Below are 114059 nucleotides of genomic sequence, written 5' to 3'. Positions count from 1 at the left end.
CGCTGACGTAGTCCGGGCGCGGCACGGTGGCCAGCGTCCGCAGGTCGCAGAGCACCCCGGCGGGCGGGTAGAAGGAGCCGACGAGGTTCTTGCCCTCGGCGGTGTTGATGCCGGTCTTGCCGCCGACCGCCGCGTCCACCATGGCCAGCAGCGTCGTGGGCACCAGCACGACCTTGACGCCGCGCAGCCACGTGGCGGCGACGAACCCGGCCAGGTCGGTGGTGGCCCCGCCGCCGACGCCGACGACCGCGTCCGAGCGGGTCACCCCGTGGCGTCCCAGCGCCGACCACAGCTCGGCGGCCACGTGCACGGACTTGGCCTGCTCGCCGTCTGGCACCGGCAGCGCCACGACCTCGTACCCGGCCTCGCCCAGGGCCTCGTGTACGCTCCGGGCGATGTCCGGCAGGGTCTCCGGGTGGATCAGCGCGACCGTGCGCACGCCCGCGCCGAGCAGCGACGGCAGCTCGCCGAGCACTCCGCCGCCCACGACCACGTCGTACGGCTCCGCCCCGCGGACGGTGATCCTCGTCGCCGTCATGCCTCGATCTCCTTGAGGATGTCGTCGGCGACCTGGTCCGGCTCGCGGCCCTCGGTGGACACGCGCACGGTGGCGAGCCGCTCGTAGATGGGGCGCCGTTCCTCCATGAGGCGGCGCAGCTGGCTGCGCGGGTTGAGCACGAGCAGCGGGCGGGCCGAGCCGAGGCCGACCCTGCGGACCGCGTCGGACAGGCCGACCTCCAGGTAGACGACGGTGTGCCCGGCGAGCCGCCGCTGCGTCTCGGGGCGCAGGATCGCGCCGCCGCCGAGGGCGAGGACGCCGTCGTGGGCGACGAGCGCCAGCCGTACGGCCTCGGCCTCCAGGTCGCGGAAGCGCTCCTCGCCGTCCTCGACGAAGATGTCGGAGACGGTCTTGCCGGCGGTCGCCTCGATGTCGGCGTCGGTGTCGCGGAACTCCGCGCCGAGCCGCTCGGCGAGCAGCCTGCCGATCGTCGTCTTGCCGGATCCGGGCGCGCCGATCAGCACGACTCGCGGGCTCATATCTACTTCACCACCAGGGCGGACAGGTAGCCGGACAGGTTGCGGGCGACCTCCTCGACCGAGTCGCCGCCGAACTTCTCCACGGCGGCGTCGGCGAGCACGAGCGCGACCATCGCCTCGCCGACGACGGCGGCCGGGACGACCGCGCACACGTCCGAGCGCTGGTTGATCGCCTTGGCGGGCTCGCCGGTCTTGACGTCGATCGTGGACAGCGCCCGGGGGACGGTCGAGATGGGCTTCATCGCGGCCCGGACCCGCAGCGGCTCGCCGTTGGTCATGCCGCCCTCGACGCCGCCCGCCCGGTTGGTGACCCGGCGGACGCCCTCGGGGGTGTTCTCGATCTCGTCGTGGGCCTTGGAGCCGCGCCGCCGGGCGGTCTCGAAGCCGTCGCCGACGGCCACGCCCTTGATCGCCTGGATGCCCATGAGCGCGGCGGCGAGCCGGGCGTCGAGGCGGCGGTCCCAGTGCACGTAGCTGCCCAGGCCCGGCGGCAGCCCGTACGCGATCACCTCGACCACGCCGCCGAGGGTGTCGCCGTCCTTGCGGGCGGCGTCGATCTCGGCGACCATCGCCTCGGCGGCCTGCGGGTCGAGGCAGCGTACCGGGTTCTCGTCGAGGGCGGCGGCGTCGGCCGGGGCCGGGATCACGCCGTCGGGCGCGGCCACTCCGCCGATCTCCACCACGTGGCTGACGATCTCGACGCCGAGGGCCTGCTTGAGGAAGTTGCGGGCGACCTGGCCGAGCGCCACCCGCGCCGCCGTCTCCCGCGCGCTGGCGCGGTCCAGTACCGGGCGGGCGTCGTCGAAGCCGTACTTCTGCATGCCCGACAGGTCGGCGTGGCCGGGGCGGGGGCGGGACAGCGGGGCGTTGCGGGCCTGCCCGGCGAGGATGTCCTCGTCGACCGGGTCGGCGGCCATCACGGTCTCCCACTTGGGCCACTCGGTGTTGCCCACGCGGATCGCGACCGGGCTGCCGAGGGTGCGCCCGTGCCGTACGCCGCCGACGATGGTGACCTCGTCCTGCTCGAACTTCATCCTGGCCCCGCGGCCGTACCCGAGGCGGCGGCGGCGCAACGCCTCGGCGATGTCGGCCGTCGTCACCTCCACCCCTGCGGGCAGCCCTTCCAGGATCGCGACGAGTTCGGGGCCGTGGGACTCCCCGGCGGTCAACCAACGCAACATGGGCATAAGTCTTCCATGTCTCTCCCCCTGGGACGTCCCCGGATCACCGTGCCGCGTCCGAGTGTCATCGCCCCGTCACCGTGCCGCTCCCGTGCCACTCCAAGGCCGCCTCCACGCCGCTTCCAGGCCGCCTCCGTGCCACGCCACGACGGTCCCCGTGCTGCTTCAAGGCCGCTCCCGTGCCCGCCTCCGTGCAACTGCACGACCGTCCCCGTGCCACTTCCAAGGCCGCTCCCAGGCCGCCTCCGTGCCACGCCACGACCGTCTCCGTGCCGCTCCAAGTCCGCTCCCGTGCCACTTTCGGGCCACTCCCGGGCCACTCCCGGGCCACTCGTGCGCCGATCCCCGGCCATTCGCCGGGCGCTCACCGGGCCACGAGGAGCGCCGCCAGGGCGGCCGCCAGCATGAACGGGCCGAAGGGGAACTCGCTCTTCAGCGTCCCCCGCCGGGTGATCAGCAGGCCGAGCGCGTACAGCGCCCCCAGCAGGTGGCCGCCGACGGCCGCGACCACCCACGACTGGAGCCCCAGGGCCCCGGTGGCGAGGCCGATCAGCCCGGCGAGCTTCACGTCTCCGAGCCCGAGCGCGTCGGGGCGGACGAACCACAGCACGGCGTAGACCGCCCCCAGCCCCAGCATCCCGTAGATCGCCTGGGGCATCGCCCCCGAGGGCGCCAGCAGGCCCAGCAGCACGACGTACGACGGCAGCGTGAGGACGTCGGGCAGTCGCCGCGTCCGCCAGTCGATGACCGTGAGCGCCATCCCCACGACCGCCAGGTAGAGCCAGGCGGCGAGCAGCCACCCCGACTGCCCGCCGAGCCGCCACACGACGAGCCCGCACACCGCGGCGGTGGCGAGTTCCACCGTCGGCGGCCATGCCGGCACCGGCACCGTCCGCGAAACCGCCCGGAATGCCTCACGCGCCTCCGCCCCCCGCGTGCCCGCGATGGCCGCCGACCCACGCTCGGCCGACCCGCCGCCGGGGTCCTTGTTGACGTCGGCGTCCCAGCCGGTGACCGAATCGGCGGCGACGTTCTCCGCCTTCACACCGTCCCCTTCGGCCGCGACGGCTCCCTCGGAGATGACGGCGAAACGCCCCGAGAACTCCCGGACGTATCGGCCTGCGATCAGCCCCAGTAGCGCCGCTGCCGCGACGGTGAGTACAGCCACCGATCGAGCCTAAGACACCGGCGGTCCCGGGAAAGGGCGGGGTCACCGGCCTGTGGACGACTGGGCGGTCGGGGCAGGCGCGGCGGCTAGCGGCGGGACCAGGGGAATCTGCGGCGGCGGGTCTCCAAGCGGGCCACGACGGCGTCCGGCATGTCCTTGGTCATGCGTTCCAGGAGGTCGTCGGAGGGCGCGTCCACGACCGCGAGGGCGTGCAGCAGGGCGCCTTCGATCGGGAACGGCACCGGCCCCGCCACGTCGAGCACCACGGCGGCGGCCTCCTCGTGGACGGCCGTGTGGCAGACCTGTGGGGCCTTGACCTGGATGGGCCGGGCGTCGGCACGCCAGCGCCGGAGGGTGTCGAGGCTGGTGAAGGCGGGCACGGCGGCGCGGCCGTCCTTGCCGATAAGTTTGGGCAGGGCCATCTCGCTGCCGCTGGTCCCGCACACCTCCCCGGGGAGGTCCTCGACGGGCACGACCACCGCCGGCAGCAGCAGGCGCGCGTCGCCCAGCGCGGTCACCACCGCGGCGGCGTCGCCCGTGCCGCCGGCGAAGGCGGCCAGCGCCGACGCCAGCGCGGCGTCGGCGGATCCGTCGTCATCGGGCAGGATCGGCTGCGGAATGCTCTGCACGTCGGCCGAGCCTACCCGCGCCCCGGCCAGGTCCCGGCCTCACCCCAGGTCGGCGATGGCGGCCACGGTGCCGCCGCCGGATGGGCCCTGGTGTACGGCGGCGACCGAGACGAACACGGCCGGGTCGCCGGTTACCGAGGCCGCGACGCCGCCCACGGTCGCCTTGATCTGCCGGTGCCAGTGGACGTCGGAGTCGTCGAGCATGATGTTGCGGCGTCCGCGGACTCGGCCCGAGGGGTCGGCTTCGCATTTGATGAACACGTTGACCAGCCGGTCCGCCAGGTCGGACGGGTGCGGGCGGTCGGGCAGTTCGATGCCGCTGGAGCGGATCGCCTCCCAGATGCCGTCGGCGTCGAGGGCGTCCTTCATCACCGAGTGGCCGATGCGGTAGCGGCCGCCGATGCCGCGTACGTTGCCCACGACGACGATCTGGGCCCGGTCGAGTTCGACGCCGGAGGAGCAGGAGGCGACGCTGGAGTACAGGGACAGGTCCTTGTGGATCTGCTCGGCCGTGGGCGGCTCGATCTCTCCCAGCGCGACGGCGATGCCGAGGGCGGTGGTGGAGTTGGAGATGTCCATGGACTTCAGCGTGTCCTCGGTGATGACGGTGTGGCCGCGCTCCTTGGCGTCGTTGATCGTCGAGAGGGTGAGCAGCGGCGTCTTGGTCTGCACGTAGTGCACGTCGGCCGGGTCCTCGATGCCGGCGATCTTCATGGCCTCGCGTACTCCGGCGGCCACCTTCTCCACCATGGCGGGCCGGCCGATGTCCTCCGGCAGGATCACGTCGCTCATCGCCACGCCGACCGACAGGCGGGGCTCGTCCGACGGTACGGCCTTCGCCGGGTCGATGGTCGCGAAGATCGTGGCGTGCGGGCTGAGCACGCCGTCGGTGCCGCCCGACCAGACCAGCGGCACCTGCGCGACCTCCTCCGGCGTACGGGTGCCCTTGGCGACGAGCACCTCGCGGAAGGCGCGGTCGGCCAGGATGCGCGTGTAGTCGTTCACCCCGCCGTTGCCCTCGGTCTTGCCCACGACCGCCAGCACCCGGTCGGCCTCGATCACCCCGTCGTCGATCAGCCGGGCCAGCCCGGAGGCGTCGGTGACGCTCTCGATGGCGACCTTGCGTACCTCGATCGGATCCGGCATTTCCATCAACCTCCGTCATCGCTCATGTCGATCGCGATCCAGCGCATCGCGCCGAGGACCCGGTGAATCGGTGTCGTCCCCTGCCTGCCTGGAGCGCCCCGGCGGGCACTCCCGCGTACACGGTCCGGATCACCGGCGCGCCCTCACCTCAATGCGGCACCGCCAGTCTGGACCACGGTGCCGATCCGGCCGTCCAACGCCTCGCCGATCCGCTCGAGCGAGGTGATGACGGCGCGTTCCCCGCCGTCCTCCACGAAGCGCACCGCGGCCTCGATCTTGGGTCCCATGCTGCCGCGGGCGAAGTGCCCCTCGGCCTGCAGCGCCCGCATCTGCTCCGGGGTGACGCGCCCGATCGGCCGCTGGTCCGGCGTGCCGTACCCGGCGTACGCGTGGTCGACGTTCGTCGCGATCACCAGCGTGGTCGCCTTGACGGCGCGGGCGAGCAGCGCGGCGGCGAGGTCCTTGTCGATGACGGCGGCGACCCCGCGCAGCGTGCCGTCCGGATCCCGGACCACCGGCACTCCCCCGCCGCCCGCGGCGACGACGGTGAAGCCGTCCTCCATGAGCGCGGCGGCGGCGTCGGCGTCGAGGATCTCCAGCGGCTCGGGCGAGGCGACGACGCGCCGCCAGCCCCGGTCGAAGCGCCGCCACGTCTCGCCGAGCCGCTCGAAACGCCGCGCCTCCGCCTCGGTGAAGTAGCGGCCGATCGGCTTGACCGGGTCGGCGAAGGCGGGGTCGGCGGGATCGACGAGGGTACGGGTGACCACCACGGCGGTGCGGCCGCCCAGGGCGTTGAGGATGAGGTTGCCGATCGTGGCCTGGGTGGTGGCGACGCACCAGTCGAGCGGCACGGGCGGCACGACGTCGGCGGTGAGCTGGTTCTTCAGCAGCACGTTGCCCACCTGGGGGCCGTTGCCGTGTGTGATGATCACTTGGTGCCCGCGCGCGAGCAACGCCGCGATGTGCCGGGTGGCCTCCTCGACGGCGTGCCGCTGCTCGTCGGGCGCGGCGTTGCCGTCGGGGCCCGTCATCGCGTTGCCGCCGAGTGCGATCAGTACGCGTTCGCCCACATCGCGACGCTAGTCGTACGGCCCGTGCCCCCTCATGGGCAGGGATTGCCCAACAAGTGGCCGTTCCTCGGCATCCCTTGCCAAGCAGGACGGAGGTGAGGAAGAGGCGGCGGGTCAGCCGCCGGAGGCGAGGCGGGTGAGGCGGCGCACCGCCTCGTCGATGACCTCGTCGCGCTTGCAGAACGCGAAGCGGACGAAGTGCCGCCCGGCCTCGGCGTGGTCGTAGAAGACCTGCGTCGGGATGGCGACCACCCCGGCCAGTTCGGGCAGGCGGCGGGTGAGGTCGAGGCCGTCGGTGAAGCCGAGCGGGCGGATGTCGGTCTGCACGAAGTACGTCCCGGCGGGACGCAGCACCTCGAATCCGGCGGCGGACAGGCCGGACATGAGCCGGTCGCGTTTGGCCTGCAGGTCCGCGCGCAGCCGGGTCACCCAGTCCGTCTCGTGACGCAGCGCGTACGCGACGGCGACCTGCCAGGGGGCGTTCGCGGTGAAGGTGAGGAACTGCTTGACCGTCTGCGCGGCGGTGACCAGCGGCGCGGGGGCGCAGATCCAGCCGGTCTTCCAGCCCGTCGCCGAGAAGGTCTTGCCCGCCGAGGAGATCATCACGGTGCGCTCGCGCATGCCCGGCAGCGTCGCCAGCGGGATGTGCTCGGCGTCGTCGAAGGTGAGGTGCTCGTACACCTCGTCGGTGATCGCGATGAGGTCGTGCTCGGCGCACACGGCGGCGATCTCGTCCAGCTCCTCGCGGGTGAAGACGGTGCCGGTGGGGTTGTGCGGGGAGTTGACCAGGATCGCCCGGGTGCGCGGGCCGACGGCGGCGCGCAGCTCGGCGGGGTCGAAGGTGAAGCGGCCGTTCACCGGGCGCAGCGTCACCGGCCGGCGCACGGCCTGCGCCATCGCGATCGCGGCGGCGTAGGAGTCGTAGTAGGGCTCGAAGGCGATCACCTCGTCGCCGGGCTCGCACAGCGCCAGCACCGCCGACGTGATCGCCTCGGTCGCGCCGACGGTGACGAGGATCTCGCCGTCGGGGTCGTAGGCCAGGCCGTACCGGTCCTTGTGGTGGTCGCTGACCGCCTGGCGCAGCTCGGGCATGCCGGGCCCCGGCGGGTACTGGTTGAGGCCGGAGCGGATCGCCTCGACGGCCTTGTCCAGCATCGCCGGCGGGCCGTCGGTGTCGGGGAACCCCTGGCCGAGGTTGATCGACCCGGTCCGTACGGCGAGCGCCGTCATCTCGGCGAAGACCGTCGTGCCGAACTCCCGCATCCTGGCGACCAGAGGCTCATTCACGGAGTTCAGCGTAACGGGATCGCCCGCGCGAGCCGAGCCCACCCGCGAGGTGAACACCGACGCCGCCGCTCCCGGCGGAGGGAAACGCCCCGCGCATCGGACCAACCATGATGAACTGGCTCCTATGGCCGAGTCGCGCAGCGTCCCCACAACCCCGCAGCGGGGCGAGCAGCGGGCCACCCGGCCCCGCATTCACGAGCTGGACGCGCTGCGCGGCTTCGCGATCTGCGGGATCATGGTGGTCAACACCTGGCAGCACGTCCAGGGCTCGTCGGCGTACCTGACCGACACGCCCGTCGATCGGGCGATCGACCTGCTGCTGGAGGGCAGGTTCTACCCGATCTTCTCGTTCCTGTTCGGGATCGGCTTCGTGCTCTTCCTGGACAGCGCGCGGGCCCGCACCGCCTATCCCCGGCTCGCCCTGCTGATGCGGCTGATCGTGCTCGCCTGTTTCGGCCTGCTGCACCAGATCATCAACCCCGGCGAGGTGCTGCTGCCGTACGCGGCGTTCGGGGTGGTCCTGCTGCTGCCCGCCTCGTTCCTGCCGCGCTGGGTGGCGCTGATCGCCGGGCTCGCCGGGGTGGCCGCGGCGATGCTGCTCGGCGATCCGTGGCTGCTGATCGCCGGGCTGTTCCCGCTGGGCATGGCCGTGGTCAGGTACCGCCCCTCGCCGAGGCTGCTGCTCCCGGCGTTCGCGGTGAGCGCGCCGCTCGGCGTGGCCACGACCTGGCTATGGGTCCAGACGGAGAGCGACCCGGCGCGCTGGCAGGCCGTGCGGCCGCTGTTCACGGCCGCGCCCATGCTCGCGGCGGTCACCACGGCGGTCGCGTACGGCACCGGGGCGATGCTGGTCGCGCGGGCGAGCCGTACCGTGTCGGCGGTGCTGGAGCCGCTGGGCCGGATGGCGCTGACGAACTACCTGTCCAGCACGGTGCTGATCCTGGCGGCGCTGCCGTTCCTCACCGCCGACCAGACCCGCTGGTCGGTGGTGGTCTTCTCGCTGGCGGTGCTCGCCACCCAGGCCGTGCTGAGTCACCGGTGGCTGCGCACCCACGCGTACGGCCCGCTGGAGTGGGTCTGGCGGGTGCTGACCTGGCAGCGGCCGGTCCCCAACCGTCTCGACGCCCCCGGGCGGGGCAACCCTCCGGCACCCGCGTCCTGACGGGCGGCCCCGCGCGGGTCAGAATGAGGGCATGCGCATTGCCCTGTGCCAGATCGCCGTCACCCGTGACCCCAAGACCAACCTGGAACGCGCCCGCAAGGCCCTCGCCGAGGCGGCGGCCGACGGAGCCGACCTGGCCGTCTTCCCCGAGTGCAGCCTGGTCCGCTTCGGCCGGGACATCCGCGAGGCCGCCGAGCCGCTCGACGGCCCGTTCGTGACGGGTCTGGCCGAGGCGGCCCGCGAGCACTCCGTGGCCGTGATCGCCGGGACGTTCGAGCCGTCCGGCGACGGCCGGGTGTTCAACACCGCCGTCGCGCTCGGGCCCGACGGCGCGCTGCGCGCCGCCTACCGCAAGATCCACCTGTTCGACTCGTTCGGCGCGCTGGAGTCCGAGCTGGTCACGCCCGGCGACACCCCGGTCGTCGTGGAGCTGGCCGGGCTGCGCATCGGCCTGATCACCTGCTACGACGTACGCTTCCCCGAGCTGGCCCGGCGGTTGGTCGATCTCGGGGCGGAGGCGTTCGCCGTGATCGCCGCGTGGGGCTCGGGGCCGATGAAGGAGGACCACTGGATCGCCCTGGTCCGCGCCCGCGCGATCGAGAACACCATGTGGACGATCGCGGTCGGGCAGGCGCCCTCGCTGGAGTTCCGCGACGGCTTCGGCGTGGGACGCAGCATGCTCGTGGACCCGATGGGCGTGGTGCGCACCGATCTCGGCCCGGACGAGACCGTGCGCGTGGCCGAGCTCGACCCGGCGGCGACCGATCGGGTCCGCGCGGTGCTCCCCTGCCTGGAACACCGACGGCTGAACCTCAACAGATCGTAAACTGACGGCGTGATTCAGCGGAGCGAGCGAACCGGTGGGCACGGCGGCGCGTCGCCCATGCCGCCCGGAAAAGGCCGGGAAAGGGGCCGACGTGAGCGGGCGGGTTGATCATTACCGCGGTCGCGGGCCCGTGGCGCCCGCGCATGCCCCGCGCGGGCGGACCGGCGGGTTCGGCGGCGTCTCGCTCACGGCGCCCGCGAAGGAGGCCGCATGAACGAGCCGGCCGTCCGGACGCGGATGCAGAAGGTCATCCCGCCCCGGTTGCTCGTGCCGTACCTGCAGGGCAAGCGCACGATCATCTCCGGCTACGTGTACCGGGTGCAGGACTGCCTTCGGCTGACCACGCCGAAGCTGCTGTACGAGGCGCTCGACCTCGGCTTCGAGGGCTCCCAGCTCACCGCCACGGTGCCCGAGCTGTACCTGATGCGGTGGTACGCCCGCGACACCGACGTCTACGCGGTGCCGTACGGCCCGCACATGGGCGGGGATTGGAACGATTCGCCGCCGTTCGCGGGCAACGGGTTCACGGCGTCGCGGGACCACGTGGTGCCGCAGTTCCACACGATGCCCATGCCGATTCCCGCCGGGGCCGAGATCTACCACGTGGTCGAGAACGGCGAGCGCCTGTTCGCGATCTACGATGGGCTGTCCTGGCGGCCGGCCACATGACCGGCGGGCCGACCAGTGCGTCGAGTGGCGAGCCGATCGGCGGCCGGGCCGGAGGGCCGGCCGGTCGGGCGGACGCAGGGAGCGTACGGAGAGTGTGCAGATGACCGATGTCGAGCCGGTGGGTTGCGGCTTCCTCGCCCGATATCGCGACCACACCTATCCGGCCGCGATCGGGCCGGACAGCGACGACGTGGTCCTGTTCAGCGAGGAGCGGCATGAGGGGTTCGAACCGGCGGGGAGCTACTGGCGGCTCCAGGTCCAGCGTGAGGACCTGGAATGGCTGATGCTCATCCGCACGGTCGGCGCGTTCTCCGGCGAGCCCTGCGTGGTCCTCGACGAGGACGAGGACGGCCTGCACATCGCCTACACCGGCCACAACGGGAACAAGGCCGAGTCGCTGGGCTATTGGATGGTCGACCACGGCGCGTACGAGGTGGTCGTGCCGCGCGAGGAGGTGCGGTCGATCCGCGTCGAGCGCGTCCAGATCCCCTGCCGTCCCGCCGCGCCCGCCCGCGATCCGGCGAGTTGACCGGGGCCCAGAGGCCGGGGGCGATCCGAGCTCGGGCAGGTCGGGCTGGGCGCCCGACGGTCGCCGACGCACCTCCTTTCGCAGGCGCCACCTCGGTGCTTGGTGGGTGCTCGGTGCAAGGACTCGGCGGGAGCCACGTGCCGGTCGCCGTCGGACGGCCTCGTCACAGGCTCGTCACAGGCCGAGCAGGCGGTAGCGGGCGCGGCGGGCGGCGAGCCTTTCGTCCGGTTCCCGGCGTGACAGCATCGCCAGTTCGTACTCCACCGCGCGGGCGACGCGCAGGCAGAACTCGCGTGGCTCGTAGGCGGCGTCCGGCAGTTCGGGGATGACGCGGTCGACGATGCCGTCGCGCCGCAGGTCCACCGACCGTACGCCCTGCGCCTGGGCGATCTCCGGGGCGAAGTCCACGGTCCGGTAGAGGATCGCCGAGGCGCCCTCCGGGGGCAGCGGCGACAGCCAGCCGTGCTCGGCGCACAGCACCCGGTCGGCGGGGAGCAGCGCGAGCGCCGCGCCGCCCGCGCCCTCGCCGAGCAGCACCGAGACGGTGGGCGCGGTGAGGGTGAGCATGTCGGCGACGCAGCGGGCGATCTCTCCGGCGAGCCCGCCCTCCTCGGCGGCCTTCGACAACGCCGCGCCGGGGGTGTCGATCATGCTGACCAGGGGCAGTCCCAACTCGGCCGCGAGCCGCATGCCCCGGCGGGCGACCCGCAGCCCGGCCGGGCCGAGCGGGCTGGCCGCCCGTCGGCGGCGTCCGTCCTGGCCGATGACGACGGCGCAAGCCGTACCGAAGCGGGCCAGGGCCAGCACCAGGCCCGGGTCGTTCTCCCCGGCTCCGGTGCCGTTGAGCGGGATGACGTCGGAGGCGGCGAGCTTGAGCAGGGTGCGCACGCCCGGCCGGTCGTCGCGCCGTGACCGGATGATCGCGTCCCACGCCTCGACGGCGGCGACGCGCTCGTCCGGCTCGGGGCCGGGGTCGAGGTCGCGGGTCGGGGCGCGCAGGACGTTCAGCACGCGGATGACGACGTCACGGATCTCCTCGGGGGGTAGCACCGCGTCCACGAGGCTGTGCGCGTGCAGGTTCTCGGCGATCTGTACGCCCTCGGGGAACGGGAAACCGCGCAGCGACTCGAACACCCGGGGCCCGAGGAAGCCGACCAGCGCGCCGGGCTCGGCCGCGGTCATCTGCCCGAGCGACCCCCACGAGGCGAACACCCCGCCCGTGGTGGGGTGGCGCAGGTACACCAGGTACGGCAGGCCGGCGGCGCGGTGGTCCATCACGGCCGCGCTGATCTTCAGCATCTGGGTGAAGGCGAGCGCGCCCTCCTGCATCCGGGTGCCGCCGGAGGCGGTCGCCGCGAGCAGCGGGAGCCGCTCCCGGGTCGCGCGCTCGATCGCCCGGACCAGCCGCTCGGCGGCGGCGATGCCGATCGTGCCCGCCATGAAGGAGAACTCGCAGACCACGACCGCGACCCGGTGGCCGCCGAGGGTGCCCTCGCCGGTGATGACCGACTCGTCGTAGCCGGTCTTGGTCCGCACGGCGGCCAACTCGTCCGCGTACGGCGAGCCGGGGGCGGCCGGGTCGGCGGGCGGCTCGTCCCAGGACTTCCACGTGGCGCGGTCGAGCACGATCTCGACCAGCGCCCTCGCGTCGGGGCGGGCCGGACCGCCCGGCGGAGAGCCCGGTGGGGTCACCGCTCACGCTCCGCGAGCCATTCGAGCACAGCGTCGTTGTCCTGGCCGAGGGGCGGCGGGGCGGTGTGCTCGGCGGGCGGCGCGCCGTCGAGACGCAGCGGCGGGCCGGGCAGTTCGATGCGGCCGAGGACGGGGTGGTCGACCTCGATCACGAGCCCCTGGGATCGCGTCTGCTCCCACGCGTACACCTCGTCGATGGAGCGGATGGCCCCGGCGGGGATGCCGGTCTCGGCGAGGGCGGCGAGCCAGTGGGCGCGGTCGCCGGCGGCGAGCGCCTTCTCCACGTCGGCGATCAGTTCGTCGCGGTGGGCGAATCTGTCCTTGTTGGTGGCGTATCTCGGGTCCTCGGCGTCGAGGCCGAGGACGGCGGCGAGTTTGCGCCACTGGGCCTCGTTACCGCAGGCGATCTGGATCATGCCGTCGGCGCAGCGGAACGCGCCGTAGGGGGCGATCGAGATGTGGTGGTTGCCGACCGCCTTGGGGACGACGCCGCCGACCGTGTACGCGGTGCCGTGGTAGGCGTGCACGCCGACGATCGAGGCGAGCAGCGAGGTGCGCACCACCCGGCCCTTTCCGGTGCGTTCGCGCTCGTAGAGGGCGGAGACGACGCCGTAGGCGCCGTTCATGCCGGCGAGCAGGTCGGCGATCGAGGCGCCGACGCGGTAGGGCTCGTCGGGGCCGGGGCCGGTGAGGCTCATCAGCCCGGCCTCGCCCTGGGCGATCTGGTCGTAGCCGGGCCGCCCGCCCTCGGGGCCGTCGTGGCCGAAGCCGGTGATGGAGAGCACGACCAGGCGGGGGTTGAGCTCGTGCAGGCGCTCGACGGGGAAGCCGAGGCGGTCGAGCACGCCGGTGCGGAAGTTCTCGATGAGGACGTCGCTGTGCCGTACGAGGCGTTCGATGAGCCGCTTGCCGTCGGCGGACTTCAGGTCGACGGTGATGGAGAGCTTGTTCCGGTTGGCCGCCAGGAAATACGTGGAGATGTCGTGATCTGGGCCAACGAAGGGCGGGCCCCAGCCGCGTGACTCGTCCCCGCCGTCCGGATGCTCGACCTTGATGACCTTGGCCCCCATGTCCCCCAGCATCTGCGCCGCATGGGGCCCGGCGAGCGCGCGGGAGAGGTCGAGCACGACGATGTCGCCCAGGGGTCCGTGCAAGGCGAGCCTCCAACCTTGGGACTATCAGCTTGTGGCTTCGATCCTCTCCTATGGCGGCCTGGCCGCACATCTCCGGGGTCTGCCACCTTCATGTGGAGATACCCGATTGGTAGCGATCGACGGCCCGGCGGGGTCGGGGAAGACGACGTTCGCGGAGCGGCTCGGCGCCGCGGCGGGGGCACAGGTGATCCACAGCGACGAGTTCCCGGTGCCCTGGGACGGCTCGCCGGACGCGTGGTTCGCCCCGCTGACCGCGCAGGTGCTCGACCCGCTGCGGGCGGGCGGGCCGGGGCGGTTCCGCCGGTACGACTGGGTGCGCGGCGAGCACGCCGAGTGGATCGAGGTGCCGCCCGCGCCGCTGCTCGTGCTGGAGGGGGTCGCCGCCGCGCGGCGGGCCACGGCCGGCCTGCTGGCGTACGCGATCTGGGTGGAGGCCCCCGATGATCTGCGGCTGCGGCGGGTGCTCGAGCGGGACGGCGAGCACCTGCGCGACGAATGGGAGCGCTGGATGCGCGCCGAGCGCGAGTGGTTCGCCCGCGACGACACCCGGGCGCGCGCCGATCTGCGCGTGCTCGGCACGCCGGGATCCGCGGCGGCGCCGCGGGATCCGTCCGCCGAGTTCACCACGTTTTAACATCATCATCACGTGATCTATCACGATAAGACGAAGGAGTCTTGTGATCCTCCGCATAGAGCGCCTAACATCTCGCAACATCACGTGATGAAGCGGGGGATTTCGCGCTCATGCTCCACGTCCGGGAGGACGCAATGACTCATTCCCACCAGGTGTCCCGCCGCGCCCTGCTGCGCGGGATCGGCGCCGGCGCCGCCGGAGCCCTCGCCGCGGCGGCGCTCAGCGCCTGCGGCGGGTCGGACGGCGGCGGCAGCGCCCCTGCCGCGGGCGGCGACCCGTGGAAGAGGTTCCAGGGCACGACGATCAACTTCATCTCGGAGAACACCGCACCGTCCGCGGCGATCGCAGCCAACACCAAGCCGTTCACCGACCTGACCGGCATCAAGATCAATATCCAGCAGATGGAGCTGACCAAGCTGGTGGAGAACGTCTCGCTGGACTTCTCCAGCGGCACCGCCCGCTACCACGTCATCTACGCCGACCCGTACCAGGTGCTCGCGCCGTTCTCCGAGGGCCTGGTGGACCTGAACGAGTTCATCGGGAACGACGAGTTCCCGCAGCCGCCGCAGGGGATCGGGGACTTCATCCCCAGCCAGCTTCAGGCGGCCGGCCGGTTCCTCGACGAGAACAAGCTGTTCGCGCTGCCGTACGACACCCCGACGATGATCTGGCAGTACCGCGCCGACCTGTTCGAGAAGTACCACGACAAGATGTCCGACGACCTCGGCTTCGACCCGACCCCGTCGATCAACCTGACGTGGGAGCAGTACTTCAAGATCGCCGAGTGGTTCAACAAGAACGCCAAGGACGACGTCGCGTACGGCACCGGCCACCAGGCCAAGCAGCACGACTCGCTGCAGTGCGACTTCTCCGACGTGCTGTGGGCCTACGGCGGCGACTACTTCGAGGGCGGCCAGAGCCTGGGCACCCTCGGCACCAAGAACCCCGGCAAGTCCACGCTCACCAGCGACGCGGCGATCGCCGCCGCCGAGTTCTACAACCGCCTGCTCGGCATCGCCCACCCCGGCTCGCGCACCTGGGACTGGGACGGCGTGGCCAACGCCTTCCAGGCCGGTCAGGTCGCGATGTGCCCGAACTGGCACGAGTTCGCCGCCGGAAACGAGAAGGCGCTGCCGGGCAAGGTCGGCTACGCGCCGCTGCCGAAGGGCCCGGCCCGCTCGGCGAACATCTGGGGCGGCACCGGCGTCGGCATCAACGCCAACTGCTCGGACGCCGAGCGCGGCGCGGCCTGGCTGTTCATCAACTGGGCCACCTCGCCCGACACCCAGTTCATGACGCTCGCCAGCGAGGTCGGCGGCGGCACGCCCACCCGTACCTCGGTCTACCAGCGGCCGGAGGTCGCCGAGGCGAAGAAGCGCCCGTCGAAGCTGCCGAACATCCTCACCGCGGACGCCGTCAACGAGGCGTGGAAGCAGGAGAACATCGGCCTGCGTCCCAAGGTCGCCACCTGGAACCAGCTCAACACCGCCCTGTTCACCGAGCTGTCCCGCATGATCACCGGAGCGGTCAAGCCGGACGCGGCGATGCGCACGGTGGCGCAGAAGTTCGACGAGATCAACAAGGTGTGATGCCGTTGTCCTCCGACCTGAACCAGGTCGCGGGCGCGGCGGCCGGGACGGGCGTGCGCGCGCGGTCGCGCACGCCCGTGCGGCTGCCCGGCTTCGAGATGCGGATGATGACCCCCGCGCTCGTGCTGCTCGCCGCCCTGTCGCTGCTGCCGTTCCTCACCCTGATCTACATGGGCTTCACCGAGGTGAAGCTGCTCGGCGGGCTGCGGTTCGAGTACGCCGGCCTGGACAACTGGCAGCGCCTGCTGACCGACCCCGACGTGCGCTCCTCCTGGATCGTGAGCCTGATCTACCTGGTGCTCACGCTCGGCGCGGAGATGTTCCTCGGCATCGTCGTGGCGCTCGTGCTGTACCGGATCACCCGGGGGCGCGGCCTGGTGTTCGCGCTGGTGCTGCTGCCGATGTTCCTCGCCCCGATCATCGTCGGGCTGCTCGGCCGGTTCCTCACCGACTACACCATCGGCCTGTACGCGTGGGCGCTGCGCGGCCTCGGCTTCGAGGGCGACGTGCTGGCGAACGGCACCACCGCGCTGCTCGCCGTGGTCGGCATGGACGTGTGGCAGTGGACGCCGCTCGTCGCCCTGATCACCCTGGCCGGGCTCTCCGCGGTGCCGCAGCCGCTGCTTGAGGCGGCCGCGGTGGACGGGGCGGGGTACTGGCAGACGCTGCGCTCGGTGGTGTTCCCCACGATCCGGGGCGTCCTGCTCGTCGCGCTGCTGGTGCGGGCGATGGACGCGGTCCGCTTCTTCGACATCATCACGATCACCACCAACGGCGGCCCGGCCGACGCCACGAAGATCATTCCGATCCGGTTGTACGAGACGGCCTTCCGCTTCCGGGAGATCGGCTACGCGTCCGTCATCGGCCTGGTGATGCTGCTGTTCTCGATCATCCTGGCGAACGTCTTCGTCGGCGTACTGGGCAGAAAGGGGCTCACCAAGTGAGCGGCTCCCCCACGACGCTCGGCGGCCGGTCGGCGGCGGCGCGCGTGCTCACCTGGGTGCTCGCGGCGATCATCCTCGCCTGGACGGTGGTCCCGCTCGCCTGGATGCTGCTGTCGTCGTTCAAGCCGGAGAGCGCGATCAAGACGACCACGCCGACGCTGGTGTTCACCCCGACGCTGGACAACTACGGCAACCTGTTCGGCGCGGGCAACGACATCACGCCGTTCATGGTCAACAGCGTGATCGCGACCGTGACGGCGACCGCGCTCGCGCTCGTCCTCGGCACGCTCGCCGGGTACGGCCTGGCCCGCTGGCACGGCCGGGGCCGCCGCCACCTGGCGTTCTGGATCATCAGCACCCGGATGGCGCCGATCGCGGCGGTGATCCTGCCGCTGTTCATCATGTTCCGGTATCTGGGCCTGCTCGACTCGGTGGCCGGGCTGATCCTGGCGTACCTGTCGTTCAGCCTGCCGTTCGCGATCTGGCTGATGAGCGCGTTCTTCGCCGACGTGCCGCGGGCGATCGAAGAGGCGGCGCTGGTGGAGGGGGCGACCCGGTGGCAGGCGTTCTGGCACGTGGTGCTGCCCACGACCAAGCCGGGCCTGGTCACCACCGCCGTGCTGTGCGCCGTGTTCTCCTGGAACGACTACGCGTTCGCGTCCAGCTTCTCCGGACCCTCCTCGCAGACGCTGCCGATGGCGGCCGGGCGTCTCATCACCCAGGGCGGCATCGACTGGGGCCAGCTCACCGCGCTCGGCGTCGTCGTCACGCTGCCCATGATCATTGCCGGACTCGCAGTTCGCCGGTGGCTGGTCACCGGCCTGACCCTTGGAGCGGTGACCGCCGAATGACCGACGTACGAACCGCCGGGCCCGACGGCCGGCGGGAGCCCCTGCCGCAGACCCAGCGGGCCGCCGTCCTGCACGCACCCGGCGACGTCCGCCTGGAGGAGCGTCCCGTGCCCGTGCCCGGCCCCCGCGAGGCGCTGGTGCGGGTGGCGGCCGTCGGCGTGTGCGGCTCCGACGTGCACTACTACGAGCACGGCCGGATCGCCGACTTCGTGGTCACCTCGCCGCTCGTGCTCGGCCACGAGGCCTCGGGCACGGTCGTCGCGACCGGTTCCGAGGTCACCCGGGTACGGCCCGGCGACCGGGTCGCGTTGGAGCCCGGGGTGCCCTGCGGCCACTGCGGCCAGTGCCGTACCGGCCGCTACAACCTCTGCCCTGACGTGCGGTTCTTCGCCACTCCCCCGATCGACGGCGCGTTCGCCGAGTACGTCGTGCTCGACGAGGCGTTCACCCACCCGGTGCCGGACACGCTGTCGGACGATGCGGCGGCGCTCATCGAGCCGCTGTCGGTGGCGGTCTGGGCCAACCGCAAGGCCCGCGTCGAGCCCGGGATGTCGGTGCTGGTCAGCGGGGCCGGGCCGATCGGCCTGCTGTGCCTGCAGGTGGCGCGGGCGCGGGGCGCGGCGCGGGTCGTCGCGACCGACATCAGCGAGCACCGCCTCGCCGTGGCCCACCGGCTCGGCGCGGAGACGGTGAACGTCCGCGAGCGCGAGCCGTCCTCGGTCATCCCCGACGCCGACGTGCTGCTGGAGTGCTCCGGCAGCGCCGAGGCGATCGCGTCCGGCATCCGCTGCGTCGCCCCGGCGGGCACGGTCGTGCTCGTCGGCATGGGCGAGCCGACGCCGCCGCTGCCCGTCGACGTCATCCAGCAGCGCGAGCTGTGGGTGACCGGGACGTTCCGGTACGCCCACGTGTATCCGGCCGCGATCGAGCTGGCCGCGTCCGGGTCGATCGAGCTGGACGGGCTGGTCACCGCGCGCTTCGGGCTGGCCGAGGCCGAGCAGGCGTTGCTGGCCTCGCGGCGGGATCCCGCCGCGCTCAAGGCGATCGTGCGCCCGGACGGCCGGACAATGGGGTGACGGTGATCGACCGCCGGGGGCAGGGCGGCGCCGGATGCCCGCAGCCATGATCAGAAGGGGATTGTCATGCAGCGCCCGATCCGCCGGTTGACCCCGGTACAGATCGAACGGCATCGCAAGACCATCGAGCTGCTCGAACAGCGCGGCGAGGTCTCCATCGAGGAGCTCTCCGAGGAGTTCGGCATCAGCGCGATGACCGTCCACCGCGATCTCGACATCCTGGAGAAGCAGGGCCTGCTGCGCAAGGTGCGCGGCGGCGCGGTGCGCCAGCCGGCGACGCGGGGGCCGGTGTTCGCGCTGGACAGCGAGGCGAGCTGGCACGACCGCGCCCAGGTCGCGCTGCGGGAGAAGGAGGCGATCGCCACCCGGGCCGCGCAGCGGCTGCAGCGGGGCATGACCGTCTTCATCGACGACAGCACCTCGTGCCTGCCGCTCGTGCCGTACCTGGCGAGGCTGTCCGGGATCACGGTGGTGACGAACTCGTTATCGCTCACCCGGGTGCTCGTCGAGTCGGGCCTGGAGGTGGTGATGATCGGCGGCACGTACCGGCCCGCGTTCGACGCCAACGTCGGCCTGCTCGCCCACGACGCGATCGGCCGCATGCGCCTGGACGCCGTCCTCATCTCCACCCCCGCCGTCAACGGTGGCGTCTGCTACCACCCGGACCAGGACTCGGTCCTGGTCAAACGCGCCGCCCTCGCCGCCGGCGGCGAGCGCATCCTGCTCGTCGACCACACCAAGTTCACCCGCGTCGCGCCGTACTCCTTCGCCCGCCTGTCCGACTTCACCCTCGTGGTCACGGACACGGGCACGCCGGAGGAGGAGCATCGAGGGCATCTGCCCCCCGAGAACCTCGCCGTCGTCGACGTGGCCCGGGAGGCCGCCGCCGACGCCGACTGAGCCGATGTCCCCCGGTCAGATGTCCCCCGGTCAGATGTCCCCCGGTCAGATGTACTCCGGTCACAGGTGCCCGACGGCGTTGAAGCCGCCGAGGTGGAGGCGGCCGTCCCGGCGCTCCCAGGTGGAGACCGAGGCGTTGGCGACCGGGCCGAAGGTGGCCAGGCCGGTCATGTCGGTGTCGTCGTCGCGCTCCAGCACGTGCCGCAGCACGGCCACGACCGAGTCGTGCGCCACGACCAGCACCCTGCGTCGCTCCGCCGCCCGGTTCAGATCGGCGAGGAACGCCCTCAGCCGGGCGGCGACGTCCGCGAACGACTCCCCTCCGGGCGGGCGGTAGGCCCACTCCCCCAGCAGCGCCCGCTTCCGCGCCTCCTCGGGAAACCGCTCGTCCACGGCCTTGTGGTTCATCAGCTCCAGCTCGCCCATGACGCGGTCGATCAGGCGCTCGTCCTCGTGGACGTCCCGCGGCGGCTCGGTCATCAGGCTCGCGGCGATGCGCCAGGTCTCCCGGGCCCGGTGGTACGTGGAGCACCAGACCAGTTCCGGCCTCCGCGTCGCGGGCAGTTCGTCCAGCCACCGGCCGAGGGCGGCCGCCTGCGTGCGGCCGAGGTCGGTCAGCGGGACGTCGGCGTCCGGTCGGGGGAACTCCAGCGCCTGGCCAGTGCGCAGGGACTCGCGGTAGGCGGCGTTGGCCGCGCTCTCGCCGTGCCGTACCGCCATGAGCACGTCAGGACCCACGTGGTTCTCCTTCCCTGTCGCACTTAGTCCCGCACAAGTAAGCGACCAGAGATGCACAAGTGGCTTTTTTACGTTATTCCCCAGGTGCCGATCACGCGCCGGGCGTCGCTCGGCGACACGCGTTCCGCACCGTCCTGGAAACCATGAGACGCCGTCCGGGGGATGGCGGAAAGAGGGGACACCATGTCCAAGTTCACCATTGATGACCTCGCGGCGATCGGGCCCGAGCTGGACGAGGGCGACCTGCGGCTGGTCAACGGCGGCCGTCGGTCGGAGGACACGTCGAGCGTCGTGATCGACGTCTCCGGCGGCGGCTCGTGGCGCGATAAGGACTTCTAGCCGGCCGGGCGGGGGCGCCACGCCCGGCGCTCCCGCCCTCCTTCGCTCCGTAAGGGGGACAGATGGCGGGCGACATCCTCGTGCTCACGGTGGACGGCGATCCGCACGCCGAGCACGTGGCCGGATTGCTGGCCGGGCGGGGGGCACGGCCGGTCTTCTTCGACCCGGCCGACTATCCGGCCGGCGCCGTGCTTGAGGCGGTGTACGACCGCGACGGGCGGGTGCGGCGGCGGCTGCGCACCGGGTCGGCCGACGTCGACCTCGATCGCCTGACGGCGGTGTGGTTCCGACGGCCCCGTCCTCCCGTCGCCCATCCCGAGATCGTGGACGCGGCGGCCCGCGGCTACGTCGAGCAGGAGTGCCTGGCGTTCGCCGCGGATCTGTGGGACCAGCTCGGCTGCCGGACGGTCCCCGCGCCCAGGGGCGTCGTCACGCTCGCCCAGCGCAAGTCGTCGCAGCTCGCGCTGGCCGGCCGGCTCGGCTTCGAGCTCCCGGCGACGCTGATCACAAATGATCCGGACGCGTTCCTGGACTTCTACGCCCGGCACGACGGGCGGATCATCACCAAGCCGTTCGACAATCCGTGGGCCCCCCGGGCGGACGGCGAGGAGACGAGCCGGCTCGCCGAGCCGGTGTCCACCCGGGACGTGGCCTACGCCGACGCGATCCGCTTCGCTCCCGTCATCACGCAGGAGTACGTGGACAAGCGGGTGGAGCTGCGCGTCACCGTCGTCGGGCGGGCCGTCTTCGCCGCGGAGATCCACTCCCAGGAGAACAACCACGCGCGGTTCGACTGGCGCCGCTACGACCTGGGCAGCACGCGGCACGAGGTGCACCGGCTCCCCGGTGACGTGGCGCGGCGCTGCGTCGAGATCGTCGAGCGGCTCGGGCTGTGCTACGGGGCGCTCGACCTGATCCTGACCCCGGACGGGCGATACGTCTTCCTGGAGGTCAACCCGAGCGGCCAGTGGCTGTGGATCGAGCAGGCCACCGGCCTGCCGATCAGCGAGGCCCTCTGCGACCTGCTGCTGTACGGCGAGGTGCGCGCGGCGACCGCGCGACCCGCCTGAGCGGCCCGTACCGCTCGGCCCGTACCGCGCGGTCCATCCCGACGCCGACGTACGCGCGGCGTGATCACAGGCCACGGCGCGGGGCGTGCTCCGTCGCCCCGCGCCGTCCTCCCACGGCGGCGACCGCCGATGTGATGAGCGCGCCGGCCACCCGGCGCCGATTCCGCTGTTCCCGATCCGAGCCGACGGGCCCGGACCACCCCATCTGTGTCGAAGGAGACGGGGATGCTTGCCGACGCGCTTGACACCCTGCGTGACCTGGCCGATCTGGAGCCCCCGCAGGCCGAGGAACGCCTGCGCGACCTGCGGGAACGCCACCCGCAGGTGCGCTTCCGGCTGCTGTGGCAGCGCGAGGAGTACGACGACTCGCTCCACTACGACCTGCTGATCAAACAGCCGGGCGCGGGCAGCGTGTCGCTGTCGTGGTGCCCGGACCGGGCGCTGCCGTGGCCGATGCGCGGCGTGCACCGGGCGAGCGAGCTGTTGCTGCTGCGGGTCGACGGCGTCGGAGTGCGGGTCGCCGACGCGGTCGCGCGGCTGGACTTCCTGTGGGACGAGGCCCGGCTCGCCGACCGGATCGTCACCGGCGCGCTGCTCCAGGCGGAGCTGGAGGAGTCGCCCGTCGAGCTCACCGACGAGGAGTTGCAGGAGGCGGTGGACGCGTTCCGCCGCGCCCGGGGGCTGCTCACCGCGGAGCGGACCCGCGAATGGCTGGAGCGCCGCTGCCTCACCGAGACGGATCTGCGGGAGCTGGTGACCGGGGAGGCGGCCGCGGCGCGGTTGCGCGAGCGGGTGACGGCCGGGCGGGCCGAGGCGTACTTCGCCGGGCACCGGGCGGAGTTCGGCGCCGCCCGGATCGCCCGCCTGACCTTCCCCGATGCCGCAGCGGCCGGCCGCGTCGCCGCCGAGCTCGTCGCGGGCGCGGACTGCTACGCGGTGGCCGAGCGCGTGCCCGGGGCCCGGCTGGTGATCGAGGACGTGCCGCGGGCCGAGGTCGGCGAGGCGGAGGCCGGGGAGATCCTCGCGCCCGACCCGCGAACCCTGATCAAGGTGATCTCCATCGGCGAGGCCGTGTTCGACGCCGCGACGCGCCGCCGGGTGGAGCGGCGGATCTTCGAGGAGTGGGTCGAGGAGCGCCGCCGTACCGCGAAGATCGAATGGTTCTGGGGCACCACCACCCGGACGAGTGCGCTGTGAGCCGCCGGATCTTCCGCGAGCAGGCGCTGCGCCGCCACGCCGGCCGCGCGGAGCGGTCCCCGGCGCCCGAGCCGGGCGCGGTCAGGTTCGTGGTCCTGTGGCTGATGGTCGCGCTGCTGGTGGCCGTGCTGGCCCTGCTCGTCTGGCCGCTCCTCGGCTCCGGCGGCTCCCCGGGAGCCGGGGTGGGCGTGCCGGGAGGCGGGCGATGAGACGGGTCCCCGTCATCGTGCAGAACTCCGCGACCGAGTGCGGGGCGGCGTGCCTGGCGATGGTGCTGTCCTTCCACGGCCGGCGCACCACGGTTCAGGAGGTCTCCGACCGCCTGGAGGTGGGCCGGGACGGGCTGAGCGCGCTGGCGATCGTGCAGGCGGCCCGCCTGTACGGCCTGCAGGCCAAGGCGTTCTCGCTGGAGCCGACCGACCTGGCCCGGGTGCCGATGCCCGCCGTCGTGCACTGGGAGTTCCAGCATTTCGTGGTGGTGGAGCGGTGGACGCCGCGCCACGTGGACATCGTGGATCCCGGCCACGGTCGGGTGAGGCTCAGCGCCGAGGAGTTCGACGCCGGCTTCACCGGCGTGCTGCTCGCCTTCGAGCCCGCGCCGGGCTTTCGCCGGCGCCGATCCGGCGCCGCCCGCGCCTGGCGGCTGCGGTTCCTGCGCACGCTGCTGCTGCGCAGGAAGGGGCTGCTCGCCCAGATAATCGCGGCGTCCGCGCTGCTGCAGGTGCTCGGGCTCGGCCTGGCCGCCGGGTTCCAGGTGATCGTGGACCGGGTCCTGCCGGGCGGCGGCGAACACCTGCTCGCCCTGGCCGGCGCGGCCGTGCTGGCCGCGACGGCGACCCAGTTCGCGGTGGCGTACCTGCGGTCGGTGCTGCTGGTCGCCCTGCGCGCCCGCACCGACGGCGAGGTGACCCGCGACCTGGTCGCCCATCTGGTCGCGCTGCCGTACCGGTACTTCGCCACCCGCGGCAAAGGCGACCTGCTGAACCGGTCGAACAGCGTCGCCTCCCTGCGGGAGATGCTGACCGGCCAGATCCTGTCGACGCTGCTGGACGGCCCGCTCGCGGTCGTCTACCTCGCGCTCGTCTTCGCCGCCGACCCCGCCATCGGCGGCGTGCTGGTGCTGCTCGCCGCCGCCCAGTGCGGGCTGCTGCTCGGCACCGCCCGGAAGGTCGGCGAGCTCACCCGGCGCGAACTGGTCGCGCTGTCCGCCAGCCAGAACCGGCTGCTGGAGGTGATCGGCGGCATGGAGACGCTGAAGGCGTCCGGCTCGGAGCCTCGGGCGATGCGGCGCTGGTCGGAGGAGTTCGCCGTCCAGCTCGACGCCGACCTGCGCGGCGGCCTGGTCAAGGGCCTGGTCGAGGCGGCGCTCGCCGCGATCCGCTATCTGGCGCCGCTCGTCCTGCTGTGGGCCGGGGCGTGGCGGGTGCTCGACGGCTCGCTGAGTCTGGGCATGCTGCTCGCGCTCAATGCGATCGCGGCCGCCGCGCTCACCCCGCTGGGTTCGCTGATGACCGCGCTGCAGGGCCTGCAGCAGGCGGGCGCGCACTTCGACCGGCTGTCGGACATCCTGGCCGCCGACCCCGAGCCGTCCCAGGGCATCGAGGTGCTGCGCCTGCGCGGCGCGATCGAACTGCGCGGCGTCGGCTTCCGGCACGACCCCCGCGGCCCGTGGATCCTGCGCGACATCTGGCTGAACGTGCGGCCCGGCCAGAAGGTGGCGCTGGTGGGCGCCTCCGGCTCCGGCAAGAGCACGCTGGCCCGGCTGCTGCTCGCGCTGCACCCCCCGACCGAGGGTCAGATTCGCTACGACGGCGTGCCCGCCTCCGAGCTCAACCCGCACTCGCTGCGCCGCCAGTTCGGCGTGGTCACCCAGCAGCCGTCCCTGTTCACCGGCACGATCAGGGAGAACATCGCGCTCAACGACCCCGGCGCGTCCCTGGAGCGCGTCGCCGAGGCGGCCGCGCGCGCCTGCGTCCACGACGAGATCGCCGCCATGCCGATGGGCTACGACACGCTCCTGGTCGAGGGCGGCGGCCTGTCCGGAGGCCAGCGCCAGCGGCTCGCCCTCGCCCGCGCGCTGCTGCCCCGCCCCAAGGTCCTGCTGCTCGACGAGGCCACCAGCCAGCTCGACGCCTCGACCGAGGCCGCGATCGAGGCCCGTCTCACCGGCCTGACCCAGACCCGCATCGTCATCGCCCACCGTCTCAGCACCATCCGCGACGCCGACCTGATCCTCGTCCTCGACCAAGGCCGCATCGTCGAACAGGGCACCCACGCCGAACTCCTCGCGCACGGCGGCCGCTACGCCCACCTCGTCGCCACCCAACTGGCCGGCGCCGCCGACCGATAAGGCCCCGACGCGTCAGAGCTCGTCCACGTCGGCGAGGAGCCGCCCGCCCGACAGCAGGGGGTAGCCGGGGCCACGATCGAAGAAGGCGGCCTCGCCGAGGTCGCGGAGTTCGGCGCGGAGGGACGTGGTGGCCTCCTTGTCGACGCGGGGGTCGTCCTGGGGGCCGGTGAGGACGACGCCGTAGTCGTCGCGGGCGCCCTCGAAGGAGACCTTGCCGTCGCGGACGTCGGCGGCGACCTTTTCCGGGTCGCGGTCGAAGGGGGAGCCCCAGCCTCCGCCGCCGGTGGTGCGGATTCGGATGATCTCGCCGGCGCGGACGGGCTCGTGGTCGACGAGGCCCTCCATCTCGCGGCCCGCGATCTCGACGCGGAAGGGGCGGCCGGCGCGGCCGCCGTTCACGCCCCAGCAGGACAGGATGGAGCGGTCGGCGATCGACATGAACGAGGCGTCGCGGAGCATGCGGATGTGCTTGTCGTAGCCGAGGCCGCCGCGGAACAGGCCGGGGCCGCCGCTGTCGACGGCGAGGCCGAGGCGTTCGACGCGGAACGGCCAGCGGGCCTCGGCGAACTCGACCGGGATGTTGCGGGAGTCGGGGACGACGTGGATGGTGTCCTCGCCGTCGGCGTACCAGCGGCCGCCGGAGCCGCCGCCGAGGACCTCGCGCATCAGGTACGGCACGCCGTCGGCGTCGGTGCCGTACACGCCGGTGTAGCGGATCGTCTCCTGGTCGGCGGGCATCCGGCCGCCGGTGGCCTTGGCGAGCACGCCCGCGAGCACGCCGAGCAGGCGCAGGATGACGAACGTGCGGGCGTTGGTCGGGGCGGGGAAGATCGGGGTGAGCAGGGTGCCCTTCTCCGGGAAGCGCATCTCGATGAGGGGGACGGCGCCCTCGTTGACGTCGAGCTCGGCCATGCGCTCGGGGGTGTCGGCGAGGTTGCGCAGGATGGGGGCGAGCCACTTCTTCAGGAACACGCCGTCGGCGTAGTCGCCCGCGTGGTTGATCGGCCCCTTCGCCTGCGGGGACGTGCCGGTGAAGTCGATCACGAGGGGGGCGGGGGCGGCGTGGTCGACGGTGAGGGTGATGCGCTGGGTGTGCAGGCGGGGCTCGTCGACGCCGTCGTGCTCGGCGTAGTCCTCCCAGACGTACGTCCCCTCGGGGATCTTGGCGAGGAGTTCGCGGCGGAACGTCTCGGTGGTCTTGGAGATGATCGCGTCGAAGCAGGCCTCGACGGCGGCGCGGCCGTACCGGGTGAACAGGTCGGCGAGGCGGCGGGCGCCCATGAGGCAGGCCGAGCACTCGGCGTCGAGGTCGCCGGCGAGGGAGTCGGGCATGCGGGAGTTGCGGATCATGATGCGCAGCGCGGCCTCGTTCGGCACCCCGCGGTCCCACAGCTTGATCGGGGGGACCATGAGGCCCTCCTCGAAGACGCTGGTGGCGTGGGAGGGCATCGAGCCCGGTACGGCGCCGCCGATGTCGTCGTGGTGGCCGAACGCCTGCACGAACGCGACCACCTCGCCCTCGTGGAAGACGGGCACGGTCACGCACAGGTCGGGCAGGTGGCCGATGCCGCCCTCGGAGAGGTAGACGTCGTTGTGGAAGAAGACGTCGCCCGGGTTCATCGTCTCGATCGGGAAGTCGCGGACGATCGGCTGGACGAGGGCGGAGTAGGACCGGCCGGTCAGCTTGCGCAGGCGGGCGTCGTGGATGCCGGCGCGGAAGTCGTGGGCGTCGCGGATCATCGGGGAGCGGGCGGTGCGGGCGATCGCGGTCTCGACCTCCATCTCCACCGAGGCGAGGGTGCCCTCGACGATCTCGACGAGGACGGGGTCCACGGGGGTCGCGGCGGTCATGCGTTCTCCCGAGAGGTGCGGTGGACGACGAGGTTGCCGTGGGCGTCCATGCGGGCCGAGAAGCCGGGGTGCAGGGGCAGGGTGGAGCCGTACTCCTCGATGACGGCCGGGCCGTCGATCACGTCGCCCGCGCGCAGGCCGGCGCGGGCGTGGATGGGGACGTCCGCCCAGCCGCGGGCGGGGTCCTCGTCGAAGTGGACCTCATCACGGTGGACCTCATCACGGTGGACCTCATCACGGTGGACCTCATCACGGTGGACCTCGTCGAAGTGGACCCGGCGGTGGTCCGGGGGCGGCGGGGATTCGCCGGGGGCGCGGCCGGGGCGTTCGGCGATGGCCGGGCGGGTGATCGGGCCGATGCCGGAGACGCGGAGGTTGACCCATTCGACGGCGTGGCGGGGGTCGTCGCGGTAGCCGTACCCGTAGAGGCGGTGGTGGGCCTCGTGGAAGCGGTCGAGCACGGTCGCGCGCCAGGCCGCGTCGAGGGGACCGGGCGGGGCGGGGACGCGGACCTCGTACGCCTGGCCGTAGTAGCGCAGGTCGGCGCTGCGGGCGTAGACGTGGCGGTCGCGGTCGAAGCCCTCGCGGTCGAGCGCGTCGGCGGCCTGCGCCTCCAGCTCGCCGAAGATCTCGGCGGCGGCGTCGAGGGGGAGGTCGCGGGTGACGAAGGTGCGCACGTAGTCGTTCTTCACGTCCACGGTGAGCAGGCCGAACGCCGAGACGTTGCCCGGGTCGGGCGGGACGATCACCGCCGGGAGGGAGAGGATGTCGATCAGACGGCAGACGAGCAGCGGGCCGGAGCCGCCGAAGGCGACCATGGGGAAGTCGCGCACGTCGAGGCCGCGTTGGACGGTGAGCCTGCGGATGGCGTTCGACTGGTTGAACGCGCTGATCTCCAGGATGCCGGTGGCGGTGCGCTCGGGGGTGAGGCCGAGCTTGTCGGCGAGGGCCTCGATGGCGGCGCGGGCGGCGGCGACGTCGAGCGGGATCTCGCCGCCGAGCAGGTGCGGGGGCACGCGGCCGAGGAACACGTGCGCGTCGGTGACGGTGACCTCGGTGCCGCCGCGGCCGTAGCAGACGGGGCCGGGGTCGGCGCCGGCGCTGCGCGGGCCGACCTTGAGCGTGCCCTCCGGGGAGATCCAGGCGATCGAGCCGCCGCCCGCGCCGACGGTGACGATGTCGATCATGGGGATCTTGCAGGGGTAGCGGCCGATGCTGCCCTCGGTGGTGAGGGACGGCTCGCCATCGACGACGACGGCGACGTCGGTGGAGGTGCCGCCGCCGTCGAGGGTGATCGCGGAGGGGTGCCCGGCGGTGGAGGCGATGAGCGCGGCGCCGAGCGCCCCGGCGGCCGGGCCGGACAGCACGGTGGTGATCGGCTGGTTGACGACCTCGGTCGCGGACAGGACGCCGCCGTTGCTCTTCATCACCGAGAAGCCGCGGCCCAGGCGTTCGGAGAGGCCGGCGATGTAGCGGCGCATGGTGGGTTTGACGGCGGCGTCGACGAGGGTGGTGACCGAGCGCTCGTACTCGCGGTACTCGCGCAGGACCTCGCTGGAGATGGAGACGACCGCGTCCGGGTGCTCGCGTTCGAGCACCTCGCGCATGCGCAGCTCGTGCTCGGGGTTGGCGTAGGAGTGCAGGAAGCAGACGCCGATGGCGTTGATGGCGCGGTCGCGGAACCAGCGGGCCACCTCGACGGCCTGCTCCTCATCGAACGGGCGGACCTCGCGGCCGAGGTGGTCGAGGCGTCCGCCGACGGTCTTCACGCGGTGCACCGGGACGATGCGGGGTGGTTTGACCCAGAAGTACGAGTTGCCGTAGCCGTCGGGCACGCTCTGCCGGGCGATCTCCAGCAGGAACTCGAAGCCCTCGGTGGTGATGAAGCCCAGGTCGGCGGGGCGGTCCTCCAGGAGCTGGTTGGTGGCGACGGTGGTGCCGTGCACGATGCCGGTGACGTCGTCGAGCGAGACGTCCAGCCCGTACGCCTCCGACAGGACCTTGGCCACGCCGGTCATGAAGCCGTCGGCCGGGTTCGCCGGGGTGGAGGGCGTCTTGGTCGTGACGACGCGGCCGGTGGCCTCGTCCACCGCGACCACGTCGGTGAACGTGCCGCCCGTGTCGACCCCGATCCGCACTTTCGACATATCCCGACTTATGCCCGTGTCCGCGCTCATGTCCCTGTGTCTACTGGTGGGGACGGCGTGCGGGAATCGGCGGACCCTGCCCAAGGACCGCCGCCGTCGTCGGCGATCCTTGCCACGCCGTCGGGTGCGCGCCGCCGTACAGAAGAAACAAACTTGGCGCCGGACTCAATCTGAGGTCTCCTCCGGCGATCACTTTTGCACGAGTACCCGCAGCGCCGCGCGTCAATGCCTTCTGCCAGCCCTTCCACCGCTCCGCACCGGCGTGGCCGAGTCGGGCGTCAGGCTCTCACGGCCGGTGTCGCCCACTATTGAGTCTGGTTTCACCTTGAAGCCGGGTCAACGTCAGGGTCCACGTGAGGGTTCGTGGTGGGGGCAGGGGCGGGCGGGTAGGTCACGGCGGGGCGGCGGTCGCGGCGGGGGCCGAGTGCCTGGTCGATCTGGGCCCGGTCGATGTAGGCGGCCATGCGGATCGCCATGTCGTTGACGCGGCGCAGTTCGGCCTCCGCGCGATCCTTGCCGGCCTGGCCCGCCTGCACGCCGAAGTACGCGCCGATGATGGTGCCGACCACTCCGCAGACCCCGGCGAACATCGTCGCCACCTCGCCGGAGTTGAGCACCGAGACGGTGAAGCCCACCAGCACGACGACGAGTCCGGCCAGGACGATGAAGAAGCCGTATCGCCAGCGTGCGGCGTCGGCTTCGGCGGCGGTCCGCTCGTCGGGGGTCATCATCGACTCAAGGGCCGAGGGCGGGTTTGCGGTCATAGCGCCTCCCTTATCAGTGATGTCCAGAACATCCCATGTTCAGGACGATCACGCCACATGGCCGGTCGTCCCTTCGCCTGGAGCCGACGGCGGCGGCGGACCAGGCCGCCAACCTCCGACCTGCGTGATCCCGCGTCCGTCCCCGTACGCGACCGGCCTCGCCACGGTGAACGACTCGCCAAGAAACACTGGTCGTCCGCCGCCAATCACCGAACGAAATCACTTGTGTGATCGACACACTCGACATTCCCACATCTTGACGCAAGACTTGACCGCGAAGATCGGACGCACATAGAGTGTCGAATACGGGGGGTTGACGTTGAGCGTCGATTTTAGTGCCGGTCTAAACCCGGACGTGCCGAACGCAGCGCGTATCTACGACTACTTTCTCGGCGGTAAGAACAATTTCCCGGTGGACCGGGAGACGGCCGAACGCTTCCTGTCCATCGTGCCGGAGGCCAAGAAATCGGTCCTCGCCAACCGGGCGTTTCTGCTGCGCGTGGTCAAGGAACTCGCCGCGGACGGCGCCGACCAGTTCCTCGACATCGGTGCCGGGCTGCTCAATCAGGAAAACGTCCACGATATCGCGCAGGCGGTGAATCCCGAGGCGCGGGTGGTTTACGTCGACTATGACCCATCGGTCGTCGCGCACGGCCGGGCGCTGCTGCAAGGCCGCCCTCGCGTCGGTTTCGCGACGGGGGACGTACGCAAACCCGAAGACATTCTCCGCGCCCCTGAAGTGACCGAGCTCATCGATTTCTCCCGGCCCGTGGCCGTACTGATGGTCGCCCTGCTGCATTTCCTGCCCGACGACGAGGATCCGGCGGGGGCGGTGGCGGCGATCCGGCGAAGGTTGGCCCCGGGCAGCCAACTGGCGCTCACCCATGTCTGCCATGACGACGCCAACCTGAGCCGCCTACAGCAGGGCGCCTCCCTGTACGACAATGCCTCGGCCCCGTTCATCTTCCGGTCCGAATCGGACATCGCGGCGTTCTTCGAGGGTTTTGAACTGCTGGAACCCGGGCTGGTCGAGATCTCGCGCTGGCGGCCGTCGTCGCCCGCGTACGACGATGCCCCCGCCGCCCCCGCCCAGGGGACCCCGGGGACCTCGGGGAAGACGTTGGTGCTGGGCGGCGTCGGCAGAGTGCCTCTCCCGCGGTAGCGCCAAGTACCGCGACATATCGGCGGCATGCGGGCCGCCGTATAAGGCCGGTCACCCGTCGCAGCGTGGGCTTCAGGAGTCGAGGTCGCACAGGCGGGCGGCGAGCTGGATGGCGTCGCCGTCCACCAGCGCGCAGACGGCGCGCCACCAGCCGAACCACTCGCCGCTTCGCCACATCCAGTCGACGCGATCGATCGCCGCGATCACGTCGCCCTTGTTGCGCCAGCGCGGACCGACCTGGGCCGTGGCCGCGTCGTGGCGCAGGGCCCAGGCGCGCAGCCGGTCGGCGGCCTCCTCGTCGATCGGGCCGAGGTAGGGGTCGGCGGGCTGGTCCGGGAGCGGGTGCGGGCCGAGCCCTGCGGCGACGCCCCAGCTCCACTGGGCCTCCGCGGGCGGGGAGTAGCGCAGGGAGGCGAAGTCCAGGTTCGAGCCGAGCCGACCGCCGGGGCGTTCGACCACCAGCGCGTCCAACCGGCCGCCCGCGTCGAAGGCGACCAGGAGCCGGTCTCCCGGCCAGGCGTCGGGAGGCAACTCGATGCGGTCCTCGGCCTGCCAGGAGTTGAGGTCCACGGTGTCCACGGGCCGGCCCCAGCGCTCGTCGGCGGCGTCGTCGGCGATCCAGGTGGCCAGCATCTCCAGGACGGTGAGGTCGGTCCACGGGTCGATGGCGGTGTTGGCGGCGAGGACCTCGTCGGGGGCGGGCAGCTTGCCCTCGCGACTGTCGCGCCACCAGCGCATGCCGAGGTCGCGGGTGCCGACGACCAGGGCGGCGATCGCGGCGAGTTCGGCCGAACGGCGGGTCAGGGGGGCGCCGCCGGCCAGACGGCCGCACATCGCGGTGCGGCCGGGGCCGAGGACGGCCCTCCCCTGGCGGAACAGCTCCGCCGCCGTGGGATGTTCCTCGCCCAGGAGCAGCAGAGTGAGCCGCCGGGCCTCGGTCCGGGCATCCTCCGCACGAGCCTCGCGCATATCTGCAAATTTACGCCGAATTGGTGCGTTATTTGCTCTTTCGCCCACTTCGTCCGAGAAGCCAGCCGATCACGGCGCTCCCCAGCGCGACGCCTGCGCCCATGCCGAACGCGGTCAGCATCGTCCAGGCGGGCGGATGCTGGCGCGGCGCCTTCACCGCGGCCGGACGCTCGAAGACCTGACCGACGGCCACGGGCTGCCCCGCCCGTGGCCCGGCGGCCCCCGCCGCCTGGGCCGCCTGGTCCGCCACAGCCTCCGCCGCCTGTCCCACGGGCTGCCCCGCCTCCCCCGCCGACGGCGCCTCCTCCGCCACGGGCCGCTCCACTCGCACGGCCACCGCCCCCGCGGCTTCGACCGGCGCCACCTGGGCGGGCACCACCACGGCGGGCGCCTCCGTCAGATGCCGCTCGACCGCGGCGAAGAACTCCCCGGCGGTACGCCTGGCCACCGACCCCAGCATGCGCTGCCCCACTCCGCCGATCATCCCGCCGACCACGGCATCGGCGTCGTAGTCCACGCGGGTGCCGCCGGGCGCCTCGCTGAGCCGTACCCGCACGGTGGCGTCGACGGTGCCGGGCGCGCCCTGCCCCCGGGCCCGCAACACGAAGCGCTCGGGCTCGTCGGGCTCGGCGAGGGCCACCTCCCCCTCGTACACGCCCTTGATCGAGGCCACCCCCGCGCTCACCGTCATGCGGTAGACGTCGCCCCCGAGGGCCTCCAGCCGCTCACACCCCGGAATGGTGCACGCGAGCACCGCCGGATCCTGCAACGCCGCCCACAGCCGAGCACGCTCTATCCCGAGTACGGCACTGCCGACGATCTTCATGTCCACCTCCGATGAGCGAAACTTTAGAGACTTCGCGCCCACCGTCATAACGGCAAGATCTGCCCCACCACCACGTGCCGCGTCGTCGAGCATCGCTCAGACACCCGCCGCGCCCCGGAACGGCCCACGCCCGCACACCCACGCAGCGATGGGAACCTGGCGGCCGGTCATTCCTCACCACCACAGGCCGCATCGCCGAACATCGCTCAGACACCCGCCGCCCCCCGGGACGACCCGCGCCCGCACACCCACGCAGCGTTGACAACCAGGCGGTCGGTCACTTGTCTCTCTAGGTCGTCCGCGCGCCCTCTCTGGCTCGTCCCTCGCACGCGCATCCGCGGAAGCGTTCCCGCTCCCGGCCGGGGGCGAAGGTGCAGCCGGAAGGCGTGGCCGTCTTGTGGGCCTACTCGTCGCTGACCTGGAGGATGCTGCGGATTACGGCGTCGGTGTCGCCGAGGTCGGGAAGCACGAGTTCGGCGCCCGCCGCGCGCAGGGCCGCCGCGTCGCTGCGGCCCGTCGCGACCGCCACCACGCGCGCCCCGCCCTCGTGCCCGGCCTGCACGTCGTGGGGGGTGTCGCCGATCAGCACGGTGCCGTGCTCGTCGAAGGTCTCCCCGAACTTCGCCTGCGCCCTCTCCCTCGCGAACCGGACCAGCGCGGGGCGCTCCAGCCCGTCCAGACCGTACGCGCCGACCTCGAAGTCCACGAACTCGTGCAGGCCGAACTCGGTCAGCTTGCAGATCGCGATCGGCTTCATGTTGCCGGTCAACACCGACTGGACCACGTCGGTACGCTTGGCGAGCGCGGCGAGTGCGGCCCTGCCTCCGGTGAGTTCGCGGCCTCGGGCGGTGAACTCGTGCCGCCGGTCCTCGAACATCGCGGCCAAGGCTTCGGCGAACGTCTCCACCAGGTCGTCGGTCCGGGGGACGTCGTTCAGATCGAGCAGCGCCGTGATGATTCCGCGGTCGGTCCGGCCGGACATATCGGGAAATTTCTCCGGTAGGCGGCCGACGAAGTCGCGGAACACCGCGCTGTAGATCTCCCGGCTGATCCCGGCAACGTCGATGAGGGTGTGGTCGATGTCCCAGAGCACAAGTGTCCGCACCCCCGCATGCTAACCATCCCCGTGATCGCTACTTCGGGCCAGGTCTGCGGGCCAGCAACGCGGCCTGTGTGAACCGCACGCCATCCTCCGGTTCTCGCGCCAGCTTCGCGCGCACGTCGAAGCCTTCCGCCCGCAAAAGGTCGGCGACGCCGTCCACCGACAGCTTGTAGGCGAGCGTCACCTTGTGGTCGAACGCCTCCGTCAGACATTTGGGGTCATCGGTGGCCTGGAACCCGAGCAGCAGATGCCCTCCCGGCGCCAGCACCCGGCGGAACTCGGCGAAGATCTCGGGCAGCCGCTCGGGCGGCGTGTGGATCACCGAGTACCAGGCGAGCACCCCGCCCAGCGCACCGTCGGCCGCCTTCAGGTCGGTCATCGAGCCCACGTCGAACCGCAGGTCCGGGTACGCCTCGCGGGCCAGCCTGATCATCTCCGGGGACAGGTCGGTGCCGAAGACGTCCAGGCCGAGGGACGCGAGGTGGCCGGTGAGCCGGGCGGGCCCGCAGCCGACGTCGGCGACCGGGCCGCCGCCGGAGGACCGCACGAGTTCGGCGAACACCGCGAGCATCGCGCGGTCCAGCGGCTGCGCGTCCAGCGCGCCGCGGAACGTCTCGGCGTAAAGATCGGCCACGACGTCGTACGCGGACCGGACGGTGCTGAGAGAAGACGGTTCTTCTTCCATGCCGAAGCACCCTAGTGCGAGGCCCGATGCGAGGCCCGCGAACGTTCACCGCACGGATGCCCGTCCGCGTGATGCCCGACGGAGATCCCGACCGCCTCCAGGCAGCCCCCAAGCAGCGCCAGGCCACGGTCGCCACGACGGGACCGGGCAACGCTGCCTCCAGGCAGCCTCCAGGCAACGCCTGGCCACGGTCGCCACGGCGGGACCGGCAACGCGCCGGGACCGGCAACGCCGCCTTCGGGCAGTGCCAAGCCACGGTCGGCCATACCGGGACCGGGCAACGCCGGACAACAGGCGGCAACACCGGCGTCGTAAGAGTGCCGGGCAACCACCCGGCGACGCCGAGGCCGGGCGACGCGGGCAGCGCCGTACAACGCGCGCCATCGCGAGTGCCCGGCGGGGCGACCCGGCTGAACGATGTGGTCACGGCGCTGCCCGGGTCCGCCGCCGGGAGAGCGGGCGGACACTAAGCTGTGAGTGTCCTCCCGTCGCGGGGTGGGCATCGGGCGGCCGGTGTGTGCGACCGCCGCCCGGCCTGGGTGTGCGATGCCGGCCGGGCGACGGGTCATCGGCCGCCCCCGTCTCGGCCGCGGGTCAGCGTCCGATCACGGCCAGGGCCGTGTCCGTGCGTCGTTTGCGGGTGACGATGAAGTCGTCGATCAGACCGTAGGCCTTGGCCTCCGCCGCGGTGAAGATCTTGTCGCGGTCGAGGTCGCGACGGATCTCCTGGGGGTCGCGGCCGGTGTGCCGGGCCAGGACCTCCTCCTGCTGGGCGCGGATGCGCAGCACCTCGCGTGCCTGGATCTCCAGGTCGCTGCCGGTGCCGCCGGTGCCCTCCATCGAGGGCTGGTGCAGCAGCACGCGGGCGTTGGGCAGGGCCATGCGCTTGCCCGGCGTGCCGGCGGCCAGGAGCACGGCGGCCCCCGACGCGGCCTGGCCCAGGCAGACCGTCTGGATCTCCGGCTGGACGTACAGCATCGTGTCGTAGATCGCCATCACCGAGGTGAACGAGCCGCCGGGCGAGTTGATGTACATGCTGATGTCGCGGTCGGGGTCGAGCGACTCAAGCGTCAGCAACTGCGCCATGACGTCGTTGGCCGAGGTGTCGTCGATCTGGGTGCCGAGGAAGATGACCCGGTCCTCGAACAGCTTGTTGTACGGGGTCACCTCCTTGACGCCGTACGTCGTGCGCTCGGTGAAGGACGGCACGACGTAACGTGCGGTGATCTCGGTCATGTCCGCCCTCCTCACGAGACCGCGCCGGCCGACGACACCTGGCGGGCGCTGCGGATCACGTGGTCGACGAAGCCGTATTCGCGGGCCTCCTCGGCGGTGAACCAGCGGTCCCGGTCCCAGTCGGTCTGGATGCGCTCCAGCGGCTGGCCGGTGTGCGCGGCGATGCGTTCGGACATCATCTGCTTGGCGTACAGCATCTGCTCGGCCTGGATGGCGATGTCGGCCGCGGTGCCGCCGATGCCGCCGCTCGGCTGGTGCATCATGACGCGGGCGTGCGGCAGCGCGTAGCGCTTGCCGGGCGCGCCGGAGGTCAGCAGGAACTGGCCCATCGAGGCGGCGAAGCCCATCACGACGGTGGCGACGTCGTTGGGGATGTAGTGCATCATGTCGTAGATCGCCATGCCGGCCGTGACCGAGCCGCCGGGCGAGTTGATGTACAGCCAGATGTCGCGCCGGTCGTCCTCGGCGGCGAGCAGGAGCAGCTCGCCGCAGATCCGGTTGGCGATCTCGTCGTCGACCTGCGTGCCGAGGACGACGATCCGCTTGTCGAGCAGACGCTGGGACAGCGGTGGATTCGGTGCGGGTGTGGCCACGGTCATGAGCCGTCGGTCCTTCCATGTCGCGGGGTCGGCCGCCGGGACGGGTGTGCGGCCCGTGACCGGCGGCGCTTCGTGGTGGGCATCTCCGAAATGGCGTGGTGAATCGGTCGGCGGCGACCGTTGGCGTCGGCATCCGATGTGCGCGATCATGCGCCGACCCTTGATCGGTCACCTGTCGCCGACACTAACCTCCGGCCCGTCTCCGAGCGTCCGCTGTTCGCTCACGGCGGTGTTCGCTGAGCGCGCAGTTCTCCGGTACGCGCCCCGCGGCGTGCCGCACACGCCTCGCCGAAGGTCGGCGTGTGCCCATTTTTCCGACTTGGCCGCGATGCCCGACGGCGTTCCCGCGCTGCCGGGCGGCGTTCCCGCGTCGCCGGGCGTCTACGCGTCGGGGATGCGTACGGCGATCTCGCCGCCGAGGCGGTGGCCGCCGGTCAGTTCGAGGCGGTCGCCGCTCCAGAATCGTCCGGGGTCGTACCAGTTCGTACGGCGTCCGCCCGGCAGCAGGCCCATCTCCTCGTAGGTGACCGCGAGGACCTCGGCGCAGTACGCCGTCTCCAGGCTGCGATCGGCCTGCTCGTCGGCCTCCCCGCCGCGATCCCCGTCGGACTCCCGGTCACGATCCCTGTCGCGATCCCTGTGGTGAGCCCGGTCGCGAGCCCGGTCACGGCGACGGAACGGCAGGCGGACGGCGGGGAGGCGTCCGCGCACCCAGCGCCCGGCGAGGCGGGCCGTCGATGGGAAGGGCGTGCCGTCGAGGCGGGCCACGGCGCGCAGGACGGCGTCCTCCATTTCGCGGGTGGCCGGGGGATCGAGCTGGCGGAACCAGGCGCGCTGGCCGTACCGGTGGGCCCAGACCATGACGGCCGAGCGCAGGTCGTGGAGCTGGACGCCGCGGTGGTGGCCCCCACTCCACATGTCCGGCAGCGACTTGCCCAGCTCGGCGTGCCACATCAGCGGCGGAAGGTCGTCGATGACGACGGCCATGCCGACGTGGTTGACCGGGCTGTTGGTGGTGACCTGAATGGCGCGGTCCGGCACCTTGCGCCCGCGGAACAGCCACACATCGCCGGTCCGCGTCAGCTCGACGGCCTTGTCTAGGTCGATTGGCGTGGCAGGCATGCCCTTTACCCTAGGCGGATGAAGCGATGGAAATGGTGGAAGATTATCGGCCTTGCCAGTTTTGTCGGCGTCGCCGCCACGGGCGTCGTGATCGTACGCGCGGAGCGGCGGCGGCGCGCCTACACGCCCGAGGAGATCCGCGACCGGCTGCGGGCCCGGCACGCCGAGGCGACCGGCGCGCGCTCAGCCTCGGCGTCCGAATAGCAGGGTCGCGCCGAGGGCGGCCACCCACAGGCCCCACAGGGTGCTGCCGATAAGGCCCGCCGGCTCCCAGACCGGGAAGCCGGGGACCGCGGTGGCCAGGATGTCGCCCTGGTTGAGCAGGTAGACGGCGCTCGCGGCCAGGCCCGTCCAGCCCAGCCAGGCGGGCAGCGCGCGGGTGCGCAGGATGAGCACCGCGACGGTCACCGACCAGGCGACGGCCAGGGTCTGGCCGAGGTGCTCGCCGAGGAGGGCGCCGCCGTACTGGTGCTGGGCCGTCCACGCGGCCTCGGCGGCGGCCCTCGCGACGGGGTCGGCGGAGGAGTGCGCGGCGGCGAGCGGGGGGACCACGAAGACCCAGCGCAGGAAGCCGATCAGGGACAGCAGCACCGAGACCGCGCCGAGGTGGGTGGCCACGCGCAGCGCCGGGTCGGCGGGGCGGCCGAGGGCGGCGGGCAGCAGCAGGATCGGGATCAGCAGGATCGCGTACGTCCAGCCGGTGGCGAACCAGATCCCGACGAGTCCGGGGCCGCCCTCGGCGTAGGCGGCGAGCACCACGCCGGGCGGGCGGCGCAGGATGTCCGGCCAGTCGAAGGCCGCGGACAGCAGGGTGGCGGCGACGGCGAAGGCGACGGCGCCCGCGATGAACATGCCGCCGGTCAGCCGCCGTTGCGTGAACGGGATCGTCGTCATGGATGACTCCCATCTCTGTACGGTGTCCAATAACTGTACGATGTCCAAAGATAGAAGAAAAGACCCCCACACCACCCGGCCCCGCGTACACCGGTCGCCGCGTTCCCCGGCCGGGGACGCAATCATGGGGCGGGTACGCCAAGCGGACGGAGGAGGCGACGTGCGGCCTGGGCCGAAGAGGACGCTGAGCGAGGAGGCGGTGCTCGACGCCGCGATGGGCCTGCTCGCCGAGGGCGGCGCGGCCGCGGTGACCGTACGTGGCATCGCCTCGCGGCTGGGGGTCGCGCCGAACGCTGTCTACACGTACGTGCCGAACAAGGCGGCCGTGCTGAGCGCCTTGGTCGAGCGCCTGCTCGGCGAGGTGGATCTGAAGGCCCTGGCCGACCCGGCGACGCCCTGGCGGCGACGCCTGCACGCGCTCGCGCTCGGCCTGCGGGAGCGGCTGATCGCCCAGCCGGGCATGGTCCACCTGCTGCTGTCCGGGCCCATGGACGGGCCGAACGCGCTGGCCCTCGGCGAATGCCTGCTGGCCGTACTGGCGGAGGCCGGGCTGGATCCGGAGCCGGCCGCCCGGGCGTCGTACCTGCTCATCGTGTACGTGGTCGGCTCGATCGCCTTGGAGGCCGCCGAAATGGACGCCGACGCGCCGCCGCAGCCGGAGGCCGAACGGGTGGCCGCCCGGCGGGCGACCTTCGCCGCCGTGCCCGCCGACCGTTTCCCGCGCACCGCCGCGGCCGCCGAGACGATGGCCGGCTTCATCTCCACCGAGCAGTTCAGATGGGGACTCGACCGCCTCCTCGACGGGCTGACGCGCTGAGAGGCTGACAGGCTGACGAACTGATGCCCGCGTAGTCCCCCGCAGGGAGTACCCCGCAATCCGTCGCCGGGCTGACGCCGTACGCGGCGTCCTGCTCCCATCATGGGTGTCACGCCGGAAAAGGCCCGCGTACCCGCCTTCCAAGCGAGGGAACAAGTCCCTGCCAATCACGGCACAAGTGCGCGGGCCTTCACTTGGGCATCGAGAGAGCCGGGCATCGGCCGCGCTGTGACGAACTTCGCACGGTCCGGGGGAGGTCCGATCTCAGCATTGCTCTACAGGCTGTAGTACTACTGAATGTAGGACTACGGCGCGTAGAGCCCGCCTTCCAACGAGGGGATCATGGACGCACTCGACCTGGCACGGTGGCAATTCGGGGTGACCACCGTGTACCACTTCCTGTTCGTACCTCTGACGATCGGTCTGGGGACGTTCGTCGCCGCGCTGCAGACCGCCTGGTACCGCACGGGCAAGCAGCACTACCTCACGCTCACCAAGTTCTTCGGCAAGCTCTTCCTGATCAACTTCGCCATGGGCGTGGTGACGGGCATCGTGCAGGAATTCCAGTTCGGCATGAACTGGAGCGAGTACTCCATCTTCGTGGGGGACGTCTTCGGCGCGCCGCTGGCGATGGAGGCGCTGCTCGCCTTCTTCCTTGAGTCCACCTTCCTCGGCTTGTGGATCTTCGGCTGGAACCGGCTGCCCAAGCGCGTCCACCTGATGACGATCTGGGCCGCCGCCATCGGCTCCAACCTGTCGGCGTACTTCATCCTCGCGGCGAACGCCTGGATGAAGCACCCGGTGGGCTACGAGGTCGTCGACGGCCGCGCCCGGATGACCGACGTCTGGGCGGTGCTCACCAACTCGACCGCCCTCGCCCAGGTCCCGCACGTCATCGCCGCCTCTTTCGTGGTCGCCGGCGGCTTCGTGCTCGCCGTGAGCGGCTACCGGATTCTTCGCGAACGCCGTACGGCGGGCATCACGACCGACCCGGACATGTGGCGCGCCGGCCTGCGGGGGGCGCTGGTCATGACGGCGATCGCGGGGGCGGTCGTCGCGGGCAGCGGCGACCTGTCCGGCCAGCTTCTGCGCGAGCAGCAGCCGATGAAGCTCGCCGCCGCCGAGGGCCTGCGGCACGACCAATCCGCCGCGCCGTTCTCGCCCGTCCCCGGCGTCGAGGTGCCCGGCCTGCTCAGCCTGCTCGCCGCGCACGACGTCAACGCCACCGTGCAGGGCGTGGACGACATCCAAAAGCGCTACGAGCGGAAGTTCGGCCCCGGCGACTACACGCCCAACCTGCCGATCGTCTACTCGTCCTTCCGCGTCATGATCACCTTCGGCCTGTCCACGGTCAGCCTGTCGATCCTGGGCCTGTGGCTCACCCGCGGCCGTCGCGTCCGCGGTTCGCGCGGCCGACGCGGACGCGAGCCCCGCCGGGTGCCCGACTGGTACGCCCGGCTGTGCCTGCTCGCCCTGCCGCTCCCCACGATCGCGATGATCGCAGGCTGGCTGCTCAGCGAGATCGGCCGCCAGCCGTGGACGGTCATGGGCGAACTGCTCACGGCGGCGAGCGTCTCCCCCAACGTCACCCTCGCCCAGGTGGCGATCTCCCTGGCGGTCTTCACCGCCCTGTACGGCGTGCTCGCCGTGGCCGAGGGCGTCCTGCTGGTGCGGTACGTCAAGGCCGGTCCCGCCGCCGACCCGGCCCCGCGCGCCGAGCCCCAGACGTGGGCCGAGGCCGACCGGCGCACTCCCACCCTGATGTACTGAGCGGACTGATGATCATGGAATTGCCCACCTTCTGGTTCATCCTCATCGCCTTCCTCTGGACCGGCTACTTCGTCCTGGAGGGCTTCGACTTCGGAGTCGGCGCCCTGTTGCCGGTGCTGTCGCGCGACGAGGCCGAGCGCCGCCAAGTGCTCGCCACCATCGGCCCGGTGTGGGACGGCAACGAGGTCTGGGTCATCACGGCCGTCGGCGCCATGTTCGCCGCCTTCCCAAGCTGGTACGCCGGCCTGCTCAGCGGCTTCTACCTGCCCCTGCTGATGGTCCTGGCCGCCCTCATCGTCCGCGGCGTCGGCCTCGAATGGCGCTCCAAGGTCCGCACGTCGGCCGAACGCGCCCTCTGCGACGCCGGCATCGTCACCGGCAGCTTCCTACCCGCCTTCATGTGGGGCGCCATCTTCGGAAACCTGCTCGGCGGCACCCCCCTCGCCACCATCACCGGCGGCCTCTTCTCCCTGACCATCGCCGCCCTACACGGCGCGATCTTCGTCGCCCTCAAGACCGATGGCCCGGCCCGCGCCCGCGCCCGCCGCACCGCCCTCCTCCTCGCCACCGCCGCCGTCCCGTCCGCCCTCGCCGCCCTACCCGGCATCCCCGCATCCGCCGCCCCCCTCAACGACTGGGCCACCCACCCCACGCCGTGGATCGTGTCCACCGCCGCCATGGCCACCCTCGCCGCCGCCGTCGCCCTCATCTGGCGCCGCCGCGAAGGCTGGGCCTTCACCGCCACCGCCATCACCATCACCCTCGCCACCACCGCCCTGTTCACCGTCCTGTGGGAATCCCCCCTCCCCGGCCTCACCCTCACCGAAGCCGCCTCCGGCCCCTACACCCTCACCGTCATGACCTGGATCGGCGCCGCCGCCCTCCCCTTCGTCCTCGCCTACCAGACCTGGACGTACTGGACCTTCCGCAAGCGCCTCGCCCAGCCCACCGTCCATGTTTGACCGCTCGGAAGGAGGCCGAGACGCTCACCGCCGACCCGGACGACCGGGCGGAGGCCGAAGCGATCATGCGGAATATGGACGCGCTCCGTGCGCGGTGATGTTAAGTCCGCGAGCGAACTCTTCGCGATAGGGCGGGCGGCGGCGCGGGTCGTGGGCTAGAAATCGTCGAGCCGCCGTTGCGCGACCACCTTCGCGAGGCGTCCGGCGACGGTGTTCTTGAAGTAGAGCTTGAGGCTGCCGTCCAGCGGCACCCCGGCGGTGACGAAGTCCGCGCCGGCCGGGATGGTGCCGAAGGAGACGGGCTGGCGGAAGGCCTCATTGATCCCGTTGCGGAGCTCGTTCAGCAGTGTCCCGTGCCCGAAGCCGGAGGTCCTGATCCTCCAGCGGGTCAGCACGGCGACGATGTCGGTCTTGCCGCCGGACGCCGCCGCCTTCTGGAACCTGAGATCGAGCTCGATGTAGAAGGTGGGGTCGGTCAAGATCGTGAGGCTCACGAAGCCGTGGGTGCCGAACCGCAGGACCCGGTTACGCGGTCCGGCGAACCCGTCGCTGGTGTCGCTGACGACCTTGAGCGTCTCGCGGCCGCCGTAGATGCCGACACGCGAGTCCTTTTCTTTCACCAGCCTGGTGAACGTTTTGGAGATGGCGCCCTTGAGCGCCGAGGCGCTCATGGTCGCGGCGACGGCGGTTGCGTCGAGCCATGCCTCCTCCACCCGGCCGGCCGCCTGCGCGTTGTCGTCCCACGCCTGGGCACGGTGCTCCGGCACGACGCAGACGTGGTCACCGCGGAAGGCCTCTCGCCACACGTACGGCTTGAGGCATGTGTCGGGACCGTACGGGCCGCCGCGCGGATCGACGCGGGAACGGGCCTGGGCGTTGTCCTCCCTGACCTGCTGGTACCGCTCCGGATAGACGCACACGTGGTCGCTCGGTACGGTTCCGCGCCAGACATAGCCCTGCGGGCAGGTGTCGAACCCGGGGGGCGCCGCCGAGGCGGCGGGGAGCGCCCGGGCGGGCGGGCCCGCCATCACGGTCGCGGCGGCGAGAGCCGCGACGGACAACGACGAGCGGAGCGCCCGTGCCCGCCGTGCCGTTCCGAATGGACGGGATGTGGCGGAGGCGCCGGTGGACGCCGAATTCCTGCCCGGCGTCCGGGGGATCAGGGGGGATTTCATGCCTTTACTCCTTGATTGCCGCGGCCCACCGTGGCCATATCGAGCCGATATGTCATGCGATCGGGTGGACACGGTTCATGGTGTGCGCTCGGACCGAGGTGCGCCTAGCGGGCTAGCACGCATGTTTTCCGGCGCTCGCGGAGCGAAACTGAATGCGATTCCAGTGGACCGAGCGAATGCGCGGAGTAGAGCGGAGCAGGACATCAGTGGGTCAGAGCTGACGGTGCTGATCGTCGACGACGATCAGTTCTTCCGGGAGATGGCCGCCGCGCTGCTGGACGGGCAGGGCCTGAGCGTCGTCGGCGAGGCCGCGGACGGCGCGGAGGGCATCGAGCAGGCGCACCGGTTACGGCCGGACGTGGTGCTGCTCGATATTCAACTGCCCGATCTCGACGGCTTCGAGGTGTGCCGGATCCTGGTCGACGCGGGCCTTCGGGTGGTGCTGTGTTCCGGACGCGAAGCATCGGCATACGGGCCGCTGGTGAAGCGATCAGGTGCTCGCGGTTTCATCTCCAAAACGGTGCTGTCCCCGCAAGAACTGACTCGCATAATCGAATCCTGACATGAACACCAACGGTGCTCGGCCAGGAATCGTCAGCGACGGCCCGGAGCGATTCGGGAGGATCGTGAGCGGCAGACTCGGCTCACTGTGGGTGATGCTCATCGCCGCGGCGGTGGCGGCGCTGGGCGTGGTCGGCACCGGCATCGCCGCCCGCGTGGCGGACGCGGACCCGTTCCGGGTCGTCCTGCACGCGGCAGCCGCGGCGCTGTTCCTGGTGGCGGGGCTCGTCGCGCATTTCCGCCGCCCCGGCAACCCGATCGGAATGCTGATGATCGCGGTGAGCGCGGGGTTCCTCGCCGAGGACCTTCAACTGTCGCCGGTGCCGTGGATCCACACGATCGGCGAGTTCACGGTCGTGGCGTCCAGCGGACCCCTCGTGCATCTGGCGCTCGCGTACCCGACCGGGCGGATCGGCTCGACGGTCGGCCGGGTGCTGGTGTGGGTGGCCTACACCGCGATGATCGCCCGAGGCGTGACCAACGCGCTGTTCACCGACTGGCGGCTACACTCCACGCAGAACGCGCCCGGGCTGCTGCTGATCGCGCACAGCGACACGATCACCGTGATCTCGACCACCGGCACGCATGTCCTGACCGTGCTGGTCTCCGCCGCGATGCTGCTGGTCCTGCTGCACCGATGGCGGCACGCCAAGCCCCTGCTGCGGTCGCTGCTGATGCCCGTCATCATCGTCATGCTCGCGGTCGCGTTCACGTCCGCGCTTGGAACGATCCTCAACGTCAACCGCTCCTTACACGACTCGCTCCTCCGCGTGTACGACGTGGTGTTCCTCCTGCTGCCCGTCGGATTCCTGACCGGAATGCTGCGGCTCTACCTCGGGCGAAGCACCGTCATGCGGCTGCTGCACCAGGTGCCCGAGGCGGAGACGCCCAAACAACTGCAGAGCATCCTCACCCGCACCCTGCACGACCCGTCGCTGCAGATCGCCATCCGATCCGGCGACGGCCTGGTCGACGTGAACGACCTCCCGCTCGACCCCGGCTCACGATCGGTCACACCGCTGAAGACCCGCGCCGACCTCGACCCGGCCGTGATCGTGCACGACCCGCTCCTGCACGTGAACCAGGACGTGCTCGACGCCGTCGCCGCCGCAGCCGATCTGCATCTCACCAACCAAGGGCTGACGGTCCGCCTCGCCAGGCAGCTCAAGGAGGTCGAAGCCTCCCGCGCCCGGATCGTCGAGGCCGCCGACGCCGAGCGCAAGCACATCGAGAAGAACCTGCACGACGGTGCCCAGCAGTACTTCCTCGGCGCGATCACCGGCATACGCGTGGCCCAGCGCAGACTCCGGACGGACCCGCAGGCCGCCGACGAGGTCCTCGACGCGGTCGCCGCGAAGCTGACCGAGGCCCACGAAAAGGTCCGCGAACTGGCCAAAGGCCTCCATCCGGCGATCATCACCAACGCGGGCCTGACCGCCGCGCTCGAGGCACTGGCCGCCGAGCAGACCCTCGCCGCCGACCAGGACACCGTCGTGGTCGTGGACGCGCCGCGACTCGACCGGCTCGACGAGCACATCGCCGTGACCGCCTACTACGTGACCGCCGAGGCCGTTGCGAACGCGCTCAAGCACGCAGCCGCCCGAATCATCACGATCAAGGTGACCCTTGCGGGAGACCGTCTCATCGTCCGGGTGACCGACGACGGCCGGGGCGGAGCGGACCCGACGCGCAAGGGCATGGTCGGAATCGCCGACCGGGTCGCCGCGGCAGGCGGCGAGCTGCGCGTACACAGCCCGCCCGGCTCCGGCACCCTCATCGAAGCGATCTTGCCCATCCCACCCGACCGTGAGGACAACACCCCCGATGCCTAGAGTCGTACTAGCCGACGATCACGCCTTCTTCCGCGAGATGCTCGCCCGGTCCCTCTGCGAGGAGGGCATCGACGTCGTCGCCGAGGCCGGCGACGTCCCCTCCCTGTACGAGGCCGTCGCCCGCCATAACCCCGACGTCGCCGTGATCGACGTGCGAATGCCCCCGGGCGGCACCATCGACGGCCTCGTGGCCGCCGTGGAACTGCGAGCGCGCAGACCCCACCTCGCGACCCTGGTGCTCTCCGCCCACAAGGAGACCGCACACCTGTCGGCCCTGCTCGACGGAGGCCGCGCCCGAAGCGTCGGCTACCTGCTCAAGGACCGCGTCTCCAAGGTCGAGGAGTTCGCCGCCGCGATCCGCGACGTCGCCGCGGGCAAGTACGTCGTGGACCGCGACGTCGTGTCGGCCATGGTCGCGGCCCGCCGATCCCGCATCACCCACCTCACCCCACGAGAGGTCGAAGTCCTCGCCCTCATGGCCGAAGGCCTCTCCAACGCCGCGATCGGCGAACGACTCCACCTCCAACGCGGCGTCGAAGCCCACATCCGCAACATATTCATCAAACTGGACCTCCCTGAGGCCCCCAACTACAACCGGCGAGTCCAAGCCGTCCTCCAATACCTCCAATCACCACCGCGATGAGGACCGACCCGGCCGCCCGCCGATTCACCCGTGACCGACCTGCCGAAACAGAGAGGCCCAGAGGGTTCAGGGTGAGCCGGAGTACGGACATCCGCGCGGCGTACGCGAAACCGTGTCCCCCAGGACGTGCGGGGCGGTGTCCCGCGTGCGGCGACACGGATTTTGACTTATGCGGGATGCAACAGATCAAGGCAATGGTCAAACGCGAATAAGGGATCATATCCGCCCTGTGAGCGTGGCGTCTGATGGTAGCTTGCACGCAGCGGCGGACCACGCAGGCGAGGAGGTATCGACGTGACGGACGGAATGTCCAGTTTCGCACCCAAGGATCTTGATCTTAAGACCCACCTGCCTCATCCGGCGCGGGTCTACGACTACCTTCTGGGCGGCAAGGACAATTTCGAGCCTGACCGGGTGGCTGCCGCGCACCTCGTCAGCAGGATGCCCAATACGGCCACGTCGATGCGGGCCAATCGGAACTTCATGGTGCGGGTGGTGCGTTATCTAGCCGCCGAGCACGGGATTCGCCAGTTCCTGGACATCGGCACCGGCCTGCCCACCTCCCCCAACCTCCACGAGGTCGTCCAAGAGATCGCGCCCGAGTCGCGGGTCCTGTACGTCGACAACGATCCCATCGTCCTGGTGCACGCCCGCGCCCTGCTGGTCAGCAATCCCGCTGGACGTACCGCCTATCTCGACGCCGACCTGCGCGACCCCGACGGCATCATGTCCTCCCCCCAACTGCGCGAGACGCTCGACCTGAGCAAGCCGGTCGCGGTGACCCTGATCGCGATCGTGCACTTCATCCCGGACGAGGAGGAGGTACACCGCATCATCCACCGGCTCATGGACCCGCTGGCGCCGGGCAGCGTGCTCGCCCTGTCGACGATCACCTACGACGGCTCCCCCGAAGAGGTACGCGGCGCGGTAGAGGCCTTCAACTCCGACGGCATGCCGCTCATGGCGCGTACCTCCGCCCAGGTGGCGGAGTTGTTCGACGGCCTGGACCTCATCGAACCGGGCGTGGTGCGCGTCAACCACTGGCACCCCGACGAGGACGCCCGCGTCCCCGACACGCACGTGCACATGTTCGGCGGCGCCGCCATCAAACCCTGACGTGCTCCCCCGGCCTGAGGTGAACCCGCAGGCCGGGCAGCACGGACCAGAGCCCACCGACAATTCCGCGCGCCCCCATGGTCACATGGTTGTGGCAAGGCATGACCGGTCAAAAGGGTGCACTCCCGCAAGCTGCTCGATGATTGCCGCGGCCGTCGAGGTCATCGGCCGTCCCGCCCTGCGGAGCCGGGTACTACGCCGGTGTACCGACATGGGGTCGATGAGCCGGGTACGGCCCGCCATGCGGAATGCGAGTTGCCCCGACCTGGCGAGGGCATGCACCCGCGCGGGCGTGACTCCAAGCATCCGAGCCGCCTCGTCACTGGTCAGCCAGTCCTCGGCCATACCAAGAATTGTTTTCGCCAGATACCGATTAACGGCATGGGCAGAGCCACTCTCAGCTCATGACACCGACCGGTTCGAGCGGCCTGCATCGGCGGCCGGGCTGATCCTTTGAGGATCATCCCAAGCCACGCCTGCTCGACGGCAGCCCGACGGACCGATTGACCACGCCTTCCCCGGCTTCAGGGCCGGTTCAGAATCCCGGCCTTCACGGCTTCCAGGAAGTCTCGCCACTCATCTTGAGCGAAGACCAGCACCGGCCCACCCCGGTCCTTGCTGTCCCGGACGGCCACGATCCCCCGCAGATTGGTGGATACCTCTACACAGTTGCCGCCATCGCTTCCGGTGTAGCTGCTGGTTCGCCATCTGGCACCGCTAAGACTCCGCATCGATCAACTCCTTGATGATTTTCAGCGAATGGCTCTGAGGGTGTGCCTCTGCTCTGATCGCATCGTAACAGCGAATCAGTTGTGCGATCAGGGCACGATCATCTGTCGTTCGTCCTTGAGGCTGACCTTCGATGTACGCCGCTTGGGGTCGTCCGTCACGCTCGGCGATGATGAAGCCACCTTGCAAGCCGCAGAGCGCATTCGCGGCATAAGGAAGGACTTGGATGGTCACATGCGGATGGCGAGCCAATTCCAGCAGGTGACAAAGCTGTTCGCGCATCACCTCGGGGCCGCCGACAGGGCGGTGCAGGACGCCCTCGTCAATGATCGAGATGATCGTTGGCGGCTTGTCGCGAGTGAAGATTGATTTGCGTTCGATACGTGCTGCAACCCTCTCGTCCACTTGCGCAGGCGTACATCCCGGCTCGGATTGAAGGACAGCGCGAGCGTAAGCCTCGGTCTCGAACAATCCGGGAATAAGAGTGGGCTCGTATCCGCGAAGAGCAGTGGCGTCCTGTTCCTCCAGGAGCCATGAACGGAAGTGCTCGGGAGCGCCGGCCCAGGTGGTCTTGAGGTAGAGCTTGGCGAAGGTGCCGGGGAGGGTGAAGGCCTCGTCCACGAGGTCGGCGAGGAGTTGGGTGGGCGGGCGATGGCCCTGTTCGATCATGCCGATCGAGGACTCGGCATAGCCGATGCGTTCGCCGAACTGTCGCTGGGTGAGCCCGTGCTCCCGGCGCAGGGCTCTCAGCTCGTACGCGAAACGGGCGCGGGGCGACTCGTCTGGGTCAATTCTGACAGGATTGGACATTCCGCTTTCTTTCGATTATTTACCGCTTTCTCGTTCACGCCACGCTGACCCCACGTTCATTGAGGGGATGCCGCGCGGTTATTGCGCGCACCAGGATATTCCCAATCGGTCACCCTTGGAGGGTCATCGGTCACACTGTGCAATCAAAGCGAGTGTCATATGTCTGCGAACACGGGCGACCTTCTGGGCGTCATCACCCTGGCGGGCAAACCGGAATCGGTCGCGGCGGCGCGGGAGTTCGTGCGGAGCGTCCTCGGCGACGCTCACCCCGCCCTGGACGACGCCAGGCTCCTCACCTCCGAGCTGTTCACGAACAGCGCGGTCCACTCGGACTCGCGCGACGGCGGCGACATCAGGATCGAGATCTCCGGGACGCCGGGCCGGGGGACGATTCGTGTTGGCGTCATCGACAAGGGGGCCGCCGGCAAGCCGTACGTGCGCGATGCCTCGGACGACGTGAGCGGGCGAGGGCTGTTTCTCGTGGACGCGCTTTGCGATCGCTGGGGGGTTAACGACCACGAATGCGCACGTGAGGTGTGGTTCGAGATTGGTCGTGGAGACACGTGCCCGGATTGTGGAGATGTCCGGAATGGGCGGAAATGTTGACGGAGATGTTGTTCGGCGGTTTTGATCGCTCCAAGGGCGTGGCGGCACGGCGTTCTCGGTAGGCGGCGGGGGTCGCGCACCAGGCGACGCTACGGAGGAAGGCGCGGAAATGGCGGATAAGCTGTCCGACATTGCCCCTGATGACGTCGACTTGAGGACGGATGTTCCTCATCCGGCGCGGGTTTATGACTACATGCTGGGCGGGACGGCGAATTTCGCGGCCGACCGGGCGGCCGCCGCCAACCTCGAGCGGCGCGTGCCCCATGCGGCCACCTCGATGCGAGCGAACCGGAAGTTCATGCTGCGGGTGGTTCGCCGCCTGGCGGCTGAGTACGGCATTCGGCAGTTCCTGGATATCGGGGCCGGTCTGCCCACCTCCCCCAACCTGCACGAGGTCGTCCAGAGCGTCGCGCCCGAGTCGCGGGTGGTCTATGTGGACAACGATCCGCTCGTCCTGCTGCAGGCCCGTACGCTGCTGTCCGGCGACTCCGCGGGACGGATCGCCTTCATCGACGCCGACCTGCGCGAACCCGAGGCCATCCTGGCCGGTCCTCGACTGCGCGACACGCTCGACCTGGACAGGCCGGTCGCCCTGACCTTGATCGCGGTTCTGCAGTTCATCCAGGACGACAAGCAGGTTCGCGACATCATCGGCCGGCTTCTGGAGCCGCTGGTCTCGGGCAGCGTGCTCGCGTTGTCGGCGATCGCCCTCGACGGCTCGGCCGCGGTGGTGAGCGGCGCGGTCGACTCCTACCGGTCCGACGGGATGCCGATCAAGGCGCGGACCTCCGACGAACTCGCGCGATTCTTCGACGGGTTGGACCTCATCGACCCGGGCGTGGTGCGCGTCAACCGCTGGCATCCCGACGAGGACGCCGCGGCCGTTCCCGACGACCACGTCTACATGTTCGGCGGCGCGGCCATCAAGCCTTAGCGGCCGGCGCCGGAGCGTGTGGTCATTCCTGTTCGCGAGTGGTGTCGCGCCGCAGGTCGTGCAGTTCGGATGGGGAGATCGGCATCTTGGTGATGGTGATGCCCTCGGCGTCCTCGATCGCGCCGGCGATGACCGCGGCTACGGGGATGACGCCGGCCTCGCCGGCGCCCTTGATGCCGAGGGGGTTGAGGGGGCTGGGGGTTTCGAGGTGGGCGGTCTGGATGTGGGGGATCTCGGTGGCGTAGGGCATGAGGAAGTCCATGAACGAGGCGTTCTGGAGTTGGCCGTGCTCGTCGTAGGCCATGCGCTCGTACAGCGCGCCGCCGACGCCTTGGGCCACGCCGCCGTGGATCTGGCCTTCGACGATCATGGGGTTGATCAGGCGGCCGCAGTCGTGGACGACGGCGTAGCGGAGGATTTTGATTTCGGCGGTGTCGGGGTCGGTCTCCACGACGGCGGCGTGCATGCCGGAGGCGAAGGTGGAGCGGACCGGGGAGTAGTAGTCGCGGCCTTCGAGGCCGGGTTCGTCGCCCTCGGAGACGGGGGGTTTGTCGTCGGAGGCGGGGGTGGCGAACTGGGTGGCGCGGCGGGCCTCCTCGTCGAAGGCGTACCGGAGCGGGTTGGACAGGACGGCGACGGTGGCGAGGGGGATGGAGGCCGAGGGGGTGCCCTTGACGTGGACGACGCCGTCGGTGATGTCGAGGTCGGCGGGGTCGGCCTCCAAGGCGTCGGCGGCGATGCGCAGGGCCTTTTCGCGGACCTTGCGGCAGGCGAGGGCGACGGCGTTGCCGCTCATGACGGCGGCGCGGGAGGCGAAGGTGCCGACGGCGTACCCGAATCTGCGGGTGTCGCCGGTGACGACGGAGACGCGTTCGATGGGGACGCCGAGTTCGGTGGCGGCGATCTGCGCGAAGGCGGTCTGGTGGCCCTGGCCCTGGGAGGTGAGGCCGGTGGAGACGTGCACGCGGCCGTCGGAGGTGATCTGGACGTGGCCGCCCTCGTACGGGCCGACGCCGGTGCCCTCGACGTAGCAGCCGATGCCGATGCCGATGCGGCGGCCCTCGGCGGCGGCGCGGGCGCGCTCCTCCTCGAAGGAGTCCCAGCCGATCAGCTCTTTGATCATGCGGAGGGACTCGGGGTAGTTCCCGCTGTCGTAGATGAGGGGGCGGCCGTCCTGGAAGGTCATGCGGTGGTCGTAGGGGAACTCGTCGGGCTGGATGAGGTTGACCGCGCGGACCTCGGTGCGGTCCTTGCCCAGGTACGCGGCGATGCGGTCCATCGTGCGCTCCATGCAGAACACGCCCTGTGGGCGGCCCGCGCCCCGGTACGGGGTGACCTGCACGGTGTTGGTGTAGACGGAGGAGAATTCGACCCGGTACGCCCCCGGCTTGTACGGCCCGAGCAACTGCGTCGAGGTGATGATCGGCACGATGATGCCGTACGGCGTGTAGGCGCCGTGGTCGTGCAGGAACGTCACGTCGAGGCCGAGCAGGCGGCCGTCGTCGTCGAAGCCGACGCGTACGTGCTGCACCTGGCCGCGTTCGTGCGCGGAGGAGATGAAGTGCTCGCGCCGGTCCTCGGTCCACTTGATCTCGCGGTTGAGGAGCCGGGCGGCCCACGGCACGAGGATCTCCTCCGGCCACGGGTGCACGATCTTGACGCCGAAGCCGCCGCCGACGTCGGGGGCGATCACCTCGACGGACGGCAGCGGCAGGTCGAGCTTGGCCGCGATCGCCATCCGGACGCTGGTGGAGGTCTGCGTGGAGGAGTAGACGCGCAGCGAGCCGTCGTCGGCGTCCCAGCGCGCGTACACGCCCCGGCCCTCCAGCGGCATGGACGCGCTGCGCTCGATGTCGAGGCGGAACTCCAGCTTGTGCGGGGCGGCGTCGATCATCTCCGGGGCGGTGCGGCCGTCGGCGGCGGGCACCTCCTGCACCAGGTGGGCGCCGACGTTGCCGGGCACGTCGGCGTGCACGAGGTTGCCGCTCTGCACCGCCTCCTCGACGCCGACGACCGGCTTGAGCAGCTCGTAGTCGACCTCGATGAGCGCGCAGGCGTCCTCGGCCGCGTAGCGGTCGCGAGCCACGACCATCGCCACCGGCTCGCCGACGTGCCGCACGATTTCCTTCGCGAGCGGGTACGCCGTGCGCCCGTGGGTGAGCGCGGGGTGCGGGATGAGCAGCGGCAGCGGCTCGCCGACCCGGCCCGGCAGGTCCTCCCACGTGTAGATCGCCACCAGGCCGTCCACGTCGAGGGCGCGGTCCACGGTGATGTCGCGGATGCGGGCGTGCGCGTGCGGGGAGCGGACGAAGGCGGCGGCGAGCGCGTCCCGGCCGAGGTCGTCCAGGTAGCGGCCCTGGCCGGTGAGCAGGCGGGGGTCCTCAAGCCGCTGCACCGGCTCGCCGAACAGCTTGGTCGTCACGATTCCTCCGTCGCGCTCTCGGCGGCCGTCGCGGCCTCCTCGGCCGTGATCTCGGCGGCGATCTCGGCCGCGCGGCGGACGGCCTTGACGATGTTCTGGTAGCCGGTGCACCGGCACAGGTTGCCGGAGATGCCCTCCAGGATCTCCTCGTCGGTCGGCGCCGGGTTCTCCGCCAGCAGGGCCGTGGCCGTACAGAGGAAACCGGGGGTGCAGAAGCCGCATTGCAGGGCGTGGCATTCGCCGAAGGCGCGCTGCACCGGGGAGAGCGTGCCGTCGGGGGCGGCGAGGCCCTCGACGGTGGTGATCTCGTGCCCGGCGGCGGTGACGGCGAACGTCAGGCAGGAGCGCACCGGCTCGCCGTCGAGCAGCACCGTGCAGCAGCCGCAGACGCCGTGCTCGCAGCCGACGTGGGTGCCGGTGAGGCCGAGGTCGTGGCGCAGGCAGTCCGACAGCAGCCGCCGGGCGGGCACCTTCGTCTCGCGGACCACGCCGTTGACGGTCAGCGCGATCTCGAACAGGGTCTCCGTCGCCACGCTTGCATTCTCCTCCGCTGTTCGTGCGGGCTCAGCCATGCGACGCCTGCCGGGCGGCCAGGCGCAGGGCGCGTTCGGCGAGCACCCCGGTCAGGTGCCGCCGATAGTGGGCCGTCGCGTGGATGTCGTCCTCGGGCTCCACCCGATCCCGTACGGCTCGCGCCACCGCCGGCCAGTCCGCCGACGCGGCCGGGCGGCGGGCGCACTCGGCCGACACGTCGACCACGACCGGCACCGGGCCGACCCCGACGCAGGCGGCCTTGGCCGTGGTGATGCGCAGGTCGTCGTCGAGGGTGACGAGCGCGGCCACCCCGGCGAGCGCGTAGTCGCCGTGCCGCCGGGCGGTCTCGCAGAAGGCGGTGCCGGAACCGGGCGGCAGCGCCGGGAAGAACGCCGAGACCGCCAGCTCCCCCGGGCGCAGCGCGGACTCCAGCGGGCCGACGAAGAACTCGGCGGCGGGCACGTCGCGGTCGGGCCCGCCGTGGCGGGCGAGCCGTACGGTGCCGCCGAGGAGGGCGAGCACGGCGGGCAGCTCGGCGGCGGGGTCGGCGTGCACGAGGCTGCCCACCACGGTGCCGCGGTTGCGGATCACCGGGTGGGCGACGAGCCGCAGCGCTTGGCGCAGCAGCGGCTGTGCCTCGGCGGCGGCGGCCGAGCGCTCGACGGCGGCGTGCCGGGCGAGGGCGCCGACGCGCACGCCCTTCCAGTCGACCGACAGGGTGTCGAGCTCGTCCACGCCGTTGATGTCGATCAGCCGGCCCGGCGCGACCAGGCGCATGTTCAGCAGCGGGATCAGGCTCTGGCCGCCGGCCAGCACCTTGCCGTCCGGCCCCGCGTCGGCGAGGGCCTCAAGGGCCTCGCCGACGGTGCGCGGGGCGTGATAGTCGAAAGGGGGCGGTTTCACTAGTCCGTATTACCCTGACTGGCCGTCCGGTGTCGCGTCATGCGGTGATCGTGATGGCGTGGCGTCACCCGGCCGCGTCCTTCTCGTAGCCGATCTCGCCGCCGGAGACCGCCTCGGCCGGGCTCGGGCCCCGGCGGGAGATGGCCCGCAGCAGGTGGTAGCCGCCGAGCACGACGATCGTGCCGAGGGCGATGCCCTCCAGCCGGAAGTCGCCGGTGATCTGGTGCGCGACCGGGCCGATGGCGAGGATGATGCCGGCGCCGATCGGGACCATGTTGACCGGGTCGGCGAAGTCCACCCGGTTCTCCACCCAGATCTTCGCGCCGAGCAGGCCGATCATGCCGTACAGGATGACGGTGATCCCACCGAGCACGCCGCCCGGCGTCGCGGCGATGAGCGCGCCGAACTTGGGGCACAGGCCGAACAGGATCGCGATGACGGCGGCGACGTAGTAGGCGGCGGTGGAGTAGACGCGGGTGGCCGCCATGACGCCGATGTTCTCCGCGTACGTGGTGGTCGGCGAGCCGCCGACGGCGGTGGCGACGGCGGTCGCGACGCCGTCCGCGGCGACCGCCCGGCCGATGTACGGGTCGGCGTCGACGCCGGTCATCTCGCCGACCGCCTTCACGTGGCCGACGTTCTCGGCGATGAGAGCGATCACCGCCGGGAGGACGAGCAGGATCGCGGACGCCTGGAAGGACGGCGCGTGGAAGTCCGGGAGCCCGATCCAGTCGGCGGAGGCGACCGAGTCGAAGCTCACCCGCGGGTGGGTGTCGATCTTCCCGGTGCCGGCGTTGTACGCGGTGATGGCGCCGAAGGCCCGGTCGGCGAGCCAGGACAGCACGTAGCCGACCACCAGTCCGAGCAGCACGGCGATCCGCCCGATGAAGCCGCGGAACAGCACCATGATGAAGAAGGTGACCAGCATCGTGATGAGCGCGATCCACTGGTCCTGCGGCCAGTAGATGTCCGCGACCACGTAGGCGAGGCCGAAGCCGATCAGCATGACGACGCCGCCGGTGACGACCGGCGGGAAGATCTTGTGGATGATCTGGATGCCGAGGACGTGGATGAGCAGGCCGCAGATCGCCAGCACGAGACCGGCGACCAGGATCGCGCCGGTCACGACCGCGTCCGCGGCCGGGGTGTCGCCGCCGAACAGGCCGCGGATCGCGACCACGCCGCCGACGAACGAGGCGCTGGTGCCGAGGTAGCTGGGGATCTTCCCCTTGACGATGAGCAGGAACAGGATCGTGGCGACGCCCGACATCATCACCGCGAGGTTCGGATCCAGCCCCATGACGAGCGGGAACACGAACGTCGCGCCGAACATGGCGATGACGTGCTGGGCGCCGAAACCGATCGTGCGCGGCCAGGACAGCCGCTCGTCGGGCTTGACGACTTCTCCGGGAGCGAGCGTGCGCCCCTCGCCGTGGACCTTCCACCCGAATGCCATATGTGCCCCTCTGGTACCGGGCCGTCGGCCGGTGGCCACCCCGCAGGCATTACCCACCGCGGCGACTAACACGTTTCACCTGGGCAGGCGGGCCGGGCAGCCCTTGCCCATTGCGGGCAGGTTAGACCGGTGAACGCGTGTTCTCATGGGCATGATCTGCCAAAGGTCCCGCCCATACCAGAAGTCGTCTTGCGCACGATGATCGGGTACGGCCCGTGAACGGGCCATGCGCCGCCAAGCGGGGGGCGGGCAGGTCAGATGCCGCGCATGCGCAGCACGTGCAGGGCGAGGGTGAGGTTGAGGCGCAGGTGGGCGTCCTCGGTGAAGCCGCCGAGCATTCGTTCGAGCTTGCCGATGCGGTAACGCAGGGTGTTGTAGTGGAAGTGCAGGCGGCGGGCGGTCTCGGCGACGTTGAGGTTGGTCTCGAGCAGCACCTGGAGGGTACGGCGCAGGTCGGCGTTCTCGGCGTCGTCGTCGCCGGCGAGCGGGCCGAGGGTCTCCTTGACGAACGCGTGCAGCTCGGCGGTGTCGTTCACCAGCGACAGCAGGCGGTAGACGCCGAGCTGGTCGAAGTGCGCGACCGCGCCCGCGCCGTGCAGCTGGCGGCCGACCCGGGCCGCCTTGATGGCCTGGCCGTACGCGTCGGGAAGGGTCTCGGCGCCCTGGGCGACGCGGCTCATGCCGGTGGAGAAGGTGGCGGGGGCGCTCTCGGCGAACGCCGCCTGCGCGTCCCTGGTGAGCCGGGTGGCGTCCACGCCGGCGCCGACGATCGCGACGACCTCGTGGGAGAAGCCCGCCACCGCGCCGCGCGGGTCGTGCCGCCGCACCGACGACACCCAGGCGGTGAGCAGCCGGTCCTGCGCCGAGTACTCCTCGCCGTCGGGGTCGATCTCGGCGACGAGCACGGCGACGGGGCGTTCCAGGTCCCAGCCGAAGGCGCGGGCGCGCTCGGCGACGCGGGTGCCGCCGCGGCCGGTGAGCACGTCGCGCAGGAAGTCGGCGCGGTACTTGCTCTCCACCGCGGTGACCGCCTCCTGCTTGGTGACGACGAGGGCGGCCACGGTGGCGGCGCGCTCCAGGATGCCCACGTCGCTGTCGCGGATCATGCCGGTGGGGCTGTAGACGACCAGGCGGCCGTGGTGGTGGCCCCCGGCGACGACGGGGACGACGGCGTAGCGGCCGTCGGTGCCGCCGACGGCCCCGGTCGGCGTGCCGACCAATGCCGCGGCCTCCCGGGCGATGGCCCCGCACAGCGTGGTTACGTCGTCGGCCGCGCCGGCGGTGGCGAGCACGTGCCCGGCGCCGTCCACGGCGGCCACGGCCACGTCGAGCAGGCCGGACACCTCGGCGGCCACCTCGCGCAGCCCGCCCCCGGCGAGCACCACCTGCACCAGCGCCCGGTGCGCCTCCTCGGCCCTGGCGAGGATCGCGGCCTGCCGGTTGAGGATGTCGGTGAGCACCTGGTTGAGGATGTCGTCGAAGCCGACGTCGTTGGGCAGCAGGATCAGCGGAAAGCCCAGCCGGTCGGCCTGCTCGACCATCTCGGCGGGCAGCTCGTCGACGTACCGGCCGAGTTTGATGCCGAGGGCGGCCAGGCCGCGCTCGTCGAGGTCGGCGACGAGCCGCCCGAGCGACTGGGGGGTGTTGCGCAGCGGGTAGCCGGTGGTGAGCAGCAGCTCGTGCGGCTTGACCCAGGCGAGGATGTCGGGCACCTCCATGACGTTGAGCCGCTGCACGATGCGGTCGAGGCCGCCCTTGCCGGCGATCAGCCGGGCCCCCGCGAGCGTGGAGACCCCCAGCACCTCCCCCACGGAGACGCCGTAGATGATCGTGCCGGTGCTGGCCAGGCGCGGTGCCGGAGGGGAGGGTTCCGTCGGCATGGTCGTGGTCCCCGTCTGTCGGTGGCGTGCGCTTCAATTCTGAACGAATAAGGTGTCTGGCAACAAGAGCCCAACCTCTCCGTTATCTGTTGTCACCTTTCTCCGTACGGCGATGTGGCAACGCGTTCTACGGTCACGTCAGGTTTTCCGTCCTGGGGCGTCGCGGTTCGGGGGAGAACGTTCTCGCAGGCGTCCCACTACGTGAGGAAGAAACCATGAGCGTCGGAACACGCCGGACACCCACCAGGGTCGCCCGGCCCGGAGCGCAGCCGAAGGCCCAGCCACAAGCGTCGGCCCGGTCGCGGTCCGCCACGACGGGGACCCCACGGTCCCGCGCTCGCACGCAGCTCACGGGCGCGGCGAGCATGGCCCTGCGCCCGGCCCTGGAGTCGGCGCGCCGCCCCGCCCGGGTGCTCGCGGTGTTCCCCCTGGGGGCGTACCTGGAGACCAGGGGCGCGATCGAGCCGAAGGTGGTGTGCCTGGTGACGGGCGAGGCGACCCGGCTGCCGAACGCCGTCGTGCTGTCCGAGCCGCTGCCGGCGCTCGCGGTCGGCGACGAGGCGTCGGTCGGCGACGGCGTCGTCGAGGCGGGCCAGGCGACGGTCCGGATCCGGCGGTGGTGGGATCCCGCGCCGGCGCTCGGCCGGGTGGAGACGTCCCGGCTGGAGCGGTCGCTGACCGCCATGAACGACATCTGCGGCGCGTCCGGGCGCGGCACCGGGCTGGACGCGAGCGGCTTCCCCGCCCAGCTCGCCGAGGGCTGCGCGACCGGCTCGCTGATGACCGCCCTGGGGGCCGCCGAGCAGCTCATGGGGCTCGGCCCCGGGCTCACCCCCAGCGGCGACGACATGCTCTCCGGGCTGCTGGCGGCGCTGCGGCACCTGGGCCAGGCCGCCGGCGCGGAGCGGGCGGTGTGGCTGGCCGACTGGCTGGCCGCCACGGTGGCCTTCGACGCCCCGACGCGTACCACGCCGATCTCGGCGACGCTGCTGCACTGCGCGGCCCGCGGGCAGTCCTGCGCGGAGGCGGTCGCGGTGCTGCGCGGCATCGTGGGCCTGCAGTCCCTGGAGCCGGCCGTGCAGCGGCTGCTGCGCCTGGGGCACACCTCGGGCGCGGACCTGACGTGGGGTATCCGCGCGGGGCTTTCCGCCGTGCTCGCCCTGTCGCGCAGCGGCGCCGGGCGGGTCAGGGAGATCGCGTAAGGCTGTTGGAGGCGGACTCGGTGATTGACGGCACGACATCGGGGGGCGCGGATCTTGTCGAGATCCGCGCGGGGGTCTATCACGACTCGGTCAGTCTGATGCGGGTCAGCCAGGCGCTCGCGGCGCGGCCGGGCGTGGCGGTCGCGCTGGTCGCGATGGCCACCGAGCTCAACCTCGGCCTCGCCCGCGACCTGCGCTTCGACGTGCCCGCGTGCACGCCCGCCGACCTGCTGGTCGCGATCCGGGCCGACTCCGCGGCGGAGCTGCGCGGGGCCGCGGAGGAGCTGGAGCGGCAGTTCGCGGCCCTGTCCCAGGGCTCGGGTACGGCGGGGCGGGGCGGCCTCGGCGGCCCGGCGGCGGCGCCGCGCACCACCCGGGCGGCGGCGAGGCTCGCGCCGGAGGCGGTCGTGCTGGTGTCGGTGCCGGGCGAGTACGCCTTCGCCGAGGCGATGGACGCCGTCGAGGCCGGGCTGCCGGTGATGATCTTCAGTGACAACGTGCCGGTCGAGCAGGAGGCCGCGCTCAAGCGGCGGGCCGAACAGACCGGCTCGCTGGTGATGGGGCCCGACTGCGGCACGGCCGTCATCGGCGGGGTCGGGCTGGGCTTCGCGAACGTGCTGCGGCCGGGGCCGGTCGGCGTCGTGGCGGCCTCGGGCACCGGCGCGCAGCAGGTGACCTCGCTGCTCGATCTGGCCGGGGTCGGGGTGAGCCACGTGCTCGGCGTGGGCGGCCGGGACCTGTCGGCCGAGATCGGCGGGTTGTCCACGCTGCGGGCGCTGCGGGCGCTGGACGAGGATCCGGGGACCGAGCTGATCGTGCTGGTGTCCAAGCCGCCCGCGCCCGAGGTGGCGGCGGCGGTGCGGGAGGCCGCGCGGGCGTGCCGTACGCCGGTGGTGACGGCGCTGCTGGGGCCTGGGCAGGACGATCTGACGGTGACGGCGGAGAAGGTGCTGGGGGCCCTCGGGCGCCCGGTGCCGCAATGGCCGTCGTGGCCCGCCGACCCGGTCGGCGAGGCGCCTCACGGCCCGTCCGGCGAGGCGATCGGTGACGCGACCGCCGACCCGGTCGGCGGGGGCGCAAGGCTGCGGGGCCTGTACTCGGGCGGGACGTTGTGCGCCGAGGCGGCGATGATCGTGCCGGGCGGCGAGTTCACCGATTTCGGCGAGGACGAGTACACCCGGGGCCGCGCGCACCCGATGATCGACCCGTCGCTGCGGCTGGAGGCGCTGAATGGCTGCGACGCGCCGGTGATCCTGCTGGACGTGGTGCTGGGGCTCGGGGCCGATCCGGATCCGGCGGCGCGGCTGGCACCGGCGGTGCGTGCGGCGGTGGCGCGCGGCTCGGCGGTGGTGGTCGCGCTGGTGGGGACCGAGGCCGACCCGCAGGGGCTGGAGCGGCAGGCGGCGGCGCTGCGGGAGGCGGGCGCGGCGGTGTTCGTCTCGAACGCGGCGGCGGCGCGGCACGCGGCCTCGCTGGCCGGCGGGTCCGCCGCGGCGGCGTCGCCGGCGCGTCCCGCGCTCGCGGCGATGGCCGGGCCGGGCGCGGGCGGCGGACCGGTCCGGGAGGGGTCGGGCCTGCTGCCGCCCGGGGAGCCGAAGGTGATCAGCGTCGGCGCGGCGGTGCTCGCCGAGGCGCTCGACCAGCAGGCGGTGGACCGGGTGGGGGTGGACTGGCGTCCGCCGCTGCCGGGCAGCGCCGAGGCGCTCGCCCGGGTGCTCGCCGATCCGCGCCGGGAACGCGCCAACCGGATCGCGGTGGGCCGCATGACGTCGGCCCGGCCCATGCTCGTGGGCGTGCGGCGGGCCCGCGACGTGCTCGACCTGCCGCCGGGAACGTTCTTCCACGCCGGGCCGCCGATCACCTGGGAGCGGGCGTCGGGGCCGATGCGCGGGGCGCTGATCGGGGCGATGCTGTACGAAGGGCTCGCCGCCGACGCGCGCGAGGCCGAGGAGAAGCTCGCCACCGGATCCGGCGTCACGCTCGACCCCTGCCACCATCACCGCACGGTGGGGCCGATGGCGGGCGTGGTGAGCCCGTCGATGTGGATGTTCGAGGTCTTCGACGCCGAGCACGGCGGCACCGCGTACTGCTCGCTCAACGAGGGCCTCGGCAAGGTGCTGCGGTACGGCGCCTACGGCGCGGAGGTGATCGAGCGGCTGCGCTGGATGGGCGACGTGCTCGGGCCGGTGCTGCGCGCGGCGCTGGCCGCCGCCGGGCCGATCGACCTGCGCTCGCTGATCGCGCAGGCGCTGCAGATGGGCGACGAGTTGCACAACCGCAACCGGGCGGCGACGTCGCTGTTCGCGCGTGAGCTCGCCCCGGCGATCGTGGAGGCGTCGCCCGGGCACGCGGCCGAGGTGCTGCGGTTCATCAACGGCAACGACCACTTCTTCCTCAACGCGGGCATGGCGGCGGCGAAGGTGAGCGCGGACGCGGCCCGCGGGGTGCCGGGGTCGTCGATGGTGGTGTGCATGGCACGCAACGGCACCGACTTCGGCATCCAGGTGTCGGGGCTGGGCGATCGCTGGTTCACCGGGCCGGCGGGGGTGCCCGACGGGCTTTACCTCGGGGCGTACGGGCCCGACGACGCCAATCCGGACATCGGGGACTCGACGATCACCGAGACGGCGGGGCTCGGCGGGTTCGCGATGGCGGCGGCGCCGGCGATCGTGCGGTTCGTGGGCGGCGACGTGCCGGACGCGATCGCGGCCACCACGTCCATGTATGAAATTACGCTGGCCGAGCATCCGGCGTACCAGATTCCCGGGCTGGGTTTCCGGGGCACCCCGGCGGGGATCGACGTGACGCTGGTGGCGCGTACCGGGCTGCTGCCGGTGGTGAACACCGGCATCGCCGGCAAGGTGGCGGGAACGGGGCAGGTGGGGGCCGGTCTGGTGTCCCCGCCGGCGGAGGTGTTCACGGCCGCGCTGAACGCGTTGGCGATGGATCGGCCGGCATGAGCCGGGCCCGCCGTACGCCGACTGATATGCGGCGAATATTACGCACTGACCGTTCCTGACGGGCTGTCATGCACCAACTGCTATGAGCCAACTTCTCGCGTCGAATTCCCCATGAGCACCGGATGGCCCTAATATCATTGGCCAGTCTCACAAACCGCTAACTTCACTCCAAGATCCAGCAAAGGGCTACGTCACGGACACACCTGATTGGGGGGACGTCACGGTGACGGCGGATCGCTTGCTCGGAAGCACTTCATCCGTATCCGGACCCCTGCCGATGGCCGACGGCGTATCTCCGGGGGCGACGGGGGGCGTCCCGGGGGGAACGCCGCAGGGACCCGTAGAAGGGCAGGGTCGGCTGGTGGGCAGGAGGTACCGCCTGCTGTCCCCCGTGGGCCGCGGGGGCATGGGCATGGTCTGGCATGCCCACGACGTCCTACTCGACCGGGACGTCGCCGTGAAAGAGCTCATCCTCCCGTTCGGACTCGACCACGCCGGCAAGCAGGTCGCCTACCGGCGCGTGCTGCGCGAGGCGCGGTCGGCGGCGCGGCTCAGCCATCCCGGCATCGTGACCGTCCACGACGTGGTCGAGGAGGACGGGCGGCCCTGGATCGTGATGGAGCTGGTGCGGGCCTGGTCGCTGGAGCAGGCGATCCGGCAGAACGGGCCGCTGCCCGCCGCGCAGACCGCCGAGATCGGCATCCGGGTGCTCGACGCGCTGCGGCACGCGCACGCCGCCGGGATCCTGCACCGCGACGTGAAGCCCGGGAACGTGCTGCTCACCCAGGATCGGGTGGTGCTCACCGACTTCGGCATCGCCGCCCTCGAAGGCGACGTGTCGATCACGCAGACCGGGCTGCTGATGGGGTCGCCCGCCTACATTCCGCCGGAGCGGCTGCAGGGGCGGCCGATCACGCACGCGGCCGATTTGTGGTCGTTCGGAGCCACCCTGTACGCGGCCGTCGAGGGGCGGCCGCCGTACGAGGGGCCGGACGCGGTGGCGGTGCTCGGCGCGGTGCTCACCCAGGAGCCGACCCGGCCGCAGCGGGCCGGGGCGCTGCTGCCGGTCATCGAGGGCCTGCTGCGGAAGAACCCGGCCGACCGCATCTCGGCCGCGCAGGCCTCGGAGCTGCTGGAGCGGGTGCTGCGGGCGCACGGCTCGTCGGCCCCGCCACGGCCGCAGCCCGCGCCGCCCGAGCCGACGCCCATGCAGTCGCTGCCGCCGCTGGACCCGCCGTCCGGGCCGCTGCCCTCCCGGATCATCGAGACGCCGTCCGGGCCGGTGCGGGTGCCGTACGATCCGGCGGCGGATCCGGGCGGCATGTACACGCCTCCGCTGTACGAGCAGGCGGAGGCGTTGCGTACCGAGGCCCTGGCATTCCCGCATTCGACGGGCCCGCAGTCCGCGCCGCACACGACCGGCCCACACTCCACCGGGCCGCACTCGACCGGGCCCAATGCCGCCGGGCCTTATCCGCCCGGACCGCACGCGGCGGGACCCCATTCCACCGGCCCGCACGCCACCGGCCTCTTCCCGGCGGACCCGCACTCGCCGGTCTCGTCAGGCCCACCCTCGGCCGGGCCTGACGCGGCGGGCGTCCACGCCACCGGGTCCCGTACCACCGGACCCCAGACGGCCGGGGCGCACTCCGCCGCAGCCCACTCCACGGGCCCGCAGGCCCTGCGGACGCCCGCCACCATCCCGGCCGACGAGGAGATCGAGGGACGGGATCGGCGTACGACGATCCTGCTGACGACGGCGGCCGTGGCCGTCATCGCGCTGGTGGCGACGGTCGTGCTCGTGCTGATGCCCAGCGACGCCTCCGAACTGGCCGGCGGCGGAACGGACGGCACCACCGGCGAAACGTCCGGCGTGGGCGTAACGGCGGCCGTTCCGAGCGTCCAGCCCAGCGCGTCGGCCGAGCCGGGCGGCGGCGGCGGAGCGCCGGGCGGCAAGCCACCCGAGGGGTTCCGCACGCGCACCGCCAACGGCGTGTCGGTCGCGGTGCCCACCGGCTGGCATCTGTCGACGACCGACGAGGTCGCCACGTTCACCGGCGAGAAGGACTCGGGCCTGCGCATCCAGATCAGGCGGACGACGCCCGCCCCGGCCGACGGCGGCCTGGCCCAGCTCACCAAGGCCGAGGCCGACGCCACGTTCAACGAGTACCTGCAGGTACGCCTTGAGCCGGTGAACTTCCACGGCTGGAAGGCGAGCGACTGGGAGTACACCTACACCGAGCTGAACAAGGTGTCCACGCATGTGGTCACCCGGCACGTGACCATCGACGACGGAGCGGCCTACCTGATCACCTTCACCGCGCCTGACGCCGAGTGGGAGGACCACCGCCGCATCCTGTCGGTGCTGTGGGACACCTTCAAGCCCGCCGCCTGACCTCCAGCGCACCGGCACCGTCACCCCGGCACCGCTGCGCCGACCGTCCAGGCCCTTGGTGCCCGGCGGCGCCCCTCACTTGGCGTCGGCGTAGCAGGTGACCGCGACCGCCTCCATGGGGAAGCGCACGGGGGTGTCGCCGAAGAGCAGGCGGGTGGCCTGGTCGGCGGCTCGGCCGACCAGGGCGATGACCTGTTCGGCCTGGTCGCGGGGGCAGTGGACCATCACCTCGTCGTGCTGGAAGAAGACCAGGCGGGCCGGGTCGGGGAGCAGGCCGCGCAGGACGGCCAGCAGCGTCAGCGCCCATTCGGCGGCGGTGCCCTGAACCACGAAGTTGCGGGTGAAGCGGCCACGGTCGCGGGCGGCGCGGGCGCCCTCCGGGCCGGAGACCAGTTCGCGCCAGCGTTCGGAGGGCGGCGGGCAGCTGCGGCCCAGCCAGGAGCGCACCAACCGGCCCTCCTCACCGGCCCGGGCGGCGTCCTCCACGAACGCGTACGCCTGGGGGAAGCGCTGGCGCATGATGGCCAGCAGTTTGGGCGCGTCGCCGGACGCGCCGCCGTACATCGCCGACAGCAGGGCGATCTTGGCGTTGTCGCGGGCGCCGCCGAAGGCCTGGGCGAGCGCCGCGTAGAGGTCGATCTGCCCGGCGGCGCGGGCCAGGCCGTAGTCGCCGGCCATCGCGGCGAGCACGCGGGGTTCGAGCTGGGCGGCGTCGGCGACCACCAGCGTCCAGCCCTCGTCGGCGACCACGACCCGGCGCATCACCTTGGGGATCTGCAGCGCGCCGCCGCCGCTGGTGGCCCAGCGGCCGGACACCACGCCGCCGACCACGTACTCGGGATGGAATCGGTCGTCGCGTACCCACTGGTCGGCCCATGCCCAGCCGTGGAAGCTGTGCAGGCGGGCCAGCTCCTTGTAGGCGAGCAGCGGGGCGACCGCCGGGTGGTCCACCTGCTTGAGCACCTGGGAGCGGGTGGACGGGACGCTCACCCCGTGCGACCGGAACGCCTTGAGGAGTTGCTGCGGGGAGTCGGGGTTGACCTGCTGGCCGAAGGCGGCGCTCACCTGGTCGGCGAGGGCCTGGAGCCGGGCGGGGCGCAGGCCCTGCGGCGGTCGCGGGCCGAGCATCTCGGTGAGCAGGGCGTCGTGGATGTCCCGCCGCCAGGGCATGCCCTCGCGTGCCATCTCGGCGGCGACGAGCGCCCCGGCCGACTCCGCCGCGACCAGCAGGCGGAAGCGGTGCGGGTCGGCGGTGGCGGCGATCCTGCGCATCTGGTCGGCGTGCACCTCGGCGACGAGGTCGATCTCCGGCGGGCCGGATCGGGCGTCCTTGCCGGACCCGCCGAGCGCGCCGAACGCGCCAAACGGTTCGAACGGGTCGAACAACGCCTCCTGGGCCTGGTCCCGTGGGACGTCCTCGTGGTCCTCGGGCACCGGCAGGCCGTGTAGGCGAGCGTGGGCGGCGCGGGCCGAGCGGGGCTCGCCGTACCGGCCCTCGTGACCGAGCAGCAGCGCCTCGGTCAGTGTCAGGTCATGGCATCGCGCCAGGCGGACCCCCGCGTCGAGCAGGGCGGGATAGACCGCTCTGGTGTCCGCCCACACCCAGCGAGGCTTCGAGCTCGCCTCCAGCTCCCGCATTTCCCCGGGCAGGTCGTCCACCGCGTACGGCGCGGCGTCTTCGCCCAGCGGACGAAGATTCCCGTCGCCCCGCTTCCCGGGGGCCACCGCCACGTACACACCCCGATTGTTCCGCACGGCACCGACAACGCCCTGGCCGAGGCCCCTCTCCGGCGATGACTCCTCCGCCACCCGCTCGCAGAGTTCTCGACAGGCTCAACAGCGCCGGTACCGTTCGTCGATGGCTTCCCTCAGCGCCCCTACAACCCCCGACGCCTCCTATGAGGTCGTGAGGGGGATGCCCACATCGTCCTCCATCGGGGGCTCAAGTTCCTGGGCAAGGCAGCCGGTGGCGGCGAAGCAGCGGATGCGTAGTTCCTCCGGGGTCACCGACAGGTGCAGGAAGCTCTTGAAGAACGGCGGGGTGTCCCAGTCGTTCAGTTCCGAGACGTACCGGTGGAAGAACTTCCCGACGGGGAGGTGGAACGGGAAGGGCCAGATGCCGAGGAGGCGGGCGGCCCAGCGCATGCGGCGGGTGATGCGGGGGCCGGCGTCGGTGGGCCGGGGCGGATTGTTGCCGATCCGGGCCGACATGATCGCCAGGCTTTCCTCGGGAGTGAGGTAGAGCCAGCGCATCCGCAGCCGCCTGCTGTACTGGAGGCTGTAGAACGACAGGGAGTCGCCGCGCAGCGGGTAGCACTTGAACGAGTCCTCGGGTACGCCGGCCACGTCCACACGCGGAATCGTGTGGGTGGCGTGGGTGAAGGCGCCGCCGCCGCCCGAGACGATGTACTGGATGGTGCGGTCCCCCACCCGCACCGGGTAGCGCTGGTAGTTGTGCACGTCGCCGCCGATCGCGGCGACGTACCGATGCGCCGGGTCGCGCACGATCTCGTCCACGGTGCCGCCGCCCTCGATCGGGCAGGGGTGGTACTCGTTGTTCACGTAGATCGGCTTGCCCGTGATCAGCACCTTGGGCCGGGGATCGGCCGACACGCGACGCAGCCAGGCGCCTTGATCGGCGTCGATGCCGTTGGTGATGCCGGTGTCGATGGCGACCACGAGCAGGTTCGCCAGTTCGATCATCCAGTACGGCCCCGGCTGCCGTGAGACCTGCTCCGGGCGGGAGCGCCGGGTCATCGCCTCGGCCAGCCTCGCCTCGTCGATCTTCTCCGGCTTGCGCCACAGCAGGCCGCGCAGCCCGCCCGGCGACAGCCCGTCGACGGTCGGCAGGCCGCAGAACACGCGCATGAAGCCGCCGAGCCCGTCATACCAGTCGTGGTTGCCGGGAACGGCGTAGATCGGCGCTTGATACTCCTGGTACGGCCGGAAGAACTTGTCCTCGTACTCGTTGCCGGATCCGGTCGGATAGATCACATCGCTGGCGATGACCGCGAACCCGGTGCCTTCGCCCAGTTTGAGCAACCCGGGCACCACCGCGTACTGCGAGAAGTCCCCCTCACCGGTGTCGCCGAGGACCAGGAACGAGTAGGTGTCGCCGAGATCACGGTGATCGATCCTGAGATCCACCTCGCCGGGGTCGCGCTCGCGCAGCGCGGCCATCCAGCGGCGGCGCGCGTCATTGGACGGGTCGCCGAACAGCAGGGCGAGGATCTCGTTGCGGGAGCGCCACAGCGTCTTGGGGTTCAGCCAGGTGAAGCTATGACGATTCAGGACAAGCTCGGCAAACGTGCCGATCTGGTCGCATTCCCACCCGGCTCCCTTCTCCGATTTCCGCGACGAGACCTGCCTGCCGCGCTCTGCGGCATTGGCGACATCGACCATGAATCAATCTTGTCCCGCATCTCGCGCCAAGGCGGAAGATCAACCGAATTGATCGAGGGGCCGCCGGGCGGGGAGGCGGACACAAACCGCCGACGGCAGGACGTCCGCCGACCCACCAAGCGATCGGACCTCAAAGGGCAAGCCCCTCAAGGGATCAGAACACCGGGGTTGAGTATCCCGGCCGGATCCAGCCGCCGCTTGACCGCCCGCAGGATCTCCACGCCCAGCTCGCCGATCTCCTCCGCGTACGCCTCACGATGATCACGACCCACCCCGTGATGATGAGAGATCGTGCCTCCGGCACGCAGAATCGCCTCGTTCGCGGCGCGTTTGGCCGTCTCCCACTGGGCCACCGGGTCCCCGCTCTGCGCGGTCGCCACCGTGAAGTACAGCGAGGCCCCGGTCGGGTACACGTGCGAGACGTGACACATCACCAGCGGCGTGGTCCGATCGCTCAGGGCCGCGGTGAGCGCCCCGCGCACGGCCTCGTACAGCCGGGGCAGGTCCGACCAGAACCCGGCGGTCTCCAGCGTCTCCACGGTCGCCCCGTGGGACAGCAGGGCGTCTCGCAGATACGGCGCCCCGAAGCGGCCCTTCGCCCACCCCTCCCCCGGCTCCGGCCCGAGGTGCTCGCCCCCCGCCTCGGCCAGCACGGCGGCGGCGTGCTCCCGCGCCCGCGCCACATGCCCCTCGGTGCCCTCGTACCCGGCCACCACCAGGCACCCCGACCCGCCCGCCGCCCCGATCTCGTCCGGCCGCGCCAGGCCGATCATCGTCTCGGTCTCGTCGGACAGCCGCAGCACCGTCGGGCTCGGCCCGTCGTCCTGGACCAGCCGCCGCAGCGCCGCCATCCCCGCCGCGAACGACCCGAACCGCCACCCCTCGTACGCCCGCGCCCCCGGCACCGGACGCACCCGCAGCCGCAGCGAGGTGATCACGCCGAACGCGCCCTCCGAGCCCAGCACGAGCTGCCGCAGGTCCGGCCCCGCGGCCGACTTGGGCGCCCGGCCCAGGGACAGCGTCCCCGACGGCGTCGCCACCGTCAGGCCCATCACCATGTCGTCGAAGCGCCCATATCCGGCCGAGGCCTGCCCGCTGGACCTCGCCGCCGCGAAGCCGCCCAGCGTGGCGTACTCGTACGACTGGGGGAAGTGCCCGAGCGTCAGCCCGTGGGCGGCGAGCAGCCGCTCGGCCTGCGGCGCCCGCAGTCCCGGCTGCAGCTCCGCCGTCATCGACTCGGCGTCCACGGCCACCAGGCGGTTGAGCAGCCTCACGTCGAGCGCGACCACCCCGGCGAACCCCGTGCGGGACGCCACCAGCCCGCCCACCACCGAGGTGCCGCCCCCGAACGGCACCACCGCCACCCGGTGCGCCGCGCAGACCCTCAGCACGTCGAGCACCTGCTCGTGCGAGCCGGGCAGCACCACCGCGTCGGGCGCGTCGGAGGCGTCACCGGCCCGCATCAGCAGCAGGTCGGGAGTGGACTTGCCCCGAGTGTGCCGGATACGGGCGTCGTCGTCCGTCCGCACCCGCTTCGCCCCGGTAACCGCCTCCAGCTCGGCCAGCACGGGCTGCGGCAGCGCCGGGACGGGCAGTCGCACCTCCTCGAAGGCGGCCGGCCCGTGTGCCGGCTCACGTACCCCGAGCGCGTCGCGCAGCAGCCGCACCACCGGCTCAGGCAGCGTCACCGCCTTGGCGGGATCTCCCCACCCGGACCACAACATGGGCTCTGGCTCGATCTCCGGAACTTCCACGCCCCACACTGTGTCACGCCACCTCACCGCCGCCCCCGGCGTCCCCCTCTCGGCGCACACCACTCCGTCGATCGTGACGCTCCCCGGCCGACCGCATCGCGCCGATACGCCGACCGGGGAGGCAGTCCGCTCAGAGCCCCGGCACGCCCCGTCCAGGCACCACACGACCACCTTGAAGGACACCTCGGCCAGCCCGGTCACGCCGATACGCCGGCCCCCGGAGGGACACACTGCTCGGGCCGACCACCCGGCGTACCTGCCCAGGCACCCACGACCGCTTTGAGGACGCCTCGGCCAGCCGCGACGCGCCCCGCCTAGGCACCCACGGCCGCCTTGGCGGACACCTCGGCCAGCCGCGTCACGCCGATATGCCGGCCTCCGGAGGGGCGCTCCGCTCGGGGCCGCTTCCCCGGCGTGCCCTGCCCAGGTACTCCATGACCGCCTTGAGGTGTTCCGGGGCCAGGCCGGGAGTCTGGGCGGCGACGCTCTCGCTGATCTCTGTGGCGTAGTCACGCCAGAATGCCCGGCCCGCGGCTTCGAGCCGCTCGTCGTCGTGCCCGTCAGCGCGCAGGCGGGTGGTCAACGCGTCCCAGCGGGTCAGGAGGGATTGAATCTGCGGGTCGGTCACGGGAGTGTCGGCCTGGGCGTGGTCGCGGGTCTCGCGCATCAGCTCAAGCCACTCGTCCCGGAGGCCCGTCAGCGTCTCCTCGCCTAGCGCGGCCCGTCGCCGGGCCAGTTCGTCCCGCATGTCCTGGGTGAAGTAGGTGGCGTACACCGACATCGACTCAAGACCGGCCAGGAGCCGCTCGGAGTCCGGCGCGTCCGGCCGGTCCGTCAACGCCAGCAGACCGGTGATCTGCTCCTTCACCTGCATCAGGCGGGCGATGCCGAGCTCGATCTCGGCGAGGCGCACGTCGAGCAGGTCGCGCAGGGTGGTCAGGTCGCCTGGCGGCTCGGAGAACACGCTCGCGATGTCCTCCAGCGACAGGCCCAGATTGCGCAAGGCGCGTATCCGGTGCACCTTGCGCAGATCGTCCTCGGTGTAGCGGCGGTGTCCGGACGGCGTCCGCTCGCCCGCCGTCACCAAGCCGATGTCGTCGTAGTGGTGGAGGGTGCGGACGCTGATCCCGGTGGCCCTGGCCACGTCCCCGATGGTGTGGCGGCGCTCGCCGCCCTCGTTCTCGGTCATGCCTGCGACCGTAGGACCTGCCGCGACGGCAGGTTCAAGACGTTCGGGGCGATTCGGACGTCGCCGTTCCGCAGGTTGGGTTGATCCACGACACGGGGGTGCGAATCGGACATTCTTAATAGTCTGGGGTTTGTGTTCCTGAAGCACACCAGCCCACGCCGTCACCGGAATTGAGGCCGCCCATGACCGAGTCCATACCCGGCCTCCCTCCGGGATCTTCCGGTGCCGCTTCCCGGCAGGTCATGCCGGGCTCCTCCCTCAACGCGGCGCGGCGTGACCGCGAGCTCGACGAGCTGCGCGCGGGCACGGTGGTGGACGTGCTGGTGGTGGGCCTGGGGGCCACCGGCGCCGGGGCCGCGTTGGACGCCGCCTCGCGCGGGCTGTCGGTGGCCGCGATCGACGCGCACGACCTCGCCTTCGGCACGTCGCGGTGGAGCTCGAAGATGATCCACGGCGGGCTGCGGTACCTGGCCAAGGGGCAGGTCGGGGTGGCCCGGGAGAGCGCCGTGGAGCGCGGCGTGCTGATGGCGCGTACGGCGCCGCACCTGGTGCGGGCGCAGCCGTACATGCTGCCGCTGACGCGCAGGGTGCCGCGGACGTCGGCGGCGACGGTGATGCTCGGGTATCGGCTCGGGGACGCGCTGCGGGCCTCGGCGTGGACGTCGCGGCGGCTGCTGCCGGGACCGGCGCGGGTATCGCCGGGCCGGGCGCTCGCGCTCGCCCCGGCGCTGGATCCGCACGGCTTGCGCGGCGGGCTGGTGTCCTGGGACGGACGGGTCGTGGACGACGCCCGCCTCGTCGTGGCGATCGCCCGTACGGCCGCAGCCCACGGCGCGCGGATCCTCACCCGGTGCCGGGCCCTGGAGCTGACCGGCGACGGCGCCCTGGTTCGGGACGAGTGGCGCGGGGGCACCTTCACCGTCAAGGCGCGGGCGGTGATCAACGCCACGGGGGTGTGGGCGGGCGGACTGGTTCCGTCGGTGCCGCTGCGGCCGTCGCGGGGCAGCCACCTCGTGCTGCGGCCCGGGACCCTGGGAGATCTGCGGACGAGCATGCACGTACCGATCCCCGGGCACGCCAACCGGTTCGTGCTCGTGCTGCCGCAGGACGACGGGCGCGTCTACGTGGGCCTCACGGACGAGCCGATCGACGAACCGGTGCCGGATGTCCCGGAGGTGCCCGAGAGGGACGTGACGTTCCTCCTGGACGTCCTGGGGACCGTTCTCGCGGAGCCGGTGCGGCGCGATCAGGTCGCGGGGGCGTTCGCGGGGCTGCGTCCCCTTCTGGACTCCGCGCCGACCGGCCCCCGCCCGGCCGGGGCTTCCAGCACCGCCGATCTGTCCCGCAGGCACGCCGTGCTGCGCTCCCGCGACGGCGTCATCACGATCGTCGGAGGAAAACTCACGACGTATCGCAGGATGGCCGAGGATGCGGTGGATGCCGCCTGCCCTCAGGCACCGCCGAGCCGTACGGCGCGACTGCCGCTCGTCGGGGCCCCGGCGGGGTCCTCCGACCCGCGGCGCGCGGCCACGGCGGTGCGGCGTATCCCCGCCCGGCTGACCGCCCTGTACGGGCAGGAGGCCGCCGCCGTGCTAGCGCTCGCCGACGAGGACCCGGACCTGGCCCGGCCCGTCGCCCCCGACGTGTCGGACGTCACCGGAGCCGAGGTCGTCTGGGCGATACGCCACGAGGGCGCCATGGATGCGACCGACCTCCTGGAGCGCCGCACCCGCATCGCCCTGATCCCGGCCGACGCCGAGGCCGCACGACCGGCGTTCCAGTCCCTGCTCGACGCCTTCACCACCACCCCGAGGCCCTGACCGCCGACGCCCGCCCGGCCCCTACCCCCAGCCCCGAGGCCCGGCCTCCGCTGTCGGCTCTCCCCTGCCCGTGTACCGGCCCTCCGCTCAACGCCTTCACCACGCACGCACCCGAACCCCGGCCGCCGCCCACACCACCGCACTCCGGACCCCGCTCGCCCCATGCACACCAAACCCACGCCCCGTCCGCCGCCACTCGGCCTTCCCCGACCCACGTACCGGCCCCCTGCCCAACGCCTTACCACGCACCCGAACCCCGGCCGCCGCCCACACCACCGCACTCCGGGCCCCGCTCGCCCCATGCACACCAAACCCACGCCCCGGCCGCCGCCGTCGGCCTTCCCCCAGCCCCCCTATGCAACGCCTGCACACCGTCCGAAACGCCTGACCGCTCCCAGCACCAACGGCTGTCCCACCCTCCCCAAGAGCCCGGCTTCCGCCGCATTCGCAGGTGCTGAGGCGTTTGTCGGCGCTCGTGGGGTAGGCGGTCACGGCGCGAGCGGGGTGACTTGTCCGATCAGCGCCCCTTCGAGGGATCGCGACGGGATTGCCGGATGTGACTTGAGCGTGGCGGGGGCGTGTCTTTGGGCGGAGGCCGGGCAGAAACCGAGCGGAGCCGTTAGATTAGGCTTACCTAAGAGGTCGAGGGTTCGGGGGAGGCTTGTGTTCGAGAGCGCGCCGAGGGCGAGGGGCTGTGCGCACCCGGCCGGGTGCCACACGGGAGATGTGCCGCTCTTCGCCAGCGCCACGGTCGGGGCACGGTTCTGGCTGCTGATCGAGCATGCCGGGCCGTGGGCGCGGACCTTGGCGGAGTGCGCGCTGCCCGAGCGGCTGGCCGCGCTGGTGCGCCGGGCGGAGGAGTTCGGCGTGCGGACGCAGTTGATTCGGCGGCCTGGGGAGCGGCGTTCGCGCAGAGCGGACGATGTCGCGGGGCCGGTGTCGGGGGGCGGCGGTCGCGGCGACGGCGGGCGTTTGCATGTGCTGGTCGCGTACGCGACGGGCGAGGATCCGTGGGTCGCGGAGGGGTCGTTCGAGGACCCTATGGATCTTGACCTGGGCGCTCTCGTGCGCGGAGTGGTTCCGGAGTCCTGCATACTGGTGAGCGAGCCGGTATTCCTGGTCTGCACGCACGCCAAGCGCAACGCGTGCTGTGCCCGCATTGGACTCCCGCTGGCGAGGGCACTGGCCGCAGAACTGCCGGACAGGGTATGGGAAACGTCACATGTTGGCGGCGATCGATACGCCGCCAACCTCGTATGCTTGCCACACGGGCTTTACTACGGCAGCATGTCTCAGGCTGCTGCGATCGCGGCGGCGAGCGCGTACCGGCGCGGCGAGATCGTTCTCGATCGTTTCCGGGGACGCGCAGGCATCCCTGAGCCATTGCAGGCCGCCGAGCACTTCGTCCGTTCCCTTACGGGTGAGCTCTCGGTCGGCGGAGTGGCCGTGGAATCCTCCAGGTCGGACGGCGACGTCACCGAGACCGTTGTCTTCGGTGGCGGCGTGCGGTATCGGGTCGTGGTCGAACGCACGGTGTTCACCCCACCGTGCGGGATGGCTTGCGCCGACACGATCACCACCTACCGGCTGGCTTCGCTGGACAGGCTTACGTCTGACCGGTACGCCCTGGCCTGTGGCTCCTCACGGAGCGGGGAACATCGCGGCTAATTCCGGCGTTGGAAACAGGGACGCCAGTAAGCTCCAATGCGGCACAAATACGAAATACCTCTCAACCTAAGGTGGTTGTCTCATGTCTCAGGTACGTCGGCAGATCGCCCGCCCCCGCCCCAGTTGGGGATGGCAGGATGACGCCGCGTGCCGGGGAGAGGACCTTGTGCTTTTCTTCGGGCCCGACGGCGAGCGTCAGCCCGAGCGCGACGTGCGCGAGCGCAAGGCCAAGGCCATCTGCGCCCAGTGCCCCGTCCGCGTCGAATGCCTTGACTACGCCCTTTCGCGGCCGGAGAAGTACGGCACATGGGGCGGCCTCAACGAGGACGAGCGTGCTTCCGAGCGCCGGCGTCGCATGCGCCGCGCCGCGAGCGCGGGCATCAGCGCTGCCTGATTCCAACCCCCGGCACCCACCCACCTGTGGTCATGTGGCTGTTGCGTCGCTGTCCCGGCGACGCGGCGGCCACATGATCACTTTTGTCTGCCCGCATCACCTCGCCTCACTCTGAGGTTCCTCCCCTCTATCGCAACAATCTGGTCAAATCGCCATCTGATAGCCGGTCGAACTGTTCATACCATCCTACGACCGATCAGAAACGGCCCGGAGCAACCAGAACAACGCCCTTGTCGGTCATACCGGCCACCTGCCGCCCGGCCACGCCCGGTACCGGCATCCGGAGGGGCGCGCGTCTCAGGAGGGACCGCAGGCCGCCGGGCAGAACCTGACCTCCGGATACCGTGGCGACGGCTTGTCCGGCAGAGGCCGTGGCCGCGATCTGAGACGCCGGTCGAAGAAGGCCGCCGCATAGGCACGGGTGGTCTCGTCGGCGCGCGTCGCGGGCAGCGTCCCGGCAGCTCGTTAGACCCCCGCCCGGCTTCACGGACGCGGGGCCGTGAAGCCGGGCTCATAAGGCGTGGCGCGAAGCCGAGCAGAGGCCGATCAGAAGGCGATCAGGGGGGCTTCAGGGACGGTAGCGGCCCCGCATCGCCTTCTCGATCACCTTCCACCTGCGGGTCTGCTCGCTGCGCAGCCGGGCGTCGGTACGGCTCGCCATCCAGGCGGCCTCCCGCTGGAGCTTGCGCCAGCTCGCCAGCCGGCGCTCGGGAAGGTCGCCCGCGTCCACGGCGGCGAGGACGGCGCAGCCGGGCTCGCTCTCGTGGGAGCAGTCGGAGAACCGGCACTGCTCGGCCAGCTCGTCGATGTCGGTGAAGACGAGATCGACGCCCTCCCCCATCTCGTACAGGCCCACCCGGCGGATGCCGGGCGTGTCGATGATCAGCCCGCCGCCGGGCAGCGTGATGAGCTCCCGGTGCACGGTCGTGTGGCGGCCGCGCCCGTCACCCGCGCGGACCTGCTGGGTGGGCATGACCGTCTCCCCCGCCAGGGCGTTGACGAGGGTGGACTTGCCGGCGCCGGACGGGCCGAGCACGACGGCGGTGCGGAAGCCGTCGAGGTACCCTCGCACGATGTCCACCCCCTCGCCGTCCACGCCCTCGCCGTCCACGCCCTCGCGGGCCAGGGCGAAGACGGGGTGCACGTCCACGCCGGGCGCGGCGAGGGCGAAATCCGTCAGCAGCGCGGGGAGATCGTCGCCCGCGAGGTCGGATTTGGTGATCAGCACGACCGGGGTGCCGCCGCTCTCCCAGGCGAGGGCGAGCAGCCGCTCGACGCGGCCGAGGTCGGCTCGGTCGGCGCCGTGCCGGGCGGGCTCGGCGACGAAGACCACATCGACGTTGGCGGCGAGCACCTGCCCCTTGGAGTCGCCGGACAGACCGCCGCGCGAGTCGCGCGCGACGCCGCCCCGGACGATGGCGGTGCGCCTCGGCAGCACCTCCTGCAACTGGAGGTCGACGCCGTGGACGTCCCCGCCGGGCAGCGGGGCGAGCGCGGCCCAGTCGCCCACGCACGGGAGCGCGACCGGGTCGTCGGCGGCGGCCCGGCGCACCCGGGCGCCGAATCGCACGCGGCGGTGACCGTCGGCGGCGATCACCTCGGCATTCCCGCGGTCGATGCGGGCCACGCGGGCCGGGACGGTCCCGGCGGGAAGCTCGGCGGCGAGAGAGTCGTTCCAGCCGAGAGTACGAAGATCAAGACCAGGAGTGGTCAACGCAGGACACCCTTCGGGTAACCGGGTGTCTCGCGGATTTCAGCTCAAGCGGACACCCGGGAAGTTAAGAGGACGTTCGGGCATGCCGAGCACGGCCCGCATAGGTCCTCACCTCCACTCAGATCTCCGCGTCCGCCTCCCGGACGACAACAGGAACGCTAGCCCAGCCGCACCGAGGCCGCAACGCAATTACCGGCGGTCGTGTCACCGGCGGTCGTGAGCGCGCGGAGGCGTTCACGACCGCCGGGGCGAGCCGTCGGTGCGCGCGGCGGCTCAGCCGTCGAGGCCGGGGGTGGGGAAGCGGCCGGTGAGGGCGCTCACCTCGCCGTGCACCCGGGTGATGGTCTCCTCGGCGTCGCCCTTGGCCAGGGCGGTGACGACCTCGTCCATCCAGGCGGCGATCTGCCGCATCTCGGCCTCGCCCATGCCGCGGCTGGTCACCGAGGGGGTGCCGATGCGCAGGCCCGAGGGGTCGAACGGCTTGCGCGGGTCGAACGGCACGGTGTTGTAGTTGGTCTCAAGGCCCGCCCGGTCCAGGGCCTGGGCGGCGGGCTTGCCGGCCACGCCCTTGGAGGTCAGGTCGATGAGGATGAGGTGGTTGTCGGTGCCGCCGGAGACCAGCTCGAAGCCGCGGGCGAGCAGCTCGTCGGCGAGGGTGCGGGCGTTGGCGACCACCTGGTGGGCGTAGGCCCGGAAGTCCTCGGTCGCGGCCTCCTTGAGCGCGACGGCGATGGCGGCGGTGGTGTGGTTGTGCGGGCCGCCCTGCAGGCCGGGGAAGACGGCCTTGTTCAGCGCGGCGGCGTGCTCGTCGGACGTCGCCATCACCATCGCGCCGCGCGGGCCGCGCAGCGTCTTGTGCGTGGTGGTGGAGATGACGTCGGCGTGGCCGACCGGCGAGGGGTGCGCGCCGCCCGCGACGAGGCCCGCGATGTGGGCGATGTCGGCGGCGAGGACCGCGCCGACCTCGCGGGCGATCTCGGCGAACGCCGGGAAGTCGATGGTACGCGGGATCGCGGTGCCGCCCGCGAAGATCAGCTTGGGCCGGTGCCGCAGGGCCAGCTCGCGGACCTCGTCCATGTCGATGCGGCCGGTGTCGCGGCGCACGCCGTACCGGACCGGGGTGAACCACTTGCCGGTGACCGAGACCGACCAGCCGTGGGTGAGGTGGCCGCCGAACGGCAGGCCCATGCCCATCACCGTGTCGCCGGGCGACAGGAACGCCGCGTAGACGGCGAGGTTGGCGGGCGACCCGGAGTACGGCTGCACGTTGGCGTGGTTCACCCCGAACAGGGCCTTGGCCCGCTCGATGGCGATGGTCTCGATCTGGTCGATGACCTGCTGGCCCTCGTAGTAGCGCCGCCCGGGATAGCCCTCGGAGTACTTGTTGGTCAGCACCGTCCCGGTGGCCTCGAGCACGGCCCGCGAGACGTAGTTCTCCGATGGGATGAGCTTGACGGTGTCGGCCTGGCGCCGCTCCTCCGCCTTGATCAGCTCGGCGATCTCCGGATCCACCGTCGAAAGGGATTTCTCAGCCACTGCGCCTTCCTCGTCCTCGTCTACCGCCGTGGTGACCCAGGCGCTCGGCCACCACATGATCCGCTCCCCGGTGGTGACCCACCTTGCGACGCGCCCGCGGGGGCACGTCAGCGCCAGTCGCGACCCTTAGAGGTTAGCGGAAGGAGGGTGACCGAACGCCATGCGTTATCACCATTCCCGGCGGGTCGCCGCCCCATTGGCGGGCCTATCGCCTATTTCCTCCAGAACCATCCTTTACGTCGCCGCTCAACATGTTTACCTGCTGTTTTCTCCTCTTTGGGCGCTGTGGCGGAGGCGGCCGACGGGGTCGCCGGTTCGGCGCGGGCCGATCCTTCGAGCGGCCACAGCCGGTCCACCTCGGCGTTGAGGGTGGCGCCGATGAGCACGGCGAGGGCGGTGATGTAGAGCCACAGCAGCACGGCGATGGGCGCGGCCAGCGAGCCGTAGATGGACAGCGGCGCGAACCAGGCGGCGAGCACCTCCCGCAGCACGGCCGCGCACAGGATCCAGATGATCAGGGCGAGCACCGCGCCCGGGATCTCGCGCCACCAGCGGGTCCGCAGCGGCACGCTGACGTGGTAGAGCACGCTCAGCATGAGCACCGAGCCGATGATCACCACCGGCCAGTAGAAGATGGCCACGACCACCTCGTAGCCGCGCAGCGCCTGCGACAGCAGGGTGGGGCCGATCACCAGGATGGGCATCACCACCAGGCCCACCATCAGGGCGGCGACGTACAGGCCGAAGGACATCAGGCGGGTGCGGATGATCCCCCGCGTCTCGCCCAGGCCGTACGCGATCGCGATGAGGTCCACGTACACGAACAGCGCCCGCGACCCCGACCACAGCGACAGCAGGAAGCCGACCGAGATCAGCGACGCCTGACCGCCGCGTAACACGTCGTCGAGCAGCGGCAGCACCACGGTCTGCACGGTGTCGCCGGTGAACAGCAGGCCCGCCTGGTCGATCACCCACTGCCGGATGTCGGTCACGGTCCGCTCGCCGAGCAGGCCGCTCAGGTGGCCCATGACGCCGATCAGGCCGAGCATGAACGGCGGCAGCGACAGCAGCGCGAAGAAGGCGGCCTCGCCCGCCAGCCCGGTCACCCGGTAGTTGACGCCCGCGAGCGTGGTCGCCTTGGCCAGCGCCCAGGCGCTGGTGGAGCGGATCCAGTCGCGTCCGGCTCGCGCCCGCGCCATGCCCAGCCGGGTCAGGTGCCTTGGCGTGCGGGCCAGTTTGCGCGCCCTTTCGCGGCGATCGCGCGCGGCCCCCTTCCGCGCGCCGACGCCGGAACCCGTCTTGGTGGTACGCGACGGCGCGTCCGTGGACGTCATGGCACCCAACCGTATTCGCCCAGTCTCGGTGCCCTGACACCGAAAAGCGGTTTCTCCTGACGCCTACCCGATGATGCACCGGATAGTCAGGGAGGTATCACGACAACAATACGGGCGGCGGCCCGCGTTGGATGAGTTTCCGCCTCGGCGGCTCGCCGAATTGGAAAAACACGGCAAAATTTCCGCCCCGGAGCGGAGGCGGCCGGGGACGCGTCAGCCGCGCGAGGGGTCCTTGAGGGGGTGCTTGAGGGGATGCTTGAGGGGGTCCTTGAGGGGTGCTTGAGGGGTGCTCAGCCCAGGGGCGCGCGGCCCTTGCCGGGAGGGCCGGCGAAGGCCTGGGCGACGTTCATCCACGCGCGGGCGGTCGGGCCGGTCACCTCCAGGGCGGTGTCGGCGAGGTGGCGGCGCTGGGTGACCAGCAGGCAGAAGTCGAGGGCCGGGCCGCGGACCACGTCGGCGGCGGCGGGGTCGCCCGCGCTCCACGGGCCGCCGTCGGGGAGGGTCAGCTCCACCCGCACCGGGTCGGCCGGGATCGGCAGCCCGCGTACGGCGAAGCCGTACGGCAGGGCCCGCACGCCCAGCATCGCCACGTGCCGCAGCCGGGCCGTCGGCACGCGCGTCACGCCCAGCGCGTCGGCCACGTCCTGACCGTGGGCCCAGGTCTCCATGAGCCGCGCGGTGACGAAGGAGGCCGCCGACATGTCCGGGCCGTACCAGGGCAGCCGCGCCCGGGGCTCCAGCCCCGCGAACACCTCCAGGCTGCGCTCGCGCGCCCGCAGGAACCACGCGAACACCTGCGCGCCGGTGAGCGAGCGGGACTCCGCGACGAGGTCGTCCACGGCGGTCTCCAGCCGGTCGGCCATCGCGGCGAGCCCCGCGCGGAAGCCGTCGGGGTCGGTCGCCGCGGTCGTCGCCGACTCGTCGAACCACGCCAGGTGCGCGAGCTGGTCGCGTACCGACCAGCCCTCGGCGGGCGTCGGCGTGCGCCAGCCCGCCTCGTCGAGGGGCTCGACCATGACCGTCAGGTCGCGGGTCTCGGCCCGCAGATCCTCGATCAGCTCCGGCATCGAGACGGCCACATGCCCTCCCCGGCAGGTTGCGCGGATCCGGTTGAGCGGATCGTCCAAGCGTAACCGAGCGTCGTTCGGTGTCCAGAGTGTGGACCCTTCGTTGGAGATCCTCAAGGCGCCGGGTATCGTCGAAGACATGCCAGTGGACCCGCTGCTCGTCGTGCGACGTCACGTCGATTTCCTGCGCGTCCGCAGCGCGATCTGTATCGACGCCCGTTGACCGTCGCCCATCTGTGACCTTGGGCGCGTGGCAGGCGTCTTTTTTCATGCCCTCTTCCGCCCCCGGACTCAACGGTGAGCCGGGAGGCCAGACGAGCCGCGCGCCAACAAAACCGGACATCAACCCCGGAGAAGGACGCGCCATGACAACCCCGGCAAGGCCTGCCAATCGTCACCACAAGCGCCCGAGAGGCGAGGGTCAGTGGGCGCTCGGATACCGAGAGCCGCTGAACAAGAACGAGGAGAACAAGAAGAACGACGACGGGCTCAACGTCCGGCAGCGCATCATCGACATCTACGCCAAGCGCGGCTTCGACTCCATCGACCCCGCCGACCTGCGCGGCCGGTTCCGCTGGTACGGCCTGTACACCCAGCGCCGCCCCGGCATCGACGGCGGCAAGACGGCGATCCTGGAGCCGGAGGAGCTCGACGACCGCTACTTCATGCTCCGCGTCCGCATCGACGGCGGCCGGCTCACCGTCGACCAGCTGCGCACCATCGCCGAGATCTCCCGCCGGTACGCCCGCGGCACCGCCGACGTCACCGACCGGCAGAACATCCAGCTCCACTGGGTGGAGATCGAGTCGGTGCCGGAGATCTGGCGGATGCTGGAGGAGGTCGGCCTCAGCACCACCGAGGCGTGCGGCGACACCCCGCGCGTCATCCTCGGCTGTCCGCTCGCCGGCATCGACGAGGGCGAGGTGATCGACGCCACCGCGCAGATCGCCGACGTCGCCGCCCGCTACATCGGCGACAAGGCGTTCTCCAACCTGCCGCGCAAGTTCAAGACCGCGATCAGCGGCTGCCCGGCGCACTGCACCGTGCACGAGATCAACGACGTGGCGTTCACCGGCGTCGTCAACGCCGACGGCGAGCGCGGCTTCGACCTGTGGGTGGGCGGCGGCCTGTCCACCAACCCGATGCTCGCCAAGCGGCTCGGCGCCTTCGTCGCCCCCGAGCGGGTGCACGAGGTCTGGGCCGGGGTGGCCGGCATCTTCCGCGACTACGGCTACCGCCGGCTGCGGCACCGCGCCCGCATCAAGTTCCTCGTCAACGACTGGGGCGTGGAGCGGTTCCGCGAGGTGCTGGAGCGGGAGTACCTCGGGTACGCGCTGCCCGACGGCCCCGCCCCCGAGCCGCCCCGGGGCGGCCGCCGCGACCACGTGGGCGTACACCGGCAGAAGGACGGCAACTTCTACGTCGGCTTCGCCCCCAAGGTCGGCCGCCTCAACGCCGACAAACTGCACACGATCGCCGACATCGCCGAGCGGCACGGCTCGCGCCGGGTGCGTACCACCGTCGAGCAGAAGATGGTCATCCTCGACGTCGCCCCCGAGGAGGTGGACGGGCTCGTCGCCGACCTGGAGGCGGCCGACCTGCAGGTACGGCCCGGCACCTTCCGCCGCCAGACGATGGCCTGCACCGGCATCGAGTACTGCAAGCTCGCCATCGTCGAGACCAAGAACACCGCGAGCAACCTCATCGACGAGCTGGAGCGCCGCCTGCCCGGCTTCGCCGAGCCGCTCACGATCAACGTCAACGGCTGCCCGAACTCCTGCGCCCGCATCCAGACCGCCGACATCGGCCTCAAGGGCCAGCTCGTCGTCGACGACGAGGGCCGGCAGGTCGAGGGCTTCCAGATCCACCTCGGCGGCTCGCTCGGCGTCGACTCCGGGTTCGGCCGCAAGGTCCGGGGCCTGAAGACCACGGCCGCCGCCCTGCCCGACTACGTCGAGCGGGTGCTGCGCAACTTCGACAAGCAGCGGGCCGAGGGCGAGACGTTCGCCGAGTGGGTCCGCCGCGCCGACGAGGCCGACCTGCGATGAGCGAACGCGCCGTGCCGTTCCACTGCCCCTACTGCGGCGAGGAGGACCTGGAGCCGTACGAGGGCGACGGCGGCTGGTACTGCCGCTCCTGCGCCCGCGCCTTCCGGCTCAAGTTCCTCGGCATCGGGGTCCGCACGTGACCCTGCGGCCCCTCGCAACCACGAGCCCGTCCATGACATCCGCACGAGTCCACCGCCGAGCGCCCCGGCGGATTCCCCCTGACGCACGACGAATGAGGAGTAACCCGACATGACCCTGGTGGAGATCGAAGCGGGACTGAACGCCGACCGCGAGGCGTTCGACCTGCGCGACATCGTCGAGTCCGCCGCCACCTTCCTTGAGGACGCCTCGGCACTCGAGATCATCCGATGGGCCGCGGCCACCTTCGGCGACCGTCTCTGCCTGACCTCCTCGATGAGCGACGCGCTCCTCATCGACCTGGTCAGCCGGGTCAAGCCGGGCTGTGACGTGCTGTTCATCGACACCGGGTACCACTTCGCCGAGACGATCGGCACCCGGGACGCGGTCCGGCAGGTCTACGACGTCAGCGTGATCGACGTGCGGCCGAGCCGTACCGTGGCCGAGCAGGAGCGCGACCTCGGGCCGCGGCTGTTCGGGCGCAACCCCGACCTGTGCTGCTACCTGCGCAAGGTGGAGCCGCTCAACCGGGCGCTCGAGCCGTACCTGGCGTGGATCTCCGGCATCCGCCGCGACGAGGCGCCGACCCGGGCGAACGTGAAGGTCGTGGAGTGGGACGCCAAGCGGCAGATGGTCAAGGTGAACCCGATCGCGCGGTGGACGCAGGAGGACGTCGACAACTACATCGCCGACAACGGGGTGCTGGTCAACCCGCTGCACTACGACAACTACCCGTCGATCGGCTGCGCGCCGTGCACCCGGCAGGTGCTCGAAGGGGAGGACCCGCGCAGCGGCCGGTGGGCCGGGCTCGGCAAGATCGAGTGCGGTCTGCACGTATGAGCGTGCCCCTGATCGCCGTCGCGCACGGGTCCCGCGACCCGCGCGCGGCCGCGACCGTCCGGGAGCTGCTCGAGTCGGTACGGCTCGCGCGCCCCGGCCTGCCGGTCCGCCCCGCCTACCTCGACCACGCCGCGCCCACGCTGCCGCAGGCGCTGGCGGGGCTGGCGTCGGCGGTGGTGCTGCCGCTGCTGCTGACCGAGGCCTACCACAGCCGGGTGGACATTCCGGGCGTGCTGCGCGAGATCAGGGGCCCCCGGATCCGCTACGGGGCGACGCTCGGGCCGCACCCGCTGCTCACCCGGGCGCTGGAGCGCCGCCTCGCCGAGGCCGGGGTGCCGGTCGAGGACCCCGAGGCCGTGCGCCGGACCGCGGTGGTGCTGGTGTCGGCGGGGTCGAGCGACCGGCGGGCCAACCAGGTGGTGGCGCGGCTCGCCCGGCGCTGGGCCTGCGAGCGCGGCTGGTGGGCGGTGACGGCCGCGTACGCGTCGGCGTCCGCGCCGAAGCCCGGCGAGGAGGTGGCCCGGCTGCTGCGGGCCGGAGCGCCGCGCGTGGTGGTCGCGCCGTACCTGCTCGCCCCCGGGTACTTCGCCGACCGGGTACGCGAGGACGCCCTCGGCGCGGGCGCGCGGACGGTGTCCGGCGTGCTCGGGGCCGCGCCCGAACTGGCCGAGATCGTGCTCGAACGCTACGACCAGGCCCTCGCCGCCCACTGGCTGTCGATGCCGGCCTGACGCGCCGGCCCGCCTCCGGGCCGGGCTTGGTCGTGGATGCCCCCGCCCTCACCGGTGCGGATACGGGGGCGGCGGAGGTGGGGGCGGAGGCGGCGGCAGGTGGCCACGGCCGATGTCCCGCGCCTGCCGCTTGACGTCGCGCACCTGCCGGCCGATCTCCCGCTTGACCTCCCGCATCTGCTCCTTGGTGTAGCGGTGCAGGTCGCGCATCCCGTGCGGAGGCAGGCCGAGCGAGTGGCCGAGCGCGTCCGGGCTCTGCCCGGCCTTCTGGGCGCGGCGCTCCAGCCACCAGTCGCTCCAGGCGAACCACCCGCGGCGGATGGGGTCGGCGTGCGAGTCGCCGATGATCTTCACATCGCCCATGATCGCGTACGCGCGCACCCGCACCACGGGAACGTTCTGACCCGGCGGCGCCTCCTGCACCCTGATCTTCTTGTCCCCCATGATGGTGACGCCGCTGAGGTCGACGTCCACGCCGTCCGGCACGATGATCTTCACGTCGCCCATCACCGAGACCGCCATGATGTCGATCTCGTTGCCGCGTACCTCGGCCTCGCGCAGGTCGAGCGTGACGTCGCCCATGACGGCGGCGCCGCCGATCTCCCCGTCCACGCGCCACTTGCCGCGGCGCTTGGTGTCGCCCATGACGGCGACGAACCACCGGCGCTTCTTCCCCTCGGCCTGCGCGGGCGGCCGCGGGGGCGGGACGGGGCTCACGCCGACGCCGCTCGCCGGGCCGGGGCCGGGCAGGTCGGCGGTCACCTGGGCCAGCTCGCCGTAGGTGACGGCCAGATAGGCCGCCTCCGTGCGCTCGGTCAGTTCGGCGAGGGTCAGCCGCCCCTCGACCGACGCCTCCCGCAGGCGCTCGACGACGGCCTCACGCTCGGCGTCCGAGACTCTCAGCTCACCCGGGTCATTCATGTCCACAATTTATGTCCTCATCGAGGGATATCCGATCCTTCGTAAGGAGGAATCGTCCCTGGCACTCCAGGTCGAGCCTCCGTCACGGCCCGGAGAGCGCGGGGGCCGCGGTGATCACCTGCCGGGCCAGCCCGGCGTCCCCGCCGATCTCGGCGTCGAACCGGGCCGGGTCGCGCCGCCCGCCGAACAGGAAGCACAGGTCCACCACGTCGCAGGTGATCTCGGCGTCCGCCGGGGTGGTCCCGTCGCGGAACGCCGGGCGGGCCACGTCCAGCGGCACGTGCCAGGTCCCCCCGCCCGGACCGGTCATGGTCACCCGCACCGACGCGCCCTCCGGCGGCGTCATCCCGGACAGCAGCATCGTCCACGGCACCAGCCGCGCGCACAGGTCGGCCATCGGGTTGATGTGCTCGGCCACCGGGAGCGGCAGGTTCAGCCCGATCCGCCGGGCCGCGTCGTCGGTGTGGATCCACGTCTCCAGCGTCCGGGCCAGCATGTGGTCACTGATCGGCAGCCTCATGCCACCCGGGTCCACCGCGCGGTCCGGCTCGATCGCGGCGATCGTGCGGCAGATCGCGTCCGCCTGCTCGCGCCACTCGGCGCGGGTCCGCTCCGGTTCTCGCTCGCGCTGGTACGCCTGCATCTCGGCGGTACGGCCGAGCGTGTCGTTGGCGGTGAGCGGCGGCCCTGCCACCGGCGCGCCCACGGCCGCCGCGACCAGGCTGTCGGTCGCCATCAGGTGGGCCACCAGCTCGTGCAGCGTCCAGCCCTCGACGATCACCGTGGACCAGTCGTCCTCCCGCGCGCCGGCCAGCAACGCGTCCAAGGCGGCCACCCGCGCCGCGTACGGCGCGCCGTACCCGCTGACCACGGCCGCGGGACGGCGCCGGGCGCGGGCCGCGCCGAGCAGCCGGGATCTCGGCCCGCCGCCGTTGGACGCCCCGCCGGACCCCGGCTCGCCCAGCCCGCCGGGCGCGGGGACGCCGAGCCCGGCGCCGGAGAGGCGACCGTCCACCGCCCGGCCCGGCCCGCGAGCGTCCGCTTCGCCGCCGTGGCCGCGGTCGTCGAGACCGGCCTCGGAGGTCAGGTCGCCGAGCAGGCCGCCGTATCCCCCGCCTCCATATCCCCCGCCGTCGGGTCCGTCGCCCTCCGCGAGCGCGTCCAGGTAGAGGCGTCGCAGCGCGCGATCGAGGGACGCCCCGTCGTCATGCCCGCCACTCGTCACGGTCTCGCACCTCCCTCCTCGGCCAACGCTTCGGCGAGTCTTCGTAAGCCGAGCCGGATGCGCGACTTCGCCGTCCCCTCCGGCAGTTCCAGCTCGTCCGCCACCTGCCGGTAGGTCCGGCCACCGTAATACGCGAGCTCGATGGCCTGCCGCAAGCCGTCGGGCAGCTTGGCGACGGCCTCGCGCACCCGGGCGACCTCGTCGGCGTCCACCACCTCCTCGGCCACCCCCGCCGGCTCCGGCTCGACGAGCCGGGGCCCCACGGCCGAGACCTTCCGGCGCTCCTCGGAGCGCACGTGGTCCACCGCCCTGCGGTGCGTGATCGTGGTGAGCCAGGCGCGCAGCGTGCCCCGGTCCGGGTCGTAGGCGAGCGGCCGCTCCCAGAACGTGACCAGCACCTCCTGGAGGATGTCCTCGGCGACGGCGCGGTCGCGGGTGACGCGCGCCGCCAGGCCGAACAGCAGGGCCGAGTAGCGGTCGTACACATCCTCCAGGGCGGACTCGTCCCCGCCGACGACGCGCTGGTGCAGCACCCTGTCGTCGGTCGCTTCGAGTGACTCCACTGGTCTCCACACTCCCGTGGCCATCGGTACGCGCGACCCGAGCCTCGACCCGAGCATCGCACTATTCGCCCGCAATGTTGAGATGGATTATGAAAAGCGGTCAGGAATTGCCACTCGACGCCAATGGAGGCCCCGTGAGTGAGCGAAATGCGCGAATCACCGAGCCCACCGATCAGCCCACCGATCAGCGCAGCGAGGCCACCGAGTCAAGGGGACCGGGGCTGCGAGGCTCCCCCGAGGCCGTGCCCGGACGCGCCACCCACGAGGTGTTCAACCAGGTCCCTCCGCTCGCCGGGCACGACGTCTCCGCCGACGCCGCGCTGCTCGACGGGCTGGCCCGGGAGGGCGCCGACTGGGCCACCGGCGAGCTGCACCGCCTCGGCATCCTCGCGGGCACCGAGAAGGCCCAGGAGTGGGGACGGCTCGCCAACGAGCACCCGCCGGTGCTGCGCACCCACGACCGGTACGGCAACCGCATCGACGAGGTCGAGTTCCACCCGGCCTGGCACGAGCTGATGACGGTCGCGGTCGGGCACGGGCTGCACGCCGCGCCGTGGGCCTCGGCCCGGCCGGGGGCGCACGTCGCCCGCGCCGCCAAGTTCTACGTGTGGTCGCAGGTCGAGTTCGGCCACCACTGCCCGATCTCGATGACGTACGCGGCCGTCGCCGCGCTGCGGCACACCCCGGCGCTCGCCGCCGAGTGGGAGCCGCTGCTCGCCTCGCGCGTCTACGACTTCGGCCTGCGCCCGCTGTCCCGCAAGCGGGGCGTGCTCGCCGGGATGGCGATGACGGAGAAGCAGGGCGGCTCCGACGTACGCGCCAACACGACGATCGCCGAGCCGCTCGGCGACGGCACGTACGCCATCACCGGCCACAAATGGTTCAATTCGGCCCCAATGTGCGACGCGTTCCTCGTGCTCGCCCAGGCCCCGGGCGGGCTGTCGTGCTTCCTGCTGCCCCGGGTGCTGCCCGACGGCACCCGCAACGCGATGCGGCTGATGCGGCTGAAGGACAAGCTCGGCAACCGGTCCAACGCCTCGGCCGAGGTCGAGTACGATCGCGCGATCGCCCACCTGGTCGGCGAGGAGGGGCGCGGCGTGCGCACCATCATCGAGATGGTGAACATGACCCGGCTCGACTGCGTGATCGGCTCGGCGGCGCAGGCGCGGCAGGGCGTCGTCCAGGCCGTCCACCACGCCACCCACCGCCGCGCCTTCGGCCGTCCGCTGATCGAGCAGCCGCTCATGCGCAACGTGCTCGCCGACCTGGTGCTGGAGTCGGAGGCGGCGACCACGCTGATGCTGCGGCTCGCCGGTGCCGCCGACCGGGGGATCCGCGGCGACTCCAGCGAGGGGGCGTTCCGCCGTACCGCGCTGGCCGCCGCCAAGTACTGGGTGTGCAAGCGCGCCCCCATGCACGCCGCCGAGGCGATGGAGTGCCTGGGCGGCAACGGGTACGTGGAGGAGTCCGGCCTGCCGCGACTGTTCCGCGAGTCGCCGGTCAACGGCATCTGGGAGGGCTCGGGCAACGTCGCCGCGCTCGACGTGCTGCGCGCGATGGCCCGCGAGCCGGAGGCCGTGGACGCCTTCCTCGCCGAGATCGCCGAGGCCAGGGGCGCCGACCCGCGCCTGGACGACGCCGCCGACCGGCTGCGCAAGTCGATGCCCTCCGCCACCGAGTCCGAGGCCCGCCGGCTCGCCGAGGAGATGACGCTGGTCCTGCAGGGCTCCCTGCTGGTACGGCACGCCCCCGCGGCCGTCGCCGACGCGTTCTGCGCCTCGCGGCTGTCGGGCGACTGGGGGCGCGCCTTCGGCACGCTGCCGTCGGGCGTGGACCTCGACGCCATCATCGAGCGCGGGCGCTGCTAGGGGTCGCCGAGCGGCTACACGCGAGAGACAGGGAGGATGAAAGGGACTCACCAGCGGGTGAGGAGCATCTAGGGTTCCGCTCCCCCGGCGGCAGGCTGGTCCGAGAGATGCAGGCGGCCTCGGCCGTTCCACGGCGGGACAAAAGCCCCAGGAGACAGTCGACATCGGCTGCCTCCTGTGTGAGGCGTTTGTGTGAGGCGTTCGCGAAGGAAGAGCCCGTGGGACACTCCGATCTGAACGCCGATGCCGTACGCCATCCGGGGGCGGGCGCCGGCGCCGTCCAGCGGCCCCGGGCGGATCGCCGGCGACATCACCGTGGAACCGCCCGAGCCGCGCACGCCGGAGCAGGAAAGATCGGTAGCCTTTCTTAAGCTGCGCGCGACCGTGGGGGACCTGGGCCGCGCGGAGCACCGGGCGCACCAGTCCCGTCAGGCGCGGGTCGGCTGACCCGCGTGGTGGCGGCGACGCGTATGTTCGGCGGTGTGGTCCGGCGGTCCGGCAGGACCGCAGACTCCGATGGAAAGGACATCGCTTTCATGGCTACGACTCGTACCGCGACGACCCAGTGGAAGGGCGCGCTGCTCGACGGCTCGGGCACGGTGTCGCTCGACAGCTCCGGCGTCGGCGTCTTCGACGTCTCCTGGCCCTCCCGGGCCGAGGCCGCCAACGGCAAGACCAGCCCCGAAGAACTCATCGCCGCCGCGCACTCCTCCTGCTTCTCCATGGCGCTGTCGCACGGCCTGGCGCAGGCGGGCACCCCGCCGCAGACCGTCGAGACCAAGGCCGACGTGACGTTCCAGCCGGGCGAGGGCATCACCGGCATCGTCATCTCGGTGCGGGCCCAGGTGCCGGGCATCTCCGCCGCCGACTTCCAGCAGGCGGCCGAGACGGCCAAGGCCAACTGCCCGGTGAGCAAGGCCCTCGCGGGCACCACGATCACCCTCAACGCCGAGCTGATCGGCTGAGACCGCACGGGGGCCGTCGCCGGGGAGCGCTCCCCCGGCGGCCTCCTGCGGGGTCCTCCCCGATGTCCGCCAACCCAGCAGCCAACCCAGTCGCCGAACCAGCCGTCACACGCGATCGTTTTGGCATCATGGCCGCTCATCGTCGATACTCACGCCTACTCACGCCGCCATCCGAACTGGACCGTGAGATCGTGGTCGGAGACCATGGAGCACGAAGGCTGTCGTACGAGGACGATGAGAGTTGATGCGTGAGGTCTGGCCCGGGGACTCCTATCCCCTCGGCGCGTCCTGGGATGGCGTCGGCACCAACTTCTCGGTGTTCTCGGAGGTCGCCGAGCGGGTGGAGCTGTGCCTGTTCGACGACGACGGCGTCGAGACCCGCGTCGAACTGCCCGAGGTGGACGCGTTCGTCTGGCACGCGTACCTGCCGGGGGTGATGCCCGGTCAGCGGTACGGCTACCGCGTCCACGGCCCCTACGACCCCGCCGCCGGGCACCGCTGCAACCCGTCCAAGCTGCTGCTCGACCCCTACAGCAAGGCCGTGGAGGGCGCCGTCGCCTGGAACCCGGCCCTGTTCTCCTACCGGTTCACCGACCCGGACCGGATCAACACCGACGACAGCGGGCCGTACATGCCCAAAAGCGTGGTGGTGAACCCGTTCTTCGACTGGGGCTCGGACCGGCCGCCCCGCACGCCGTACCACGAGACGGTGATCTACGAGGCGCACGTGCGCGGCCTCACCATGCGCCACCCGGACGTGCCCGAGGACCAGCGCGGCACCTACGCCGGGCTCGGCCACCCGGCGGTGATCGAGCACCTGCTCAGCCTGGGCGTGACCGCCGTCGAGCTGATGCCGGTGCACCAGTTCGTCCCCGAGCACGCGCTGGTGGCGCGCGGGCTGACGAACTACTGGGGCTACAACACCATCTGCTACCTGGCCCCGCACAACGCCTACAGCTCCTCGGGGGACCGCGGCCAGCAGGTGCTGGAGTTCAAGGCGATGGTGAAGGCGCTGCACGCCGCCGACATCGAGGTCATCCTCGACGTGGTCTACAACCACACGGCCGAGGGCGACCACATGGGGCCGACGCTGTCGTTCCGCGGCATCGACAACCGCGCCTACTACCGGCTGCAGGACGCCGACAAGCGCTACAACCTCGACTACACCGGCTGCGGCAACTCGCTCAACGTGCGCTCCCCGCACGCGCTGCAGCTCATCATGGACTCGCTGCGCTACTGGGTGCTGGAGCTGCGCGTCGACGGCTTCCGGTTCGACCTGGCCGCCGCGCTCGCCCGCGAGCTGCACGACGTGGACCGGCTGAGCGCGTTCTTCGACCTGATCCAGCAGGACCCGGTGATCTCGCAGGTGAAGCTGATCGCCGAGCCGTGGGACGTGGGGCCCGGCGGCTACCAGGTGGGCAACTTCCCGCCGCTGTGGACCGAGTGGAACGGCAAGTACCGCGACACCGTGCGCGACTTCTGGCGCGGCAGCTCCTCCACGATGCCGGAGTTCGCCTCCCGGCTCACCGGCTCCTCCGACCTGTACGAGACCTCGGGGCGGCGGCCGGTGGCGTCGATCAACTTCGTCACCGCGCACGACGGGTTCACGCTCACCGACCTGGTGTCGTACAACCACAAGCACAACCTGGAGAACGGCGAGGACAACAACGACGGCTCCGACGACAACCGGTCGTGGAACTGCGGCACGGAGGGGCCGACCGACGACCCGGCGATCAACCGGCTGCGGGAGCGGCAGCGGCGCAACCTCCTGACCACGCTGTTCGTGTCGCAGGGGGTGCCGATGCTGCTCGCCGGGGACGAGTTCGGGCGCACGCAGCGGGGCAACAACAACGCCTACTGCCAGGACAACGCCATCTCCTGGGTGGACTGGTCGCTCGCCGAGACCGAGCGCGGCCTGCTGGAGTTCGTACGGGACCTGTCGCGGCTGCGGCGCGACCATCGGGTGTTCCGGCGGCGGCGGTTCTTCCACGGCCGGGCCGGCGGCGACGGCAAGGGCGACATCATCTGGCTCACGCCCTCGGGCCGGGAGATGGGCGACTCCGACTGGCGGCTCGGGTACGCCAAGTCGCTGGCCGTCTACCTCAACGGGGACGCGATCACCGAGCCGGGTCCGCGCGGCGAGAAGATCAGCGACGACTCGTTCCTGCTGCTGATCAACGCGCACTACGAGGACATGGACTTCACGCTGCCGGACGCGGAGTTCGGCGCCAAGTGGCAGGTGGTGCTCGACACCGCCGACGAGGGGCCGCGCGGCGCGCCCTACCGGGGCGAGACGTGGCCCGCGGGGGCGCAGGTGTCCGTCATGGCCCGGTCGATCCAGATTCTGCGGGCGGGGTCCGCTAGTTGACCGTGCCCGGCGTGCTGTCGGTGGTCTGTGGGATTGTGGTGATGTGCGCCGCATACACCCGGATCCTGCCGAAGACGTCGACATCGCCGCCGCCTACGCCTATCCCCAGGACGACTGGCTGCGGCTCAACATGGTCGCCAGCACCGACGGGGCGGCCTGGCTGAAAGGGCTGTCCGGCGGGCTGTCCAGCGAGGGCGACCACCGGATCTTCGGGGTGCTGCGCGGGCTGGCCGACGTGGTCCTCGCCGGCGCCGCCACCGTCCGCACCGAGGGCTACGGCCCGGCCCGCCCACGCGCCTCCTGGCGCGAACTCCGCGAGGGCCGCAGCCCTGCGCCCCCGATCGCGGTCATCACGCGGCGGCTCGACCTCGACCTGAGCGGCGCGTTGTTCACGGAGGCCCCACGCTACGGCCGGACGATCGTCCTCACCACCGAGTCCGCGCCCGAGGACCGCCGCCGGGAGGCCGGGTCGAAGGCCGAGGTCGTCATCGCCGGCGAGGAGCGGGTGGACATGCGCCTCGCCGTCCAGGCGCTGCGCGACCGCGGCCACCGCCGTATCCTGTGCGAAGGCGGTCCGCGGCTGAACGGCCAGCTCAACGCCGCGGGCCTGATCGACGAGCTGTGCCTGACGATCAGCCCGCTGCTGGTCGGCGGAGGCGCCGCGCGCATACTGAACGGGACGTCCTTCCCCGCCAGGCTCCGCCTGGCCCACGTCCTCGAGGAGAACGAGTTCCTGTTCTGCAGGTACGTACGGGAGGACGAATGAGCCACGAGCACCCCACCACCGATGCCGCACCCGACGACGACGTGGATCCCGTCGTCGAGGAACTCCGCCGAAGCCTCCCGGTGCCGCCCCCGGTCGCCCCGATGCTCGCCAAGGCCGTCAAGACGCTGCCGCCCCAGGACGGCTCGCTGCTGTACGAGCCCAAATGGGACGGCTTCCGCTGCATCGTGTTCCGCTCCGGCGACACCGTCTACCTGGGCAGCCGCAACGAACACCCGTTCACCCGCTACTTCCCGGAACTGATCGAGGCGATCCGCGCCGAGCTCCCCGACCGCTGCGTGATCGACGGCGAGATCATCCTGCGCCGCGGCCAGACGCTCGACTTCGACGCGCTCCAGCAGCGCATCCACCCGGCCGCCTCACGGGTGCGCCTGCTCGCCGAGCAGACCCCCGCCTCCTTCGTCGCCTTCGACCTGCTCGCCCTCGGCGACGAGAACCTCATGGACCGCCCGTTCGCCGAACGCCGCGCCCGCCTCACCGAGGCCCTGGCCAAGGCCGGCGACCACGTACGGCTCACGCCGGTCACCGACGACCACGACCTGGCGGCCCGCTGGTTCGACCAGTTCGAGGGCGCGGGCCTCGACGGCCTGGTCGTCAAGCCGGTGGACCGCCCCTACGAGCCCGACCGCCGCGTCATGTTCAAGGTCAAGCACGAGCGCACCGCCGACTGCGTGGTCGCGGGCTACCGCGAACACAAATCGGGCCCGATCGTCGGCTCCCTGCTGCTCGGCCTCTACGACTCCTCGGGCCGCCTCCACCACGTGGGCGTCGCCGCCTCCTTCACCATGCAGCGCCGCGCGGAACTCGTCGAAGAACTGGCGCCGTACCGCCTCGACGACCTGACCGACCACCCCTGGGCCTCCTGGACGTCCCAGTCCCAAGCCGGACCACAGTCGGCCACAGGCTCCGGCCAGCGCATGCCAGGCGCGGTATCCCGCTGGAACGCCAAAAAGGACCTGTCGTTCATCCCCCTCCGCCCCGACCTCGTCGTCGAGGTCGCCTACGAACACATGGAAGGCGACCGCTTCCGCCACACGGCCCGCTTCCGCCGCTGGCGCCCCGACCGAACCCCCAAGTCCTGCACCTACGCCCAACTCGAACGCCCGATCAGCTACGACCTCGACAACATCCTCGCCCGCTGACCCACGCCACGTACGCGCCAGGACACTTTCGGAGCTTCCGCGCGGCCACACAAGCCGCTGTGCCGCGCTCAGAGGATGACCGCCGAGGCACCGACGATCGTGGCCACGACCATGGGATTCCACCGGGGAGGCCGCAGATGGACGCCCGGCCCGGTTTTCGCCTTCGCCTTCGAACTGGCAAGAGCCGCCGAGCGCCCCCGTCTGTGCTTCGTGACCACCGCAGGCGGCGATCAGCCCGCGAGCATCGGCGGCTTCTACGGCGCCTTCGCCGGTACGGAGGTTCGGACGTCCCACCTGGCGTTGTTCGACATGCCCAACGTGGAGGACGTACGCGAGCACCTCCTGTCACAGGACGTCATCTGGGTCGATCGGGGCAGCCTGGTCAACCTGATCGCCGTCTGGCGGGCGCATGGCCTGGACACCATCATGCGGGAGTGCTGGGAGGCGGGCGTGGTGCTGGCCGGCGAGTCCGCAGGCTCCCTGTGCTGGCATGCCGGAGGCGTCACCGACTCGTTCGGCCCGCTCGTGCGACCGGCCGAAGGTCTGGGGCTGCTGCCGTACGGCAACGCGGTCCACTACCTGCAGCGCCGCAAACGCTTCCACGCCTTGATGCGAGAAGGCGCCCTGCCCTCCGTGGGATACACCACCGAGTCCGGTGCGGGACTCCTGTACCAGGGCACCCGGCTCGTCGAAGCGATAGCGGATCGCCCCGCCGCGACCGCGTACCGCGTGGAGTGCAAAGACGGCCGCGTGGAGGAACAGGCCCTGGTGCCGCGCAGGCTCGCTTGACGGATCATGACAACCGGCTCAGCCGGTGCCGAACCTCTTGGAGCGCTAGAGGATGGGCCTGCCGTCGAGGCGGCGGGGCATTGGGGAGGTGTCGCGCAGGGAGACCGGGAGGAGGGACTGGGGGACGGACTGGTAGGTGACCGGGCGGAGCCAGCGGCGGATTGAGGCCGCGCCGACGGAGGTGTGGCCGGGGGCGGTGGTGGCCGGGTAGGGGCCGCCGTGGGTCATGGCCCAGGCTACGGCGACGCCGGTGGGGTAGCCGTTCCAGACGATGCGGCCGACGCGTTCGGTGAGGAGGTCGAGCAGGCGTCCGGCGAGGGCGGTTTCGGATTCCTCGGCGTGGACGGTGGCGACGAGGGCGGGTTTGAGGGCGGTGAGGGCGGCCAGGAGGTCCTGCTCGTCGTCGTAGTCGACGACGACGGCGAACGGGCCGAAGACCTCTTCGAGCGGGGCCTTGCCGTCGATGACGGCCTGGGTGTCTACGCGGACGAGGGTGGCGCCGCAGGCGGGGCCGTCGGCTTCGCCGGCGTAGAGGGTGGTGGCCTCCTGCTGGGCGCGGTAGGAACCCGCGACGTAGGCGTCGCGGATGCCGTCGGTGAGGAGGACGCCGGGGGTGATCTCGCCGACGCGTCGTACCAGGGCGTGAACGAGGGTGTCGCCGGATTCGCCGCGCGGGACGAAGATCAGGCCGGGCTTGGTGCAGAACTGGCCCATGCCGAGGGTGAGGCTGTCGGCGGCGCCCGCGCCGATCGTCTTGCCGCGTTCGCGGGCGGCGGCGGGGGTGACCACGAGCGGGTTGACGCTGCCGAGTTCGCCGTAGAACGGGATCGGGTCGGGGCGGGAGACGGCCAGGTCGAACAGGGCGCGGCCGCCGCGCTCGGAGCCGGTGAAGCCGACGGCGCGGATGCGCGGGTCCTGGACGAGGGCGCGGCCGGCCTCGTAGCCGTGCACGAGGGTGAAGACGTCCTGCGGGAGCGCGCGGCGCAGCGCGGCGGCGGCCAGTTCGGAGGTCTCGGGGTGGGCCGGGTGGGCCTTGACGACGACCGGGCAACCGGCCGCGAGCGCGGAGGCGGTGTCGCCGCCCGGCACGCTGAAGGCGAGCGGGAAGTTCGACGCGCCGAACACGGCGACCGGGCCGATCGGCACCATCATGCGCCGCAGCTCGGGCCGGGGCGCGGGCGGCGCGGACGGGTCGGCGTGGTCGATCGCCACCTCCAGGTAGCCGCCGTCCCTGATCACCTCGGCGAAGAAGCGGAACTGGAAGCACGTCCTGGCCAGCTCGCCGGTGAGCCGACCCTCGCCCAGCGCGGTCTCGGCGTCGGCGGCGGCGATCAGCTCGGGCTCGGCGGCCGCCAACTCGGCGGCCACGGCCTCCAGCAGCCGGGCGCGCTCCTCCCGGCCGAGATCGCGAAGAACCGGGAAGGCCGCGGCGGCGCGTCCGCAGATCTCGGCGATCTGCTCGGCGGGCGTCTCCACGCCGACCTCCCGCCGCTCGGCGCCGGTACGCGCGTCCCTGGAGATCACCTTACCGCTCATCGCCGTCCTCCTCTGGTTGGGAAGCCCTGCCCACACAGGAGTAAACCGCATCAACCACTCCGAGCTTCAACCCGCTCGCCCGCGCGTCTCGCGCGTCGTCCCGTTTTCGGCCGCCGCGTCCGCGTGGTAACCGCGATCTTCCTGCTCACGGCCCCTCGCCCCGGGCAGCGGCGATCATCCGCGTGGGTTTCCATAGTGGAAAGTTCGTGCAACCCGATCGTCGCGCGGCCCACCCGCCGCCGATGTCGGCGACCGGCTATTCGCCGCCGGTCGGCCTGGGTGCGGTGGGGGTCGGCTCGTCGGGCGCCTTGATGGTCCAGCCGGTGTCCTCGTGCTCGGCGGACAGGTGGCCCTGCTCGTCCTGCTCGATGGGCCCGAACTCGTGCATCCGGTGATCGCTCACGAGTGCCCCCGGCGTCCGCCAGGGCGAGGGGCGCGCGGGCACACCGGGTCCGGGCCGGGCGCACTCGGCGGTGTGCTCGCAGGCGGGGGCCCCGCGTGACGCCGAGGCCGTCGAGCAGACCGGCGGCGCACCTCCGCGCGCTCTCGCGTGCGGGCGCGCGTCAGGCGACCAGAGTGCGTGTTACGCGTGGTCGAAACTGGTCGGGGCACGTCCCCCGCCCGCCGAGCGCGACCGCCTGGCCGCCACGCTCGGCGCGGAGCCACCAGAGCGTGCAGCGCGATCTCTCGGCCGGTCCAGATGGACCATCTGATAACCGGAGCGTGACGAACCGCAACATTCCGCAGTCGGTCGCGATGGGTATCGACGGCAAGATCTACTCGGCGAGTCGTTCCCGCGCCCGGTTGATCCGGACCCGTGGACCGACGAGGAGAACGATCTCCTCAAGCGCTCCAGAACGGCGAGACCGTCGTCGTCTCCCTGCGCGGCCAGCACCAGCCACCTATTCGAATGGGGCGATGAGCGCGGCTTGTTCGTCCGCATCGACCGACGTACCGAGTGGGGGAACCCGTTCGAGATGCATCTCGAACGCGCCCGGCGTAGGCCGAATGCACCAGGCCCGCGTACCGGCGCGGGAAGGCCCGGCATCCACCGTGGACAGGGTTGTGGCGGTGGATGCCGGGCCTGGGTGTGGCCGCCCGCCGTGGGGGTGGCGGGGCCACGGATGGTCGGGCGCGACGGCACGGTTCACCCCGGGGTTGCATCCCTCGCTCCACAGAGTCACCGGGGTTCGCATGCCGCCGCGCCCAGCTCAGTCGTCCTTTCCGGGCGTCAGCTTTTCCCACAGCTCGGCCGGCGTCTTGCCGTCGCGGGTCTCACCGCGGCGGGATGCGTAGTAATGGGGGACCTCCCCGGCCGCCGACCTGGACTTCCAGATCTTCCAGCCGGGGTAGGCCCTCCGCACCAGCTCGATGCCCTCGTCGTCGTCGCTGCTCACGGCGTCTGCCCTCCTTCCCGTGTCCGCTCGCGGCAGGGCCCGTCCACGGCGGGCGGGTCGTCGTCCACGGCCTGGTCGTCGTTTACGGGCGGTGGGTCGTCGTCCCGGAAGCGGTCGGGCGAGGCGATGTAGGCCATGTGCGAGAGGAACTGGGGTCCGCCGATCACACCTGCCTCCCGCACGGATCCAGAAAGGACGGGTAATGCGCCTCCAGCCACGACAGCAGCGCCTCCAGGGCGACCGCCCCCTCGCCAGCGGACGCAAAATGCATCTTGCTTCCGTCTGCCGACCGCGTGAGGACACCGCTCGTGATGTCCGCGTCGGCTCCCCGGTCGCCCATCGGCCCATCCTGCCCGCTCACGACCGGCCTCCCGCCAGGGCGAGGGACATCTCCGCAGCCCTCATCTGTTCCCACAGTTCCTCGGCCGTGCGGGCGTCTATCACCAGGGGGCGCGGCACCGGCAAGGACGCGAACGCCCAGAAGGCGCGCGACCAGGGGCCGTACAGGACCGTCCAGGCGGGTTCCTGGTCGTTCAGCGCGTCGGCCTCGGCCCGCCGGTGCAGATCCCACGGGCGCCGCCGTACCGTCTCGTACGGGTTGCCGAGGCGGTGCCTCCCGCCGGCGGTCACACCCGCCACCTCGTTCCGCACCGCTCGCATCGCCCGCTGGTCTGCGTCTTCTTCACGAAGAAGCTGACCCCGGGGCACGCGCCGTTGTTGCAGATGATCTGCCGCTCGTAGTCGTCTTCGTGCTCGATGCGCGCCTTGCGCAGTGGCGAGCGGGACTTGCCCGTCCACCCCCTGTCCGCGTCCTTCCTCCCGCCGCCGAGGATCTTCTTGAGGATGCGCACGGTCACTTCCTCCCGATCTCGGGGGAAAGGATCGGGCCGGTAATGTGAGGCACGGGTCAGGACCTACCTTCCTGATCAAGGGCCCTGTTCGGCGTGTCAGCGCCGGGCGGGGCCCGCCATTTCTGGCCTGGACTCAGAGTCGCGCCGCGTGCACGGACAGCACATCGACACCAGTGGACATCTAGCGACAACTAACCGACACGTACATGCCGGGAGGTGTCCGAAGATGGCAACATGGCCGAGTGGTGAACGAACGCCTACGCCGCGCATTGCACCGCGCCGGGCTGGACATCGCCGGTCTCGCCGACGCGGCCGGAGTGTCCACCAAGAGCGTCGAACGCTGGATCGCCGGAGAGTCCATCCCCTACCCGCGCACCCGCTATCGTGTCGCCGCCATCCTCCAGGAAGACGAGAGCTACCTGTGGCCCGAGGCGGTCAACGGTGCATCCCTGGCCGGGGCCGAACTCGTCGCGACCTACCCTCGCCGGGCCGACGTTCCCCGGCACCTTTGGACCGAACTTCAGCGCGCCTCACAGCGCAGCATCGACCTCCTGGCGTTCGCCGGCCTGTTCCTCACCGAGGAACACCCCGACTGGATCCCCACCCTCATCGCCAAGGCCAACGCCGGCGTGCGGGTCCGTCTCCTGCTCGGCGACCCCGACGGCCGCCAACTCGCCGCGCGCGACACCGAATACCGCATCGGCGGGGGCGTCGCCGGTCGCGTGTCCGCCGTACTGGCGTACTACTCCGAGCGGATGCCGCCCTCGGTGCAGGTCCGCCTGCACGACACCCCGCTGTACAACAGCATCTACCGCTTCGACGACGAAATGTTGATCAACGTGCATGTCTACGGCATCCTCGCCGCCTACACCCCGACGATGCACATCCGGCGCATTGACGGCGCCTACTTCAACACCTACATCGAGTCGTTTGAACGTGTGTGGGCCTCGGCCCGGGATGTCGAAAGCGAGCAGCCATGACCAAGCGGACCCGGCGGATCGACTACTGGCACGACCCGGACGCGCCCAAGCCCACCACCCGGAAAGCCTCGGCGTCGGTGTTCGTGCTCGACGACGCCGGCCGCCTGCTCCTGCTCCGCCGGGCGGACAACGACCTGTGGACCATCCCCACCGGGGGCATCAAGAAGGGCGAGACCGTCGCCCAATGCGCCATACGCGAGTGCCGCGAGGAAACCGGCCTGGAGGTCGAGGCGACCGGCCTCGTCGGCGTGTTCTCCGACCCTGGGCACGTGATCGCCTACCTGCACGGCAAGAAGCTCGACGAGGTACGTCAGCCCATCAACGTGTGCCTGCGCGCCCGCGTCACCGGAGGGCGGATCGACCCCGATCCGCGCGAAGCCGCGGACGTGGCATGGGTCGATCCGGCCGACCTCGACGGCTACCGCATCCACCCGGCGATCCTGCGTCGCATCCGGCACGGGTTGACGAGCGGTGAGCCGTACGTGGAGTGACCGGGTCAGGATGCCGCTAGATCAGCACACACCGACGCCCCCGTCCTCATCTTCGAGGCGGGGGGTGTCGTGACCCTACACCTTGTCGCCCAAGCCCATGCGCTTGTGCGCCTCCCGTGCCCGCTCGTCGGCGGTCGAGGCCGCGTACCGGCCGAGCATCTCGGCCGACCGCCACCCCGCCAGACGCATCAGGTCCCGTTCCTGGCCGCCGCCCGACAACCAGCGGTGCGCGAAGGGGTGCCGGAACCGGTGCGCGTGCAGGTCCTCGATGCCGGCCTTCTTGGCGAGCGTGCGCGACTGGTCGTCGATGCCGTCGCGGGAGCACTGCCCGCGACATGAGCGGTGTGCTGTCCGCCAAGACCTTCTAGGTATGGTCATCTTCGCTGGTAGACCGCCTGGCCTTGCTTGGCTGCACGCGTTTCGGCTCGCCCGGCATTTTCGGGTAGTTCGGGGGGTACGGCTCGTCGCCGCGGTCGTCCTTGGCGTACCACTCCAGCAGGGGGTCGATGGAGTACGAGGCGTCGTCGATGGCGCGGTGGACGTCGCCGAGCTCGGCGAAGCGGCGCGGGACGGTGCGGATGTCGAAGTCGTGTGGGTCCACGTCGGGGAGTTCCTCCCAGGTGATTGGGGTGGAGACGGGCGCGTGCGGCTTGGCGCGGACCGAGTAGGCGCTGGCGATGGTGCGGTCGCGGGCGTTTTGGTTGTAGTCGATGAAGACGCGTTCGCCTCGGCCCTCCTTCCACCAGGAGGTGGTGGCGAGGGTGGGGGCGCGCCGTTCGACCTCGCGGGCGAGGGCGATGGCGGCGTGCCGCAGCTCGATGAACGACCAGCGCGGCTCGATGCGCACGGCGATGTGGATGCCGCGGTTGCCGGAGGTTTTGGGGAAGGCGGTGACGCCCAGTTCGGCGAGGATCTCGCGGACCACGAAGGCGACCTGGCGGGCCTCGGGGAAGCCGGTGCCGGGCTGTGGGTCGATGTCGATGCGCAGCTCGTCGGGGTGCTCGACGTCGTCGCAGCGGGTCGGCCAGGGGTGGAAGTCGATCGTGCCGAGGTTGGCGCAGTAGGCGAGCGCCGCGAGCTCGGTGACGCACAGGGCCTGGGCCGTACGGCCGCTGGGGAAGCGGACGGTGACCGACTCCAGCCAGTCCGGGTGGCGGGGCGGCAGGCGTTTCTGGTAGATCTCCTCGGTCTGCACGCCGTCCGGGTGCCGCTTGAGGTAGGTCGGGCGGCGGCGCAGGGCGCGCAGCGCTCCCTCGCCGACGGCGAGGTAGTACTCCACCAGCTCGCGCTTGGTCGCGCCGATCCCGGGAAAGTAGATCTTGTCAGGGTTGGTGACCTTGACCGTCCGCCCGGCGGCGTCGATCTCGATGTACGGCGAAGCCATGATGCTGACGCTACCCGTCGTCGGTGACAATCCTCCCCAGGCCTGCCGTCCCGACCAGGGAAAGAACCGGCGGGAGGAGTGGTCGGGCGGGTCCGTCCCGGGGCTGCCTGGCGGCGGGGCCTGGCGCCCGCACGGGACGGACCAACGACCGCCCGTCGCACTCCCCGATGCCGGGCACTGGCGACCTACCCGGCCGGCGGTGACTCACAACCGCCCGGCGGCTCCCAGCACGGGTGCGGGTACTCGCCGCCGAAGACGGCCGACAAGCGGTCTCGCCCTCTACTGGAAGGGTGATCAACCCCCCACATCTAGATAGACGTCGGAACGCCCCCGAAAGGATGCTTCGTCTCCGCAATCAACCCGGAAAGCCGCCCGATGGGCTCCGTATGTCATTTGGCCCCGTAGGTAGGCTGGACATTATGGAGAAGGTGGTAAAGGACGAGAAGGAGTGGCGCGTGCTGCTCTCGCCGGAGGAGTTCCGGGTGCTGCGGCAGGCGGGCACCGAGCGTCCGTTCACGGGTGAGTACGTCGACACCAAGACCGTCGGCGTTTATAGTTGCCGCGCGTGCGGCGCGGAGCTGTTCCGCTCCGAGGCCAAGTTCGACTCGCATTGCGGCTGGCCGTCCTTTTACGAGCCGTCCAAGTCCGAGGCCGTGACCCTGCTGGAGGACCGCTCGCTCGGCATGGTGCGCGTCGAGGTGCGCTGCGCCCGGTGCGACTCCCACCTGGGTCACGTCTTCCACGGCGAGGGCTATCCGACCCCGACCGACGACCGCTACTGCATCAACTCGGTCTCCCTGCGGCTCATCCCGGCCGAGGAGTCGTAAGGCGGCAGTTCTTGTCGCTCTTCCCGAGATCGTTGGCGAGGACGGGGTTGCCGTTCAGACCGGCGCGGGCGTGCACGAACACCACCGGGTGGCGGACGCCCCGTTCCTCGCTCAGGTACTCCCGGCCGCGTTCGCACAGCTTGACCGCGTGCCGGGAGTTCACCGCGGTGTCCGGCAGCTTGGTGTAGATGCGCAGGTAGCCGCCGACGGTGCGGATGTCGGTGATCCGCTTGATCGCGGCGTCCTTCTGCCCCCAGCGCCACAGGAAGTAGCCCAGGGCCTCCCCGTCGGTGTGCTTGGAGTGGCCCGGGACGGCCTTGCCCGACGGCTGCTTCTCGGCCCCGTCGGACTTGTCCGACTTGTCCGACGGCTCCTCGGTGCCGGGCTCGTCGGAGGCGGTCGCGCCGATCTCCGGCACGAGGAGACCGGCCAGCCCGGCGGCGTCCGCCTCGCCCACGGGCTCGACCACGCCTCCGCCGCCGCTCTCGCCCGTGGCGGCGTCGTCGCCGGACTCCTCACCCGACTTTTCGCCGGACTCCTCGCCGGACTCCTCACCGGACTTCTCGTCGGACTTCTTGGTCTCGGACTTCTTCGTGTCCGACTTCTTCTCGCCGGGCTTCTTCGCGTCCGGTTGCCCGGACTCGGATTCGCCGGACGGACTCGGCTCGGGGCGCGGAACGGCGTCGTCGCTCGCCGCCTCGGCCTTGCCCGCGCCTGCCTCGGGCTCGGCTGAGGTGGGAGCGGAACGGGCGGCGAACGCCGGGGGCGGCGACGCGACACCGGCCTCGCCGCCGGGATGCCATGCCCGGACCGCCACGATCCCGCCTGCGAGGACCAGCGGAACGGCCGCGTACGCGGCGATCCTCACCGGACCTCGTGACCGCCGCGCCTTGCGCCTACGTCCTCTCGAACGTGCCACCCCGCCGCCCATCTCACCGTACGTACTGCTGCAGTATGCCAAGCTTAACGATCGATCACGGCAAAACAGGCAAAATACGTATGGCTACGGCAGAGCGGCGATCAACTCCCCGAGCGGCTTTCGCGTACCGGTGTAGAACGGGATCTCTACACGGGTGTGCCTGCGCGCCCGCGCCCCGCGCAGGTGCCGCATCAGGTCGACGATGCGGTGCAGCTCGTCGGCCTCGAACGCGAGCATCCACTCGTAGTCGTTGAGGGCGAAGCAGGCCACCGTGTTCGCCCGCACGTCCGGGAAGCCCCGGGCCATGCGGCCGTGCTCGGCCAGCAGCTCCCGCCGCTCCTTCTCGTCCAGCAGGTACCACTCCAGGGACCGCACGAACGGGTACACGCACACGAAGCCGCGCGGCTCCTCCTCGGCGAGGAACGCCGGGATGTGCGAGCGGTTGAACTCGGCCGGGCGGTGCAGGCCCATCACCGACCAGACCGGCTCGCTCGCCCGGCCCAGCCGGGTGCGCCGGAAGCGCCCGTACAGCTCCTGCAGGTCCTCGGCGCTCGGCGCGTGCCACCAGAACATGTAGTCGGCGTCGGCACGGAATCCCGCCACGTCGTAGCAGCCGCGCGTCACCACGTCCTTGAGCCCGCCCTGGGTGAGCAGGTCGCCGACCTCGCCGGCGAGGTCCTCGCGGTCCTCGGGCAGGCGGTCGCGCAGCCGGAACACCGACCACATGGTGTAGCGGATCACTTCGTTGAGATCACGCGCTTTTGGCCGTTGTCTTTCCTCGGTCATGCCGCCATTGTCCCTGGGGGTCGAGGTGGTCCAGAATCCGGCCCACCGCCGTACGGGCCGTGGCGACGCAGGCGGGGATGCCGACGCCGTCGTAGGCGGCGCCGCACACCGCCAGGCCCGGCTGCACCGCCACCGCCGCCCGGACGCGCGCCACCCGGTCCAGGTGGCCCACGTTGTACTGCGGGAGCGAGCCGCCCCACCGGGTCACCCGGCTGTCGCGCGGCAGCCCGCGCACGCCCATCACCTCGGTCATCTCCGCCATCGCCAGCGCGACCAGCTCGGCGTCGTCGCGCTGCAGCAGGTGCTCCTCGCCGATGCGGCCGATCGAGCAGCGCAGGATCACCAGGTCGCTCGCGGCCTTCGCCAGGTGCGGCCACTTGACCGAGCTGAACGTCACCGCCTTCACCGCCCGGCCCTCCACCGGCGGCACCAGGTAGCCGCTGTGCTCGGGGATCGCCGGGAACGCCGAGCGCGGGTAGGCGAGGGTGACGATCGCCATGCTCGCGTACTCGATCCTGGCCAGCTCCGCCGCCGCCTTGGGGACGTCCTGCTCAAGCAGCCTGCCCGCCGGGGTGGCGGGCAGCGCCAGGATCACCGCGTCGGCCTCGATCTGCTCCGGTGCCCGCGCCGGGCCGACGACCAGCCGCCACCCGGTCTCGGTACGGCGCAGCTCCCTGACCATGGTGTCGGTGCGGATCTCGGCCCCCGACGCGGCGGCCACCGCCTCCGGCAGCGTGCCCATGCCGCGGGCGAGGGTGGTGAACGCCGGGCCCTTGGACCGGCCCGCGCCCTCCGCGACGATCCCGCGTGCGACCGCGAGCAGCGAGCGCTCGGTGCGCGCGGCGGTCGCGATGTGCGGCATGGTGGCGTCGAGCGACAGGTACTCGGCGCGTCCGGCGTAGACGCCGCCGAGCATGGGCTCGACCAGCCGGTCCACGACCTCCTCGCCCATGCGGGCGCGCACGTACGCGGCCACCGAGACGTCGGTCCTGACGTACGTGGGTGGCAGCACCTGGTCCAGCGGGACCCGCAGGAAGCCGAGCGGCGACAGCACGCCCGAGCGGCCGAGCGCGGCCAGGTCGGACGGCACGCCCATCACGTTGCCCTTGGGCATCTCCCGCAGCGCGCCGCGCGACCACAGGGACGCCGAGACCGCGGCCGGTTCCACCAGCTCGTCGCCGAGCCCGGCGCCTTTGGCCAGCTCCCGGCCCTCGGGGCGCAGGGCCAGCATCGCCTCGGCCCCCTCGTCCACCGGCACCCCGGCCACCTCGGAGGCGCGCAGCTTGCCGCCGATCCGCTTGGCGCCCTCCAGCACCGTGACCCGTACCCGGTCGCCGCCGTCCCGTCCGAGGTACCACGCGGCGGCCATGCCCGCGACTCCCCCGCCAATGATCGCGACATGCCGCCGCCCGGCCTGATCCGGGCCGTCGTCCAGGCCGCCCTCGCCCCTCGATCTTCCTGCCATACCACAGACGTTACCGTGAGGCCGCCCCGGTCCGGCCTGCTCCCCGGCCCTGGTGGGGCGCGTCACCCGCGTATAACGAGGTTTGTCCGATACGTAACGTCATCGTGACACCGCGCGTCAAACCCGAGCCCCGCGGACTCCGTCAAGAGAGCATGAGCATCAACGGGGTCCGGGATGACGCCCGGGCGGTCAGGCACAGGTCATGGCCCGCGCTGAGATTATGGCCCGCGCTGTTCGCGGTCGCGGGAGCGCTGATCCTCACCGGGTGCGGCGGTGCGGAGTCGGCGTCGGGAGGGTTGGCGGCGCCGCAGAGCGCGGATCAGGAGGCGGCCGGCCGCTCGGCCGCGGACGGGTCCGGTGCGGCGGACACCGCGACGAGCCTGGCCGCCAAGGACGGCGAGCGCCAGGGCGAGGGGTCGCAGCCGCAGATCAACGTCCAGCCGGAGGACCGGGCGATCGTCTACACCGCGGAGATGACCGTACGGGCCAAGGACGTGGCCGCGGCCGCCGAGAAGGCCAAGCAACTCGCGATCGCCGCCGGAGGCTACGTCGCCGACGAGCGCAGCGACTCCTTCGACGGCGGTGGCAGCCGGGCGACGCTCATCCTCAAGGTGCCCCCGGACCGGTATCCGACGGTGATCGGGCAGTTCGGCCGGGACCTCGGCAAGCGTGAGAACCTGCACCAGGGCACCGAGGACGTGACCGAGGAGGTCGCCGACGTCGCCGCGCGCGTCAAGTCGGCCGAGGCCGCCCTCGCCCAGTTCCGCACGCTGCTGACGAAGGCCGAGAAGATCGGCGAGGTGCTGGAGATCGAGCGGGAGATCTCCCAGCGCACGGCCGATCTGGAGGCGCTCCAGGCCCGGCAGAAGGCCCTCGCCGCCCGCACCAGCATGGCGACGATCACCCTCAACCTGATCGGTCCCGCCGCCGCGCCGCCGGATGACGACGACGAGCCGGACGGCTTCCTCGGCGGGCTGGCGACCGGATGGAAGGCGCTGGTCGCCGCCGTCAAGATCGGGCTGACGATCCTCGGCGTGCTGCTGCCCTGGCTGGTGGTGTTCATCCTGCTGGCGCTCGTGCTCAGGCTGCTGCTGCGCCGCCTGCGCCCGAGGCCCGCCGCCGCTTCCCCGCCCCCGGCCCCGGCCACGCCCGGCCCGCCGTTCCCCGGCGCGCCCCCGCAGGACCCGGTCGGCGCCGCAGCGACCCCCACCGCGACGGCCGCCACCGCGCCGCCCCACACCTCCACCAGCAACCCCACGACCAGCCACACCGTGACGAGCCGCACCGCACCGCCGCAGTGACGCCGTGCCGGCCCGCCCACCAGGGCCATCCGGCGCGTACGCCGGGGTGGGCGGGCCGGCACGACCCGCGTCGTCAGCGTGCGGAGACCTCGTGGACGAGGGCGGTGAGGCGGGCGAGCTGATCGGGGTCGGTGGACGGCAGGACGCCGTGGCCCAGGTTGAACACGTGCCCTTCGGCGACCCGCCCCCGCTCCAGCACCTCGCGGGCGCGGCGCTCGACGACCGCCCAGGGGGCCAGCAGCACGGCCGGGTCGAGGTTGCCCTGCAGCGCCTTGCCCGGGCCCACGCGCAGCGCCGCCTCGTCCAGGGACACCCGCCAGTCGACGCCGACGACGTCGGCGCCCGCCTCGCCGAGCAGGCCGAGCAGCTCGCCGGTGCCCACGCCGAAGTGGATGCGGGGCACGTCGAGGTCGGTGAGTCCCGCGAAGATCCGCGAGGTGTGCGGCAGCACGAACTCGCGGTAGTCCGCCGGGCCGACCGCGCCCACCCACGAGTCGAACAGTTGCACGGCCGAGGCCCCGGCCTCGACCTGCACGCGCAGGAAGCCGAGGGCGATCTCGCTCAGCCGCTCCATGAGGGCGTGCCACAGCTCGGGCTCGCCGTACATCATGGCCTTGGTGTGGTCGTGATTCTTCGACGGGCCGCCCTCGATCAGGTACGACGCGAGGGTGAACGGCGCCCCCGCGAAGCCGATCAGCGGCGTGCCGCCCAGTTCGCCGGTGAGCGTCCGCACCGCCTCGGTCACGTACGGCACGTCGCCGGGTTCGAGCGGGCGCAGCGCGGCCACCCCCGCGCGGTCGCGGATCGGGTTCTCCACGACCGGGCCGACGCCGGGCTTGATGTCCAGCTCGACGCCGACGGCCACGAGCGGGACCACGATGTCGCTGAACAGGATGGCGGCGTCCACGCCGTACCGCCGCACGGGCTGCATCGTGATCTCGGCGACCAGGTCCGGCGTGGCGCACGCGGTGAGCATCGGCACGCCCTCACGCACCTTGCGGTACTCCGGCAGCGACCGGCCGGCCTGGCGCATGAACCACACGGGGGTGTGCGGCACCGTCTGGCGGCGGCAGGCACGGATGAAGGCGGAATCGGCAAGCTGGGGATTCACCCGTCCAGGGTCCCACGTCCCGGGCCCGCCTCGGCACCCGCCACGCCTCCGAAAGCAACGGGAACTCCAATTCGGCGGCGCGGGAGCGGAAAACTTCCGCCAACTCACCGTGGAGCAACGATTCTGATACCACTTTCGGGACACGCCGAGCGCGATGCGCGGAAATGTCGGCGTGACGTGTCAACGTCGGACCCGACCCATGCAAGGGACTCAACGAAAGGTCCGCGACGATGACCGCGATGTGGAGTTCCCCCGAACGCCGCACTCAGCGCTGTGCCGACGGTGGGCGGCTTGATCAGCTTCGGTGACCGCCGTGACCACCCCGCTGCTTCGCGCCCTGCCGCATCCGGCCTACCCTGCAGTCATGGCCCTCGGTGACGCGCCGCTGCCCGCCTCGTTCCAGCGGGCGCGGGAGAGCCTGCGCGCCGCGCGGCCCCGAGACGAGATCGAGCTTGAGGACATCCCGGCCCCGCAGCGGCTGGCCCCCTACTCGGCCGCGGTGGGCGCGACGGTGTACCGCCCCGGCGACGACGAGGAGCTCGCGGTCGGCCGGTTGATCCTGCTGTTCGACCCCGACGGCCAGCGCGGCTGGGACGGACCGTTCCGGCTGGTGGCGTACGTGCGGGCCGAGACCGAGCCGGAGATGACGAACGACCCGCTGCTCGGGCCGGTGGCCTGGAGCTGGCTCACCGAGTCCCTGGACGCGCACGGGGCGCGGTATCTGGCGGCGGGCGGCACGGTCACCCGGGCGGTCTCCGAGGGCTTCGGCAACAAGGACGGCGATCCGGTGACCACCGAGCTGGAGCTCCGGGCTTCCTGGTCCCCTCAACAGGAGGATTTGTCGGCTCATGTGGCGGCATGGTGCGACATGTTGTGCTTGGCCGCTGGAATTCCGCCGCTACCATCCGATGTGGCGGCACTTCCCCCAAGGCCTCCTCGTAGGGAAGATCGGGAGTCCCATAGATCGTGATCGAAGAGAGCGACATCGTCCCGCTGCTGGAACCGCGCGAAGGCGTGCCACCGGTGGTGACGGACGCCGCGGGTCTGGCGGAGGCGACCCGCGCGCTGGCGGCCGGCACCGGTCCGGTGGCGGTCGACGCCGAGCGGGCCTCCGGCTACCGCTACAGCGGCCGGGCCTACCTGGTGCAAATCCGCCGCGCCGGCTCCGGGACGGTGCTGATCGACCCCGTGGGCCTGTCCGGGCTGGGTGAGCTGGCCGCCGCGCTGGACGGCGCCGAGATCGTGCTGCACGCCGCGACGCAGGACCTGCCCTGCCTCACCGAGCTGGACTTCCGCCCCCGGGCGCTGTTCGACACCGAGCTGGCTGGCCGGCTGCTCGGCTACGAGCGGGTCGGGCTCGGCACGATGGTGGAGAACGTGCTGGGCTTCCGGCTGGAGAAGGTGCACTCGGCGGCCGACTGGTCCACCCGGCCGCTGCCCATGGAGTGGCTGCGTTACGCCGCGCTCGACGTGGAGCTGCTCGTCGAGCTGCGCGACGCCCTGCACCAGGAGCTCGCCGACGCCGGCAAGCTGGAGTGGGCGCGCGAGGAGTTCGCCGCGATCCTGGCCGCTCCCCCGTCGGCGCCGCGCGCCGACCCGTGGCGGCGTACCTCCGGCATCCACCGGGTGCGCTCGGTCCGCGGGCTCGCCGTGGTGCGCGAGCTGTGGACGCTGCGAGACCGCATCGCCCGCGAGGCCGACCTCGCCCCCGGCCGGGTGCTGCCCGACGCCGCGATCGTCACAGCGGCGCTGGAGATGCCCCGCACCACCAAGGCGCTCACCGAGATCCCCGCGTTCACCAACCGGGCCGCCCGCCGCCACCTGCGGGACTGGCTGAACGCGATCAGCCGGGCGCGGATGCTGCAGGACGCCCGGCTCCCCCAGCCGAGCGGGCCCGGGGACGGGCCGCCCCCCGCCAACCGCTGGGCCGACCGCGACCCCGCCGCCGCGGCCCGGCTCACCGCGGCCCGCGCCGCCGTCGCCGCCCTCGCCGACGAGCACCGCCTGCCGACGGAGAACCTGCTCCAGCCCGACGTCGTACGCCGGCTCACCTGGGATCCCCCCGAGGACATCTCCGAGGAGGGCATCGCGACCCGGCTGCGCGAGCTGGGCGCACGCGAGTGGCAGATCGCGCTCACCGCCCGACCGCTGTCCAAGGCCCTGCTCCGCCTGAAGACCAAGGCCTGACCGTCCAGCGTCCCGCCTGCGGGCGAGGGCACGTTGACGGCGACCTGATCGGCCGACCGGCGTCCGCGTCTTGGTCCGCCCCGCCGACCGGGGCGCCGTCGTGCCCTCGGCCACGTCCCGGGCTGAATCCTGAACCACGTCCTGCATTGCGTCCCAGGCCGCCCCGCCGACCGGGGCGCCGTCGTGCCCTCGGCCACGTCCCGGGCTGAATCCTGAACCAACGTCCTGGGTTTCGTCCTGGTCCGCCCCGCCGACCGGGTCGGCGGTTGCGTGCCCGGTTCTGCCCGGTTCCTGCCCGATGGCCTCCAGGGTCAATGACCTGGGCAAGAGGCCGCTCAAGCGGGCCCGGCGGGGTCAAACGGGCGCCCCGGTTCACGCATCGACTCTGCCGGTCGCGGCGCGCCGTCGCGGATCGCGGACACGCTCGCGCCGCATGATGTGCCGGGTTCGCATCTGTGACGACGGGAGCCATAACGATGAAAGCAATGACACCCGCGACATCCGCGCTGCTGAGCGGCGCACTCCTGCTCTGCCTGGCCCCCGCCGCCGAGGCCGCCGCGCCGCAGAGCAGCAGGCTGACGCTGACCGTCGAAGTCCGGCAGAACGGCTCGACCACCTCGCTGGTGCTCGGTTGTGATCCGGACGGCGGCGCGCACCCGCGTCCCGTGGAAGCCTGCGACTTGCTGCGCTCGGTTGACGGCGACCTCACCCGGCTGGACGCGCCGCCCGGCACCTCCTGCGTGGCGGTGTACGACCCGCACGTGGCCACGGCGTCGGGCCACTGGCGGGGGCGACAGGTCTTCTACCAGCGCACCTTCACCAACCGGTGCTGGATGAGCGCCACCACCGGCTCGATCTTCGCCTTCTGATCACCGCTGCCAGTTCTGATCACCGCTGCCGGGCCGGTCCCCGGGACCGTCCCGATGCGGCCGGAGGTACGCCGGTTAAATGTCTGAAAGATTCCGAAAAGTACATTTGAGTCCGGCTCAGCTCAGGCGGCGACAGCACCGCTGACCTGGTGGTCTTCGCCTCCGGGCGAATCCTCCGCGGTTACCGCCCGCCAAGTTCGGTTGACCCGATTGGCCGCCGGACAGCCCAATGGTGTCGACCATCCACGTCGCGAAAGGGGACACACCATGAGAATGCTCCACGCGGCGGCTCTGGGCGGCCTCCTCATACTGGGAACGGCCATCTCCGGCACGGCGTCGGCCGCTGCGGGACCGGCTGCGGCGAAACCGGCCGCCGCCGTCAAACCGGCCGCCGCCGCTAAACCGGCCGCCGCGAAAGCCGCCGCCGCCAAGGCCGCCGCCGCGAAAGCCGCCGCCGCCAAGGCCGCCGCCGCGAAAGCCGCCGCCGCGAAAGCCGCCGCCGCCAAGGCCGCCGCCGCGAAAGCCGCCGCCGCGAAAGCCGCCGCCGCCAAGGCCGCCGCCGCCAAGGCCGCCGCCGCGAAAGCCGCCGCCGCGAAAGCCGCCGCCGCCAAGGCCGCCGCCGCGAAAGCCGCCGCCGCAGCCGACGAGCCCCTCGGCGACCTCACCCTCAGTATCACCACCGGCGCGTCGAAGGACGCCGTCACCGTGAAGCTCACCTGCGACCCGGACGGCGGCACCCACCCCAAGGCGGCCGCCGCCTGCGACGCGCTGCGGAAGGCGTCCGGCGACCTCAGGACCATGCGGCTGCCCCAGGACTCCCTGTGCTTCTCTCTGTTCGACCCCCACACCGTGCAGGCGACCGGCCAGTGGGATGGGCACAAGGTCTCCTTTGAGAGGACGTTCGGGAACAAGTGCGAGTTGAAGGCCGCCACCGGAGCCGTCTTCGACTTCTAAGCCCGTCCGGCCATCCCCTAGTCTGCCAGCAGCAAACTGGACGGACGGGGATGACGGGGGACGGCGCATGCGGGAGTTGCTGCTCGGCATCAGCCTCGGCTTCGGGGCCGGGCTGAGCCCCGGGCCGCTGCTGAGCCTGGTGATCGCGGCCAGCCTGCGGGGCGGCTTCGCCGCCGGGCTGCGCATCGCCTGCGTCCCGCTGCTGTCCGACCTTCCGGTGGTCCTGCTCACCACAACCGCCGTCGGCGCGCTGCCGGCGGCGTTCGTGGCGGCGCTGTCGCTCGCCGGCGGCCTGTACGTCGTCCATCTGGGCGTCTCCACGATCAGGGACGCCCGGCAGGCGGAACGGCCGGCCGGGGGCGGGGAGCCGCCCTCCGGCGCCAGGGAACTCCTGCACGGCGTCGTGATCAACATGCTCAACCCGCACGCCTGGCTGTTCTGGATCGCGGTCGGGGCGCCGGCGTTCGTCGCCGCCTGGGGACGGACGCCGGCGATCGCGTTGGCCTTCCTGTTCGGCTTCTACCTGGTTCTGGTGGGGTCCAAGGCCGTCCTCGCCGGTCTCATCGGGGCCGGGCGGCACCGGCTCGGGCGGCGGGCCTACCGGCTCCTGCTGGGCGGCAGCGGGGCGCTGCTGCTGGTGGCCGGGGGCGCGCTCGCCGTTCAAGGCGTGGGCGGGCTGCTGGACGTCATGGGGTGACCGGGGGCTCGGCGGCCTGCTGGTCCGCGGGTCGGGCGACCCGGCTGTGGCGCGAGCCGTACAGCCAGTAGATGACGATGCCGAGCGCCATCCAGGCGATGAAGCGCAGCCAGGTGTCCACCGGCAGGTTGAGCATCAGATACAGGCAGGCCAGCACCGACAGCGCCGGCACCACGGGGACCCACGGCACCCGGAAGGCGCGGTGCAGGTCCGGCCGGGTCCGGCGCAGGATGACCACACCGGCCGACACCACGACGAAGGCGAACAGCGTGCCGATGTTCACCAGCTCGGCCAGCGCCGACAGCGGGATCAGCCCCGCCAGCGCCGCCGTCACCACGCCGATGATGATGGTCACCCGGTACGGCGTACGGAACCGCGGATGCACCTCGGCCAGGGCGGGGGGCAGCAGGTTGTCGCGGCTCATCGCGAAGAACACCCGGCTCTGCCCGAGCATCAGGATCAGCATGACGGTGGTGAGCCCGGCGACGACGCCGACGCTGATCAGCGAGGCGATCCAGGGCGCGCCCACGGCGCGGAAGGCGTCGGCGAGCGGCGCGGCCTCGCTGAGCCGGTCGTAGGGCTGCATGCCGACGATGACGAGGGAGACCGCCACGTACAGCAGCGTGCACAGCCCGAGCGAGCCGAGGATGCCGATGGGCAGGTCCCGGGCGGGGTTGCGGGTCTCCTCCGCGGCCGTCGCCACGATGTCGAAGCCGATGTAGGCGAAGAAGACGATCGCGGCGGCGGAGAAGACGCCGAAGACCCCGAAGGCGACGGGGGTCACGCCGAACAGGACCTGGATCAGCGGCGCCGAGACGCCCTGGACCCCGGGTGTGGAGACCGGGGGCGGGATGAACGGGCTGTAGTTGGCGCCGTTGATGAAGAACAGGCCCGCCACGAGCACCAGCAGAATCACCGACAGCTTGACGGCCACCATGATCAGGTTCACCCGGGCCGACAGGCGGATGCCCGCCACAAGCGCCGCGGTGAGCAAGAGCACGATGAGCACCGCGGGCACGTTGACCAGGCCGCTCTCCCCCGCGATCGCCGCCGGCAGCTCGATCCCGAGCGTGGCGAGCAGGCTGGTCACGTACCCCGACCAGCCGACGGACACGACCGCGGCGGCGAGCGCGAGCTCCAGCATCAGATCCCAGCCGATGATCCAGGCCGGGAACTCGCCGAGTGTGGCGTAGGAGAAGGTGTACGCGGACCCGGCGACCGGCAGCGTCGAGGCGAACTCGGCGTAGCACAGCGCGGCGAGCCCGCACACCACGGCGGCCACGACGAACGACAGGACGACGGCCGGCCCGGCGTTCTCCCGCGCGACCCGGCCGGTCAGCACGAAGATGCCGGTGCCGACGATCACGCCGACGCCGAACACGGTCAGGTCGAGCGCGCTCAGGCTGCGCCGCAGGCGGTGGCGCGGGTCCTCGGTGTCCCTGATGGACTGTTCAACGGACTTGGTGCGGAAAAGATCCACAGGGCACCACCAACGCTCGTCGACATCCCGGCTCGGCCTGGTGGCCGGGCGCACGTGTCCGCCTGGTCGCGCCCCGGGTGGCGGGCGGGCGACGCCGCCGGATCGTGCCCCGTGCCAGTGGTCGGGTCAGTGCCCTGGAACGGCTCGTTCATGCCGTTCACCGAGTATCAACCCGGACTCCCGCAGGCCAGACGGGCGACGCCGACGAATCGTGCCCCATGCCAGTGATCGAGTCAGGCCCCTGGAACAACTCGTTCATGC

108 protein-coding genes and 1 riboswitch (1 of these 109 running past the window's edge) are annotated in these 114059 nt (G+C 71.7%); of the genes, 52 read left to right on the top strand and 56 right to left on the bottom strand.

Going from position 1 to position 114059, the window contains the following annotated elements:
• The 8 genes from aroB to AB0K60_RS02560 all read right to left on the bottom strand — a co-directional run.
• On the bottom strand, positions 1-538 hold the beginning of the coding sequence (gene aroB, locus AB0K60_RS02595; protein ID WP_364047752.1) for a 3-dehydroquinate synthase. The gene continues 542 nt to the left of window position 1, outside the view; the window shows 538 of its 1080 coding nt (coding positions 1-538); it begins with the start codon at positions 536-538; its stop codon lies beyond the left edge, outside the window.
• Positions 535-1038: a shikimate kinase gene (locus AB0K60_RS02590; RefSeq protein ID WP_364047750.1), complete on the bottom strand. Its 504-nt coding sequence runs from the start codon at positions 1036-1038 to the stop codon at positions 535-537. The genes aroB and AB0K60_RS02590 overlap by 4 nt, the downstream gene beginning before the upstream one ends.
• A gap of 2 nt (positions 1039-1040) precedes the next feature.
• Positions 1041-2219, bottom strand: coding sequence for a chorismate synthase (aroC, locus tag AB0K60_RS02585; protein ID WP_364047748.1), 1179 nt, complete (start codon positions 2217-2219; stop codon positions 1041-1043).
• Between the two features lie 364 nt (positions 2220-2583).
• Positions 2584-3387 carry an A24 family peptidase gene (locus tag AB0K60_RS02580; RefSeq protein ID WP_364047746.1) on the bottom strand — a complete coding sequence of 268 codons (804 nt, stop codon included), beginning with the start codon at positions 3385-3387 and terminating at the stop codon, positions 2584-2586.
• Positions 3388-3473: 86 nt separating this feature from the next.
• Positions 3474-4016: an SseB family protein gene (locus tag AB0K60_RS02575; protein WP_364047744.1), complete on the bottom strand. Its 543-nt coding sequence runs from the start codon at positions 4014-4016 to the stop codon at positions 3474-3476.
• A gap of 39 nt (positions 4017-4055) precedes the next feature.
• A complete protein-coding gene (locus AB0K60_RS02570) occupies positions 4056-5162 on the bottom strand; it encodes a ring-opening amidohydrolase (protein WP_364047742.1) in 1107 nt (368 codons plus the stop codon).
• A gap of 143 nt (positions 5163-5305) precedes the next feature.
• Entirely contained in the window at positions 5306-6232 is a 927-nt protein-coding gene (gene arcC, locus AB0K60_RS02565; protein ID WP_364047740.1) for a carbamate kinase, read from the bottom strand.
• Positions 6233-6346: 114 nt separating this feature from the next.
• On the bottom strand, positions 6347-7519 hold the full coding sequence (locus AB0K60_RS02560; RefSeq protein ID WP_364047738.1) for a pyridoxal phosphate-dependent aminotransferase: 1173 nt from the start codon (positions 7517-7519) through the stop codon (positions 6347-6349).
• 124 nt (positions 7520-7643) lie between these two features.
• Between AB0K60_RS02560 and AB0K60_RS02555 the strand changes: the two genes are divergently transcribed.
• From AB0K60_RS02555 to AB0K60_RS02540, 4 genes are all read left to right on the top strand, one after another.
• Positions 7644-8681, top strand: coding sequence for a DUF418 domain-containing protein (locus tag AB0K60_RS02555; RefSeq protein WP_364047736.1), 1038 nt, complete (start codon positions 7644-7646; stop codon positions 8679-8681).
• 31 nt (positions 8682-8712) lie between these two features.
• Positions 8713-9507: a carbon-nitrogen hydrolase family protein gene (locus AB0K60_RS02550; RefSeq protein ID WP_364047734.1), complete on the top strand. Its 795-nt coding sequence runs from the start codon at positions 8713-8715 to the stop codon at positions 9505-9507.
• A gap of 210 nt (positions 9508-9717) precedes the next feature.
• Positions 9718-10176 carry a hypothetical protein gene (locus tag AB0K60_RS02545; protein WP_364047732.1) on the top strand — a complete coding sequence of 153 codons (459 nt, stop codon included), beginning with the start codon at positions 9718-9720 and terminating at the stop codon, positions 10174-10176.
• 100 nt (positions 10177-10276) lie between these two features.
• A complete protein-coding gene (locus tag AB0K60_RS02540; protein WP_364047730.1) occupies positions 10277-10705 on the top strand; it encodes a hypothetical protein in 429 nt (142 codons plus the stop codon).
• Positions 10706-10879: 174 nt separating this feature from the next.
• Here the strand turns inward: AB0K60_RS02540 and AB0K60_RS02535 are convergent, their stop codons facing one another.
• Positions 10880-12397 carry a carboxyl transferase domain-containing protein gene (locus AB0K60_RS02535; RefSeq protein WP_364047728.1) on the bottom strand — a complete coding sequence of 506 codons (1518 nt, stop codon included), beginning with the start codon at positions 12395-12397 and terminating at the stop codon, positions 10880-10882.
• Positions 12394-13551, bottom strand: coding sequence for a CoA transferase (locus AB0K60_RS02530; protein WP_364047726.1), 1158 nt, complete (start codon positions 13549-13551; stop codon positions 12394-12396). Before AB0K60_RS02530 ends, AB0K60_RS02535 begins: the two co-directional genes overlap by 4 nt.
• A 106-nt stretch (positions 13552-13657) precedes the next feature.
• Between AB0K60_RS02530 and AB0K60_RS02525 the strand changes: the two genes are divergently transcribed.
• The 6 genes from AB0K60_RS02525 (at position 13658) to AB0K60_RS02500 (ending at position 19545) form a co-directional block, all read left to right on the top strand.
• Entirely contained in the window at positions 13658-14185 is a 528-nt protein-coding gene (locus AB0K60_RS02525) for a hypothetical protein (protein ID WP_364047724.1), read from the top strand.
• A 134-nt stretch (positions 14186-14319) separates the two neighbouring features.
• On the top strand, positions 14320-15774 hold the full coding sequence (locus AB0K60_RS02520) for an extracellular solute-binding protein (protein ID WP_364047722.1): 1455 nt from the start codon (positions 14320-14322) through the stop codon (positions 15772-15774).
• Between the two features lie 5 nt (positions 15775-15779).
• Positions 15780-16718: a sugar ABC transporter permease gene (locus tag AB0K60_RS02515; protein WP_364047720.1), complete on the top strand. Its 939-nt coding sequence runs from the start codon at positions 15780-15782 to the stop codon at positions 16716-16718.
• On the top strand, positions 16715-17569 hold the full coding sequence (locus tag AB0K60_RS02510) for a carbohydrate ABC transporter permease (protein ID WP_364047718.1): 855 nt from the start codon (positions 16715-16717) through the stop codon (positions 17567-17569). The genes AB0K60_RS02515 and AB0K60_RS02510 overlap by 4 nt, the downstream gene beginning before the upstream one ends.
• Entirely contained in the window at positions 17566-18645 is a 1080-nt protein-coding gene (locus AB0K60_RS02505; protein WP_364047716.1) for an NAD(P)-dependent alcohol dehydrogenase, read from the top strand. The genes AB0K60_RS02510 and AB0K60_RS02505 overlap by 4 nt, the downstream gene beginning before the upstream one ends.
• 66 nt (positions 18646-18711) lie before the next feature.
• On the top strand, positions 18712-19545 hold the full coding sequence (locus AB0K60_RS02500; protein ID WP_364047714.1) for a DeoR/GlpR family DNA-binding transcription regulator: 834 nt from the start codon (positions 18712-18714) through the stop codon (positions 19543-19545).
• A gap of 60 nt (positions 19546-19605) precedes the next feature.
• Here AB0K60_RS02500 and AB0K60_RS02495 read toward each other — a convergent pair whose 3' ends face one another.
• Complete coding sequence (locus tag AB0K60_RS02495) at positions 19606-20283, bottom strand: histidine phosphatase family protein (protein WP_364047712.1); 678 nt, start codon at positions 20281-20283, stop codon at positions 19606-19608.
• Between the two features lie 183 nt (positions 20284-20466).
• On the opposite strand from AB0K60_RS02495, the gene AB0K60_RS02490 reads away from it, so the two are divergent.
• From AB0K60_RS02490 to AB0K60_RS02470, 5 genes are all read left to right on the top strand, one after another.
• Positions 20467-20622, top strand: coding sequence for a putative ATP-grasp target RiPP (locus AB0K60_RS02490; protein WP_364047710.1), 156 nt, complete (start codon positions 20467-20469; stop codon positions 20620-20622).
• A 62-nt stretch (positions 20623-20684) separates the two neighbouring features.
• Entirely contained in the window at positions 20685-21692 is a 1008-nt protein-coding gene (locus tag AB0K60_RS02485; protein ID WP_364047708.1) for an MvdC/MvdD family ATP grasp protein, read from the top strand.
• 225 nt (positions 21693-21917) lie between these two features.
• Entirely contained in the window at positions 21918-22889 is a 972-nt protein-coding gene (locus AB0K60_RS02480) for a TIGR04500 family putative peptide maturation system protein (protein ID WP_364047706.1), read from the top strand.
• The gene (locus AB0K60_RS02475) at positions 22886-23098 is read left to right on the top strand and encodes a hypothetical protein (protein ID WP_364047704.1); all 213 of its coding nucleotides are present in this window, start codon (positions 22886-22888) and stop codon (positions 23096-23098) included. The genes AB0K60_RS02480 and AB0K60_RS02475 overlap by 4 nt, the downstream gene beginning before the upstream one ends.
• Positions 23095-25239 (top strand): peptidase domain-containing ABC transporter, encoded by a 2145-nt coding sequence (locus AB0K60_RS02470; RefSeq protein WP_364047702.1) that lies wholly within the window; start codon positions 23095-23097, stop codon positions 25237-25239. The genes AB0K60_RS02475 and AB0K60_RS02470 overlap by 4 nt, the downstream gene beginning before the upstream one ends.
• Before the next feature lie 12 nt (positions 25240-25251).
• Here the strand turns inward: AB0K60_RS02470 and AB0K60_RS02465 are convergent, their stop codons facing one another.
• The 3 genes from AB0K60_RS02465 to AB0K60_RS02455 form a co-directional block, all read right to left on the bottom strand.
• Positions 25252-27090: a hydantoinase B/oxoprolinase family protein gene (locus AB0K60_RS02465; RefSeq protein WP_364047700.1), complete on the bottom strand. Its 1839-nt coding sequence runs from the start codon at positions 27088-27090 to the stop codon at positions 25252-25254.
• Positions 27087-29237, bottom strand: coding sequence for a hydantoinase/oxoprolinase family protein (locus tag AB0K60_RS02460; protein WP_364047698.1), 2151 nt, complete (start codon positions 29235-29237; stop codon positions 27087-27089). Before AB0K60_RS02460 ends, AB0K60_RS02465 begins: the two co-directional genes overlap by 4 nt.
• A 320-nt stretch (positions 29238-29557) precedes the next feature.
• Positions 29558-30001, bottom strand: coding sequence for a hypothetical protein (locus AB0K60_RS02455; RefSeq protein WP_364047696.1), 444 nt, complete (start codon positions 29999-30001; stop codon positions 29558-29560).
• 319 nt (positions 30002-30320) lie between these two features.
• On the opposite strand from AB0K60_RS02455, the gene AB0K60_RS02450 reads away from it, so the two are divergent.
• Complete coding sequence (locus AB0K60_RS02450; RefSeq protein WP_364047694.1) at positions 30321-31163, top strand: SAM-dependent methyltransferase; 843 nt, start codon at positions 30321-30323, stop codon at positions 31161-31163.
• A 72-nt stretch (positions 31164-31235) separates the two neighbouring features.
• On the opposite strand, the gene AB0K60_RS02445 is transcribed toward AB0K60_RS02450, so the two are convergent.
• The 7 genes from AB0K60_RS02445 to AB0K60_RS02415 all read right to left on the bottom strand — a co-directional run bounded on the left by AB0K60_RS02445 (position 31236) and on the right by AB0K60_RS02415 (position 37702).
• A complete protein-coding gene (locus tag AB0K60_RS02445) occupies positions 31236-32132 on the bottom strand; it encodes a hypothetical protein (RefSeq protein WP_364047692.1) in 897 nt (298 codons plus the stop codon).
• Positions 32133-32160: 28 nt separating this feature from the next.
• Positions 32161-32958, bottom strand: a complete 798-nt coding sequence (locus AB0K60_RS02440; RefSeq protein WP_364047690.1) for a carbon monoxide dehydrogenase subunit G — start codon at positions 32956-32958, stop codon at positions 32161-32163.
• A gap of 403 nt (positions 32959-33361) precedes the next feature.
• Entirely contained in the window at positions 33362-34063 is a 702-nt protein-coding gene (locus AB0K60_RS02435; protein WP_364047688.1) for an HAD hydrolase-like protein, read from the bottom strand.
• A gap of 28 nt (positions 34064-34091) precedes the next feature.
• Positions 34092-34745, bottom strand: coding sequence for a class I SAM-dependent methyltransferase (locus tag AB0K60_RS02430; RefSeq protein ID WP_364047686.1), 654 nt, complete (start codon positions 34743-34745; stop codon positions 34092-34094).
• 594 nt (positions 34746-35339) lie between these two features.
• Positions 35340-35981, bottom strand: coding sequence for an ATP-dependent Clp protease proteolytic subunit (locus AB0K60_RS02425; RefSeq protein ID WP_364047685.1), 642 nt, complete (start codon positions 35979-35981; stop codon positions 35340-35342).
• 11 nt (positions 35982-35992) lie between these two features.
• Complete coding sequence (locus AB0K60_RS02420; RefSeq protein WP_364047683.1) at positions 35993-36580, bottom strand: ATP-dependent Clp protease proteolytic subunit; 588 nt, start codon at positions 36578-36580, stop codon at positions 35993-35995.
• A gap of 381 nt (positions 36581-36961) precedes the next feature.
• Positions 36962-37702, bottom strand: coding sequence for a hypothetical protein (locus AB0K60_RS02415; protein WP_364047681.1), 741 nt, complete (start codon positions 37700-37702; stop codon positions 36962-36964).
• Positions 37703-37720: 18 nt separating this feature from the next.
• Between AB0K60_RS02415 and AB0K60_RS02410 the strand changes: the two genes are divergently transcribed.
• Positions 37721-37906, top strand: coding sequence for a hypothetical protein (locus AB0K60_RS02410; protein WP_364047679.1), 186 nt, complete (start codon positions 37721-37723; stop codon positions 37904-37906).
• Here AB0K60_RS02410 and AB0K60_RS02405 read toward each other — a convergent pair.
• A complete protein-coding gene (locus tag AB0K60_RS02405; RefSeq protein WP_364047677.1) occupies positions 37886-38596 on the bottom strand; it encodes a DUF4386 family protein in 711 nt (236 codons plus the stop codon). The genes AB0K60_RS02410 and AB0K60_RS02405 overlap by 21 nt on opposite strands.
• Positions 38597-38756: 160 nt before the next feature.
• Here AB0K60_RS02405 and AB0K60_RS02400 point away from each other — a divergent pair, with 160 nt between their 5' ends.
• The 3 genes from AB0K60_RS02400 (at position 38757) to cydB (ending at position 42145) form a co-directional block, all read left to right on the top strand.
• Positions 38757-39413 carry a TetR/AcrR family transcriptional regulator gene (locus AB0K60_RS02400; protein WP_364047675.1) on the top strand — a complete coding sequence of 219 codons (657 nt, stop codon included), beginning with the start codon at positions 38757-38759 and terminating at the stop codon, positions 39411-39413.
• Between the two features lie 342 nt (positions 39414-39755).
• Positions 39756-41183, top strand: coding sequence for a cytochrome ubiquinol oxidase subunit I (locus AB0K60_RS02395; RefSeq protein WP_364047673.1), 1428 nt, complete (start codon positions 39756-39758; stop codon positions 41181-41183).
• A 14-nt stretch (positions 41184-41197) separates the two neighbouring features.
• The gene (gene cydB / locus AB0K60_RS02390; RefSeq protein ID WP_364047671.1) at positions 41198-42145 is read left to right on the top strand and encodes a cytochrome d ubiquinol oxidase subunit II; all 948 of its coding nucleotides are present in this window, start codon (positions 41198-41200) and stop codon (positions 42143-42145) included.
• Positions 42146-42300: 155 nt separating this feature from the next.
• On the opposite strand, the gene AB0K60_RS02385 is transcribed toward cydB, so the two are convergent.
• Complete coding sequence (locus AB0K60_RS02385; RefSeq protein WP_364047669.1) at positions 42301-43320, bottom strand: hypothetical protein; 1020 nt, start codon at positions 43318-43320, stop codon at positions 42301-42303.
• Between the two features lie 223 nt (positions 43321-43543).
• Between AB0K60_RS02385 and AB0K60_RS02380 the strand changes: the two genes are divergently transcribed.
• The 4 genes from AB0K60_RS02380 (at position 43544) to AB0K60_RS02365 (ending at position 47472) form a co-directional block, all read left to right on the top strand.
• Positions 43544-43882, top strand: a complete 339-nt coding sequence (locus AB0K60_RS02380) for a response regulator transcription factor (protein WP_364047668.1) — start codon at positions 43544-43546, stop codon at positions 43880-43882.
• Between the two features lie 64 nt (positions 43883-43946).
• Complete coding sequence (locus AB0K60_RS02375; RefSeq protein ID WP_364047666.1) at positions 43947-45713, top strand: histidine kinase; 1767 nt, start codon at positions 43947-43949, stop codon at positions 45711-45713.
• Positions 45706-46356, top strand: coding sequence for a response regulator transcription factor (locus AB0K60_RS02370; protein WP_364047664.1), 651 nt, complete (start codon positions 45706-45708; stop codon positions 46354-46356). Before AB0K60_RS02375 ends, AB0K60_RS02370 begins: the two co-directional genes overlap by 8 nt.
• 294 nt (positions 46357-46650) lie before the next feature.
• On the top strand, positions 46651-47472 hold the full coding sequence (locus AB0K60_RS02365; protein ID WP_364047662.1) for an SAM-dependent methyltransferase: 822 nt from the start codon (positions 46651-46653) through the stop codon (positions 47470-47472).
• A gap of 81 nt (positions 47473-47553) precedes the next feature.
• On the opposite strand, the gene AB0K60_RS02360 is transcribed toward AB0K60_RS02365, so the two are convergent.
• The 3 genes from AB0K60_RS02360 to AB0K60_RS02350 all read right to left on the bottom strand — a co-directional run bounded on the left by AB0K60_RS02360 (position 47554) and on the right by AB0K60_RS02350 (position 49011).
• On the bottom strand, positions 47554-47817 hold the full coding sequence (locus tag AB0K60_RS02360) for a helix-turn-helix domain-containing protein (protein ID WP_364047660.1): 264 nt from the start codon (positions 47815-47817) through the stop codon (positions 47554-47556).
• A 179-nt stretch (positions 47818-47996) separates the two neighbouring features.
• Complete coding sequence (locus AB0K60_RS02355; protein ID WP_364047658.1) at positions 47997-48203, bottom strand: DUF397 domain-containing protein; 207 nt, start codon at positions 48201-48203, stop codon at positions 47997-47999.
• Positions 48190-49011, bottom strand: coding sequence for a helix-turn-helix transcriptional regulator (locus AB0K60_RS02350; protein WP_364047656.1), 822 nt, complete (start codon positions 49009-49011; stop codon positions 48190-48192). The genes AB0K60_RS02355 and AB0K60_RS02350 overlap by 14 nt, the downstream gene beginning before the upstream one ends.
• Before the next feature lie 159 nt (positions 49012-49170).
• On the opposite strand from AB0K60_RS02350, the gene AB0K60_RS02345 reads away from it, so the two are divergent.
• A complete protein-coding gene (locus tag AB0K60_RS02345; protein WP_364047654.1) occupies positions 49171-49617 on the top strand; it encodes an ATP-binding protein in 447 nt (148 codons plus the stop codon).
• A gap of 109 nt (positions 49618-49726) precedes the next feature.
• Complete coding sequence (locus AB0K60_RS02340; RefSeq protein ID WP_364047652.1) at positions 49727-50551, top strand: SAM-dependent methyltransferase; 825 nt, start codon at positions 49727-49729, stop codon at positions 50549-50551.
• A 22-nt stretch (positions 50552-50573) separates the two neighbouring features.
• Here AB0K60_RS02340 and cutA read toward each other — a convergent pair whose 3' ends face one another.
• From cutA to AB0K60_RS02315, 5 genes are all read right to left on the bottom strand, one after another.
• The gene (gene cutA / locus AB0K60_RS02335; protein ID WP_364047650.1) at positions 50574-52973 is read right to left on the bottom strand and encodes an aerobic carbon-monoxide dehydrogenase large subunit; all 2400 of its coding nucleotides are present in this window, start codon (positions 52971-52973) and stop codon (positions 50574-50576) included.
• A complete protein-coding gene (locus tag AB0K60_RS02330; RefSeq protein ID WP_364047648.1) occupies positions 52970-53506 on the bottom strand; it encodes a (2Fe-2S)-binding protein in 537 nt (178 codons plus the stop codon). Before AB0K60_RS02330 ends, cutA begins: the two co-directional genes overlap by 4 nt.
• Before the next feature lie 31 nt (positions 53507-53537).
• Positions 53538-54410 carry an FAD binding domain-containing protein gene (locus AB0K60_RS02325; RefSeq protein WP_364047646.1) on the bottom strand — a complete coding sequence of 291 codons (873 nt, stop codon included), beginning with the start codon at positions 54408-54410 and terminating at the stop codon, positions 53538-53540.
• Between the two features lie 64 nt (positions 54411-54474).
• On the bottom strand, positions 54475-55866 hold the full coding sequence (locus AB0K60_RS02320) for a solute carrier family 23 protein (RefSeq protein ID WP_364047644.1): 1392 nt from the start codon (positions 55864-55866) through the stop codon (positions 54475-54477).
• A gap of 254 nt (positions 55867-56120) precedes the next feature.
• A complete protein-coding gene (locus tag AB0K60_RS02315) occupies positions 56121-57746 on the bottom strand; it encodes a PucR family transcriptional regulator ligand-binding domain-containing protein (protein WP_364047642.1) in 1626 nt (541 codons plus the stop codon).
• 215 nt (positions 57747-57961) lie between these two features.
• Here AB0K60_RS02315 and AB0K60_RS02310 point away from each other — a divergent pair, with 215 nt between their 5' ends.
• From AB0K60_RS02310 to AB0K60_RS02300, 3 genes are all read left to right on the top strand, one after another.
• Entirely contained in the window at positions 57962-58948 is a 987-nt protein-coding gene (locus AB0K60_RS02310; RefSeq protein WP_364047640.1) for a DUF2877 domain-containing protein, read from the top strand.
• 20 nt (positions 58949-58968) lie between these two features.
• Positions 58969-61908: a DUF1116 domain-containing protein gene (locus tag AB0K60_RS02305; RefSeq protein WP_364047638.1), complete on the top strand. Its 2940-nt coding sequence runs from the start codon at positions 58969-58971 to the stop codon at positions 61906-61908.
• Positions 61909-62269: 361 nt separating this feature from the next.
• On the top strand, positions 62270-64303 hold the full coding sequence (locus tag AB0K60_RS02300; protein WP_364047636.1) for a protein kinase: 2034 nt from the start codon (positions 62270-62272) through the stop codon (positions 64301-64303).
• A gap of 75 nt (positions 64304-64378) precedes the next feature.
• Here the strand turns inward: AB0K60_RS02300 and AB0K60_RS02295 are convergent, their stop codons facing one another.
• The 4 genes from AB0K60_RS02295 to AB0K60_RS02280 all read right to left on the bottom strand — a co-directional run bounded on the left by AB0K60_RS02295 (position 64379) and on the right by AB0K60_RS02280 (position 70648).
• Positions 64379-66058: a bifunctional 3'-5' exonuclease/DNA polymerase gene (locus AB0K60_RS02295; RefSeq protein WP_364047634.1), complete on the bottom strand. Its 1680-nt coding sequence runs from the start codon at positions 66056-66058 to the stop codon at positions 64379-64381.
• A 141-nt stretch (positions 66059-66199) separates the two neighbouring features.
• Positions 66200-67705: a metallophosphoesterase gene (locus AB0K60_RS02290; protein WP_364047632.1), complete on the bottom strand. Its 1506-nt coding sequence runs from the start codon at positions 67703-67705 to the stop codon at positions 66200-66202.
• Between the two features lie 146 nt (positions 67706-67851).
• Positions 67852-69429, bottom strand: coding sequence for an FAD-binding oxidoreductase (locus AB0K60_RS02285; RefSeq protein ID WP_364048143.1), 1578 nt, complete (start codon positions 69427-69429; stop codon positions 67852-67854).
• Positions 69430-69817: 388 nt separating this feature from the next.
• The gene (locus tag AB0K60_RS02280) at positions 69818-70648 is read right to left on the bottom strand and encodes a MerR family transcriptional regulator (RefSeq protein ID WP_364047630.1); all 831 of its coding nucleotides are present in this window, start codon (positions 70646-70648) and stop codon (positions 69818-69820) included.
• 242 nt (positions 70649-70890) lie between these two features.
• On the opposite strand from AB0K60_RS02280, the gene AB0K60_RS02275 reads away from it, so the two are divergent.
• The 3 genes from AB0K60_RS02275 (at position 70891) to AB0K60_RS02265 (ending at position 74530) form a co-directional block, all read left to right on the top strand.
• Entirely contained in the window at positions 70891-72468 is a 1578-nt protein-coding gene (locus tag AB0K60_RS02275) for a glycerol-3-phosphate dehydrogenase/oxidase (protein ID WP_364048141.1), read from the top strand.
• Between the two features lie 726 nt (positions 72469-73194).
• Entirely contained in the window at positions 73195-74136 is a 942-nt protein-coding gene (locus AB0K60_RS02270; protein WP_364047628.1) for a sucrase ferredoxin, read from the top strand.
• A gap of 82 nt (positions 74137-74218) precedes the next feature.
• Positions 74219-74530, top strand: coding sequence for a WhiB family transcriptional regulator (locus AB0K60_RS02265; protein ID WP_364047626.1), 312 nt, complete (start codon positions 74219-74221; stop codon positions 74528-74530).
• Between the two features lie 568 nt (positions 74531-75098).
• On the opposite strand, the gene rsgA is transcribed toward AB0K60_RS02265, so the two are convergent.
• From rsgA to AB0K60_RS02245, 4 genes are all read right to left on the bottom strand, one after another.
• Entirely contained in the window at positions 75099-76244 is a 1146-nt protein-coding gene (gene rsgA, locus AB0K60_RS02260; protein WP_364047624.1) for a ribosome small subunit-dependent GTPase A, read from the bottom strand.
• A gap of 273 nt (positions 76245-76517) precedes the next feature.
• Complete coding sequence (gene glyA, locus AB0K60_RS02255) at positions 76518-77780, bottom strand: serine hydroxymethyltransferase (protein WP_364047622.1); 1263 nt, start codon at positions 77778-77780, stop codon at positions 76518-76520.
• 27 nt (positions 77781-77807) lie between these two features.
• A riboswitch (ZMP/ZTP riboswitch) is annotated at positions 77808-77911 on the bottom strand.
• 81 nt (positions 77912-77992) lie between these two features.
• Positions 77993-79114 carry a YihY/virulence factor BrkB family protein gene (locus tag AB0K60_RS02250; RefSeq protein WP_364047620.1) on the bottom strand — a complete coding sequence of 374 codons (1122 nt, stop codon included), beginning with the start codon at positions 79112-79114 and terminating at the stop codon, positions 77993-77995.
• Between the two features lie 290 nt (positions 79115-79404).
• Positions 79405-80193 carry a TIGR03084 family metal-binding protein gene (locus AB0K60_RS02245; protein ID WP_364047618.1) on the bottom strand — a complete coding sequence of 263 codons (789 nt, stop codon included), beginning with the start codon at positions 80191-80193 and terminating at the stop codon, positions 79405-79407.
• 353 nt (positions 80194-80546) lie between these two features.
• Between AB0K60_RS02245 and AB0K60_RS02240 the strand changes: the two genes are divergently transcribed.
• The 4 genes from AB0K60_RS02240 to AB0K60_RS02225 all read left to right on the top strand — a co-directional run bounded on the left by AB0K60_RS02240 (position 80547) and on the right by AB0K60_RS02225 (position 83938).
• Positions 80547-82229 carry a nitrite/sulfite reductase gene (locus AB0K60_RS02240; protein ID WP_364047616.1) on the top strand — a complete coding sequence of 561 codons (1683 nt, stop codon included), beginning with the start codon at positions 80547-80549 and terminating at the stop codon, positions 82227-82229.
• Complete coding sequence (locus tag AB0K60_RS02235) at positions 82226-82369, top strand: Insertion element protein (protein WP_364047614.1); 144 nt, start codon at positions 82226-82228, stop codon at positions 82367-82369. The genes AB0K60_RS02240 and AB0K60_RS02235 overlap by 4 nt, the downstream gene beginning before the upstream one ends.
• 109 nt (positions 82370-82478) lie before the next feature.
• Positions 82479-83207 carry a phosphoadenylyl-sulfate reductase gene (locus tag AB0K60_RS02230; RefSeq protein ID WP_364047613.1) on the top strand — a complete coding sequence of 243 codons (729 nt, stop codon included), beginning with the start codon at positions 82479-82481 and terminating at the stop codon, positions 83205-83207.
• Positions 83204-83938, top strand: coding sequence for a sirohydrochlorin chelatase (locus tag AB0K60_RS02225; protein WP_364047611.1), 735 nt, complete (start codon positions 83204-83206; stop codon positions 83936-83938). The genes AB0K60_RS02230 and AB0K60_RS02225 overlap by 4 nt, the downstream gene beginning before the upstream one ends.
• A 48-nt stretch (positions 83939-83986) precedes the next feature.
• On the opposite strand, the gene AB0K60_RS02220 is transcribed toward AB0K60_RS02225, so the two are convergent.
• The 3 genes from AB0K60_RS02220 to AB0K60_RS02210 all read right to left on the bottom strand — a co-directional run bounded on the left by AB0K60_RS02220 (position 83987) and on the right by AB0K60_RS02210 (position 86647).
• The gene (locus tag AB0K60_RS02220; protein ID WP_364047609.1) at positions 83987-84859 is read right to left on the bottom strand and encodes a DUF1707 domain-containing protein; all 873 of its coding nucleotides are present in this window, start codon (positions 84857-84859) and stop codon (positions 83987-83989) included.
• Positions 84860-84941: 82 nt separating this feature from the next.
• On the bottom strand, positions 84942-86084 hold the full coding sequence (locus AB0K60_RS02215) for a maleylpyruvate isomerase family mycothiol-dependent enzyme (protein ID WP_364047607.1): 1143 nt from the start codon (positions 86082-86084) through the stop codon (positions 84942-84944).
• Entirely contained in the window at positions 86081-86647 is a 567-nt protein-coding gene (locus tag AB0K60_RS02210) for a sigma-70 family RNA polymerase sigma factor (protein ID WP_364047605.1), read from the bottom strand. Before AB0K60_RS02210 ends, AB0K60_RS02215 begins: the two co-directional genes overlap by 4 nt.
• A gap of 242 nt (positions 86648-86889) precedes the next feature.
• Here AB0K60_RS02210 and AB0K60_RS02205 point away from each other — a divergent pair, with 242 nt between their 5' ends.
• The 7 genes from AB0K60_RS02205 (at position 86890) to AB0K60_RS02175 (ending at position 94563) form a co-directional block, all read left to right on the top strand.
• Positions 86890-88515 carry an isovaleryl-CoA dehydrogenase gene (locus AB0K60_RS02205; RefSeq protein WP_364048139.1) on the top strand — a complete coding sequence of 542 codons (1626 nt, stop codon included), beginning with the start codon at positions 86890-86892 and terminating at the stop codon, positions 88513-88515.
• A 243-nt stretch (positions 88516-88758) separates the two neighbouring features.
• The gene (locus tag AB0K60_RS02200) at positions 88759-88962 is read left to right on the top strand and encodes a hypothetical protein (protein WP_364047603.1); all 204 of its coding nucleotides are present in this window, start codon (positions 88759-88761) and stop codon (positions 88960-88962) included.
• An 89-nt stretch (positions 88963-89051) separates the two neighbouring features.
• Entirely contained in the window at positions 89052-89480 is a 429-nt protein-coding gene (locus AB0K60_RS02195) for an OsmC family protein (protein ID WP_364047602.1), read from the top strand.
• Between the two features lie 244 nt (positions 89481-89724).
• Positions 89725-91848 (top strand): glycogen debranching protein GlgX, encoded by a 2124-nt coding sequence (gene glgX, locus AB0K60_RS02190; RefSeq protein ID WP_364047600.1) that lies wholly within the window; start codon positions 89725-89727, stop codon positions 91846-91848.
• 43 nt (positions 91849-91891) lie between these two features.
• The gene (locus AB0K60_RS02185; protein ID WP_364047598.1) at positions 91892-92614 is read left to right on the top strand and encodes a pyrimidine reductase family protein; all 723 of its coding nucleotides are present in this window, start codon (positions 91892-91894) and stop codon (positions 92612-92614) included.
• Entirely contained in the window at positions 92611-93774 is a 1164-nt protein-coding gene (locus tag AB0K60_RS02180; protein WP_364047596.1) for an ATP-dependent DNA ligase, read from the top strand. The genes AB0K60_RS02185 and AB0K60_RS02180 overlap by 4 nt, the downstream gene beginning before the upstream one ends.
• Before the next feature lie 75 nt (positions 93775-93849).
• A complete protein-coding gene (locus tag AB0K60_RS02175) occupies positions 93850-94563 on the top strand; it encodes a peptidase E (RefSeq protein WP_364047594.1) in 714 nt (237 codons plus the stop codon).
• A 45-nt stretch (positions 94564-94608) separates the two neighbouring features.
• Here AB0K60_RS02175 and AB0K60_RS02170 read toward each other — a convergent pair whose 3' ends face one another.
• The 7 genes from AB0K60_RS02170 to AB0K60_RS02140 all read right to left on the bottom strand — a co-directional run bounded on the left by AB0K60_RS02170 (position 94609) and on the right by AB0K60_RS02140 (position 98347).
• Complete coding sequence (locus AB0K60_RS02170; RefSeq protein ID WP_364047592.1) at positions 94609-96099, bottom strand: aldehyde dehydrogenase (NADP(+)); 1491 nt, start codon at positions 96097-96099, stop codon at positions 94609-94611.
• A gap of 256 nt (positions 96100-96355) precedes the next feature.
• Positions 96356-96502, bottom strand: a complete 147-nt coding sequence (locus tag AB0K60_RS02165) for a hypothetical protein (RefSeq protein ID WP_364047590.1) — start codon at positions 96500-96502, stop codon at positions 96356-96358.
• A gap of 808 nt (positions 96503-97310) precedes the next feature.
• Positions 97311-97496, bottom strand: a complete 186-nt coding sequence (locus AB0K60_RS02160; RefSeq protein ID WP_364047588.1) for a hypothetical protein — start codon at positions 97494-97496, stop codon at positions 97311-97313.
• A complete protein-coding gene (locus AB0K60_RS02155) occupies positions 97493-97663 on the bottom strand; it encodes a hypothetical protein (RefSeq protein WP_364047587.1) in 171 nt (56 codons plus the stop codon). Before AB0K60_RS02155 ends, AB0K60_RS02160 begins: the two co-directional genes overlap by 4 nt.
• Positions 97660-97857, bottom strand: coding sequence for a hypothetical protein (locus AB0K60_RS02150; RefSeq protein ID WP_364047585.1), 198 nt, complete (start codon positions 97855-97857; stop codon positions 97660-97662). The genes AB0K60_RS02155 and AB0K60_RS02150 overlap by 4 nt, the downstream gene beginning before the upstream one ends.
• Entirely contained in the window at positions 97854-98126 is a 273-nt protein-coding gene (locus AB0K60_RS02145; protein ID WP_364047583.1) for a hypothetical protein, read from the bottom strand. Before AB0K60_RS02145 ends, AB0K60_RS02150 begins: the two co-directional genes overlap by 4 nt.
• Positions 98123-98347 carry a hypothetical protein gene (locus AB0K60_RS02140; protein WP_364047581.1) on the bottom strand — a complete coding sequence of 75 codons (225 nt, stop codon included), beginning with the start codon at positions 98345-98347 and terminating at the stop codon, positions 98123-98125. The genes AB0K60_RS02145 and AB0K60_RS02140 overlap by 4 nt, the downstream gene beginning before the upstream one ends.
• 242 nt (positions 98348-98589) lie before the next feature.
• Here AB0K60_RS02140 and AB0K60_RS02135 point away from each other — a divergent pair, with 242 nt between their 5' ends.
• On the top strand, positions 98590-99327 hold the full coding sequence (locus AB0K60_RS02135) for a helix-turn-helix transcriptional regulator (RefSeq protein WP_364047579.1): 738 nt from the start codon (positions 98590-98592) through the stop codon (positions 99325-99327).
• Positions 99324-99818 carry an NUDIX domain-containing protein gene (locus AB0K60_RS02130; RefSeq protein WP_364047577.1) on the top strand — a complete coding sequence of 165 codons (495 nt, stop codon included), beginning with the start codon at positions 99324-99326 and terminating at the stop codon, positions 99816-99818. Before AB0K60_RS02135 ends, AB0K60_RS02130 begins: the two co-directional genes overlap by 4 nt.
• A 75-nt stretch (positions 99819-99893) precedes the next feature.
• Here AB0K60_RS02130 and AB0K60_RS02125 read toward each other — a convergent pair whose 3' ends face one another.
• Entirely contained in the window at positions 99894-100196 is a 303-nt protein-coding gene (locus tag AB0K60_RS02125; protein WP_364047575.1) for a tyrosine-type recombinase/integrase, read from the bottom strand.
• Entirely contained in the window at positions 100183-101202 is a 1020-nt protein-coding gene (ligD, locus tag AB0K60_RS02120; RefSeq protein WP_364047573.1) for a non-homologous end-joining DNA ligase, read from the bottom strand. The genes AB0K60_RS02125 and ligD overlap by 14 nt, the downstream gene beginning before the upstream one ends.
• A 419-nt stretch (positions 101203-101621) precedes the next feature.
• Here ligD and msrB point away from each other — a divergent pair, with 419 nt between their 5' ends.
• Positions 101622-102029, top strand: coding sequence for a peptide-methionine (R)-S-oxide reductase MsrB (gene msrB / locus AB0K60_RS02115; protein ID WP_364047571.1), 408 nt, complete (start codon positions 101622-101624; stop codon positions 102027-102029).
• On the opposite strand, the gene AB0K60_RS02110 is transcribed toward msrB, so the two are convergent.
• The 3 genes from AB0K60_RS02110 to hemG form a co-directional block, all read right to left on the bottom strand.
• Positions 102007-102897, bottom strand: a complete 891-nt coding sequence (locus AB0K60_RS02110) for a hypothetical protein (protein WP_364047569.1) — start codon at positions 102895-102897, stop codon at positions 102007-102009. The genes msrB and AB0K60_RS02110 overlap by 23 nt on opposite strands.
• 135 nt (positions 102898-103032) lie before the next feature.
• On the bottom strand, positions 103033-103734 hold the full coding sequence (hemQ, locus tag AB0K60_RS02105; RefSeq protein WP_364047567.1) for a hydrogen peroxide-dependent heme synthase: 702 nt from the start codon (positions 103732-103734) through the stop codon (positions 103033-103035).
• Positions 103700-105199, bottom strand: coding sequence for a protoporphyrinogen oxidase (gene hemG, locus AB0K60_RS02100; RefSeq protein WP_364047565.1), 1500 nt, complete (start codon positions 105197-105199; stop codon positions 103700-103702). Before hemG ends, hemQ begins: the two co-directional genes overlap by 35 nt.
• Before the next feature lie 152 nt (positions 105200-105351).
• On the opposite strand from hemG, the gene AB0K60_RS02095 reads away from it, so the two are divergent.
• Entirely contained in the window at positions 105352-106500 is a 1149-nt protein-coding gene (locus AB0K60_RS02095; protein ID WP_364047563.1) for a DUF4349 domain-containing protein, read from the top strand.
• 73 nt (positions 106501-106573) lie between these two features.
• On the opposite strand, the gene hemE is transcribed toward AB0K60_RS02095, so the two are convergent.
• Positions 106574-107611, bottom strand: coding sequence for a uroporphyrinogen decarboxylase (gene hemE / locus AB0K60_RS02090; RefSeq protein WP_364047561.1), 1038 nt, complete (start codon positions 107609-107611; stop codon positions 106574-106576).
• 364 nt (positions 107612-107975) lie between these two features.
• On the opposite strand from hemE, the gene AB0K60_RS02085 reads away from it, so the two are divergent.
• The 5 genes from AB0K60_RS02085 to AB0K60_RS02065 all read left to right on the top strand — a co-directional run bounded on the left by AB0K60_RS02085 (position 107976) and on the right by AB0K60_RS02065 (position 112318).
• A complete protein-coding gene (locus AB0K60_RS02085; RefSeq protein ID WP_364047559.1) occupies positions 107976-108581 on the top strand; it encodes a DUF3000 domain-containing protein in 606 nt (201 codons plus the stop codon).
• Positions 108578-109798 carry an HRDC domain-containing protein gene (locus tag AB0K60_RS02080; RefSeq protein WP_364047557.1) on the top strand — a complete coding sequence of 407 codons (1221 nt, stop codon included), beginning with the start codon at positions 108578-108580 and terminating at the stop codon, positions 109796-109798. Before AB0K60_RS02085 ends, AB0K60_RS02080 begins: the two co-directional genes overlap by 4 nt.
• 485 nt (positions 109799-110283) lie before the next feature.
• Positions 110284-110667, top strand: a complete 384-nt coding sequence (locus tag AB0K60_RS02075; RefSeq protein ID WP_364047555.1) for an SSI family serine proteinase inhibitor — start codon at positions 110284-110286, stop codon at positions 110665-110667.
• Between the two features lie 267 nt (positions 110668-110934).
• Positions 110935-111621, top strand: coding sequence for an SSI family serine proteinase inhibitor (locus AB0K60_RS02070; protein WP_364047553.1), 687 nt, complete (start codon positions 110935-110937; stop codon positions 111619-111621).
• A gap of 67 nt (positions 111622-111688) precedes the next feature.
• On the top strand, positions 111689-112318 hold the full coding sequence (locus AB0K60_RS02065; RefSeq protein WP_364047551.1) for a LysE family transporter: 630 nt from the start codon (positions 111689-111691) through the stop codon (positions 112316-112318).
• Here the strand turns inward: AB0K60_RS02065 and AB0K60_RS02060 are convergent.
• Entirely contained in the window at positions 112308-113798 is a 1491-nt protein-coding gene (locus tag AB0K60_RS02060; RefSeq protein ID WP_364047549.1) for an amino acid permease, read from the bottom strand. The two genes, AB0K60_RS02065 and AB0K60_RS02060, sit on opposite strands and share 11 nt — an antisense overlap.
• Positions 113799-114059: the final 261 nt, after the last annotated feature.

Source organism: Thermopolyspora sp. NPDC052614 (assembly GCF_040678635.1).
Lineage (GTDB): Bacteria > Actinomycetota > Actinomycetes > Streptosporangiales > Streptosporangiaceae > Thermopolyspora.
Note: the sequence above shows the minus strand (reverse complement) of the source record. Positions and strands in the feature narration are given on the sequence as shown.

Coding starts and splice junctions, on each gene's coding strand:
- AB0K60_RS02590 (WP_364047750.1), bottom strand. CDS start 1,038: ATGAGCCCGCGAGTCGTGCTGATCGGCGCGCCCGGATCCGGCAAGACG.
- aroC (WP_364047748.1), bottom strand. CDS start 2,219: ATGTTGCGTTGGTTGACCGCCGGGGAGTCCCACGGCCCCGAACTCGTC.
- AB0K60_RS02570 (WP_364047742.1), bottom strand. CDS start 5,162: ATGCCGGATCCGATCGAGGTACGCAAGGTCGCCATCGAGAGCGTCACC.
- AB0K60_RS02555 (WP_364047736.1), top strand. CDS start 7,644: ATGGCCGAGTCGCGCAGCGTCCCCACAACCCCGCAGCGGGGCGAGCAG.
- AB0K60_RS02550 (WP_364047734.1), top strand. CDS start 8,713: ATGCGCATTGCCCTGTGCCAGATCGCCGTCACCCGTGACCCCAAGACC.
- AB0K60_RS02545 (WP_364047732.1), top strand. CDS start 9,718: ATGAACGAGCCGGCCGTCCGGACGCGGATGCAGAAGGTCATCCCGCCC.
- AB0K60_RS02540 (WP_364047730.1), top strand. CDS start 10,277: ATGACCGATGTCGAGCCGGTGGGTTGCGGCTTCCTCGCCCGATATCGC.
- AB0K60_RS02520 (WP_364047722.1), top strand. CDS start 14,320: ATGACTCATTCCCACCAGGTGTCCCGCCGCGCCCTGCTGCGCGGGATC.
- AB0K60_RS02505 (WP_364047716.1), top strand. CDS start 17,566: ATGACCGACGTACGAACCGCCGGGCCCGACGGCCGGCGGGAGCCCCTG.
- AB0K60_RS02500 (WP_364047714.1), top strand. CDS start 18,712: ATGCAGCGCCCGATCCGCCGGTTGACCCCGGTACAGATCGAACGGCAT.
- AB0K60_RS02490 (WP_364047710.1), top strand. CDS start 20,467: ATGTCCAAGTTCACCATTGATGACCTCGCGGCGATCGGGCCCGAGCTG.
- AB0K60_RS02485 (WP_364047708.1), top strand. CDS start 20,685: ATGGCGGGCGACATCCTCGTGCTCACGGTGGACGGCGATCCGCACGCC.
- AB0K60_RS02480 (WP_364047706.1), top strand. CDS start 21,918: ATGCTTGCCGACGCGCTTGACACCCTGCGTGACCTGGCCGATCTGGAG.
- AB0K60_RS02470 (WP_364047702.1), top strand. CDS start 23,095: ATGAGACGGGTCCCCGTCATCGTGCAGAACTCCGCGACCGAGTGCGGG.
- AB0K60_RS02465 (WP_364047700.1), bottom strand. CDS start 27,090: ATGACCGCCGCGACCCCCGTGGACCCCGTCCTCGTCGAGATCGTCGAG.
- AB0K60_RS02460 (WP_364047698.1), bottom strand. CDS start 29,237: ATGTCGAAAGTGCGGATCGGGGTCGACACGGGCGGCACGTTCACCGAC.
- AB0K60_RS02455 (WP_364047696.1), bottom strand. CDS start 30,001: ATGACCGCAAACCCGCCCTCGGCCCTTGAGTCGATGATGACCCCCGAC.
- AB0K60_RS02445 (WP_364047692.1), bottom strand. CDS start 32,132: ATGCGCGAGGCTCGTGCGGAGGATGCCCGGACCGAGGCCCGGCGGCTC.
- AB0K60_RS02440 (WP_364047690.1), bottom strand. CDS start 32,958: ATGAAGATCGTCGGCAGTGCCGTACTCGGGATAGAGCGTGCTCGGCTG.
- AB0K60_RS02430 (WP_364047686.1), bottom strand. CDS start 34,745: ATGGAAGAAGAACCGTCTTCTCTCAGCACCGTCCGGTCCGCGTACGAC.
- AB0K60_RS02425 (WP_364047685.1), bottom strand. CDS start 35,981: ATGACCGAGATCACCGCACGTTACGTCGTGCCGTCCTTCACCGAGCGC.
- AB0K60_RS02420 (WP_364047683.1), bottom strand. CDS start 36,580: ATGACCGTGGCCACACCCGCACCGAATCCACCGCTGTCCCAGCGTCTG.
- AB0K60_RS02415 (WP_364047681.1), bottom strand. CDS start 37,702: ATGCCTGCCACGCCAATCGACCTAGACAAGGCCGTCGAGCTGACGCGG.
- AB0K60_RS02410 (WP_364047679.1), top strand. CDS start 37,721: ATGAAGCGATGGAAATGGTGGAAGATTATCGGCCTTGCCAGTTTTGTC.
- AB0K60_RS02405 (WP_364047677.1), bottom strand. CDS start 38,596: ATGACGACGATCCCGTTCACGCAACGGCGGCTGACCGGCGGCATGTTC.
- AB0K60_RS02395 (WP_364047673.1), top strand. CDS start 39,756: ATGGACGCACTCGACCTGGCACGGTGGCAATTCGGGGTGACCACCGTG.
- cydB (WP_364047671.1), top strand. CDS start 41,198: ATGGAATTGCCCACCTTCTGGTTCATCCTCATCGCCTTCCTCTGGACC.
- AB0K60_RS02385 (WP_364047669.1), bottom strand. CDS start 43,320: ATGAAATCCCCCCTGATCCCCCGGACGCCGGGCAGGAATTCGGCGTCC.
- AB0K60_RS02370 (WP_364047664.1), top strand. CDS start 45,706: ATGCCTAGAGTCGTACTAGCCGACGATCACGCCTTCTTCCGCGAGATG.
- AB0K60_RS02360 (WP_364047660.1), bottom strand. CDS start 47,817: ATGGCCGAGGACTGGCTGACCAGTGACGAGGCGGCTCGGATGCTTGGA.
- AB0K60_RS02355 (WP_364047658.1), bottom strand. CDS start 48,203: ATGCGGAGTCTTAGCGGTGCCAGATGGCGAACCAGCAGCTACACCGGA.
- AB0K60_RS02350 (WP_364047656.1), bottom strand. CDS start 49,011: ATGTCCAATCCTGTCAGAATTGACCCAGACGAGTCGCCCCGCGCCCGT.
- AB0K60_RS02345 (WP_364047654.1), top strand. CDS start 49,171: ATGTCTGCGAACACGGGCGACCTTCTGGGCGTCATCACCCTGGCGGGC.
- AB0K60_RS02340 (WP_364047652.1), top strand. CDS start 49,727: ATGGCGGATAAGCTGTCCGACATTGCCCCTGATGACGTCGACTTGAGG.
- AB0K60_RS02320 (WP_364047644.1), bottom strand. CDS start 55,866: ATGGCATTCGGGTGGAAGGTCCACGGCGAGGGGCGCACGCTCGCTCCC.
- AB0K60_RS02315 (WP_364047642.1), bottom strand. CDS start 57,746: ATGCCGACGGAACCCTCCCCTCCGGCACCGCGCCTGGCCAGCACCGGC.
- AB0K60_RS02310 (WP_364047640.1), top strand. CDS start 57,962: ATGAGCGTCGGAACACGCCGGACACCCACCAGGGTCGCCCGGCCCGGA.
- AB0K60_RS02290 (WP_364047632.1), bottom strand. CDS start 67,705: ATGGTCGATGTCGCCAATGCCGCAGAGCGCGGCAGGCAGGTCTCGTCG.
- AB0K60_RS02285 (WP_364048143.1), bottom strand. CDS start 69,429: ATGTTGTGGTCCGGGTGGGGAGATCCCGCCAAGGCGGTGACGCTGCCT.
- AB0K60_RS02280 (WP_364047630.1), bottom strand. CDS start 70,648: ATGACCGAGAACGAGGGCGGCGAGCGCCGCCACACCATCGGGGACGTG.
- AB0K60_RS02275 (WP_364048141.1), top strand. CDS start 70,891: ATGCCGGGCTCCTCCCTCAACGCGGCGCGGCGTGACCGCGAGCTCGAC.
- AB0K60_RS02265 (WP_364047626.1), top strand. CDS start 74,219: ATGTCTCAGGTACGTCGGCAGATCGCCCGCCCCCGCCCCAGTTGGGGA.
- AB0K60_RS02250 (WP_364047620.1), bottom strand. CDS start 79,114: ATGACGTCCACGGACGCGCCGTCGCGTACCACCAAGACGGGTTCCGGC.
- AB0K60_RS02240 (WP_364047616.1), top strand. CDS start 80,547: ATGACAACCCCGGCAAGGCCTGCCAATCGTCACCACAAGCGCCCGAGA.
- AB0K60_RS02235 (WP_364047614.1), top strand. CDS start 82,226: ATGAGCGAACGCGCCGTGCCGTTCCACTGCCCCTACTGCGGCGAGGAG.
- AB0K60_RS02230 (WP_364047613.1), top strand. CDS start 82,479: ATGACCCTGGTGGAGATCGAAGCGGGACTGAACGCCGACCGCGAGGCG.
- AB0K60_RS02225 (WP_364047611.1), top strand. CDS start 83,204: ATGAGCGTGCCCCTGATCGCCGTCGCGCACGGGTCCCGCGACCCGCGC.
- AB0K60_RS02220 (WP_364047609.1), bottom strand. CDS start 84,859: ATGAATGACCCGGGTGAGCTGAGAGTCTCGGACGCCGAGCGTGAGGCC.
- AB0K60_RS02200 (WP_364047603.1), top strand. CDS start 88,759: ATGCCGTACGCCATCCGGGGGCGGGCGCCGGCGCCGTCCAGCGGCCCC.
- AB0K60_RS02195 (WP_364047602.1), top strand. CDS start 89,052: ATGGCTACGACTCGTACCGCGACGACCCAGTGGAAGGGCGCGCTGCTC.
- glgX (WP_364047600.1), top strand. CDS start 89,725: ATGCGTGAGGTCTGGCCCGGGGACTCCTATCCCCTCGGCGCGTCCTGG.
- AB0K60_RS02180 (WP_364047596.1), top strand. CDS start 92,611: ATGAGCCACGAGCACCCCACCACCGATGCCGCACCCGACGACGACGTG.
- AB0K60_RS02175 (WP_364047594.1), top strand. CDS start 93,850: ATGACCGCCGAGGCACCGACGATCGTGGCCACGACCATGGGATTCCAC.
- AB0K60_RS02170 (WP_364047592.1), bottom strand. CDS start 96,099: ATGAGCGGTAAGGTGATCTCCAGGGACGCGCGTACCGGCGCCGAGCGG.
- AB0K60_RS02130 (WP_364047577.1), top strand. CDS start 99,324: ATGACCAAGCGGACCCGGCGGATCGACTACTGGCACGACCCGGACGCG.
- AB0K60_RS02125 (WP_364047575.1), bottom strand. CDS start 100,196: ATGACCATACCTAGAAGGTCTTGGCGGACAGCACACCGCTCATGTCGC.
- ligD (WP_364047573.1), bottom strand. CDS start 101,202: ATGGCTTCGCCGTACATCGAGATCGACGCCGCCGGGCGGACGGTCAAG.
- msrB (WP_364047571.1), top strand. CDS start 101,622: ATGGAGAAGGTGGTAAAGGACGAGAAGGAGTGGCGCGTGCTGCTCTCG.
- hemQ (WP_364047567.1), bottom strand. CDS start 103,734: ATGACCGAGGAAAGACAACGGCCAAAAGCGCGTGATCTCAACGAAGTG.
- hemG (WP_364047565.1), bottom strand. CDS start 105,199: ATGGCAGGAAGATCGAGGGGCGAGGGCGGCCTGGACGACGGCCCGGAT.
- AB0K60_RS02095 (WP_364047563.1), top strand. CDS start 105,352: ATGAGCATCAACGGGGTCCGGGATGACGCCCGGGCGGTCAGGCACAGG.
- AB0K60_RS02085 (WP_364047559.1), top strand. CDS start 107,976: ATGGCCCTCGGTGACGCGCCGCTGCCCGCCTCGTTCCAGCGGGCGCGG.
- AB0K60_RS02075 (WP_364047555.1), top strand. CDS start 110,284: ATGACACCCGCGACATCCGCGCTGCTGAGCGGCGCACTCCTGCTCTGC.
- AB0K60_RS02070 (WP_364047553.1), top strand. CDS start 110,935: ATGAGAATGCTCCACGCGGCGGCTCTGGGCGGCCTCCTCATACTGGGA.
- AB0K60_RS02065 (WP_364047551.1), top strand. CDS start 111,689: ATGCGGGAGTTGCTGCTCGGCATCAGCCTCGGCTTCGGGGCCGGGCTG.